Genomic DNA, 94,469 nt, shown 5'->3' with positions numbered 1-94,469 from the left:
GCTTTTTCTTGCGTAAACTGTTATTCATAAAATAAGTCTTATTGGTGTAAACTTATTTTAGGACGGGACACATGATACAAAAAAAGCTCTGCAATTCTGCAGAGCCTTTTTTATAGTATATGTTGAATATAATTAATCTTCAAAGTTTTTTAAACCTTCTTTTAACCAATTATAATAGGTTATTTTATCTGTATACTGTTGAGGTGAATTTAAAACTTCTAAATCAGGACTCATTAGTACATAATAAGGTTGAGATGCATTTTTAAAGTTTACTGTTTGCAAAGTAGCCCATTTATCACCGTACGTAGTAATTTTCTTCACTCTACCGTTTGGTTTTACATAATCGAATTGCTTTTCTGCAGGTAACTTATTTTCGTTGTCATCAACATATAAAGAAATTAAAACATATTTATCTTTTAATGTGTTATAAATTTCATTATTACTCCATACATTTTCCTCCATTTTTCTACAGTTAACACATGCCCAACCAGTGAAATCTAATAATACAGGTTTGTTAACAGATTTAGCGTAAGCCATTCCCTCATCAAAATCTTTAAAACAATTTAAAGCTAAAGGACATTCATTATCTTGCTCATAAACACTATAGAATTGTGGTGGAGCGAATCCACTTAATAAATTTTGATTCCATTTAGGGTTTTTAGTAACACCTGGAGCTAAATATACAGCAAAAGCAATCATTAGTAAACCTAATAATAATCTGAATGCAGAAACTCGCTTAACTTTAATTCCTTTAGGATTAAAGTATCCAAATAAGAAAATGGCAGTTAAGATTGAAATAACAATCCATGTACCGATAAATATTTCTCTTTTGAACATATTCCAGTGACCCACTAAATCAGCATTTGATAAGAATTTAAATGCTAAAGCTAATTCGATAAAACCTAAGAAAACAGTTACTGTAGTCATCCAAGAACCAGATTTTGGTAATCTGCTTAGTAAGTTAGGGAATAAAGCGAAAAATGCAAATGGTAAAGCTAAAGCTACACCAAAACCTCCCATACCAGCTGTTAATTGCATTGCTCCTCCATCTGTAGTTAAAGATCCTGCTAATAATGACCCTAGAATAGGACCCGTACAAGAGAATGAAACTATAGCTAAAGTTAATGCCATAAAAAATATGCCTAAGAAACCTCCAATACCAGAAGCTTTATCAATTTTTGTACTCCAAGAACTTGGTAGTGTAAGTGAGTAAAATCCGAAGAAAGAACCTGCAAAAATTACTAATACCACAAAGAAAAATACGTTTAACCAAACATTAGTTGAAATAGTATTTAAAATTTCTGGATCTAAAGAGTCAACATAGTGGAAAGGTGCACTTAATAAAGCATAAATTGCTGCGATAAAGAAACCATATAATAAAGCATTTCTAATACCTTTTCCCTTAGTTTGTGATTGTTTAGTGAAAAATGATACTGTTAGTGGAATTAATGGAAATACACATGGTGTTAAAAAAGCAATTAATCCTCCTGCAAATCCTAATAAAAATATTTGTAATAGGTTAGAGCTTTTATCTTCTTCTCCGTTAACAGGTTTAGAAGTTTCTAATAAATCAGTGTTTTTTAAATCTAATTTTAAAGAACCAGCTAATTCTTGACTTTTTTCATCTACTTCAGCTACAGTTGCAATAATTTCACCACCATCTAAAGAAAATGTAAAATCATCTTCGTAAGGTAAACAGAATTCTTTACAAACCTGAGCATCCATATTTAAGGTTACTTGTCTTAATGAAGGGTCATCTATTTTAACTCTTTGTGTTAAAACAGCTTCTTCAATAAAAAATATCTCATCAACGCCCCATATTTCACTAAATTCAGTATGTGTTTCACTTTCTTTGGCTTTACCAACTAACGTGAATCCACTTTCTCCTACAGAAGGCTTAATGGTCATTGGAAGTGATGCATCTTCAGGATTGTACTGTGAATACAGGTGCCAATCTTCATCGATAAATACATTGAAAATTAAATCATACTCCGTGTCGGAAATTTTCACGACAGAAGTTTCTACTTCCACAGGAGCTTCGTCTTGTGCGAAAATCGACAAGGAAAATCCTAAGATACATAAAAATAGGGTGAATACTCTTTTCATACTATAAAATGGGGTTGGGATTATTTACTTATTTTAATTAACTTACTAGTTTTACTATTTACTTTAAACCTACGGTCTTGGCGCATGCCAATAATCCATATTATCTTGTCATCAGCTGTACAAAGTAACCAAGCTTTTTCTTTCTCAAATCTAGATAATTTCTCATCCTTAAAAAACTTACTTACTTTTTTTTTACCCGTCATACCAGATGGATAAAAAACATCTCCATTTCTCCATCTTCTAATTCGGAGGGGGAAAAATAATAAATTTTTATCAACTATAATAGAATTTTTATTTTCTACCATAGTTTCTGTTGTATTAGATATGGTTAATTGAATAGGATGATTTATAACTTTGGTTCCCTCTTCAATAACAGATATTGAATTTTTCAATAAATCATCACTATTAATGTGCGAAAATAATAAAAATTCTCTGTTTTTCAATAATATATGAGAATTTGTTGAAATAAATTTTCCAGATTGCGCTCTTAACAATTTGGTAACTTTATCCCATTCAGAAAAACCATGACCTTTTAAAAATTGGTATAAATAAGCTTTAGGGTTGGGTAAAGCTTCCAGTTTTTTAATGTTAATTTTTATGACATCATCTTCCTTTGTAATTATATTTTTAGAAATATCTTTTATTCTATCATCTATAATTTCTTGACTTTCTTTAAGATAATTAGTAGTATTATTAAAATTTTTTAACAGGGCGGGACTAATTTCTTTTAAAATAGGAATTACCTCATGACGGATTTTATTTCTCAAATATTTTGTAGAGTTATTACTACTATCCTCTCGCCATTTTATCTTATGTTTAAGAGCGAATAGTTCTATTTCTTCTCTACTAAAAGGTAATAAAGGTCTTATTAATTTATTGGTTTTTTCAGGTATTCCTGTTAACCCTTCCAAGCCAGTACCTCTAGTTAAATTTATTAAAAAAGTTTCTAAATTATCATCTGCATGGTGTGCAGTTGCTAACTTATTGTATTTATGTTCATCTAATATTTGATGAAACCAATTATAACGTAACTCCCTAGCTGCTAACTGAGTTGATATTTTTTTGCTTTTAGCGTAGTCCTCTGTATTAAAACTTGTTACGTGTGTTTTTATTTTATAATTACTAGATAAATCTTTTACAAACTGCTCATCTAAATCACTTTCAACACCTCTAAGTCTGAAATTACAGTGAGCAAAACTAAAGTTGATCTTTAGTTTGTTAAATAGATGAGCTAATACTACACTATCTATACCTCCAGATATAGCTAAAAGTATTTTTTGAGAGTATATTTCTGGAAATTTATCATTTATATGAGCTTCAAATTTTTCTAACATTGTTATAAATTAGACTTTACCCAAGTTAGCATATCCGCTAAAACTTCTTTTTTGCAAATATCATTATGTAGTTCATGATATCCTCCTTTATATAACTTTAAGCTAGCCTTCTCTGTGTTATTAGCAAAAGTTTCACTGCCTTTATAATCGATTATTTTATCATCAGTGCCATGAAAAACATACATGGGAATATGTAATGTATATGCATTGTTAATTGCCCATTGTCCGTTTTCTATAAAAGTTATAGAGTAGTTTGGACTTATTTTATCATGAACTAAATCATCTTCTTGATATTTAATTACTTCTTCGGGATCTCTGGAAATATCGTTTGGATTTAATTCGTTACCCATAGTTATAGATGGGGCAATATTTAAAAGTAGTTTACCTGCAGCTAATTTCCATTTTGGAGGTTGAAAAGCTAGTTTTAAAAAGGGGCTAGAAGCTATAGCTCCCTTTATGGCAGGTTTTCTTTTTAAGATGTAATTAATAATAGCATTTCCCCCCATTGAATGACCGTAGATGAACACAGGTTTATCAGCAGCAATTTGTTTTGTTACATTTAAAACAGCTTCAATTACGTCTAAAACAGTTTCGTATCCAGGGTTGTGTCCTCTTTTTCCACCAGATTTCCCATGACCAATATGATCAAAAGCTACAACGCCTATATCATTATTGTAGAAGTTAGCAGCAACTGTTTTTTCATACCTCCCAGAATGTTCACCCATACCATGAGCAACAATAACTATTGCTTGAGGATTTTCAGGTAACCAATTTTGAATATAAATAGGTATATTTTTAACAGTTATAGTTTGTTGATTATGTGTCATTACTCTCTTGTTATATCACCGTTTTCTAATATAGAAAATTTTATGGTAGAAGGATTATCTGATACATATTCTTTTAAAATAATACTGTCTTTATAAATAGTAGATTGACTTTTTAACATATTTTCAGCAATTTCATCGTAAGCTAATAATTGGCTGTTGATTACTTGGAAATCTTTATTGTAATTTACTAACATCACTAATAATTCTGAATTACTAGGGTATAAGTAATACACTACAGATTGATAATTTTCTGATAGCTTTGGTAAATAAGATACACCAACTTTAGCATTCTGATCTTCAATTTGTCCTTCAAAAATTTCATCTAACTTTAAAAGTTTTTGCTCTTCTTTAGTCAAAAGTTTCCCCTCTGCATGGTTGCTGAAGTTTGTGCTATCTACAATAGGAGCTTGTTTAACAGGATATTGATTTAAGAAAGAATACTTATTTGTTTTACAACTTAAAGTTATAAGTAGTAATATAAATGCAATGGTTGGTGTAAGTTTTTTCATGGTTAATTGGTTATAAATTATTTTTTAAAAGTACCTGCTTCATAGCCTTAGCTTTAAGTAGGCATTCTTCATATTCTTTATCAGGTGTTGATTTAGCTGTTATTGCTCCTCCAACAGAATAAGAAACGTACTTTTGTTCACTATTGTATAAAATACTTCTTATTATAACATTAAAATCAAAGTTATTATCTGGAGTGAAATATCCAACAGTCCCGGAGTATAAACCTCTTTTAGTTTCTTCTAAGTTTTCAATTATTTGCATGGCAGATACTTTGGGAGCTCCTGTCATACTTCCCATAGGAAATGTATCTTTAATTACATCAACTGGATGTGTGGTGTTTTCAATTTCTGAAACTACAGTAGATATCATTTGATGGACTTGTTTAAAAGGATACACTTTACAAAGCTCTTCAACTTTTACACTCCCTTTTTTAGCGGTTCTTGATAAATCATTTCTTACCAAATCAACAATCATTATATTTTCTGATCTTTCTTTTTGATCACGAGATAAGTCAAAAGCAGTTTTATCATCCTCAACTTTGTTCACGTATCTTTTTGCAGTTCCTTTAATAGGCTGTGAAATAATTTTATCTCCATTTTTTCTAATATATCTTTCTGGTGATGCAGAAAGCAAATAATTATTGTCTTGTTTTAAAAATGTAGCAAAAGGAGGTTCAGAAATTTTATTAAGCTGTTTATAAGTTTGATAAGGATTTATTATAGTATTTTCAGCATAAAATTCTTGACAAAAATTAGCTTCATAAATATCACCTCTGTGAATATGATTTAATACTTTTTGAACTTTATTGTAGTATTCATCTTTGTGGATACGTAGTTTAATTTTAACATCATCGGTTTCCTTATTGTTTTCTGCAATATGAATGTTGGTAGCAAATATTTCGTCAAAATCTTCTTCTAATTCATCATCAACCACATGTAAATAATGAAATTCTAATTTGTTTCCTTTTAAAAAAATAAGTTTTTGAGGCTGAAAAAAGAATAAATCATCAAAATAAAGTCCATCAAAATTAGTAGAGCTTAATTTTTCTACATCATTTTTTACATCATAAGAGATGTAACCAAAAATATAGTCTTTAGTATATGACTGATACTCTTTTAATTTTTCAAAAGCATTTAAATAATCTGTTTTAATTGATGTAAATTCTTCAACGGCCAAAGCAGCATCAAAACTAGTATAGGTTTGGTTATAGTTATTAGAATCTAACCAAACAATAGTTTCAAATTGTTGTGACCAAGCAAGTAATTTATCTTTAAAAGCTTTAGGATTATCTATATTGAATGTTTGTACAGTTCGTAACGACATATAACAAAAATAAGAAACCCGATAGAATTTCCTATCGGGTTTCTTAGTTAAAAAGAACGCTTATTATTTATTTGTTTTGATTTTTGTTGATTCATCCTCTTTTTTAGTCTGAGCTTCAACCTCTTCAATAGATCCTTCTATGTTTTTTACCTCAGTAGTAGTTTCTCCATTTTTTGTGATGGTGGTTGTAATTGTTGCTTTTGCATTATCAGAGTTATTTTTGTTAACTTCTACCTTAACTTCTTTTTTAATACTAGTTTGATGGTTGTTGATATCAGTATGATTTCCTAAAATAGGAGCAATTACTAATCCAACCAAGCAAGTAAGCTTAATAAGTATATTCATAGACGGACCTGAAGTATCTTTAAAAGGATCGCCCACAGTGTCACCAGTTACAGCAGCTTTGTGCGCATCAGAACCTTTATAGGTCATTTCGCCATTAATTTCTACACCAGCTTCAAATGATTTTTTAGCATTGTCCCAAGCACCACCAGCATTATTTTGGAAAATGGCCCACATAACTCCACTTACACATACACCAGCCATATATCCACCTAAAGGTTCAGCTCCAAACAGCAATCCAATAATAATAGGTGTTATAATTGTAATTAAGCCAGGTAAAATCATTTCTTTTAAAGCAGCTTTTGTAGAAATATCAACACATTTAGCATAATCTGGAGTTCCGGTACCTTCCATAATTCCAGGAATCTCTTTGAATTGACGACGAACTTCTTGCACCATCTCCATTGCAGCTTTTCCAACAGATTCCATAGCTAAGGCTGAAAAAATTACAGGTATCATACCTCCTACAAATAACATTGCTAAAACATCTGCTTTAAAAATATTTATACCGTCAATTCCAGTAAAGGTTACATAAGCAGCAAATAAAGCCAAAGCAGTTAAAGCAGCTGATGCAATTGCAAATCCCTTTCCAACAGCGGCTGTTGTGTTTCCAACAGAGTCTAAAATATCTGTACGTTCTCGAACATGATCTTCTAATTCACTCATTTCTGCTACACCACCGGCATTATCTGCAATTGGGCCAAAGGCATCAATTGCTAATTGCATAGCGGTAGTTGCCATCATTGCTGAAGCAGCTAAAGCAACACCGTAAAACCCTGCAAGTGCATACGATCCGTAAATAGCGGCTGCAAATAAAATAACTGATAAGAATGTTGATTTCATTCCAACAGCTAAACCAGCAATAATATTTGTTGCAGCTCCTGTTGATGAATTTTGAACTATGTGTAATACTGGTTTTTTTCCTAAGCTAGTATAGTATGCTGTCACTACTGATATTAAAGCACCAACAGCTAGGCCAATCATACATGCATAAAAAACATGTCTAGAAGGTATGTTTAGTAATCCTTCTCCAAAAAAACTCATTTGTAATGTTTTTGGCAACATCCATTGAATTAAAAACCAACTGGCAACTAATGTAATGAGTATAGATACCCAATTTCCAAGATCTAAGGCTTTTTGCACTTCAGCTTCTTTAGCTGTGTTGTCTTTAATTCTAACTAAAAAAGTACCAATAATTGACGCTACTATTCCTACACCCGCAATTACTAATGGGAGTAAAATAGGTCCCATTCCTCCAAAATTATCAGAAAATTTATTGGTTATAGACATATCTCTAATTACATAATTACCCAATACCATAGCGGCTAATACTGTGGCTACGTAGCTACCAAATAAATCTGCTCCCATACCAGCAACATCTCCAACATTATCACCTACGTTATCTGCAATAGTGGCTGGGTTTCGTGGGTCGTCCTCAGGGATTCCTGCTTCAACTTTACCTACTAAATCAGCACCAACATCAGCAGCTTTCGTGTAAATTCCACCACCTACACGAGCAAATAACGCTATACTTTCTGCTCCCAAAGAAAAACCAGCTAATGCCTCAAGTGCCATGGTCATTTCATTGTAAAAATCACCACCTTGTGTGATAAACATCTTTACAAAAATTAAAAAGAATAAACTGATACCTAAAACAGCTAAACCTGCTACACCAAGTCCCATAACAGTTCCTCCTCCAAAAGAAACTTGTAAAGCTTTTGGTAAACTGGTTTTTGCAGCTTCTGCAGTTCTTGCATTGGCATCTGTTGCTATGCGCATACCAATATTGCCTGCTAATGCAGAAAAGATAGCTCCAACTATAAAAGCTATAACAATTATCCAGTGTGTTGTGGGTACAATTGTAGAAACTATAAATAAAGCTACTGATGCTATTATTGCGAATATTAAAAGGAGTTTATATTCAGCAGCTAAAAAGGCTAGGGCACCTTCTTTAATACTTTTAGAGATTGATTTCATTTTGTCTGATCCAGGGTTTTGTTTTTTTACCCAAGTCATTTTAATAAACATGAAAATCAATCCTAATACAGCCAAAATGATTGGCGCAATCATCAAATTTGTTATCATATGTTTGTTGTTTGATTAGTTAATAATTTCATAAATATAACAAAATCAAGTAATAAACATAAAAAAAGCTCATCATATGATAATGATGAGCTTTAAATTGTATGGTGAAAAAAGGTTAGATTTTAAATTCTCCTCTTTCTTTATATTCACTGTTTTCGTAGCGTTCAATACACTTGTCAAGTATTTCATAAGCTTCGTTTGCGTCTCCCCAATCACCAATATCAACTTTCTTTTTTTCTAAGTCTTTATATACTTGGAAAAAGTGTGTAATTTCTTGTTGACGATGTGGATTTAAATCAGATAAATCATTGTATTTATTCCAAATTGGATCAGATACTGGAACACATACTATTTTTTCGTCTGGACCTTTTTCGTCTGCCATATGAAACACACCAATTGGTTTTACTTCCATAACACACATTGGAAAAGTTGGCTCAGCACCTAATACTAACACATCTAAAGGGTCACCATCTAAGGCTAATGTTTCTGGAATAAAACCGTAGTCTCCAGGGTACATCATTGATGAGAATAACATTCTGTCGAAACGAATTTTCTTTAAATCGAAATCGTATTCATATTTGTTTCTACTTCCTTTAGGAATTTCTATTAAAACGTCTACTGTTTTTTTCTCTTTTGCAGTCATATTTTCTTCTACGTTTCTAAAATCGGTTTGCAAAAGTACATATAAAATGTATTTTTAGGTTAAAAATTGTAAGTTATTTTTAAGTTAAGTTATTAATTCTACAATCCTGGCATAATTCCTATTCTAATAGCAAACATAGGTGTTGGTTCCGCAATACTGGCTGCGGCTGGAGTATAGTTACTTCTCCAAATAGCGTCAATTCTAAAGAAACGTAAGTTTCCATACCCAATATTTTCAAAACCAAAACCATATTCATAATACATTTTATCTGGAGTATTATAGCTTAAGTTAGATCTATTAATAGCTCTATTTTTATCAGAAACTGTTCCGTATGCTGCTCTAAATGTTATTAAGCTTCTTAAATTGAGTCTTTTTACCAATGGTATTCTATTTAATATAAATCCATTAAAATGATGTTCTAGGTGAGTGGCAGCATAAGTATCTGTTACAAAATCATAATAATTAATTAATGAAAATGTGTTTTTAACCAATGAAAAAGATTGGTTTGCTGGGATTGGACTTAATAATGAAATTGGAACTGTTCCAAAGGTTTTACCTGCTTCAACAGTAGCGTCCAATAATCCAAATTTACCTAGTAATAAAGGTTGGTTGTATTGAAATTGGACTTTGTCATAATCATGAGTTCCATTTAAAACATCTTTATATCCATGTCTGTAGTTTAATACAATTCTTGGGAAAATGTTTCTACCAAAACGCTGTTCTACTCCTAAACCATAAACAAACCTACCGGGTGTAAAAGTTAAGTAAACATCAGAGGCTACATCTGTTACAGAGTTCTGTTCTATTCCGTTTTGATCAATGTAGTTGATAGAAAAATTATCGGGAGTTGTAGCGGATTGTATGTTAGCTTTTGTAAAATTAAAACCTATATGAAAGTTATTATGTACCGCATAATCAAAATTGGTAGCTATTTTTTCTACATTAGATAGGTAAAAGTTGTTTCCTCTGTTTAAAAGTGCTGCTGTTCCAAATGATCTTCCAAGTAACTGATTGGTATTAAATAATACACTACCCAACTGTTCAATGTCCTTTTGATAGGCAATACTTGTGGTTATTCTTGGTTGAAATGATAATAAATATCTTGCCTCAGCACCGTATTTAAATTCTTTATCTTTAAATCCATAAGCAACATGACCAGATATTCTAAAACGATCGTCTTTAGTTTTAAAAGATCTAAACCCTAATTTAGTTCTAAAGCCTTCAACCTCGTTTTGAGCAAACATGGTCCAGAATGGTCCTGCTTGAATGTTAAAAGGAAGGTTAACATAACCACTAGTTATCGTATTTAGTAAACCTGTAAGCTTTTTAATTTTTCTCTTTCCTTTAACGGTTTTAATAGTTTTGTAGGTTGACTTTGTAGTATTGTCATGATGTTGATTCCAGTAATTGTTGCTTTTTTTAAACTGATCTGGCCTTATTTTAACTTGCTCTACATCATAAAAGTTAATAGGTTTTTCTACATTTAAAACATAGTTTTTATAGCTTATGTTTTTTTTGATAGTAAGTCCTTTGTTAGCATCATTTTTGTCAATAAATGTAAAATCTCCTATGTAATTATTTTTAGAAGGAAGGTAAATACTATCATTTTTTAAAATAAATTCTTTATCGAATGTAAGGCCTCTAACAAAATTTAAGTTAGCGCTTTTAGTAACTTCCATTTTAATTTTTTTAATAGAGAAGTTTTTGTCTGATACCCAGAAGTTTCCTTTAAAAGCTAAATCTTGATCTCGTATAGGGAAGTAATAAATGTTATAGAGTTTGGTGTCATTTTTTACAACACTATCATATAAAACATAATCATAAGTAGCAAATCCGTCTGAAGATAATGGGCTAACAAAAGATTTTTGAAGAAGTGTAATGTTATTTTTAAATACATCTACATTTTGAAATGTATTAGACATTCTGTCAAAAACAAAACTTTGTGCGCCTAAACCTTCTTCTTTTTCAGCTTCAATATCAACTCGTTTTAAATTTTCTTTATTGTTCCCGTAAACTTGTGAAACTTTTTCTGTTAAATAAATAGGAATGTAGTAGTTTTCGCCATCATCATCATAATTAATGGTTTTAATGGCTTCATCAAAGTTCTTTTTAAAAATACCTTTAACAAAAGCAGTATCTAAATTATTCAGACCAATTTCGATAGCTTCATGTTCTTTGTATTGGTAATGATTAACTAAATCAACGCCATTTTTACGCTTACGTTTCCAAATTTCTTTTAAAATTCTATAGGCTGGGTTTTCTTTTTTCTTTAATCTTTTTTTAGGTTTGGTAACAACTACAACTTCATCTAAAACATTAGCTTCTTCTTTTAAAATAATATTTAAAAAAGGAATTTTTGGTGTTATTTTAAATGTTTGAGTTTGAAATCCTACAAATGAAACTTCTATTGTTCCTCTTTTCTTCTTTGAAGAAAAAGAAAAGCTTCCGTCATCATCAGTAGTAGTTCCGTAGGTGGTTCCTTTTACATATACATTTACGTAAGGAAGTGGATTGTCAAATTCGTCTACTACTTTCCCTTTTATTGTTATTTGTGCTTGTATTGTGGTAGTTAGCACTAATAACAAAATAGCTAAATTTAATTTCATTGTGGTATTTAATTCAAAATCCTTTTGGTAAAAAGTTACCAAAAGGATTTAAAGTTCTTGTATTTAAAAATGGTATTTATATGTATAATACTTCTTTTACTGCTGTAACAACATCGTTAGCATTTGGTAACCATTTTTCTAATAATACAGGAGAATATGGAGCAGGAGTGTCTGCTGTTGTAATACGTTTAATAGGTGCATCTAAATAATCAAAAGCTTCATCTTGAACTCTAAATGTTATTTCTGATGCAACACTACCAAAAGGCCATGCTTCTTCTAAAATTACTAGTCTGTTAGTTTTTTTAACAGATTCTAAAATAGTTTTATGATCCATTGGACGAACTGTACGAAGATCAATAATTTCAATAGAAATTCCGTCTTTAGCTAATTCGTCAGCTGCTTTGTATGCTTCTTTTATAATTTTCCCAAAAGATACAACGGTAACATCACTACCTTCTCTTTTAATGTCGGCAACACCAATAGGAATTATGTATTCACCTTCAGGGATCTCCATTTTATCTCCATACATCTGCTCAGACTCCATAAAAATTACTGGATCATCGTCTCTAATAGCAGCTTTTAATAAACCTTTTGCGTCATATGGATTTGATGGAACGATTACTTTTAAACCAGGACAGTTGGCATACCAACTTTCAAATGCTTGAGAGTGAGTAGCTGCTAATTGACCCGCCGAGGCTGTTGGACCACGGAAAACAATAGGGCAGTTAAATTGTCCACCACTCATTTGTCTAATCTTAGCCGCGTTGTTAATAATTTGATCAATACCAACTAAAGAGAAGTTAAAAGTCATATACTCAACAATAGGTCTGTTACCATTCATGGCAGAACCTACGGCTATACCACCAAAACCTAATTCGGCAATAGGAGTATCAATAACTCTTTTAGCACCAAACTCATCTAGCATTCCTTTACTAGCTTTGTATGCACCATTATATTCAGCAACTTCCTCTCCCATTAAGTAAATGCTTTCATCTCTGCGCATTTCCTCGCTCATTGCTTCACAAATAGCTTCTCTAAATTGAACTGTTTTCATACGTTTATAAAGTAGTTGTTTATTTGATTGGCAAAAGTAATAAATTTAGTATTAATAAATCTATATTAGCATCGATTAGAATTATCTTTCATGTTAAATAATTTAAAAAACTTTTTTAAAACTGATTATCTGTTAGTTGTTTACATGTATGTTAATAGTTTTTTTATCTTAAAATATGGAGAACGAATCTATGATGGATTCGAATATGGATTCTTATTTTTTTATGTAGCTTTTATTCTCTTGTTACGGCTTTTAGTTAAGAAAAATGCTATTGTTATTAATGATAGTAAGTACTTTTTTGTTTTTTTTCTGATAGCATCGATAATTATGTTCTTGTTACAGTGTTTGTTAGTTTTTGGTATTAATGGAAATACTGTTCAAGTAGATAGGTGGTCTGCTTTACAGGTTTTTATAGAGAATATTTTAAATGGAGACTACCCGTATGATAAGCAAGATCATTTAGGTAAAACAACATCTAATTTACCAAGTTTGTTTTACATAGGGTTGCCTTTTTATTTAATTAATAACATTGGTTTATTACAGCCTTTTGTATTTGTTATTTTGATGTTGTTTGTAAATAAAGCATCTGTTTCAAATGTTAAAAAAACAATGATTGTGTTATTGTTGCTGTTTTCACCAGCATACTGGTGGGAAGTAGCAGTTAAAAGTGATTTGATGAGTAATTTGTTAATAGTTACACTTTTTATTTGGTATTGGAAATCAAAATATTCAAAAAATATATTTCATAACTCAATAATGCTTTCATTTTGGGTTTCCTTTATTGTTTTGACTAGAGGTGTAGTGGCTATTCCGTTAGTGTTATTATTGTTTCATGATTTTATGAAATTAGATGTGTTATATCGTGTAAAATTTTTATTCATAGTTGTAGTTTTTACCATTTTGTTAATGATTCCTGTTTTAATTACCGTTCCAAGTTTAGACTACCTATTAATACACAACCCTTTCAATCATCAAACGAAATATGCCCCTATATTTTTAATATTTTTTAGTTTAGTTGCCCCTTTTTTATTATCAAAACATTCAACATCAATATATTTAATCCAGAGAAATTCAATGTGGATATTATTTTTGTTAATTTTTATAACCTTTATAATTAATATTTATGAAGAGGGCTGGTGTAATAACATTTATGGGATTGTTTTTGATATATCATATATAAGCATGATCCTTCCTTTTATTGTAATTTCTTATCTGTTTCAGTCAGATTATTCAAAAACATAGACTCTTTTTTTGTTAAAATGATAAATTGCAGAGGAAAAATTTATTATGCATGCATAATAAATTAAAAAAAATGCTTAAATTCGTGGCTCAAAATAAAAGTTTCTTTAAAACAGATATATATGAAAATATTAGTTTGTATCAGCCACGTGCCAGATACCACTTCAAAAATTAATTTTACTGATAATGATACTAAGTTTGATACAAACGGAGTACAATTTGTTATCAATCCATATGATGAATTTAGTTTAACACGTGCCATGTGGTTTAAAGAAAAACAAGGAGCAAGTGTAACTGTTGTAAATGTAGGAGGTGCTGAAACAGAACCAACATTACGTAAAGCATTAGCTATTGGAGCAGATGATGCTATCCGTGTAAACGCAGAGCCAACAGATGGATTCTTAGTAGCTAAAGAATTAGCGGAAGTTGTAAAGTCTGGAGGTTATGATTTAGTATTAGCTGGTAAAGAGTCTGCTGATTATAACGGGCAAATGGTTCCTGGTATGTTAGCTTCTTTATTAGATTTTAATTTTGTTAATGGTTGTGTAGGTTTAGAAGTTGAAGGGACAAATGCAACTTTAGAAAGAGAAATTGATGGTGGTGAAGAAAAAGTATCATCAACATTACCATTAGTAGTAGCAGGGCAAAAAGGAATTGTAGAGGAAAAAGACTTACGTATTCCTAACATGCGTGGTATTATGATGGCTCGTAAAAAGCCTTTAAGTGTAGTTGAACCAACGGGAGCAGCTGCAGCGTCTTCAACTCAAACTTTTGAGAAACCAGCACCAAAAGGAGCGGTTAAGTTAGTAGATAATGTAGATGAGTTAATTAACTTATTACACAACGAAGCAAAAGCAATTTAATAATTTTAAAAATCCAATTGTTACGGATTACTAGTAACAATTACAAAAAATAAAGAATATGTCTGTATTAGTTTTTGCCGATTCATCGGAAGGAAAATTCAAAAAAACAGCCTTTGAGGTTGTATCATACGGAAAAAAGGTAGCTGAACAACTAGGGACTGGTTTAGTTACTTTAACAATCAACGGAGGAGATGCATCAGAATTGTATAAATACGGTGCAGAAAAAGTAGTAGAGGTTAAGAATGATTTAGCATCTTTTAATGCAAAAGCTTACGCTTCAATAGTAAAGCAAGTGGCAGAAGCACAGAGTGCTGATGTTGTTGTAGTTGATTCTAGTGTTGATGGATTAACTTTAGGTCCATTAGTAGCAGTTGCTTTAGAAGCAGGTTATGCATCAAACGTTGTAGCGTTACCAAGTTCTACAAGTCCTTTTGTTGTGAAACGTAAAGCTTTTTCTAACAAAGGTTTTAACAATACCGAAATTTCAACAGCTAAGAAAGTTGTAGGTGTTGCTAAAAACTCTTTTGGAGCACATGAAAATGTTGTAAGCGGTTCTGCAGAGTCATTTGATGCAACGTTACCAGAGTTAGGAGTTTCTTCAGTTTCTATTGATAAAGCTCAAGGTAAAGTAACTATTGCAGATGCAGATGTAGTAGTTTCTGCAGGTAGAGGTTTAAAAGGTCCTGAAAATTGGGGAATGGTAGAGGAGTTAGCAGATGTTTTAGGTGCTGCAACAGCATGTTCTAAGCCAGTTTCAGATTTAGGATGGAGACCTCATAGTGAACACGTTGGGCAAACTGGTAAGCCAGTGGCTTCAAACTTATACATTGCAATAGGTATTTCAGGAGCAATTCAGCATTTAGCTGGTGTTAACGCATCTAAAGTAAAAGTTGTAATTAACAATGATCCAGAAGCACCTTTCTTTAAAGCTGCAGATTATGGTATTGTTGGTGATGCTTTTGAAGTTGTACCTCAATTAATTGAAAAATTAAAAGTTTTTAAGCAGTCTTAAAAGCTAAAATTAATTAGTCTTATAATAAAAGCCTCGGAAAATTATATTTCTTTCGAGGTTTTTATCTTTTTTAACAATAAAACTGTGCATAGTCATAATTTTTAGTAAATTGTGCCACCTTTTGGCTGCCCAATGAAAGGCGGCTTTTTTTTGTATGATGATATAGATGATGAGCCTAATAAGACTAACTATTAAAGGAATTTCTTACAGTCAAACACAAAGCGGCGCTTATGCCCTAGTGTTAAGTGAAATAGAAGGAACAAGAACCTTACCTATTATTATTGGTGCTTTTGAAGCCCAGTCAATTGCTATAGCTTTAGAAAAAGAAATTCGTCCACCAAGACCATTAACACACGACTTATTTAAAACATTTGCAGATACATTTTTAATTAATGTGAAACAGATTATAATTCATAAGTTAGTAGATGGTGTATTTTTTTCGAGTCTAATTTGTGAAAAAGATGGAGTAGAAGAAGTTATTGATACAAGAACATCAGATGCTATTGCATTAGCCGTTCGTTTTGATGCTCCAATTTTCACCTATGAAAATATTTTAGATAAAGCGGGTATTTATTTAAAAATAGATGAAGAATTGCTAGATAATGCAGAGGAAGAAGATGAAGAATCTTTAGAAGTTAATTTTGAACAACATTCTGAAGTTAGTGATTATGCAACCTACTCTTTAGAAGAGTTGCATGAACAATTAAACGAAGCAGTGATTAATGAAAATTATGAGTTAGCTGCTAAAATTAGAGATGAAATCAGCAAACGTTCTTAACATAAACATGGTTATAATGAAAAATCTACCAATACTTTTTATGCTTTTATTTTCCTATTTGGTAGTAGGGCAAAGCATTGAAAAAAACTGGAACTTTTTATCGGTAGAAAACACTAAAGGTGAACAATTATTCACTACAACAGAATCAGATTATTTTAATTTAGCTAACGGAGAATTTGTTTACACCCTTAGCGAAAATGATACATTAGAAGCATCTGGAAACTATATTCACCAAAATAACTTATTAATATTAAGTTACAAGCAGCCTAAAGATACAGTTAGGTATTATAATATTGTATCTCTTTCAGATTCTGAACTAACACTATCTGAAAGTAATGTGCTTTACAAGTTTAGTACAAAAGAAATCATATCATCAAGCATCACAGATCCAATTATTAAAGATGCGGTTGCTTCTAAAACTACAGAAGCGATAATACCAAGTCAAGGTTTTTCTGTTAACAGTTTATGGCGAGGTGTTTTAGGAATGGCTGTATTAATTTTAATTGCCTTTTTATTTAGTGCCAATAGAAGAGGTGTTGATTGGAAAACTGTAGGAATTGGTTTAGTTTTTCAATTATTAATAGCTATTGGTGTCTTAAAAGTAAAATTTATTCAAGTTGTTTTTGATTTTATAGGTAAAGGTTTTGTACAGATTTTAGAATTTACTAAAAAAGGAAGTAAGTTCTTATTTGAAGGTTTAATAACAGATATGGATACTTTTGGGTTCATTTTTGCATTTCAAGTATTACCAACTATTATTTTCTTTTCTGCCTTAACTTCTTTATTATTTTATTTAGGAGTTATTCAGTGGGTTGTGAAAGTAATGGCTATGTTATTATCAAAAGTTTTACGTATATCTGGGGCGGAAAGTTTATCTGTAGCCGGGAATATATTTTTAGGGCAAACTGAAGCACCTTTACTTATCAAGGCTTATTTAGAAAAAATGAATAAGTCAGAAATTTTATTAGTGATGATAGGAGGTATGGCAACAGTTGCAGGTGCGGTATTAGCAGCTTATATTGGTTTTTTAGGTGGAGATGATGAAGCGTTAAGGCTTCTTTATGCCAAGCATTTATTAGCGGCTTCAGTAATGGCAGCACCAGGGGCAATTGTTATTTCTAAAATATTATTCCCTCAAACAGAGGATGTAAATACAGATGTACAAGTATCATCTGAAAAAATAGGATCTAATGTGTTAGATGCGATCGCGAATGGTACTACTGAAGGGTTACAATTAGCAATGAATGTAGGAGCAATGTTATTGGTTTTTGTTGCTTTTATAGCTATGATTAATGGTGTTTTAGGAGGTTTAGGGGCCTTCAACGGAATTGAATATTTTAATTGGGAATTTACTTCATTAAATCAAATAATTCAAAATAACACGCCCTATCAAGAACTATCCTTAGAGTTTATTTTAGGCTATATATTCGCTCCACTAATGTGGTTAATAGGTGTTGCTAAAGAAGATATGGCTTTAATGGGGCAGTTATTAGGTATTAAATTGGCAGCTAGTGAGTTTGTAGGTTACATTCAGTTAGCAGATTTAAAAGATGTAGCAAGTACCATACATTTAACATATAACAAGTCTATTATCATGGCAACATATATGTTATGTGGTTTTGCAAATTTTGCATCTATTGGAATTCAAATTGGAGGTATCGGTTCGTTAGCTCCAGGACAAAGAAAAACATTGTCTGAATTTGGAATGAAAGCATTAATAGGAGGAACCATTGCATCTTTAATGTCTGCAACTATAGCAGGAATGATTATTGGTTAATAACTTCTTAATATAAATTTTAGAAAGCATCAATTTTTTTATTGATGCTTTTTTATTTTTACACAATTCAAGATTGAGTAATGAAGCAATATTTAGATTTAGTTAAACACGTTTTAGAAAACGGAAACGAAAAAAGTGATAGAACAGGTACGGGTACAAAAAGTGTATTTGGCTATCAAATGAGATTTGATTTAAGTGAAGGATTTCCTATGGTAACAACCAAAAAACTTCATTTAAAATCTATTATTTATGAACTGCTTTGGTTTATTAAAGGAGATACTAATGTAAAATATTTGCAAGAAAACGGGGTGAGAATTTGGAATGAATGGGCTGATGAAAATGGTGATTTAGGTCCTGTTTACGGTCATCAATGGAGAAACTGGAATAGTGATGAAATAGATCAATTAAAAGATGTAATTGCCACATTAAAAAAGAATCCAGATAGTAGACGAATGTTAATTTCAGCTTGGAATCCAAGTGTAATGCCCGATACTTCTGTTTCATTTTCAGAAAACGTTGCTAATGGGAAGGCAGCATTACCTCCTTGTCATGCTTTTTTCCAGTTTTATGTTGCAGATGGTAAATTATCTTGCCAATTATATCAACGTAGTGCCGATATTTTTTTAGGAGTTCCGTTTAATATTGCTAGTTATGCATTGTTTACCATGATGATTGCACAGGTTTGTGGATATGAAGCAGGAGAATTTATTCATACTTTTGGTGATGCTCATATTTACAATAATCATCAAGAACAATTAGCGTTACAATTATCTAGAGAACCAAGATCATTACCAACCATGAAATTAAATCCGGCAATTACTAATATTGAAGATTTTACCTTTGATGATTTTGAGTTAATAGGTTATGATCCACATCCACATATTAAAGGAGTTGTAGCTGTATAATTTAACTATATTTTACACCGTTTTATTTACATATTAATACTTAGTTTTTTAAATTCGTATTGAACAAAAACAACTAAATTATGACGACGGAAGTAGATACAATTAAGGATACTATTTACGATAAAATAGCAGAGATTAATGATGAAAACGTGTTAAATGCTATTAAAATTTTAATTGATAATATAGAAACACAATCTATTAATCAAATAACAGATAAAAGAGATTTAACGGGTTACATAAAAGAATGGGTTAAAAGTATGTAATCCCATTATTAAGCAACTTATATGGTAACAATAATAGCGGCGTTTGGCCAAAACTACGAATTAGGAAAAAATAACGATTTAATATGGCATTTACCTGCCGATTTAAAACGTTTTAAAAAAGTTACCTCAGGTCATCATATTCTAATGGGAAGAAATACTTTTGAAAGTATAGGAAAACCATTACCCAATAGAACAACAGTTATTATTACCAGAAATAATGATTATTTTGTTGATGGTTGTTTAATTGCAAACTCAATAGAAGAAGCAATTGAGTTAGCTAAAGAAGATGATCATATTTTTATAATAGGAGGTGGTCAAATTTATAAACAAGCATTACAAAGTAACTTAGTAGATAGGTTAGATGTTACTATAGTTCATGAAAGTTTTGAAGCAGATGTTTATTTTCCAGAAATAGATAAAAAATATTGGAGAGAAATATCTAGAGAAGATTTTAAAGCAGACCCAAAAAATAAATATAACTACAGTTTCGTTACTTTTGAAAGAATACATTAAAAAAGTCATTTCTGTGAAAACAGAAACCTCATGTGTTTTATAACGAATATTTTAAAAACTCTTGCTTTTGCAAGAATGACAGAGAAAAAATGTCAATACAACTTACTTCAATAAGCAAAATATACGGTTCTCAAACGGCGGTTAATAATTTATCTTTTTCAGCTAAAAAAGGTGAGATAGTAGGCTTTCTTGGTCCTAATGGAGCAGGCAAATCTACAACGATGAAAATATTAACTGGCTATTTACAGCCTAGCGAAGGTACAGTTTTGGTTAATGATATAAATGTAGTTGTTAACCCTATTAAAGCTCAAAAAAACATAGGGTATTTACCAGAGCACAATCCGTTATATCTAGAAATGTATGTTAAAGAATATTTACATTTTGTAGCATCAATTCATAAAATTAATAAAACGGAAATAGATGTTGTTATTGATAGAGTAGGATTATCTCAAGAATCTCAAAAGAAAATTAATCAACTATCTAAAGGTTACAGACAAAGAGTTGGTTTAGCGGCAGCGATAATTCACAACCCAGATGTACTAATTTTAGATGAACCAACCACTGGTTTAGATCCAAATCAATTAGTGGAAATTAGAGCGTTAATTAAAGAGTTAGGTAAAGATAAAACAGTATTACTTTCTACTCATATAATGCAAGAAGTTGAAGCTATTTGTAACAGAGTAATTATTATTAACAAAGGAGAGATTGTTCTTGATGAGTCTTTAAGTTCTTTAAAAGAAAATCAAGAGCAAGTAATTACAGTAACTTTTGATTTTAAAATAGAAGAACAGCTTTTATTACAGTTACCTAATAGTAATACTGCTGAAAATATTTCAGATAACTCATGGAAATTAAGTTTTTCTACTAAAACAGATATGCGCCCAAAATTATTTGATTTTGCGCAAGAGCAAGGATTGAAAATTTTAGAGTTAAACTCTGAAAATAAAAATTTAGAAACTTTATTTAGAGAGTTAACTCTTTAATTCCTATTTTAGTTTAATTCAATTTATAGTTAATAAACTGCTCATCTAACAATTTTAAAAATTGATTAGTTATGTTAACCTTGGTGGTTCTACTTGGAACTTCTAGTTCAATTTTATCTTCTACATCATAAATAATAAAACGTAAAGAATGATTACCACTATTGGTTGCAAATATATGTTGTAACTCTTTAATGGTGTTTTCTTTAACCTCTTGTAGCGGAAGTTTAATGGTAATTTTTTTACACATTTTCTCCATGATATCGTGTAATAATAAAAACTCTGTAAATTGAACTCTAGGGTCTCCTTTAACTCCTTCTTTATTGGTCCAGCCTGGCTTAACAACGGTTTTTACATACAAGAAAGAATTAGGAACTAAAAAGTGTTTAAATTTCAAGTAATCCTCTCCAAAAATTCGAAACTCAAAGCTATCACTATAATCTTCCATTATAAAAGAAGCCCAACCTTTTCCTGCTTTAGATACTCTATGTTGTACATCTGTAATAATTCCTCCAAAAGCCAAACTCATACCTTCATATTTAGCTAAATTTTTAAAATGACTTAAAGAAGCATTACAAAACTTCATTTCATTTTTAAAATCATCTAGAGGATGAGCAGATATGTACATACCTACCATTTCTTTTTCTTTAGCTAAAAGTTCCATAGTTCCCCATGTTTCACATTGAGGGATTTCTGGTTCTGGTAAGTCAACTTCACTGGCTTCTCCAAATAAAGAAACCTGTGAAGAGTTTAGGTTTTCCTGAAATTTATTTCCAAATCTTAATGCTTTTTCTAAAAATGTTTGACCTTTTTCATCGGTGACATAATATTGAGCACGATGCGTATCTGTAAAAGAATCAAAACCACCAGCAAGTACTAGTCCTTCAAAAGCTTTTTTATTAGCAACACGTAAATCTACACGTTTGGCAACATCAAAAATAGAGGTAAATGGTCCGTTTTCTTTACGTTCATCAATAATAGCTTTTACAGCTCCACTACCAACACCTCTAATAGCGGCCATTCCAAAACGTATAGCACCTTCTTTGTTTACAGAGAATTTAGAGTAAGATTCGTTTACATCTGGTCCCAATACTTCTAAGCCCATACGTTTACATTCTTCCATAAAAAATGTAACCGTTTTAATGTCATTCATGTTGTTAGAAAGTACTGCAGCCATGTATTCTGCAGGGTAATGTGCTTTTAAATATGCTGTTTGGTAGGCAATCCAGGCATAACAGGTTGAATGAGATTTGTTAAATGCATAAGAAGCAAAAGCTTCCCAGTCTTTCCATATTTTCTCTAACGCTTTTTCATCATGACCGTTTGCCTTTGCTTGTTCAACAAATTTAGGTTTCATTTTAGCAAGTACAGCAGCTTGCTTTTTACCCATTGCTTTACGAAGTACATCGGCTTCACCTTTAGTAAAATCAGCTAACTTTTGAGAAAGTAACATTACTTGCTCTTGATAAACTGTAATACCATAAGTTTCTGCTAGATATTCTTCCATTGCAGGAAGATCGTATTGAATTTCTTCTTCACCATGTTTTCTTCTAATAAAAGAAGGAATATATTCTAAAGGTCCAGGTCTATACAATGCATTCATTGCAATTAAATCTGCAAAAACAGTAGGCTTTAATTCACGCATGTATTTTTGCATTCCTGGAGATTCGTATTGAAATATACCTACGGTTTCTCCTCTTTGGAAAAGTTCATAAGTTGGTGTGTCATCTAATGGAATACTCTCTGGGTCTAACTCTATACCATGTCTTGCTTTAACAATCTTAACAGTATCTTTAATTAAGGTTAATGTTTTTAAACCTAAGAAATCCATTTTTAGTAATCCAGCATTTTCAACAACAGAGTTGTCAAACTGAGTTACATACATGTCAGAGTCTTTAGCAACAGAAACGGGTACAAATTTGGTAATATCATCAGGTGTAATAATAACACCACAGGCATGTATACCGGTATTTCTTACAGAACCTTCTAAAACCGCGGCCTGGTTAATAGTTTCCGCTTCTAAACCAGCTCCGCTAGCAATATTTCGTAGCTCTTCAACCATTTCTTTTTCTTCAGATCGAAGTCCAGCTACTTTTCCTTTGCTTTTTTCATCTTCGCCAAAAATGTTTCCAAGTTTAATACCCGGAATAAGTTTAGCAATTCTATCAGCTTCAAATAAAGGTAAATCTAGTACACGTGCGGTATCTCTAATTGATGATTTTGCCGCCATGGTTCCATATGTGATAATTTGTGCTACTTGATTTGCTCCATATTTATCAATTACATAATCCATTACTCGACCACGACCTTCGTCGTCAAAGTCGATATCAATATCGGGCATGGATACACGTTCAGGATTTAAGAAACGCTCAAAAAGTAAGTCGTATTTAATAGGATCTATGTTGGTGATTGTTAAACAATATGCCACAGCAGATCCAGCAGCAGATCCACGTCCGGGACCAACAGAAACGCCCATTTCTCTTGCTGCTTTGATAAAGTCTTGTACAATTAAGAAATACCCAGGATAACCAGTATTGGCTATAACTTCAAGTTCAAAATCTAAACGTTCTCGAATGGAATCAGTAATTTCTTCATACCTTTTTTCAGCCCCTTCATAAGTAAGTGCTCTTAAATAATTATTTTCACCTCTTTTACCTCCATCTTCTTTGTCGGCAGGATCTTGATATTCTTCTGGTATATCAAAAGCAGGTAATAAAACATCGCGAGCTAATGTAAAAGCTTCAATTTTATCTACAATTTCTTGAATATTACTAATTGCTTCTGGTAAATCTGCAAATAGTTTTTTCATTTCATCGGTAGACTTGAAGTAATACTCGTTATTAGGTAAACCATAACGGTATCCTCTTCCTCTTCCGATTGGGGTTGCTTGTTTTTCACCATCTTTAACACATAATAAAATATCATGTGCATTTGCGTCTTCTTTTTCTAAGTAAAAAGTGTTGTTAGTAGCAACTACCTTAATTTGATGTTTTTGAGAGAAATCCAACAAAGTTTTATTAACAACATCTTCATCTTGTTGCCCATGGCGCATTAGTTCTATGTATAAATCGTCGCCAAACTCATTTTTCCACCAAAGTAATGCTTCTTCAGCTTGTTTTTCTCCTACGTTTAATACTTTACTAGGAACCTCACCATACAGGTTTCCTGTTAAAACAATGATATCTTCTTTATATTGCTTTATGATTTCTTTATCGATTCTAGGAACGTAATAAAAACCATCAACAAACGCAATTGAAGACATTTTTGCTAAGTTATGATAACCGTTTTTGTTTTTTGCGAGTAAAACAACTTGGTACCCATTATCTTTTTTGGTTTTATCTAAATGATTTTCACATACAAAAAACTCACAACCTACAATGGGTTTTAGCGGGTTTTCTGCACTTTTATTATAATTGTTAACAGCTGCTGTAAAATGATAAGCAGCCATCATATTACCTGTATCTGTTAATGCAACTGCAGACATATTATTTTTAGCAGCTGCATTTACCAATGCGTTAATTTGAATTGTTGATTGTAAAACTGAAAACTGAGAATGATTGTGTAAATGTGCGAATTGTACATTCTCAAGTGCAGCTAAACCTTCTGAGGTTGATATTGAAGAAGCGTCGTCAGATTGTTTAGCAATACGCTTACGAATTTTTTCACTTTCTTTTTGTAAGTTTAAATGTTTTAACCCAATTAGTTGAATAGGCATTGGGTTGGCATCTGAATACTTACTAAAGTAATCATCGGCAACATCTAATTGTTCTTTAGTATAATGTTTTAAGCGAATTAGTTCTAAAAAACAACGTGTAGTAGCTTCTACATCGGCAGTTGCATTATGGGCTTCATTAAAACCTACACCAAATAAGTGCTCGTGTAACTCGGTAAGTGTTGGAAGTTTAAATTTACCACCTCTACCTCCTGGGATTTTACACATTTCGGCAGTAGCTTCTGTACAAGTATCCAAAACAGGAAGTTCCGTTAGGTTATTACTAACACCTAAACGATGAAATTCACAGCCCATTATATTAACATCAAAACCAACATTTTGCCCAACAATAAATTTGGTTTTGGCTAAAGCTTCATTAAATAAACGTAGTCCTTCATCTAGGTCTATACCTTGCTCTTCTGCTAATTCAGTAGAAATACCATGAATTCTTTCTGCATCAAAAGGAATATTAAAGCCATTTGGCTTAATTAAAAAATCATTATGTTCAACCAAGTTACCCATTTCATCATGAAGCTGCCAGGCAATTTGTATAGCTCTAGGCCAGTTATCGGTATCAGTAATTGGAGCGTTCCAGCTTTTAGGTAAACCAGTAGTTTCAGTATCAAAAATTAAATACATACTTAAATAATGTTGAGGCTTGTGATGAAATAATGAGGATGTAAAAATACAAACTTTTTAAGTTGATTTTGGTTAAATTGTTAACTATAAGTTTTTGTTATTTTAACATAAGTTTTACTTATCTAATTTTTTTTTCCTTTTGAACCCTCAATTTTACCATTAAACGAAAATCTATTCAGTTTTTTAAGTTATTAAATAGTTTTGATATAGTAATCAAACAATCCCCTTATTATGAAAAATAATTACCTTACCTACATAGCACTAGCTTTTTTATTTATAAGTTGTTCTGAAGAAAGAGTTTTTGATTCGGCTATTGACCAGGAAATAAACATGGAAGAATTAGAACTTTTTTATCAAGATATTTTAAATGAACCTTCACAAAAAGAATCTTTTCAAAATGTAAAGAGAAACCCTAAGAAATTATACGTACACTACATGCCATGGTTTCATAGTAAAGAAGTTGATGGATATTGGGGACAACATTGGACAATGACTAATAAAAACCCAGACAATATAGATGTTAGCGGAAAAAGAGAAATAGCTTCACATTACTATCCTAAAATTGGACCGTATTCTTCTAACGATACTGATTTGCAAAAATATCATTTGTTATTAATGAAGTTGTCTGGTATAGACGGTGTGATTTTTGACTGGTATGGAAGTAGAGATATACATGATTATAAGTCTATTAAAGATAACACAGAGTCATTTATTGAAGAAATAGAGGAAGTTGGTCTAGAGTTTGCCATTATGTATGAAGACAGAGTAGCTGAATACGCCTCTGATGAAAATAATGAAGTTCAACAAAGAGTGGTTTCTGGTATAGACGCTGTAACATTAGATATGCAGTACATACAATCTACTTATTTTACAAGTGATAATTATATCAGATTAAATGGTAGAGAAATGTTATTTACGTTTGGTCCTCATTTTATTACTAATCCTTCTGACTGGGAAAGTGTATTTACCAATAGTGATATGAAACCTGATGTTTACACATTATGGAAAGCAAGTGATAGAGTTGGAAAATGTGCAGGAGGAGAATTTAGTTGGATAGACAAAGGTCATACAGAAACTTTAAGAGGATATTATGATTATGTAAGAGAAAATAATATTACCGCTGTTGGTGGAGCTTACGGAGGCTTTAATCATTATTATACTGAAGGAGGGTGGAGTGACTCTACTTATAATAATTGGACTATTCCACACAATCATACCGATACTTTTAAAGAAACATTACGTATGATGGATAATGAACCAGTAGCTTTTATTCAACTGTTAACATGGAATGATTTTGGAGAAGGTACGATGTTAGAACCAACTGAAGAGTTTGGTTTTGATTACCTGAAAGAAATTCAAACGTATTCTGGAAGTGTATTTAAAGAGCATCATTTAGAGTTACCATACAGATTATATCAGTTAAAAAAGAAATACGGAAACAATAAAAGACTAAATAGAATATTAGACGGATTGTATAAGTTTATCTTTACTTTAGAATTAAAAAAGGCAAGAAGACTACTAAAAAAAATACGAAAGTATTACCCTCTGTAAACTAACATTTTGTTTAGTAGAGTTTTAAGTTTACGTTAAGAGTTTAAAAAAACTTGAAAAAGAGGTTTTTATAAAATAATAAGCCGTACATTGCACACTTTAAATTTAATATTTTTTTACAATGAAAAATGGAACGGTAAAGTTCTTTAATGATTCCAAAGGTTTTGGTTTCATAACAGAAGCAGATTCAAACACAGATCATTTTGTACACATCTCAGGTTTAATTGATGAAGTAAGAGAGGGAGATACAGTAGAATTTGAATTAAAAGAAGGAAGAAAAGGATTAAACGCAGTAAACGTTAGAGTGATTTAATATATAAAGCACCATTTGACTTTTTAAGCATCTGTTTATCAGGTGCTTTTTTTAGTTTAAATTATGTTTTTTATAGTAAAATCTCATAAAAATATTATACATTTGCGCCCACTTACCACGAGATGGTAAAAATTAATTAATAATCAAGGTCGAGAACCTTAAAATTTAACAAGTATGCCTGTAAGAATTAGATTACAAAGACACGGTAAAAAAGGAAAACCTTTCTATTGGGTAGTAGCTGCTGACTCAAGAGCTAAAAGAGACGGTCGTTTTTTAGAAAAAATCGGTACGTACAACCCTAACACTAACCCAGCAACTATTGATTTAGATGTAGACTCAGCTGTAAAATGGTTACAAAATGGTGCTCAGCCATCTGACACTGCAAGAGCTATTTTATCATACAAAGGAGCTTTATTAAAGAATCATTTAGCAGGAGGTGTAAGAAAAGGAGCCTTAACTGAAGAGCAAGCAGAAGCTAAATTCAATGCTTGGTTAGAAGAGAAATCAGCAAAAGTAGCTGGTAAAGAAGAAGGTTTAGCAAAAGCAGAAGCAGACGCTAAAGCAAAAGCATTAGAAGCAGAAAAAGCTGTTAATGAAGCTCGTATTGCTGCAAAAGCTCCAGTAGTAGATAGCGAAGATGCTGCTACTGAAGAAGGTGGAGATAGCGAAGAGTAAAATTTGAAGCGAGGATGCAAAAGAAAGATTGTTTTTATCTTGGCAAAATCGTTAAAAAACACAGTTTTAAAGGCGAAGTAGTTATCAAATTAGATACTGATGAGCCTGAACTTTACAGAAATATGGAATCAGTTTTTGTCGATATCGGCAATAATCTGGTTCCATTTTTTATTGAAAAGTCATCATTAAGTAAAAGTACAATGCTACGTGTTAAGTTTGAAGATGTTGACACTGAAGCAGATGCTGAAGCGATTATGAAATCGGGTATTTACCTACCATTAGATTTACTTCCAAAGCTTTCTGGAGATAAGTTTTATTATCATGATGTAATTGGTTTTGTTGTAAAAGATGCTAATTACGGAGAGGTTGGTATAATTAAAAATATTAATGATACAGCCGCTCAACCACTTTTTGAAATTGATCGTGAAGGAACTGAAATATTTATTCCTATGATTGACGATTTTATTGATAAAATTGATAGAGAAAATAAAGTTGTTGAAGTAACAACACCAGAAGGTTTAATATCGCTATACTTAAGCTAGCATAGCTAACAATTAATATGAGTTTATTAACTGAATTGCAAGAAAGAAGTAATAACCAATGTGAGTTATGTACTTCAAAAAAAGATGTAACTATTTATGAGGTTCCTCCAATTTCTACAGGAGGTGTTGATGGCAGTTTGTTGGTTTGTGAAACATGTTTTTCTCAAATAACAAATCCAGATACTATGGATGCTAATCATTGGCGATGCTTAAATGATAGTATGTGGAGTGAGTTTAGAGCCGTAAAAGTTACAGTATGGCGCCTACTTCATAAGTTAAAAAAAGAAGGTTGGCCTCAAGGTTTGTTAGATATGATGTACTTAGATGATGAAGAACTGCGTTTTGCGGAAGCCACAGGAGATCACTTAGATGAGAGTGAAAAAATTATTCACAAGGATAGTAACGGAATAACATTACAAGCTGGTGATAATGTTGTTTTGATTAAAGATTTAAAAGTAAAAGGATCTAGCATGGTTGCCAAACAAGGTACAGCTGTTAGAAGAATTTCTTTAGATCCAGAAAATGCCAAATACATAGAAGGTAAAGTTGATGGACAAACTATTGTTATAATTACGGACTATGTTAAGAAAATGGCAGATAAAGAATAAAAAAAAGCAGCCTAAAAGCTGCTTTTTTTTATTTTTCTGCGTTGTAATACACTTTATAATATTTCATCTTTTTGTCTTCATCATAACCTCGTTCTAGGTATTCAGATGAGGCGTCTGGAGCATCTACGTCAATTTTAATTTGAATATTAGTATCTAGCTTAATCTCTGTTTTAAACTTACTTTTTTCTTTCTTTAAAACTACGTCAGATACCTCAAAGTTATTTCTAATTAAAACATCATTTAGTTTTTCAAAATGCTTCTTGTAGTCTTCAAATAAATCTTTGTGTTTATCCTCTTCAAAAATTTCATCTTTAAAAGTATGGTAATCTACACTTTCATGCTCTTTAAAATAATCAACTGTATTTGCTAAAAAGTTACTTTGTTCATGTTTTCCAAATTCAGGTTTAATTACTTCTTCAGAAAAATCTTTACACATCTCTAAATAGTTTTGTGTATGTAAGTTTCTGTCATCGGCATACTTTACACTCAAAAAGTTTTTTATCCAGTATTGAGCGTCGTAATTATTATTGTCTACAGATAAAACAACAGTACCTTCTGTGTCAGATGAGTTTAAAATTAAGCAACCTTTATCTAATCTTTTTGTTGAGATACCTTTTTGGACTACAACATCAAAACTGTCATCATCTAAATAAGTTTGAAAAAAATCTACTTTACTTTCAATTTTAAAAACACCAACAGCTTCTGTTAAAACATCTTTATATTCAATCCCTTCAAAATAAGCAACAATAACGTCACCTGTTTTTATGTTAGCTGAGTTTGATTGCTCGTATAAATGATTTACAATATTTTTAGAGTTTTCTATAAAAACCTCGTTACTATCATCTTCAAAAATATCAGAAGTATATTTATTGATTTCATTAAGCCTTACATCTGCATGATGACTAAATCGATAGCTTTGGGTAACACTTCCAAAAGGTTTTAATAAAAACGGAAGTAGTAATTCGTAACTTTCTTCATCAAAGCGAACTAAACTTTCTGATAATGCATTGCTACCGCTATTATATTTATTGGCAACTTTATGAATAATACATTTATTTATTTCTGTACGAGTTCTTTTAATCATTTTCTAAAAAATTGAAGCACAAAAATAACTAATTTAGTGTCTTTAAAAATAGGTAAGATGAAATTATTAGGAATAGGCTCAAGAATTAATCATGTAGATTACGGATTTGGTGTTGTAACTAACGTAGATAGTAAACATTATTGGGTGGTTTTTCAAGAAAAAGGATTAGAAACAATTACAATTAACTCAGATTTTGAGGTAATTGAAAGTGTAGATCAAGAAGTAGATACTGTAAGTTTTTATGAAGTAGAGAGTACCTTAAGAAACATACTGAAACAATGGAGTGATGTTTCTGAAGTTGTACCAATTGCTGATAAATTTAAAGGTGGAAAGTTAATAATTGAACCTGCAGATACTAGTTTGGCATCTAAAGAAATACCTATTGATACTTTTTTTCATAAAATTGTAATGGTTAGAGACAGAATTAGAGTGATGGAGCAAAAGATTAATGCAAGTAAAACTCTTGATGATCAAGATAAAATTGATTTACAGCAATATATAACTCGTATTTACGGAAGTTTAACAACATTTAATGTGTTGTTTAAATTGAAATCGGACAATTTTGTAGGTACAAAAACTAAATAATTACAAAGGTAGTTTTAACTGTTCGGGCAACAGTTTAAAAGATTTTCTATGATATTTACTAGCACCGATTTGTCTAATAGCATTTCGGTGTTCTTTTGTAGGATATCCTTTGTTTTTCTTCCAGTTGTATTCAGGGAATTCTTCATGAATTTTTTCCATAAATTCATCTCTGTAAGTTTTAGCTAGTACTGAAGCAGCAGCAATACTCATGTATTTAGCATCTCCTTTAACAATGGTTTGATGGGGAATATTTTTGTAGGGTTTAAATTTATTACCATCAACAATAATAAATTCTGGGATAGTTGAAAGTTTACCAATTGAACGTTGCATACCAGTAATTGAAGCCTGAAGTACGTTTAGTTCATCAACTTCATCATTATGAATAAATGAGACATGATACGCTAAAGCATTTTCTTCTATAAAAGGTCTAAGTAATTGTCTTTTTTTTTCTGATAATTGCTTAGAGTCATTTAAAAATTCATGCTTAAAATTTTTAGGTAAAATAACAGCAGCAGCAACTACAGGACCTGCTAAACAACCTCTTCCAGCTTCATCTGTTCCGGCTTCTAATATGTGACCGCTATAGTTTAATTGTAACATGCAACAAATTAACAGTTTTCCAAGTTATTATTCACATAAATTATAATTTTAATATACTACTTTTGCTCTTATGAAGAATTTTTTTGGATTATTATTTTTTTTAACAATTCCTGTAATAGGATTTTCACAGATAAAAACATTAGACAGAAGTTTTAAAAGCGGTGGTTTTTCTAATAAAAGGAATGACTCTTTACCTAGTGGAGAAATAAATGTAACCTTAAGTGGAAAAACTAAATATACAGACTATAAAATTATTAGCTTTAAAAAAGATACTAGTTACGTAGATACTACTTTAACCCTGCAAAAACATTATAAATTTAACTTTAGAAGAAAAGATAATTTTGGTTTATTACCATTTCATAATCAAGGACAAACTTTTACTAGTCTAACGTATGATTTTTCAGAAAGTAGTCAATTTCCAGATATAGGGTTTAGAGGTAAGCATTTTAATTTTATGCGAACTGAAGATATCAACTATTATCAAGTTCCTACACCTACAACTGAAATTTTGTATAGAACAGGGATGGAGCAAGGACAAGTTTTAGATGCACTTTTTACGGTTAATTTTAATAAAAGATTAAATGCAAGTATTGCTTACAGGGGTTTACGTTCTTTAGGTCAGTATAGGCGTTCTTTGGCAAGTACAGGAAATTTTAGCACAACTGTTAGTTATACTACACCCAAAAACCAATATAGTATAAGAACGCATATTGCAACTCAAGACTTTTTTAATGAAGAAAGCGGAGGGTTAACAACGGTTGCTTTGGATAATTTTTCAAATGGAGATCCTAATTTTGATGATAGAGCTCGTTTGGATGTGAATTTAAGTGATGCTGAAAATAATTTAGAAACTTTTAGAATGTATGTAGATCATAATTTTCAATTGTTTTCAAGTAAAGATTCTACCAACCAAAAAAACTTCAGTAACCTTAAATTAGGTCATGAGTTAACCATAGAAAATAAAGATTATAATTTTACTGAAAGTTCATTAAATAATGATTTTTTTGGAGATGCTTATACCACAACTGGTAACACAAATGAAACCACTAAATATTCGTTAACCAATAACCAAGCTTACTTAGAGTTCAATTCAAAATATATTTTGGGTAGATTTAAAGCAAAGGCAAATTATACCAATGTAAGTTATGGTTATGATGAACTTATCAATTTATCATCAGGAATAGATAATATTAAATTACAAGGAAATGCTATAGGTATTGGAGCAGAATGGAAAGGTGCAATTGGTAACTTTGCTGTAAATGCAGATGCTATGGTAACTCCAGGAAGTGGCCATTTAGCAGGTAATCATTTATACGGTGAAGCATTGTATAAAAAAGATAGTGTGTTTACTTTAAAAGGAAGATTACAACTAAGTTCAAAAGCACCAGATTTTACCTATCAACTCTTTCAAAGTAGGTATAATGCTTATAACTGGAATAATAATTTTGAAAATATTGGGACTCGTAATCTTGGATTTGATTTTAATTCAAAATGGGGTAATGCTTCTTTAGACTTCACCAATATTGATGATTTTGTGTATTTTAATGAAGATGCACAACCAGTACAGTATAATAATGGTGTTACTTACTTAAAAGTAAAAGTTCAAAAAGAGTTTAAGTTTTTTAAAAATTTTGCTTTTGATAATAGCATACTGTATCAAAATGTATCAAGCGGAAGTGAGGTTTTTAGAGTGCCAGAATTAGTGTCTAGAAATACATTGTATTACACAGGTGAATGGTTTAGAGGAAAGCCTTTAATGGTTCAAATAGGAGGAACTCTTAATTATTTTTCAAAATATAAAATGAATGCTTACGATCCTTTATTAGCAGGTTTTAAACTTCAAAATAATAGAGAAATTGGATATCCTTCAATTGATTTGTTTTTTAATGCGAGGGTTAGAAGAACTAGAATCTTTTTTAAGATAGATAATGTAACTTCTAATTTTACTTCAAATTTTTATTATTCTGCACCTAATTACCCTTACAGAGATATGGTTATACGTTTCGGTGTAGTATGGAATTGGTTTATATAAAAAAAAGCACCTAACAGGTGCTTTTTTTTATTTGGAAGCTAATTCTTTAATTTTTATTCTGAAAGCTGCAAAAAGTAACGTCATAAATGGACTTAACCAATTAAACACAGCAAATGCAGCATACTCTAAAACAGGAACTCCTAAAACTCCAGAATGATAGGCTCCACAAGTATTCCATGGAACTAATACAGAAGTTACAGTTCCACTATCTTCTAGAGTTCTACTTAAGTTTTCAGGAGCTAATCCTTTATCTCTATAAGCTTGAGCATACATTTTTCCAGGAACAACTAATGCTAAATATTGATCAGAAGCCGTGAAATTTAAACCAATACAAGTAGCTACTGTACTAGCAAATAATCCAAAAACACTATCAAATAAGTTTAACATAAACCTACTAATTCTAGCTAAAGCCCCAATAGCATCCATTATACCACCAAAAACCATAGCACATAAAATAAGCCAAATGGTACCAAGCATTTTTGCCATTCCTCCAGCGGTAAATAAATCTTTTAAAACTTCATTATCTGTAGGGACAGAAGTTTCAACAGTAATAGCTGTTAAAATTCCTTTATAAGCAGCATTAAAGTTTAATTTTTCTACATTGGCTATCTGAGCTACAACATGAGGTTGAAAGATTAAAGCAAACACACCTCCTAAAATTGTACCTGCTAAAAGAGCAATTAATGGTGGTGTTTTTTTAACAATTAAAAAAATTACTATTACAGGTACTAAAAATAACCAAGGAGTAATGTTAAATGCTTTTTTAATATCTGTAAGCATCACTTGAGTATCAGCATCTCCTGTTGCATTTTGAGTAAAACCTAAAATTACAAATACTAAAATACAAATAACAAAAGTTGGTATAGTAGTATATGCCATGTATTTAATATGTGTAAATAAATCGGTACCAGCCATTGCAGGAGCCAAGTTGGTAGTATCTGACATAGGAGACATTTTATCGCCAAAATATGCTCCAGATAAAACAGCACCAGCAGTCATTCCTAAAGAAATACCCAAAGCTTCTCCAATACCAATAAGTGCAATACCAACAGTGGCAGCTGTGGTCCATGAGCTTCCTGTAGCTATAGAAATTACTGCACAAATAATTAAACAGGCTACCAAGAAAATAGTAGGGTTTAAAATTTGTAAGCCATAATATATCATTGATGGAATTATTCCGCTGATTAGCCAAGTACCGGCAAGGGCACCAACCATTAATAATATTAAAATAGCGCTTGCTGTTGATTTAATATTTTCAGCAACTTCATCCATCATTAAGTTAAAACTGATTTTATTTCTAAAACCAACAAGAGCTGCTACGGCTCCACCTAGTAATAAAATAAATTGATTACTTCCGCTTAGTGCATCATCACCAAAAACAAAAACATTATAAGCTAGCATACCAATTAAAGCAAAAACGGGTATTAATGCTTCCCATATGCTTAGTTCTTTATTTTCAATAATTTTTTGATCTCCTATTTTAATCTCAGAAGTATTGTTGTTTTCTTGCATTAGTAGTGTTTTAGCGAGTGTAATGTTACGATTTTGTTAATAAATACACAAGTTTAAAAACTAAGGTAATGTTGAGTTACTTGTGTATTTACTTTTCATATAATTTATACCGAAACTTTTTGTAAAACACCAATTTGCTGCATACACTTTTTCATTTGTAAATAAGTGCGTTCAATATCATTATCTAAACCAATTGAAAAACGTATTAATCCGTCTGAAAGTCCCATTTCTTTTTGTTCTTCTTCAGGAATTTCTGATGAGGTTGAAGAGCCTGGTGCGGAGAATAATGTTTTATAAAAACCTAAACTTACTGCTAAATAGCCTAAATTATTTGACTGCATTAGTTCCATTAATTCATTTGCTTTTTCTAATGATCCAACATCAATAGTTAGCATACCACCAAATCCATATTCAGGATTCATCATGTCAGCAAAAATTTCATGAGAAGTATGTGTGTTTAAACCAGGATACACTGTTTTTAATCCATCATTTCTAAACATTTCTGCTAAGTATAAAGCATTTCTACTGTGTTGTTTTATTCTTATATGTAATGTTCTTAAGTTTTTTAAAATAGAGGCTGCTCTATAGCTATCCATGGTAGCACCTAGTAACATACAAGCGCCATCATTTACATTTCTTAATTGATCAATAAATTGTTGGCTAGCACAAATAACACCACCAACTGTATCTGAAGAACCGTTTATAAATTTAGTTAGGCTATGTATGACAATATCTGCACCAAGTTGAGCTGGAGAAATAGATAATGGAGAAAAAGTATTGTCAACCACTAATTTTAATCCATATTTTTTAGCTAAAACAGCTAATGCTTTAATGTTAGCAACCTCTAATAAAGGGTTACTAACAGTTTCGCAATATAAAATTTTAGTGTTTTTAGTAATTGCAGCTTCTACAGCTTCCAGTTTTGTAATGTCAACAAAAGATGTTGAGATATTTAACCTAGGAGTAAAGTTTTTAAGATATGCATAAGTTCCGCCATAAATAGTTCGGCTAGCTACTATATGATCATTGGCTTGACATAATTGTAATATTACCGGGGTGATAGCTCCCATTCCTGAAGCGGTTACGTGTGCTGCTTCAGTGCCTTCCATTTGGGCTAAAGCCTCACCTAAATATAAGTTAGAAGGTGATGAGTGTCGAGAATACAAATAACAACCATCTGCGTTACCTTCAAAGGTGTCGAACATTGTTTTTGCAGATAAAAAAGTGTACGTAGAAGAATCGGAAATAGATGGGTTTACGCCACCAAATTCTCCAAAATATTGTAAATCTTGAATTTTGTTTGCAGGTTTAAAAGCCATAATTGTTTGTTTAGTTTCTTCAAATTAAAATATTTATAGATTAAAAATCAATTATATTCAATTAATATGGTTTTAAATTCTGTTTTTGATAAAATATTAGAAAATTTTATAAGATATTTGTTTTGATAAATTTATAAATCAGTTTTTTTTTCATGTTAAAGTTAGATGCTACCGACAAAAAATTAATTTATCTTCTACAAAAAGATAGCAAGCAAACAACAAAACAATTATCTCTACAGTTAGATTTGTCTGTGACAGCAGTTTATGAGCGAATAAAGAAACTTGAAAAAGAAGATGTTATAAAGAAGTATGTTGCATTAATTGACAGAAAAAAGATTGATAAGTCATTCTTAGCTTTTTGCCATGTAAAGTTGATTCAACATTCTAGAGAATATTTATCTGTTTTTGAAAAAGAAATTCTAAAGTTAGAAGAAGTATCAGAATGTTTCCATTTAGCGGGAGATTACGATTATTTATTAAAAGTGTATGTGAGAGATATGGAGGAATATAGAGAGTTTATGGTGAATAAATTAACCACAATTAAATACATAGGAAGTACTCAAAGCTCTTTTACTATAAGTGAGGTAAAAAATACAACAGAAGTTAAAGTATAAAAAAAAGCGCCCATTTGGGCGCTTTTTATGATTTTATAAATACTATTTTTTCTGATTGTTTTTTAACAAGTTGCGAATAAAACTCTTTAACAAATTCATAATAATTGGCTCCAATCATATTTTGTTTAAAAGTTGTTTGTGACATTAACTTAAGTTTCTTTCCGTCGTTAACCATGATGTATTTAAATGTTCCAATATTATCAGGTAATCCAATAGCAATTTCTTGAGGGAAACTCTCTACATTATAACCTTTTGGTATTTCAATTGAAATAGAATATTTGTCTTCCCAAGGAACAACAAAGTCTATAGGAAATGACCTTTCTTTACTTTTAAACGGGTTTTCATTAAGAGCTAAAAATAACAATGGGTTAATGTAAAGTTTCCCATTAATTTCTTCAACAAAATCCTCACTAGTAAATTTAAAACTTTGCGTAATACCTTTTGATAAATCTAACTTATTATGAATATTATATTCATCAATTTCTATATTGTACTTATCTTCTAATTCTGTTATTATTTCTTCATCTTTCTTGTGATTATTACTTTTTCTATGAAACATAGCTAAATGACCTGATAGTGATTTTCGAATCATCCCTTCTACTGTTCCTTCCTCATTAATAGTAATATTCATGAAGTTAGTGTCTTTAGCAACTGTTGAGGGTGCTAGTTTAACGTCTCTAATTTTACCACCTTCTAAAACCTCTTTACCGTACCAGTTAAGAGCTCTGTACGGAAGCAAATTAGGAAAGCTATATGACTCAGTAGCATCTAATAATATATATTGTCCATTGGCAAGATTAACTTTAGTAATAACGTAATTGAAACCTTTTAGAGTGGGAAAAACTGGTATTCCATTGTTTTTCGAACTGACTAAAACAGGATTTGCATCAATATTAGCTGAGCGTAACATTGATGTAAGTATTAAATTTATTTCGGCAACGTTTCCAACTCCATCTTTATATGCTTTTCTAACACCTTTATCGGTGTATTTACCATAATATTCATTCCAGTTCAGCTTTGATTTAACATGTGTGAAAACTCTAGCAATAGTTTCAATTTCAGATGAGCTATTAGAAATAATATTATTTAGGTCTTCTTTGTAATATGAACTTTTATGTAATTCAACACCAAACGCAGAAGATTTATAGATAGTTTTACAAACGTCCTCCCAGTCTAATGCGTAGTTTTTAAACATAGAATTTGGAAATTGAGTACTAGATAACTCGTAGGACACACCTCCTCTGTAATTGTTAATATTACCAACATAAGGCTCATTAGGATTAATTGCTTTTATATCTTCGGTTTCAAATTTATCAACAGTTGTGGTAAATGTGATTGTTGATCCAGGAGTTAACGCAGATGATTTTTTACTAACTGCTACAGGTATTGAAAAGAACCCTTTTGCTCTTTTATTAAAAACTATATATTCTGGTGTTTCAACTTGGTAGTCTAATCTTTTAACAGGAATACTGTATTGGAAGTTTAAATCCTCTATAGTCCAGAAAGGACTGGTTAGCGTATATTTTACATCTATTACACTTCCAATTTTTACTGCAGGAAAAGTAATTTTCTTTTCTTTTCGAAATTTACTTATTCGGTCTTCAAAAATATTTTTTTTAGATAATTTTTCTTTTTCAATTTTACCGTCTTCTATATTAAAAGTATAGCCTTTTAAAGAATTTATAGACTCTCTATCGCCAGATTCAGGAAAATAATAATTTATTTTTTTTGTAGCGTAATCCAGTCCTTCTTTAGTATATATTTTTATACGTTCATGATATTCTGATACTACTAAAAAACCACTTGTGTTATTGTATGTAAAATATGTTCTTCTTTTTTTTAATAAATAAGAAGCACTTGCAGATGAATCTTTATCATAAAAAGTTTCTTGTAATTCTTTTTTGCTGACCTTTCCAAATTTTATTTCCTGACTTATAAGTGTTTGGCTTATAATAATGCAAAGAATTAATATTGTTTTTTTCATAGCTTTATTTTTTGAAGTTCGATAATTTGATTTTGTGAATTTATTATGTTTTTGAAAAACTCTTTTAGGTAGTGGTAACCATGGCTGCTAAAAACTTTTTGATTTATGCTTAGTTTATAAATAACAGTAATTGAGTTTTCAGATTTATTAACGTTTACCACGTATTTTCCAGTTTTTTCAGGTAGACTTATACCTTTATTTTGAGGAGTTTTAACAACATGGTAACCACTTGGGATATTTAAAGTGAACATATAAGTTGTGTTTCTTGGATATCCAAAGTCTACAGCATAATTCCTTTCTTTAAGTTTAAAAGGATTTTTTGAAACTCTATTGTAAAAAAAAGGGTTGATTTTAAGGAAGTTATCGTTATCATCATTACTTACAGTAAAGGTATATTCTTCAATTAATTGTTTTTCATTGTTATCCAAATTAGAAATCATTACATCTTCAGCTTCTATCATTGGATGTTCAGATTCTATAATGTCTAAAATTTCATCTTTAGTTTTAGCGTATAATTTTTCTCTCTTATTTTTAGCAAAATATCCTTTACTTGTATTTTTAATTTTACCAGATATTTGAAGATCATCATTTACTAAAAATTGAATATTGGTTCTTGAGTTAGTTTTATATCTTGAAGAAACTTCTTCCCAATAACTTCCATTTTTAAAGTCTAAAACTCGTGCTTCACCATTTAAACAGCGCATAGGAACTTCACCAAAGGGTAGAAATTTATCAGTAGCATCTAAAAAATAATTTTTATTATCTATTACAGCTTTAACTATAACATAATTAAAATCTTTAATTATAGGATAAAGCTTAGTTGGGTGGCCATTATCTCTAGTAGATAATACTACTAAATAACTTTCAATACCTACAGCTTGTAACGAGTTGTATAAAGCAAGGTTAATAGCGTCTACACTTCCCTTTTTTTCATCATAAGAACGTTTAACTTTTAATTTATCGGATGTCCAATATTTGTTATTCCAGTTAAACCTATTTTGTATATGGTAGTACGTTTGTTTTGCTTGTTCTAGTTTGTTATTTATATTGAATAGCTCTTGTGGTAATTTTTTTTTGAAATAATTTTTTTTAGAAGTCTGCCCGTCTAAAAAACTGTTTTTTAGCTCTTTTTCAGCGTGCTTCCATGATTTAATATAATGGTTTTGTGTGCCATCTAATTTAGTGTAAGTAACTAAGTCAAATGTAAGTCTTGATAAATAGTTTTTAGGGCTTAACATATAATCTTCTTCCTTAAAAGCAGGAATATCATTCATTTCGTAAGTTACATTGATACAGGTTCCATTTCCAATTCCAGGAATATATAAACATCCTTTTTGGAGTTTAGAATCACTGAAATCTAATTTTTTGAAACCTATAATTCTAGTGTTATATTTCCAGTTTCCTAAGATAGAAAAGGTGTATCTACTTTTTATTGAAGGTATATCTGTTTGGAAATACCAATCATCTAGTATTGAATAAGGCGATATAACACTATATTTAAACTCAAAAACAGAACCTTCTTTTACATTTGGAAGCGTAAATGTTACTGTTTTCCATTTTCCACTAGTTTTCTTCTCAAATATCTTATCATCAATTAGATAAGTTTTATTAATCGTGCTGTTTTCGAGATTATAAGTAATTGCTTCTACATTAATTACTTTTTCATCTTTGTATAGTTTTACGTTAATTGTTGCTCGGTGTAAATCAGATTTGTTAAGTATTTTGATTTTTTTATAATAATCAGTTCTAAATTTAAAATCTTTTTCTTCATCAATGTAAGTATTTCCATGATCTAATAAAACGAGTGCGGTAGCAGCAGAGTCTTTTGGATACACTTCCATTAATAACTCTTCTTTTGAAACGTTACCTAGTTGTGTTGATTTTTCTCTTTGAGCGTTTACTACACAAACATTAAAAGCTATAAATACAGCTATGGTTAATTTTTTAAATAGATTTAGAGAGCGCAATTCTGCTATTTTCATATTTAGATATTTTTTTCAAGAAGTTTCTATAAGCTTTATAATCTGTTTTAAGATATTCACCAGCTTTTAATAAAAAGTGTTTTTTGTATAGTAACGTATTAGCATCAATTTTTTCTACAGAAATAATATATTCCCCAAATTTAGAAGTAATACTTTTAGGGGTAGGTAAAGAGTTGATGGTATATTCATTTGGTATTTTAATTGTATATTCATCTTTATCTAAAAAACCTCCAGATACTCTAAAATCATGTTTTTTATTCCTATATCTTTTAGGTATGTAAGAGAATTTGTTAAATATATTTAAACGTAAAAGCATTTCACTATCTGTAATTGTTGCGTATTCACTAATATTAACAGCTATTTTCTCTGTTAAAACAACTTTCTCTTTATCATTATTTATTGAAATGTTTTTAGGCTCTAAATTATTGTTGTAATCCCAAACATTAGATTTGTAATGTTTAATTAATTCTTCTTCAGAGTATGAGGTAGTATATTTTTTTTGGTCATATTGAGTTCCTCTAGATTCTCTTTCAAAATCAGCAGTAATAGAACCTTTACTATTAACAGTTACGTTTGCTTTAGTAGTTTGTATGTTTGTTTTGTTTAAATAGCTAGGAGTTTTTTTTATAATTCCTCCATTAGGTGTAACAACCAATACGTTTCTATCATGTGTAAAATCACCTAAAAATCCAAAAGGTATAGTTTGACTAGTACATTCTAACCAAATATCATTTCCATTATTAGGTATGTTTAAAATGGCATGATTTCCTTGCATTGATGTAAAATTCTCATCAATATCTCGTTTTGTATCAGCATAAACAATGGTGTAATATGATGTAACACCAACTGCTTTTAATAAAGCATGTGTATAATTGGTTAAGCCTTTACAATCTCCATATCCTAATTTGTGAACTTCATTGGCTGGAGTTGGTGTCCAACCGCCAATACCAATTTGAACGCTGATGTATCTTGTTCTATCCTGAACATATTGATAAATAATTCGCGCCTTTTCTTCATCATTTTTAGCATTTTTCACCAATGAATTTACTTCGGCAACTACGGTTGGATCTAATTGATTTTTTCCATTCAGTAATTTTTCATTCATCCATAAACCAAATTCTTTCCAGTTTTTTGCTGATCCAGAAACCCCTTTTAAACTAAAATTGTTTAATGCTACTTTTACAGCAGGTAATATTTTAAAATAAGGAAGAGAAACAGACTCTTGTTTCAATGCTTTTTGATTTTTTAAAATATATTTTATTTGCTGATCATTGGTTTGATTTTCAATTGTGTAGTTGTTGAAATTAACCTCTTTTTTTCTGTAAGGTATTTGTTGAGGATTATTTATAATGAATGCGCTTTTTTGTACAGATTGTTCATATTGTCTTACAGGGGTCCATTCCGGAATAAAAACAGTTGTGTTGTTTTCTGTATCGCTTTCAAATTCTACAGTATAAGGATAAGCTGTTGGTGTATATTCTACGTATTTTAATTTAGCATCTGTGTAAATTGAAACTCCATCAACAGCACTAACATCAGTAAATTTATTTTCATTAAATTTTTCGATCTGTTTGCCATTTTGATCATAAATTTTAATACTTAGTTTTTTAATTTTAGTGTCGTTATTGTAGTGTTGATACATTAGAGCATCATTTTTCCCAGATTCATTTAAAACAGTAACGGCTAATTTTTTGTGAACAGAGAGCTTTCTACTAGAAATAATGTTTATCTCTAATAGGTGATTTCTAACAATACTATTAGCATTAATTTTTAAACTATCAGGAATTGAAGCGAAGTTGTAATCTATTTCTTGAGCAAAACTTAAAGAGTACACTAAAGAAATAAAAAACAATAACAGGTAATGTTTTTTCATGCAATTTAATTTTTACAATATTACTAAAAAGTTTCTAAAGTAAAATTCATTAAAAAAGCCTCATAATTGAGGCTTTTACTATTTTAATATGAAATTATATGTAAAAATTATGTCTGTTTTTTATCAATTACATTACAATTTTTGGTGTTTCTGATGATTTTAAACTTTAATTATTTGTTCTTTCTTTAGTTTTTTGGTGGAGGAGGAGGTATGATAGGTGTTTTTTTATTATTAGCATAATAACTGTTAGTAAAAAGAAAGTACTGATATTCTTGTGGATTTTTTTTACTTCTAGCATTTTTATGAACAAAACTTCCAAAATATGAAAAGAAATCTGAATTACTATATGTATTTAGAGTACTATTGCTAACCTTTTTGTCGTCTATCCAGATTGCATATTTATCACTGTTCTTTAATTCATTTAATAATGATTTTGATGGTGTTTTTCTTGATAGTTTCTTACTAATAGGTGGTGGCGGTGGAAGTTCAGAGATTTCTTTTTTGGTAAGTTTTGACATTTTTTTTACGATAGTAGCGTCATTTTCGTCAGTATATGAAACATAAGATTTCTTAGGATCTTTTTTGTCTCTGTAAACCATTATTTTTTTAGGTTTAGCTAATGTGTCATATTCCATTTTTAACTTGTTAACTTTCTTAAGTTTATCTTTAATGTCTTTAGTAGTGCTGATATCATTCGTTGTGTTTTCATTTTGTTTTAATGAAGAATCAATAATTACAGGGTTTGCTATAATTCTTTCTGCAAAAACAAAAATTAACGTTGCTATTAATGGTAAAACAGCTGTTTTTTTAAGCCATAACCATTGTTGTTTGCTTTTTTTGTGCATCATAATAAATCTTTTTTTGGTTAATAAATAATTAAAATTACTGGCCAAGTAATGTTTTTGTGAACTACTAATAGATTCTAATAGTAAATGTTGATATTTAGTAGTGTTTTTATAAGTTGAGATAACGCAATTATCTGCTAAAAATTCATGATTTAGTTTTATAGCTTTTTTTAGAAAGTAAATTATTGGGTTTATCCAAAAAAATACTTGAATCGCTTCTATAATTATAATGTCTATGCTATGTTTTTGGGTTGCATGAGCAATTTCATGTGTGATAAGTTCTTTTGGTATTTTACAGTTATTGTATTGACATTTATTCACAAAAACATAATGTAAAAAAGTAAATGGAAGTATGTTTTCTTCTATTAAAACTAAGTAAATGTTGTTTTCTTTTATTTTTTGACTACAACTGGCTTTTTTCAGAATTGAAAGTAAGTTTTTTACAAACCTTACTGCTAAAATTAAACTTATTAGTGCATAAGAAGTGTAAAGAACAATTAGCCAATCAAAATTGTTATTTTGAGCTTCATTTACTGTTGTAAAGTTAATATATAGTTGTTCTTGGTTATTAATAGCTGTATTTATTGGTTGTACAGTTATAGTGAAAAGAGGAATTATAACAGCGAATAGAATACTAGCTAGCAAGTAAAATCTATTAAATTGATGCATTTTTTCTTTTTCAAGAAACACATAATAGAATAAAACCAAAATGCTTAAACATAATCCAGATTTAATTAAATAGCTCATCATTTTTGTTGTTTCTTTATTTTAGAATCTATAATCTTTTTTAATTCTTCTAACTCATTAAGAGATAAATCTGTTTCTTCTGTAAAAAATGAAGCAAACTGGGTTGCAGAATTGTTAAAGAAGTTTTTAATCAGTCCATTAACATGTTTAGAGAAATAATCTGATTTTTTAACTAACGGATAGTATTCTCTTGATTTTCCATATAACTTATAATCCACAAATTTTTTATCAATCATTCGCTTTAACAAAGTTGCTACTGTAGTATTTGCAGGTTTAGGTTCCGGAAAATCTTCTAATATATCTTTCATAAATGCTTTTTTTCGCTTCCATAAATATTGCATTACTTGTTCTTCTGATTTTGATAATTGCATTTGTTCTACAAGATTAGATTATTCTCTACAAATGTAGAATAAAGTTTTAATTCTACAAGTGTAGAAGTGCTTTTTTTGCTGTTTTTTTATTTATTTTCGTGTTAAAATAATTTAACTATGAAGTATATAGCAGCTTTTTGTTTCTTTTTTGTGTTAATGAACCCTATGTTTTCTCAAGTAAAATTTGAGAAGGAGTACCGTTTAAAAGAAAATGAAGTATCTAAAAAAGCAGTTGCTTACACATCGATGTTTGGTTTCAAAAAAGATGTTAAATGGTATGGAGAAGAAAGTCAAGACGGGAAATCAATAGAAGCTAAAGGGAAAGTTAACAAGCATACATATAGTGTAGAATTTACGACAGATGGTAATTTAATTGATATTGAGAAGAGAATTGCTTTTAAGGAGTTGGATAAAAATGAACAAATTTTAATAAATAACCTTCTTTGTACTTCTTTTAATAAGTTTTCTATTAAAAAAGTTCAATTACAGTTTACAGATATTGATAAAAATGATATCAATAAATTAACTGCCGGATTAATAACAAACTATAATTATGAAATAGTCGTAAAAGGAAAAAAGAAAAGTACCTATCATCTTTATGAGTTTTTAATTAGTAAAAAAGGGAAAATTTTAAAAGAGCTTAAGTTTTCTCCAGTTAACACAGATAATCTAGAGTTTTAACATGAAAAGAGTGCTCTTGATTTTTATTTTATTATCGGTTAAATTTTATGCACAAACCAATTCGGAATTGGGATGGTTACCAAAAATTACTGTTTCATTGCCCGTAAGTAATAGTATCAAATGGGTAAACAGTGTTGAGGTTAGAGAAGTAGTATGTGATGAAACTATTAAGTTTAGTCATAGTTTGTTAGATATTACCTCAATTATTTCAGTAAAAACAAACCTTCAACAATCATTAAACTTTGGCTACGTTCATCGATTTGAAAAAGGAGAATCTATACATAGATTTTTACAACAATATAATTTTATAACCAATATAAATACATTAAAAGTAGCTCATAGATTAGGTTTTGAACAGCATATTCCAACTAAGGAAAATTCTTTTTTTAGATTGAGATATAGATTTGCATTACAGAAAGCACTTAATGGAGAAAGAACAGACGTTAACGAAATGTACTTTAAGTTAGGAAATGAATATGTATATAATTTTAATAAAGAAAGTATTGAATTACGATTATCACCTTATTTAGGTTATAAACTTAGTCCTAAAGATAAGTTAGAATTAGGTATTGAATACAGAGGTGGTAATATAATTGATGTTTATGACAAGCATAGGTGGTGGATAAGGACTAGTTGGTATATATCGATATAAAAAAACCGCTCTATGAGCGGTTTTTTATTTATTTAGATAATTCAGTAAAATATTCATAGAAGTAAGGAATGGTTTCTATTCCTTTTAAATAATTCCAAATTCCAAAATGTTCATTTGGTGAGTGTATAGCATCACTATCTAGCCCAAAGCCCATTAATATGGTTTTGCTTTCCAATTCTTTTTCGAATAAAGAAACAATAGGAATACTTCCTCCACTTCTTTGCGGTATTGGTTTTTTTCCAAAAGTTTGTTCATAAGCTTTACTAGCAGCTTGGTAACCAATATTATTTATTGGAGTTACATACCCTTGGCCACCATGATGAGGTTTTACTTCAACTTTTACACCTGCTGGAGCAATACTTTCAAAATGTTTTTTAAATAATTGAGTAATTTCTTCCCATTCTTGGTTTGGTACCAATCGCATAGAAATTTTAGCATACGCTTTAGAGGCGATGACTGTTTTAGCACCTTCACCAGTGTAGCCACCCCAAATTCCATTAACATCTAAAGTAGGCCTGATTGAGTTACGTTCATTGGTTGTATAACCAGCTTCACCATAAACATCATCAATATCTAACGCATTTTTATATTTTTCTAAAGAAAAAGGAGCTTTAGCCATTTCCGCTCTTTCTTCAGTAGATAATTCTTCAACCTTATCATAAAATCCAGGAATTGTTATATGATTGTTTTCGTCATGTAATGAAGCAATCATTTTAGTTAACACATTAATAGGATTAGCAACAGCACCTCCGTATAAACCAGAGTGTAAATCTCTATTAGGGCCAGTTACTTCAACTTCAACATAACTTAATCCACGTAAACCAGTTGTTATAGAAGGAATATCATTAGCAATCATTCCGGTATCAGAAATTAAAATAACATCGTTTGCTAATTTTTCTTTATTTCTAGGTACAAACCAAGCTAAACTTTCAGATCCTACTTCTTCTTCTCCCTCAATCATAAACTTTACATTACATGGAAGTTTATCATTTTTGGTCATGTACTCTAAGGCTTTTACATGCATATACATTTGTCCTTTATCATCACAGGCTCCACGAGCAAAAATTGCTCCTTCAGGATGTAATTGAGTTTCTTTAATTACAGGGTCGAAAGGTGGAGAATCCCATAAATTTATAGGATCAGCAGGTTGAACATCATAATGTCCATACACTAATACTGTAGGTAAATTAGAATCTATAATTTTTTCACCATAAACAATAGGATATCCTGGTGTTTCACAAAGTTCAACACTATCACAGCCAGCATCTTTAAGAGCTTTCATTACAGCATCTGCAGTATTTAAAACATCTTGAGAGAAAGCGGTATCTGCACTAACAGAAGGTATTTTAAGTAATTCAATAAGTTCGTTGATAAATCTATTTTTATTATCAGAAATATAAGATTGTATGTCTTGCATATTTAAAGTCTGTAAAATTGTAAGTTATGCGAATTTAACCTTTTTTTTAAAAATATAATTTTCCTCATGTCAATCATAAGTTTAAAATTTTATATGCTATTTTTTAATTGGCACGAATTTTGGAATTTTAACAGTAGTCTAATTAATTGAATATTAATATTAAAAGCTAAAACTATGAAAAAAATTATTTATTTACTAGGTAGTGTTTTGCTGTTGTCTTGTACTAACAATGAAGAAACAATTACAACTGGAATTCAACCAGAACAATTAACTCACTTACATAACAATGATGCAAAGAGTTGGAAAATTACTCACTATTATTCTGATTATGGTAATCAAATACTTGATAACGATTATACAACTTGTATGAAAGACGATGTGTATATATTTAAAGTAAATGAGAGATTAGGAGAAGTGCTTTTTGGAGATAATAGTTGTTACGCAAATTATTCAGATGTAGATGGTGAAACTGCTGTAGTAAATTATACTTATTTTTCTGAAGAGGGTAAGTTATATCTTGATTTTGGAAGAGGTGCTTATTCTAATGAGAATAATGTTCAAACTGCTTGGTTGGTAGTTTTATCATGTGATTATTTAAGTGAGGATAAAATGATTTTCACTAATGGGGTTGAAAATGATGGAGTTGGAGTTGTATTTGAAAAGTTATAATAATAGATAGTTTAAAACATATTCAAAAATAATTAAGAACTTCTTTGTAGTTACCAACTATTCATTATATTTGCACACCAAATTATTTTACTGCGGGTGTGGTGGAATTGGTAGACACGCTAGACTTAGGATCTAGTGCCGCAAGGCGTGGGGGTTCGACTCCCTTCACCCGTACAAGTTTAAAACGCTTTAGATTTTTTCTAAAGCGTTTTTTTGTTTTAGTAATTCAATTTTTGAATAAAATTACCAACATTAATAAGTTACTCTAAATATGAAAGATCGAAGACAGTAAAAACGATTTGTATTCTTCTATTACATCTAGCCAGTTTTAAGTTTAAAAAAATCATTAACTACTACATTATAATTTCACTAAAACTTAAAAAAATAAGTACTTTTACAAGGCAAACTTTACCATAGTGATGAAAAAACTTTTTTTTAATGCATTTTTTTTAATGCTAACAGTATTACTTCTTAGTTGTACAACAAATAACAAACAAAAAAAGTATACCATTGGGTTTTCTCAATTAACTAATAATGATGATTGGAGAAAAGCAATGAATCAATCAATGGAAATAGAAGCAGGATTTTACCCAGAAGCTTCATTAATCATAAAAAATGCCAATGCAAATGTAGATAAACAAATAGCAGATATAGAAGATTTTATTGATGCTGAGGTTGATGTGATTATTGTGTCACCAATCGCGCCTAAGCCCTTGCGCGGTGTTTTAAAAAAAGCAGCAAAAGCAAATATTCCTGTTATTGTTTTAAATAGAAAAATAGAAGACGCAGATTATATTAGTTTTATTGGTGCCGATGATTATGAAGTAGGTGTCAATACTGCTAAATACTTAATAGAGAGTGGTGAAGAGATTAACGTATTAGAAATTAAAGGTTGGGCAGGAACAACGCCAACAATACAAAGATCAAAAGGTTTTAATAATACAATTAACAACATATCCAGTATAACACCTATTGGTTTTGTACAAGATAAATTCGAAAATCCTGGTGTAAAAAATGAAATTATTTCGTTTTTGAAAAAACATCCTGAAGTTAACTTTGTTTTCGCGCATTCAGATGATTTAGCTTTTCAAGCTTATGAAGCGGCAAAAGATTTAGAGTTGGCTTCAAGCTTAAAAATTATTGGAATAGGAGGTGTTAATGCTCCAAAGGGCGGAATTAATTTAGTTAAAAACAATGTACTCTTAGCATCTGTTTTGTATCCAACAGGAGGTAAACAAGCCTTTAAAACAGCAATGGATATTGTTACTGGACGTAAAGTAGCTGAACATATCACATTACCATCGGTGGTAATAGACTCTAATAATGTTGACCTGCTACAAAGACAAGCTGGATTAATAAATAGCCAAGAGTTGGATATAAAAAGGCAGCAAAGTAAAATTCAGGAACAAATACAATTGTATTCATCTCAAAGAAATTTTTTAATAGCTACTTTATTTCTACTAAGCTTAATTTTAGGCTTGCTATATGTTACTTTTAAATCTAGAAATAAAGTAATTGAACAAAAAAAGTTATTGGTTGAGTTAATAGATCAAATAGCAACTCAGAAAAAAGAAATTGAAGAAATAGCAGAAGATTTACGAGTTACTAATGAGGTAACTAATAATTTTTTTACTGGGGTATCGCACGATTTTAAAACACCATTATCATTAATTTTATCATCTTCTGAATCTTTATTAGCTAAAAAGGATAAGAAAAAACCATTTGAGTTTAATTTAATATACAATAATTCAAGGCGATTATTACGTATGATTAATCAGTTATTAGACTTTAGAAGAGTTGGAAGTAAAAAATTCCGATTAAAAGTTTCTAAAACTAATATTTACAATTTTGTGAATAATATCTTTCAAGATTTTGTGGCAGAGAGTAAAAAGAAAAACATCAACTTTAATTTACAGTCTTCTACACAAGAAACTCAATTATATATTGACAGAGATTTATTTGATAATGTATTGTTCAATTTATTATCTAATGCCTTTAAATTTACACCTGAAAAGGGAAGTATTTTAGTTGATATTTCTGAGAATGAAAATTCGGTAACAATTAAAGTTAAAGATTCTGGTATAGGTATTGTTGCTAATGAGAAAGATAAAATATTCGATCAGTTTTTTTTAGGTTCCAATAATAAACAAAGTAGTTCAGGAATAGGTTTATACTTAGCTAAAGAGTATGTTAAACTTCATAAAGGTAGTATTTTAGTAAATTCTGAATTGGGTAAAGGAGCGGAATTTGTTATTACTATTCCAAAAGGGTCATCAAATTTTAAACCTAATGAAATTGTAGTTAGTGATGCTGTTAAAGTAAGCGATACTATTGTTTTTGATGTTTCTAATTTTGATGAAATAACGGTATTGCAAAAAAGTGATGACGAAAAAGAAACATTATTAATAATTGAAGATAATTCTGATTTACGTAAGTTTTTAAAATCTAAATTATCAATACAGTATAATGTTTATGAGTCTGATGGAATTGACGCAATAGATAAAGCCAAAGAAATAGTACCAGATATTATAATTAGTGATGTAAACTTACCAAAAGAAAATGGTTTTGAAATTTGTGAAGCCTTAAAAAAAGATGTTACCACATCACACATACCAATTATTATATTAACAGCATTATCTAATGATGATGCGCATCTTCAAGGTTTACAATCTGGTGTAGATATGTTTTTAACTAAGCCGTTTAACCTATCAGTATTAAATCAATCACTACAATCATTACTGTATAATAGAAAAAAACTTCAAAAGTTTTATAATGATGCTATTGTAAATGTTACACCAGTTACCAATGAACAAGTAATTGAAAAGCCAAAAGCTAAAAAGAATAAGAGAACTCGTAAGAACAAAAGTTTAGATAATGAGTTTATAGAAAGTCTTCACTCGTATGTTGCTAAAAATATAGATGACTCCTCATTTACGGTTGAGGTCTTGGCAGATACATTGGGTATTTCAAGAGTTCAGTTATACCGAAAAACAAAAGCACTTTTAGGTATAAGTATTTCTGATTTTATAAACGGTATTCGATTAGAGAAAGCTGTTGAGATGTTAGTTGATGATAATTTAACTATTGCAGATATTGCATATTCAACAGGTTTTTCATCTCCAAATTATTTTTCTACTGCCTTTAAAAATAAGTACGGAAAATCACCAAATCAATATAAAAAAGATCTAGAATAGTTTTGTTACAGGTATCAAAACCTAACAATAGTAACATATTTACAACTTTTGGAGGCTTATTTTAGTTTTTTGTAAAATGAAACAATTTTGAACATCTTAACTATTTAGTACCTGTAAATTTGTTTCATATCTTTCATAACTGAATAGTATAATTCTAAAAGGAATTTACATTCTTAGCTATTAGAATTTGTAGGGGATTTTATTAGCTGCTAATTACAAGAAAGAAAGTGTAAGCACGGATAATTCCGTGCTTTTCTGCTTTTTAAGCAGTATGTTTTTTTAGAAAAGATTATTTTTTTAGTGATAAAACATTCCTAGTTACATGATAATAAAATTAGAGGGGATAGTTCTTAAAAAAATGTTTTTAATATGTTGTTATGTTACAAAATTAAAGTTTTGTAATGCTATTTAATAAAGCTTAAATAGTTGTTTTTCAATGTTTTTTAAAATATTTTTAAAATGTAACATTATTGAAATAGGAAACTGTAAAGCTTTGGTATCTTTGAAGTGTAATTGTAACAAAGAAACTGTTGGGGGACTATTTCTAATGTTAAGAATTACAAAAGAAAAAGGAAGTTTGATATAGGACGACACAATTAAAGTGTTGTCCTATTTTTTTTATCTAAATGACCATTTTTTATAGCTGCTACTTTTTTCTAAAGTATCTTCAATTTTGTCAGGTAAACTTTTGAAAAAATCAATACCTGTTAATTTTTCAATTTCATCAATAGAAACCACAAAGTTGTACAATGGTTTGTTAGAACTTTTATGAGGTATTAAAAAAGCAATAGCTTTAATTTCTGGCTCTGTATAATCAAGAATAATTTTATAAAAATAGTTAGGAACACTTACGTTTTCCTTACCAATAGTTTTTAAAGTAGTGTTGGTATTTAAAACTCCACCTGTAACAATGTATAAATGATTGTATTTTTTAGCCCAATATCTTACTTTTTGCTCTAAATTATTCCAAATACCAGCATTAAAATCATGTTTTTGTGGAGAAATATTTGAGGTATAAAAAGTTTCATCAAAAAGAGTTTTGGTGGCTTTTCTGTCACCAGCAGGACAAAGATGTCCGCGATTATAACCAGAATTTTTATAATTTCTCCAATCTGCAGATTGACTTTTTACTTTTGGGTCCTCAATAAAAAATGGACGCTTTCTATTAATATAAACAATGTCTTGTTTACTTAGTGAATACGCTACCCATTCGGCTTGTTCATGTTTTTCACTGTAAGAAAAACTATATCCGTTATGATGCACTACAACACCAGTGGTAGAACTCGGATAAAAATCAAATCCATTATTAGGGAGTTGAGTGCTTTGAGTAGTATCAACACTACTACTGCTCTTATTTACTTTATGTTCAATATAATAAGCAGTAGCAAGTATTAATACACTAATTATAGATAGCAGTTGTTTTTTACGAATCACTTTTTAAAATAATTTCTTCAAAGTTATCTGCTTTTTCTGCGGTATCAAAAATAGTTTGAAATTTTAATGGTGGCACCGATAATTTTCTCTTTACTAAATCTAACCAAGCACCATAAACTGTAATAACAGCCGATAGTTTTCCTTGACTATTATAAACTTCATGCTGAATTTTCCAACGTTCCCCTTTGCCAGACAATCCTACAATTTTAAGGTTTACACTGATATCTTCACCTAAGTGAATTTCTTTTAAAAACTTGGTGTTTTCTTCAAATAAAATAGGGCCCACTTTTTCTTTGGTAAAATCATGTATCGTAATTCCATACTCATTAAAATAACGTAGCCTAGCTTCCGCTGCATAGTCATTATAAGCAGTGTGTCTCATATGAATATTAGCATCAAAATCTGCCCAACGTGTAGTAAATTTAACTGTAAAACTCATTCATTAAAATTTTTAAAAAAGCGAATTTACAAATTTCTTTTGGGCGTTACCACTATCGTGGTCGTGCTTTTTACTGTATCTTTTACGGAAAACCGTAAAAGGATGCCGTTACAATCACTAACGCGGATTAATTTTTAACATCTAAAACATCTCTAAGTTTATTTCCAAGTAGCATAAAAGCCATTACTAAACTCATAATGGCCAGACCTGGAATTAAAGCCAAAAACGGTTTTCCTAAAATTATGTAGTTGTAATGATTTTTAATCATTGCTCCCCAAGACGGAGTAGGAGGTTGGGCGCCTATACCTAAAAAACTTAAACCACTTTCTATTAAAATAGCAGCGGCAAAGTTTGCTGCAGAAATAACAATAATTGGTGCAGTAATATTGGGTAATATATGATTGAAAATAATTCTTAAATCACTAAATCCAAGTGCTTTTGCTGCTTCAACATATTGTTGTTGTTTAGTGCTAATTACTTGACCTCTCACAACTCGAGCTACTTCTACCCACATAGTTAATCCTACAGCAATAAAAACTTGCCAAAAACCTTTACCTAAGGCCAAAGTAATGGCAATTACAAGTAGCAGTGTTGGTATAGACCATGTTATGTTAATCAACCACATAATAAAAGTATCAACTTTACCACCAAAATACCCTGCAATTGCTCCGATAGGAATGCCTATTAATAAGGATATAAAAACGGCTACAAAACCAATAAAAAATGATATACGAGTGCCAATTAGTAACCTGCTAAGTAAATCTCTTCCGTATTTATCAGTTCCTAGTACAAAGTTTTTTTGTTGAATGTAGTTTTCAAAATTATCATTATTAAACTGTTGTTTGGTATAAGTTTTTGGTAAGCCATCAGCATATTTAATAATTTCTAAGGTATTATTATTAATAGTGAAAGATGTAATGGGTATTTCATCATAAATATTGTTTTTTCCGTGTAACAACCATGAAATTACCCCAGTTTTTTTACTATCGGTAGCTCTTGGTATTTGCAACATTAAAATGTTAAAACCTGGAGGTTTTGAATGAATTTCTAAATGCATATTATTAGCTGCCGAAGTATTATCTGGAGCTAAAGCATAACAAAAAATGGCTATAAAAAAACAAAGTAAAATATATATGCTACTAAAAAGTCCTGTTTTACTTTTTTTAATAATTTGTATTAAAATTGACTTATGATGTTTTGTCATTCAATTGGTTGTTCATTTGTTGGATGTCTAAACTAGATGGTTGCTGGTAAATTTCCAAATTAAAATACGGAACAGAAGCTAAAATATGATCAAAAATATTAGCCATTACTCGTTCATATTCTTGCCAGCCTTTTTCTTTACTAAATGCATATATTTCTAAAGGAATACCATATGGAGTAGGCTCCAGTTGTCTTGACATTAACAACATATCTTGATTAATTTTTGGATGATTTTCCAAGTATTTATCTAAATACACTCTAAAAGTACCAAAGTTGGTTAGATTTCTACCATTAATTATCGTAGATTTATCAATATTATTTTCTGAATTATAGGTGTTAACTTCGTTACTAACCTTGGTTATATAATCTGATATTAATGCTATTTTCTTGAAATTATCAACATCTTCTTGAGTTAAAAACCGAATACTATTAATTTTAATAGTTATAGCTCGTTTAATTCTTCTTCCACCAGAGTTATTCATAGATCTCCAGTTTTTAAAAGAATCAGAGGTTAAATAATAGGTTGGTATGCTAGAAACCGTGTTGTCAAAATTTCTAATTATTACTGAGGTTAGGTTAATTTCAACAACATCACCGTCTGCCCCATATTTTTCCATGGTTATCCAATCCCCAATTCTTACAGTGTCATTCACTGCCACTTGAATACTAGATACAAAGCCAAGAATAGTATCTTTAAAAATAAGTAATAATACAGCAGAAAAAGCTCCTAACGCGGTTAAGAACTTAAGTAAAGGCTTTCCTGTTAAAACGGAAAAAGATAATATGATGGCAATTAACCATAGTGCAATCATAAAAATTTGCACATAACTTTCAAGAGGCTTGTCTTTAAAAGCATCCATAGTTCTTAAAAAATCTTTTACACTAAGTAAAATACTTCTCACAAACCAGATGACAGAAAATATAATGATAATGGTAATTAACCGTTCTGTATAATTGTATACATTAGGAAAATCAACAAGTAGTTCTTTTAGAAAGTTTAAGGTTATAATAAAAATAATTATTCTGGCAATATTTAAAAACACTCGGTTTTTAACCAACATGTCATCAAATTGAGTATTGGTTTTATTAATTATTTTTTGAATTACTCGTCTTCCAAAAAAACGAATAGTTTTAAAAAGGATAAATCCAATAACGCTAATTATAAGTATATTAGTGAATAGGTTTAAATAAATAGCAGTAGTTTCTTCTAAAGAAAATTGATTTTTATATAAGTTATAAAAAAACTTGTTTAGCATAGTTGTTAAAGCAATTAAAAGTGTCTAATTTCTTCTCCTAATTTTAGGTTGAATTTTTTTCTAAATCCATACACAGCTAAATAAAGCAAAGGTGTATCTAGCGCGGCAATTAAAACTTTAAAAATTACACCGCTAATTAAAAGACCTAAAAACTTATCCCAAGGTACAATTCCAAAAAAACATAACAATACCAATACCGTTAAAGTATCTATAAATTGAGAAGAAAAAGTAGAAAAATTATTACGTAACCATAAATGTTTTCCGTTCGTATATGTTTTCCAAAAATGATACACTCTAATATCTACAAATTGAGCAAATAAATACGCAAGCATAGAAGCTAATACAGCTAAGGGAGCAGCTCCAAAAACTAAATTAAAAGTATTATCGTTAACGGGAGACCAGTTAGTAGCGGGTGCATGCTTTCCTACATATATAATTAGTAAAGAAAACAATGAAGCAAAAATACCAGCAATTACTACTTGGTTAGCTCTTTTTTTACCATAAATTTCAGATAAAATATCTGTAATCAAAAAAGTTATTGGATATGGTAAAAGTCCTACCGAAACTTCAAAAAGCTTAACATTAAATACGGTGATGTTAACAGGATACCAATAAAAAAACTTTTGAAAAATTAAGTTTGAGGCAACTAAAGATGCTATAAATAGAGAGGCTAGAATTAAATAAATATTTAAAGCTAACGATTTGTTTTTTTCTGTCATGACAACGAAATTAACAAAATTTAAATTGATTATGTTTGCATTGTAAAACAAATGAAAAAAGTAAATTATGAAAGCATATATTTTTCCGGGTCAAGGAGCACAATTTTCTGGAATGGGATTAGATTTATATGAAAAATCACCATTAGCTCAAGAACTTTTTGAAAAAGCGAATGATATTTTAGGATTTAGTATTACGGATATAATGTTTGAAGGTACAGATGAAGCGTTAAAACAAACCAAAGTAACGCAGCCTGCTATCTTTTTACATTCTGTTGTTTTAGCAAAGGTTTTAGGAGATAGTTTTCAGCCAGAAATGGTTGCAGGTCATTCTTTAGGAGAATTATCGGCTTTAGTTGCTAACGGAGCATTATCTTTTGAAGATGGTTTAACTTTAGTTTCTAAAAGAGCTTTGGCAATGCAAAAAGCATGTGAAATGCAAGAATCTACCATGGCGGCTGTATTAGGTTTAGAAGATAAAGTAGTTGAAGATGTTTGTAATGAAATAGATGGAGTTGTGGTGGCTGCAAATTATAACTGTCCTGGACAATTAGTTATATCTGGTGAGATTGAAGCGATTAATAAAGCGTGTGAGGTTTTAAAAGAAAAAGGAGCAAAACGCGCTTTAGTGTTACCTGTTGGAGGTGCTTTTCATTCACCTTTAATGGAGCCAGCACGTGAAGAATTAGCAGCAGCAATAGAAGCTACAACTTTTAGTACGCCAACTTGCCCAGTATATCAAAATGTAACAGCAAGTGCCGTTACAGATCCAGAAGAGATTAAAAAAAATCTAATAGCGCAATTAACAGCGCCAGTACGTTGGACACAATCAATTCAACAAATGATTACCGACGGAGGTTCTGAATTTATTGAAGTTGGTCCAGGTAAAGTTTTACAAGGGTTAATGAGGAAAATAGACAGGAGCGTAACCGCAAGCGGTGCATCATTAGAAGAGTAAATAAAAAAGCGAACTTAAATAAGTTCGCTTTTTTTATGATTGTTTTTTTTGCCACTGCCAAGCGTCAAAAAGAGCTTGTTCTAATGATTTTTCAGGTTTCCACTTTAACTCATTATTAGCCAAAGTAGGGTCTGCGTATATTTCTTGTATATCACCAGATCTTCTTTCAGTAATTTTATAGTTTAAGGTTTTTCCTGTAGCTTTTTCAAATGCTTCAATAACTTCTAATACGGTACTACCTTTTCCAGTTCCGATATTAAATAGTTCAAAGTTGGCTTTATTTTTTTTATTAAATAATCTTTCCAAAGCAACAATGTGTGCATTTGCCAAATCAACAACATGAATGTAGTCGCGGATAGCGGTTCCGTCTATAGTATCATAATCATTCCCAAAAACAAGCAATTGTTCTCTAATGCCAGCTGCTGTTTGAGTTATAAACGGGACTAAATTTTGTGGTACACCATTGGGTAATTCACCTATTTTAGCACTTTCATGAGCTCCAATCGGGTTGAAATAACGTAAGGCAATTGCGTTTTTATTATATGCTTTACAACTGTCTTGTATAATTTCTTCACCAATTTGCTTTGTGTTTGCATAAACAGAAGCAGCTTTATTAGTAGGTGTTTTTTCTGTAATTGGAAGTTTTTCTGGAGTACCGTATGCCATACATGAAGAACTAAAAATAAAATGATCAATTTTATGTTCTTTCATTTCTTGTAATAAATAAACCAAACTACCTAAGTTGTTTTCATAATATGCTAATGGGTTATCCATGCTTTCTCCCACGGCTTTGTATGCAGCAAAATGAATAATTCCGTTAATATTATTTTGCTTAAAAAAAGACTGTACTGCTTTTTTATTGTGTAAATCGATGTTATGAAATTCAGGCTTTGTGCCTGTTATAGAAGTTATATTGTCTAAAACGCTTAATGTACTGTTAGAAAGGTTATCAATAATTACAACATTATATCCGTTTTTTTGTAACTCAACAACAGTATGTGATCCTATAAAGCCAAGCCCCCCAGTTACTAAAATTTTTTTCATTTAAGCTAAGTTAAAAAAAGCTCAGTATGTACTGAGCTTTAATTATTTTATAAAATCGTTAATTGTTTTAGTGATAAATGCTAATTGATCTTCTTCCAATTCGGTATGCATAGGTAACGAAATTACAGTTTCTACTAATTTATTTGTTACCTTAAAATCATCTTCCTTATATCTTTTATCAGCATAGGCTTTTTGTTTATGTAAAGGAACAGGATAATAAATTGCATTAGGTATATTATTGTCTAATAAATGCTGATGTAGTTCGTCTCGTTTTCCATTAGTTATTTGTAATGTGTATTGATGAAAAACATGACAATTGCAATTATCGCAAATAGAAGTACTACAGTTTTTTTTGTTTGATTTAGCTACGGGTGTTATAATATTTGGATTATTTACAAAAGCATTGTTATAATATCTAGCAGCATTTCTTCTTGCTTGGCAATATGTGTCTAAATGAGGTAATTTAGCTTTTAATACAGCAGCTTGAATACTATCTAATCGAGAGTTTACACCTACTACATCATGATAATATCTTTTATACATCCCATGGTTCACAATACCTCTTAAAGTATGAGCTAGCTCATCATTATTGGTGAAAATAGCTCCACCGTCACCGTAGCAGCCTAAGTTTTTTGATGGAAAAAAAGAGGTTGTACCAACGTCTCCAATAGTCCCGGCTTTTTTTGAAGTTCCGTCTTTAAAAGTGTAATCAGCTCCAATTGCTTGCGCATTATCTTCAATTACAAATAAGTTGTGTTCTTTAGCAATAGCCAATATTGCCTCCATATTTGCACATTGACCAAATAAATGTACTGGAACAATAGCTTTGGTTTTTGGAGTGATGGCTTTTTTAAGAGCGTTAATGTCAATATTGAAAGTATCGGGTTCTACATCTACTAAAACAGGTGTTAATTGCAAAAGACCAATTACTTCAACAGTAGCAGCAAAAGTAAAATCAACAGTAATCACTTCATCACCAGGAGCCAATCCAAGTCCCATCATAGCAATTTGTAAAGCATCGGTTCCGTTAGCACAGGGAATTACATGTTTTACTCCTAAATATTTTTCTAAATCTGCTTGAAATTCTTTAACGTATGGTCCGTTTATATAGGCAGATGAGTTTAAAACTTCATCAATAGAAGTATTTACAACATCTTTTATTTTTTGATATTGACTCTGTAAGTCAACCATTTGTATTTTCTTCATGAAAACTGTATTTAGTATTTCAAAAATACAAACAATCTTTAATTGTAGCGGCTTTGTGGAATAATAAATTTAAAGTAGCGGTAACTTTACGTTTCAAGTTTATATATTTATGTTTCATAAACAGACCGAAAATGAATGTAGTTAAAAAACTAGTAAAGTATTTTTTTTATTTATTAATTATTGTTGGAATTGCTGCTTGGATATTTATCCAAAATCAAAAACCAACCTATAAAGGAGAGTTAGAGCTTTCTGGACTTCAAGAAAAGGTTACTGTTTTTTACGATTCAAACGGGGTACCACATATTTATGCTGAGAATGAAGAAGATGCTTTTAAAGCATTTGGTTATGTGCATGCGCAGGATAGGCTGTGGCAAATGGAATTAATGAGAAGGATTGCCGCTGGTAGATTGAGCGAGGTTTTTGGTAAGGATTTAGTTAGGGTAGATAAGTTTATGTCTGGTTTAGGTATAGAGGAAGCTGCTTATAAAACCATAGCAGATTTAAAAAAAGACACGCCGTCATACAAATTAGCTATGAGTTATTTAGAAGGTATTAATCAATTTATTGAAAAGGGAACAACTCCAATAGAATTTCGTTTAGTTGGGCTTGAAAAGGAAAAATATACCATTAATGATATTTATAATGTGTTTGGTTACATGGCATTTAGTTTTGCTTCTGCTCATAAAACAGATCCTTTGCTAAATGAGATTAAAGAAAAATATGGAAATGAATATTTAGAGGAATTAAATATACCCATTGAACACCTAACATTGTTAAAAAGTACAAAAAAAGAGAAAATATCTACAGAGTTTATAGAAGCTATAAATGAAATAGTAGAGAAATTACCTGTTTCAACTTTAGAAGGTAGTAATGCTTGGGTTTTAGGACCTGAAAAAACACAAAATGGTAAAGTGATTTTAGCTAATGACCCGCATATAAACTTTTCACAACCATCTGTTTGGTATCAAAATCATATTAAAACCCCTAACTATGAAATGTATGGCTTTAATTTAGCATTAACACCTTTTCCGTTACTCGGGCATAACAAAAAACATGCTTATGGCTTAACTATGTTTAAGAATGATGATGTAGATTTTTATATAGAAGAGAATAACCCCGATAATGATTTAGAGTATAAAACACCTAATGGTTATGAGCGATATAAAACTTACCAAAAAACTATCAAAATTAAAAATGCTAAAGATACTGTTTATGAACTTCGTGTAAGTAAACATGGTCCTATTATGAATGGTTTAATAGATCATTTAAAAGATGATAGACCTATTTCCATGCAATGGATATATACTCACTTGCCAAATAAATTACTAGAAGTTGGTTATAATATGAGCCATGCTAAAAGTATGGAAGAGTTTAAAGATGGAGTCGCTAAAATTCATGCACCAGGATTAAATGTTATGTATGGAGATGCCGATAAAAATGTAGCTTGGTTTGCAGCTGCTAAGCTGTATAAATACAGAGATAGTTTACAAAGAAAAGTGTATTTAAATGGAGCCTCTGGAAAAGATGAAATTCAAGAATATTTAGATTTCAGTGAAAATCCTCAAGCAATCAATCCTAAATCGGGTTATGTATATTCAGCAAATAACCAAACAGATAGCACAGCAAACTTTAGATATCCTGGATATTATTTGCCTGAGGATAGGGCTAGAAGGATAACTAGTTTGATAGCCCCGAAGTTTAACTTTACGAAACAAGATGTAGCTACGATGATGTATGATGTTCAGTCTCCTATTGTAACTGAAGTTATTAGTAATGCTGTTGATGCTATTGAAGTGGCTTCTTTATCAACTACAGAAAAGAAAGCGTTAGAAATTTTAATTCAATGGGATGGAAGCTACACTAAAAACAAAGTGGCTCCAACTATTTATAATCGCTTTATTTATGAGTTTTTAAAAAATACTTTTAAAGACGAAATGCAAGGTGGTTTTAATCAATTTATGAATGGGGCTCCAATTCAGAAGAAAATGATAGCAGTGCAAATGGCGAAAACAAAATCTGTTTGGTGGGATAATGTGAATACAAATAATATAGTTGAAGACAAATCATTTATTGTAAATGCCTCTTTTAAAAACGCAATATTATTTTTAAAAAATCAATTAGGTGAAGATATTAGCTCTTGGACTTGGAATAGCGTTTTTTCTGTAGAACATGAACATGCCATAGGAAAAGCAGGAGGTGTTTTAAGAACTATTTTTAATGTTGGTCCGTTTGAAACTCATGGAGGTAATGAAGTTATAAACAACCACACTTTTACATTAGATAGTACAGGTGTTTACAAGGTGAAATCAGGTCCATCAACAAGACGAATAGTTGATTTTTCTGATATTAATAATAGTATGGCTATTTTACCAACTGGGCAGAGTGGTAACAGGTTTAGTAAGTTTTATAAAAATCAAGCAGAGAGTTACCTAAAGGGAGAATTTGTAAAAATGTATTTAAATAAAGCTATTATTCAGCAATCGGAAGATAGATTAGTGTTTTTGCCAGCAATGGTAGAAGAATAAAAAACCGGTTCTAATGAACCGGTTTTTTCTATACTTCTTTATAAACTTCATCAAAAGGAACTCTAAAACGATCACCATATACGCCCTCTGGTTTTCTAACTCCACAAGAAATAATCATGTTTATTTCTGCTCCAAATGGTAGCCCTAGGATGTTTTTGACTCTACAGGAATCAAAGCCTTCCATAGGACAGGTATCGTAGTTAATTGCAGCCATACTAGTCATAAAGTTTTGTGCTGCTAAAGCGGCACTTTTATGAGCAACAACACGAATGTCACTTTTTCTTACTTGACGATAAATTGGTCTAAATATACCTGTGATACTCATCATTACATATTTAATCATACCAAAAACTCCAAAGAAATCAGCATAGGTAAATGGAATTAATTTGCCGTAATAGTTACGTACCATTTTTTCTCTACTGTTTTGTTTGTCTTTCGGTGTATTTTTACCGTAAATACTATCAATAAATCCAAGGTTTGCCTTAGCTCTTTTACTCCAAAGATCTTTTCGTACAACAACTATTAGTAATTGTTGCGCTGTTTTTGCTGCATTTTGATTAAAACAAAAAGGAGCTATGTTATCAACAATATCTTTTGAAGTTATATGGTAAAATTCCCAAAGTTGCATATTGCTACTATTCGGAGCTAGAGCAGCTTGCTCAACGCATTTTTTTACTAATGAAGTGTCTAATTTTTTTTCTGGATCGTAAACTCTTACCGATCTTCTGTAGTTAATGGCTTCAGAAACCGTTTTTTCTTGGTGCATTTTAGATTTATTGGGTTAAGCTAATTTTAGCAAGGTACGTAACTTTTTTAATTTTCCGTTATATGGAGCATAACGAGTTGTTATATCTAACCAGTTATAGCGTTTTACAACACCTTTATTATGGGAAAATGTATCAAATGTTTGTTTACCATGATAAGCTCCAATACCACTTTCTCCAACACCTCCAAAAGGTAGGCTTTCATTAGCAAAATGTACAGTGGTGTCGTTTATAGTTCCTCCACCAAATGAATGTTTTTGAATAATGTTTTTAGCAAATTTTTTATCTGTACTAAACACATATAAAGCTAATGGTTTTTCATATTGGTTAATTATGTTATCTATTTCTTCAACAGAACTATAAGATAATATAGGAGATATTGGACCAAATATCTCACCTTTCATTACTTCGCTGTTTAAGTCAGGTTCATCTATCAGAGTAGGTGCTATGTATCGTTCCTCTCTATCAGTTTCTCCTCCTACTAAAATTTTCTCATTGGTAAGCATTTTAGCAAGTCTATCAAAATTCTTAGAATTAACTATTCTTGGATAATCATCAGAGTTTTTCGGATTATTTCCGTAAGCTTTATTAAGTTCTATGTTAAAAGCATCAACTAATTTTTCTTTTACTTTTTCATGAACTAACCAGTAATCGGGGGCAATACATGTCTGACCAGCATTAATACATTTACCCCATACTAAACGTTTCGCAGCTAGTTTAATGTTTGCAGTTTCATCAACAATACATGGGTTTTTACCTCCCAATTCTAGCGTTACAGGTGTTAGGTGTTTAGCGGCAGCTTCAGCCACAATTTTACCTACGGGTACGCTTCCTGTAAAGAAAATATAATCCCAGCGTTGTGTAAGGAGTTCTTGTGACACAGAAACGCCACCTTCTACAACAGTAACATGATTTGGGTTGAATACAGTCGCTATTATTTCCTTACAAATAGCACTTGTATGAGGTGTTAATTCAGATGGTTTTAAAACAACAGTATTTCCTGCAGCAATAGCTCCAATTAAAGGTGAAAAACCTAATTGATAAGGGTAATTCCAAGGAGCGATTATTAATGTAGTTCCAAAAGGTTCTTTATAAATTTTTGCAGAAGAAGGAAAATTTAATAAAGCAGGAAAAACACGTTTAGGTTTAGACCACTTTTTAATTTTTTTGATAGCTTTTTTTAACTCAGCAACAACAATTCCTGTTTCGGTCATAACACCTTCGAATTCAGATTTTTTAAAATCGTTGTGAAGTGCTTTTAAAATATCTTTTTCTCTTTTAAGAACTTCTTTTAAAAGTTTTTGAAGCGTTTTTTTTCTAAATTCTATGTCTTTAGTTTGTTGTGAGGCAAAAAATGCTTTTTGTTCAGCTACAATGTTGGGTATATTCATAGTTTAAAAATGTTGTAGTTTTTTATTCATTAATCTAAACCATAATGGTGGGATTAAAGAGAGCAGCATCATACCTGGATATCCTGTAGGCATTTGAGGGCTTTCTGGAAGAGATTTTAAAATTTGATAATGTTTGCTTCCGTTATAATGATGATCTGAATGTCTTGATAAATTAAATAATACTAATTTGCCAATTACATGATTAGAGTTCCAGGAGTGCGTATGTTTTACTCGCTCGTATCTGCCATGTTTGTTTTTGGTTCTAAGCAATCCATAATGCTCAATATAGTTTACAGTTTCTAGTAGTAAAATACCAAGTACTGCAGCTGCAAAAAAAGAGGATAATCCAATTAATCCAAAAAACGTATAGATACTAAAAAGTAATAATAAATGACAAATAGTGTATATAAGCATCCTGTTTTGTATATGAAACCATGGTCTTTCTGAGTTCATCATTCTTTTGTTTTCTAGCTGCCAAGCTTGTATGTAGCTCATAATTTGTGAACGAAACCAAAAAAGATACACGGGTTCATTTTTTCTGGCAGTAGCAGCATCATTTGGAGTGGCAACGTTAAAATGGTGACCAGCATTATGGTAGGGTAAAAAATGGGTTTCTAAAGAGGTTAACAATAATATTTCCCCTAATAATTGTTCTGTCCTATTTAGACGATGCCCTAACTCATGACCAACATTTATTCCAACAACACCACACATAATTCCCATTGCAGAAATTCTTCCAATATATTCAACTGTAGTTAAAAAAGGATCTTGTACTGCAAATAAAAACCAAATTAAAAACAAAATTTGCGTAGGTACTGTTGCATATAAAATAAGAGAATAGAGTTTATTGTTTTTTTCTATTTCTTCTTGTTCTTTATCAAAATTAGAAGCATCAATTTTTAAAAAAAAATCAGATAAAGGAACCACACCAAAAGTATAAATAAGGGGTAAAAAAGTTAGCCAACCAGTATTGGTGAAAGAAATATACACCGTAATTGGGATGGTGAATACCAATAGATATTTTAAAGCTTTCATTTGTTTGGGATTTAGCAACTAAATATACAAATTAGTTGCAAGCATCCCAAATAGGATCTATTGGTGTTGGTGCTTGTATTAAAATTAAATCTTTACTTACAGGATGTGTAAATGAAATCTTTTGTGCATGTAAGTGGATACTTCCGTCTTTGTTGCTTCTGTTAAATCCGTATTTTAAATCACCTTTAATAGGTAAGCCAATGTGCGATAATTGACATCTAATTTGATGATGTCTTCCAGTTTCGAGATCAACTTCTAAAAGTGTATAGTTGTTTAGTGTTTTTAAAACATTATAATGTAAGATAGATTTTTTACTACCATTTACTTCTTTCTGATATGCAAAAGATTTATTGTTCTTTGGATTTTTTTTGAGGAAATTAACCAGTGTTTCCGATTTTTTTTTAGGTGTCCCTTTTACTACAGCCCAGTATGTTTTTTTAATTGTTTTATCTCGAAGCATTTTATTTAGTCTTTCTAATGCTTTAGAGGTTTTAGCAAATATTACAATACCACTAGTGGGTCTGTCTAACCTGTGTACGGTTCCTAAAAAAACGTTTCCGGGTTTGTTATATTTATCTTTAATGTATTCTTTAACAACATCACTTAAAGGTTTGTCGCCAGTTTTATCACCTTGAACGATGTCGCCAGCTCTTTTATTGATAATAATTAAGTGATTATCTTCATGTAAAACTTGAAGATTGTTTTTATTTGAATGCATTATTTTTGGTTAAAATCATCGGCAACATCTTTATTAACGCTATCGATAAAGTTAAGAAGCTCTTCTCTTCCATGCTTGTTAGAAGATGAGGTAAGAAAATTAACAGGTAAAGACTCCCAATATTCTAAAACTTTTCTTTTGTAAGAAGTAATTTGTTTGTTTAGTTTAGAACTAGGTAGTTTATCAACCTTGGTGAAAACAATACCAAAAGGTATTTGGTTTTCTCCTAAAAACTGCATAAACTCTAAATCTATTTTTTGAGGATCGTGTCTGCTATCAACTAAAACAAAAGCACAAACAAGTTGTTCTCTTTTTTTAAAATAGTCAGTAATATATCCTTGAAATTTTTTTCGTTTAGTTTTTGAAACTTGTGCATAACCATAACCTGGTAAGTCAACTAAAAACCATTCATTATTAATTTTAAAATGATTGATTAATTGAGTTTTTCCTGGTTTACCTGAAGTTTTAGCTAAGTCTTTACGCTCCATTAACATGTTAATTAATGAAGATTTTCCAACGTTAGACCTACCAATAAATGCGTATTCAGGTATCTTATCTTGCGGACATTTTTCTACGTTAGTGTTACTAACAACAAAGTCTGCTGTTTTTATTTTCATGGTTAAATATTTCGTTGTTTAAACCAGTTTTCTAATACTTCATTAAACTCATCAGGATGCTCCATCATTGCAGCATGTCCACATTTGTCAATCCAAAACAAATCGCTGTCTGGTAAAAGTTTATGAAAATCATCAGCTACTTCAGGAGGAGTAACCGTATCGTTTTTACCCCAAATTAAGCATGTTGGCTGATTCATTTTAGGTAAATCTTTAGCCATGTTATGGCGTACAGCGCTTTTGGCAATAGCTAATGTTTTAACAAGTGTATTTCTGTCGTTAATAACGTCATAAACTTGGTCAACTAACTCATCTGTTGCAATGCTTTGATCATAAAAAACTTCCTGAGTTTTTTTACGAACAAAATCTTTATCACCACGTCTTGGGTAATTATTACCCATAGAGTTTTCATAAAGCCCAGAGCTTCCAGTAAGAACCAGCGCTGCAACATCTTGGGGATAATGTTTAATGTAATATAAAGCAATATGACCACCTAAAGAATTACCTAATAAAACAACATTTTCTAGGTTTTTATACTCAATAAAATCATGTAAAAAACTAGCTAAATTTTTAACATTAGTTTTAATTAAAGGTAATGTGTATAAAGGTAATTCTGGTATTAAAACTTTATATCCTTTTTTTGAAAAATAATTGAAAGTTTGATCAAAATTACTCAATGCTCCCATCAATCCATGTAATACAATTAATGGTCTGCCTTCACCAGCTTCGGCGTATGTAAACTTTCCTTCTTTCTTTAAAAAATCAGTCATTAGTTAATAATTGGCTCAAACGCAAAAGTAAGTCTTTTTTATTAGATATCAATTTCTTTTAAAATTGTTGTGTTTTAACAATTGTAACTTATTGAAATACTTTGTTTTATTGTGTTTGGAAGAATTTATTAACAATGTGGTAAAAAGTGGTAAAAAGTGGTAAATATTTTATATTTTTGACACATTACTATATAGTTAAGCATTGATAAATTTAATTGGAACATACGAGTGTAAGGCGGATGCGAAGGGTAGGCTAATGTTGTCTGCGCCTTTGAAAAAGCAGTTAGATGATGTGTTGCATGAGGGTTTTGTGCTTAAAAGATCTGTTTTTCAGCCGTGTTTGGAGTTGTATCCAATGCAGGAATGGAATATTATGATGGCGAAAATAAACAAGTTGAACCGATTTGTTAAGAAGAATAATGATTTTATTAGGAGGTTTACAGCAGGGGTTAAAATGGTTGAGGTGGATGCTTCGGGTAGAATTTTGATTCCTAAAGACTTGTGTGTTTTTGCAGGTATAGAAAAGCAAATTGTCTTGTCTAGTGCTGTAAATATAATTGAGGTGTGGGATAAAGATAAGTATGAGAATGCAATTGAGGATGTTTCTGATTTTGCGGAGTTGGCAGAAGAAGTAATGGGAAATTTAGATGTAGATGAGTTATCATAGTCCAGTTTTATTAAAAGAGAGTGTAGATGCGTTGAATATAAAGCCAGATGGTGTTTATGTAGATGTGACCTTTGGTGGTGGTGGGCATTCACGAGAGATATTGAGTAGGCTTGGTGAAGGTGGGCGATTGTTTGCTTTTGATCAAGATCCAGACGCGCAGCAAAATAAGATTGATGATGAGCGTTTTGTTTTGATTGCTGAGAATTTCAGGTTTATATCAAGATTTCTACGTTTTTATGGGGTTAAAAAAGTAGATGGTGTTTTAGCGGACTTAGGGGTTTCTTCTCATCAGTTTGATGAGGCTTCAAGAGGTTTTTCTACGCGTTTTGATGGTGAGCTTGATATGAGGATGAATCAAAAGTCGTTGTTGTCCGCAAAAAAAATCATAAATGAATATGAGGAGTCTAAGCTTGCAGATGTGTTGTATTTGTATGGTGAGTTGAGGAATGCAAGAGTTTTAGCTAAAACAATTGTGTTGGCTAGAGCAGAAGGAGAAATTAATACAAGTTTTGAGTTAAAGCAGGTGTTGCAAAAATTTTTACCAAAAGCAAAAGAGCATAAAATATTGGCGCAAATTTATCAGGCTATAAGAATAGAGGTTAATGAAGAGTTAGAGGTGTTGAAAGAGTTTTTAGAACAAATACCAGATTTGTTAAATGATGAGGGTAGGTTAAGTGTGATATCGTATCATTCTTTAGAAGATAGATTGGTTAAAAGGTTTATTCAAACAGGTAAGTTTTCTGGTGAAATTGAGAAAGATTTTTTTGGTAATACAAATGAGCCGTTAAAAAAAGTTGGAAAATTAATAATACCAACACAAGAAGAGATAAAGATTAATAATAGAGCTAGAAGTGCAAAATTAAGAATAGCGACTTTAAAATAATGAAGAAAACTGGGGTTTACGGAATATTAAGAGGGAGCTTTCTTACGGATGATTCGGCTATTAAAAATTGGAGAATCATCATTTTTATTGTCAGTTTGTTAATGGTGATGATTTGGAGTGCGCACTTGGCGGATGCTAAAGTAGTTAAGATAGCGCAGTTGAATAAGTTGAAGCGAGAGTTGAGAGCTGAAGATATTGATACAAGTACACGGTTAATGCGGATGAAGTTAGAGAGTACGGTGAGGTCAAAAGTGAAATCAATAGGGTTGGAGCCCTCAAAAACTCCGCCACAAAAAATAAAAGTAACTTTAAAAGAATAGTAATTGGCAACAACAAAAAAAAGCATATTAAATAAACTGTATGTAGTTGCTATTTTAATGGCGCTTTTTTTGGTTGTGATTGCGGTGAAAATTTTCGATTTACAATATGTTAACGGAGATAAATACCGAAAACTAGCCAAAGAAACTACACATAAAAATTTTACTATCTACGCAAATAAAGGAAATGTTTATGCGGCAGATGGTAATTTGCTGGCTACATCAATGTCTAAATTTACTATTAGAATGGATGTTGTTGCGGTAGATGATAATGTTTTTGAGCAAAATATAGCTGCGTTATCTTCTGAGTTGTCGAAGTTGTTAGGTAAAACGCCTAAGTATTATCAAGAAAAATTAAGGGATGCCAAAAAAAGACGTAATCGTTATTTGTTGTTAGCAAGAAATGTTGGTTATAACGATTATGTGAAAATGAAGAGTTTTCCAATTTTTAATTTAGGAGTATACAGAGGTGGTTTTATAGCTGAACAAAAAACAGTAAGAGCACATCCTATTGGTAAAATAGCAGAAAGAACTATTGGTTATGATGATCATAGAGGAGGTGCTGGTATTGAGGGAGCTTTTTCTGATTACATGGAAGGTAAAAATGGTTGGCGTTTAAAGCAAAAGATAGCTAAAGGGCAATGGAAGCCAATTAATGATGTTAATGAGCAAGAGCCAGAAGATGGTATTGATGTAATTACTACAATAGATGTGAATATTCAAGATATTACACATCATGCTTTGCTAAAGCAATTAGAGTATTTTGAGGCTGATCATGGTTGTGCTGTTGTTATGGAAACTGCTACAGGAGAAATTAAGGCAATTTCAAATTTAGGGAGAACCTCAAGTGGTAAGTATTATGAAAAAAGAAATTATGCTGTTTGGGAGAGTCATGAGCCAGGATCAACATTCAAGTTGGCAAGTTTAATGGCTGCTTTGGAAGATAAATATATTGATACTTCAACTATTGTTGATACCGAAAAAGGTAAAATTTTTATCAGAGGAAGAAAAGTAGAAGATAGTGATAGAGACGGATATGGTAAAATATCAATGGCTCGAGTTTTTGAAGTTTCTTCAAATGTTGGTATTGTAAAGGCAATACAAAAGCATTATGATAAGAGCCCTCAGAAATTTATCAGTAAAATGAAAAAGTTTGGACTAGATAAGCAAACTAAAGTTCAGATTAAGGGTGAAGGAAAGCCTTTTATACCAACTCCTGATTCTAAGAGGTGGAATCCTATTTCTTTAGAATGGATGGCTTGGGGCTATGGAGTATCGCTAACGCCTTTGCAGATATTAACTTTTTATAATGCGGTAGCAAACAATGGTGTTTTGGTGAGACCTCGTTTTGTAAAAGAACTAAGGGCTGGTGGAAAAATAGAAAAGAGTTTTAAAAAAGAGGTTCTAGATAATAAAATAGCTTCACAAACTACTATTAATAAGGTAAAAGCTGTTATGGAAAACGTGGTTAAAAAAGGAACAGCTAAGGCTATTTATTCGCCTAATTTTTCAATGGCCGGTAAAACAGGTACCGCTAAAAAATATATACCAAGAGTAAAGAATGCTAACGGAGAATATGAAGGAGGGTATTATTCAAATCAGCGATACGTAGCTTCTTTTGCTGGTTTTTTTCCAGTAGATGAGCCAAAATACTCATGTATTGTTGTGGTGCATGATCCTAAAAAAGAAAAAGGTTACTACGGAGCAAAAGTTGCAGCGCCAGTTTTTAAAGAGATTGCTCAGAAAATTTACACAACAACGCCTGTCAATGTTCAATCTGTAAATGATTCTATCACAATTAAAAAGATAGAGAAGGAATATGTTGGTTATTATAGTTATCTGCAAAAGTACAAAACTATTATGCCTAATGTGGTTGGTATGAGTGCTATGGATGCTGTGTCTTTATTAGAGAATATGGGTTTAAAAGTGCAGTTTTCTGGAATTGGTAAGGTGACTGAGCAATCAGTGTCAAGAGGCGAGAAAGTAAAAAAAGGAACCGTTATATATTTAAAATTATCATAATTGAAATTAGTTAAAAACATATTAAAAGGGGTGTCAGTAAACTCTATAATCGGAGATCAAAGTATTGCAATTAATACAGTGGTTTTTGATAGTAGAAAGGTGGTTGATAATGATATGTTTGTTGCTATTAAGGGAGCGCTTGTTGATGGTCATGCGTATATTGATAAGGCGATTAAGTTAGGAGCTAAAGCTGTGGTTTTAGAAGAAATGCCAGTTGATGTAATTGAGGGTGTCTTGTATATTTTAGTAGATGATTCTCAATCAGCCTTAGCAACTATTGCTGCAAATTATTATGATAATCCTTCTAATAAACTAACTCTAGTTGGAGTAACTGGTACTAATGGAAAAACTACAATAGCTTCATTGTTGTATCAATTATTTTCGAATTTAGGGTATTCATCGGGGTTGTTGTCAACTGTTAGGATAATGGTTGGGGATAATCAGTTTGAAGCTACACATACAACTCCAGATTCTTTAACAATAAATAAGTATTTGTCTAAGATGATTGAGTCTGGGGTTTCATACTGTTTTATGGAGGTGAGCTCTCATGGAATTCATCAAAAGAGAACTGAAGGCTTGCATTTTAAAGGGGGTATTTTTACAAACTTATCTCATGATCATTTAGATTATCATGAAACATTTGCGGAATATAGAGATGTTAAAAAAAGTTTTTTTGATCAATTACCTAAATCTGCTTTTGCTTTAACTAATATAGATGACAAGAATGGAGTAATAATGCTTCAAAATACAAAAGCAAACAAACATAATTATGCACTGAAAACTTTAGCTGATTTTAAAGCTAAAATTTTAGAGAAAAGCTTTTCTGGAACCTTATTAACTATAAATGGTATTGAGGTTTGGACCAAGTTAATTGGTGAGTTTAATATGTATAACTTATTAGCTATATACGGAACTGCCATGTTGCTAGAGCAAGATCAAATGGAGGTTTTAACTGCAATTAGTCAGTTAACAAGTGTGAGTGGAAGATTTCAGTATATAGTGTCTGAAAATAATGTAACTGCAATTGTAGATTACGCACATACACCAGATGCGTTAAAAAACGTACTGGAAACGATTAATGATATTAGGTCAGGAAACGAAAATTTAATTACGATAGTAGGTTGCGGTGGAGATAGAGATGTAACAAAAAGGCCAAAAATGGGGCATATAGCATCTCAATTAAGTAACCAAGCAATTTTTACTTCGGATAACCCCAGGACAGAAGACCCCGAAACTATCTTAGAACAAATGGAAAAGGGTGTTACTCCAGAGAATTATCGTAAAACTTTAGCTGTTTTAAATAGAAAGCAGGCTATAAAAACAGCAGTTAAGCTCGCATCTGACGGAGATATCATATTAATTGCTGGAAAAGGGCATGAAAATTATCAAGAAATTAATGGTGTAAAACATCATTTTGATGATTTAGAAGAAGTAACTAACTGTTTTAATCAATTAAAAAACTAAAAAAGAATGCTCTATTATATATTTCAATATTTAGAAAGTCAATTTAATTTAACAGGAGCAAGTGTGTTTCAGTTTATCACGTTTAGAGCTGCAATGGCTTTTATTTTATCATTATTAATATCTACCATATATGGTAAAAGAATAATTAACTTTTTGCAAAGACAGCAAGTAGGTGAAAGTGTAAGAGATTTAGGTTTAGAAGGTCAAATACAAAAAGCTGGTACACCAACAATGGGAGGTGTAATCATAATTTTGGCCACATTAATTCCAGTATTATTATTAGCGAAACTTGAGAATATTTATATCATCATTTTACTAATTACTACTATTTGGATGGGGTTTATTGGTTTTGCAGATGATTACATAAAAGTATTTAAAAAAGATAAAGAAGGTTTAAAAGGAATTTTTAAGGTAGTTGGTCAGGTTGGATTGGGTGTAATAGTTGGTAGTATGTTATACTTTCATCAAGATGTTACAATTAAAGAGCAATTACCTCAAGAAAAACAAGTGATACAAATAGATGGTAAAAAGAAAGTTTTTGGAGAAGAACATAAGTCAACAAAAACTACGGTGCCATTTTTGAAAAATAACGAATTAGATTACGCAAAAGCCATTAGTTTTTTAGGAGATGATTATCAAAAATATGCATGGTTGATTTTTATACCTATTGTAATTTTTATTATTACAGCAGTGTCTAATGGAGCTAATTTAACAGATGGTATTGATGGTTTGGCTGCAGGATCATCAGCAATTATGGTGGTAACCCTAGCTATTTTTGCTTGGGTATCAGGTAATATCATTTTTGCTGATTATTTAGATGTTATGTATATACCTAAATCAGGTGAAATGACAGTGTTCATTTTAGCGTTTGCTGGAGCTTTAATTGGTTTTTTATGGTACAATACATACCCTGCTCAAGTTTTTATGGGGGATACAGGTAGTTTAACTATAGGAGGTATTATTGCAGTTATAGCAATTGCAATTAGAAAAGAACTGTTGTTACCAGTATTAGCTGGAATTTTTGTAGCTGAAAATTTATCGGTAATACTTCAGGTTTCATATTTCAAATACACTAAAAAGAAGTATGGAGAAGGGAGACGAATTTTTAAAATGTCCCCTTTGCATCATCACTATCAGAAATTAAATTATCATGAAAGTAAAATTGTAACCCGTTTTTGGATTGTTGGCATTTTACTAGCAGTGTTTACTATAGTTACCTTGAAGTTAAGATAATATGAAATGTTTAGTGGTTCTTGGCGGAGGTGAAAGTGGTGTAGGTACTGCGATTTTAGCAAAACAAAAGGGTTATAATGTTTTTGTTTCTGATAAAGGTAAGATTGCAGAAGAGTATAAAAAAGTTCTTTTAAAAAATGATATTTCGTTTGAAGAGGAGCAGCATACGGAAGAAGAGATTTTTAAAGCCGATTTGGTAATGAAAAGTCCTGGCATTCCAGATAAAGTAGCTCTTGTTCAGCAATTGTTAGAGAAAAAAGTACCTGTAATTTCAGAAATAGAATTTGCAGCCCAGTTTACTAATGCAAAATTAGTGGGAATTACGGGGTCAAATGGAAAAACCACTACCACATTATTAACACATCATATTTTAAAAGATGCAGGACATAATGTTGGTATTGCAGGTAATATAGGTGATAGTTTCGCTGCGCAAGTAGCTAGTCAAAATTATGATGAATATGTATTAGAGCTAAGCAGTTTTCAATTAGATGGAATCGTTGATTTTAAACCGCACATAGCTATAATAACAAACATAACACCAGATCATTTAGATAGGTATGATTACAAGTTTGAAAATTATATCGCATCTAAGTTTAGAATAACTATGAATCAAACATCGAATGATTATTTAATATATGATTCAGATGACGTGGTTATTCAAGGTTGGTTAAAAGAGAATACAATAAAAGCAAAATTGGTTCCTTTTTCTTTGGAAAAAGAATTAGAAACGGGAGCTTTTTTGCAAAAAGATAAAATAGTACTAAGATTAAATTCAGAAGAATATATAATGAGTGTTTCTAAATTAAATGTGCAAGGTAAGCACAATACCAAAAACGCCATGGCGTCTATGTTAGCGTCTAAATTATTACAGGTAAGAAACCAAACTTTAGCAGAGAGTTTATCTAGCTTTGAAGGAGCAGAACATAGGTTAGAAAAAGTACAGAAAGTAAATGGTGTTCAATATATAAATGACAGTAAAGCGACTAATGTTAATGCAACATTTTATGCTTTAGAGTGTATGGATGTTCCAACAGTGTGGATTGTTGGTGGTGTGGATAAAGGAAATGATTATTCAGATTTAATGCCATTAGTAAGAGAAAAGGTTAAGGCTATAGTTTGTTTAGGTTTAGATAATCAAAAAATCATAGAAACATTTCAAAATGTAATTGATGTTATTGTAGAAACTGCTGGTGCTGATGAAGCAGTAAAAGTTGCGCATAAAATAGCTACAAAAGGTGATGCTGTTCTGTTATCACCAGCTTGTGCAAGTTTTGATTTGTTTGATAATTACGAAGACAGAGGTAATAAGTTTAAAGCAGCGGTTAAAAATATTTAATTATTTAAATGAAGCACATTTTTCAACATATAAAAGGTGATCGAGCTATTTGGGCAATTGTTGCTATTTTGGCAATATTCTCATTTATGCCTGTTTACAGTGCTAGTACAAATTTAGTTTATGTGGTTGGAAATGGATCTACATTAGGTCACTTAGTAAAACATATTGTATTGCTAATTTTTGGTTTTGCAATTATTTACGGAACACATAAAATACCGTACAGGTATTTTAGTGGAGGTTCAGTTTTAATGTTGCCAGTAGTTATTATTTTATTACTATTTACCATGTCTCAAGGAACTACTATTGGAGGAGCAAATGCCAGCAGATGGTTACGTATTCCGTTTGTAGGTATGGGTTTTCAAACATCTACTTTGGCAGGATTGGTAGTAATGGCTTATGTAGCAAGGTATTTGGCTAAAAATAAAGAGAAACAAATAGATTTTAAAGAGAGTTTTATAAATCTATGGCTTCCAATTGGTGCAGTTTTAATTTTAATATTACCCGCAAACTTCTCCACTACAGCAATTATATTCAGTATGATTTTAATGCTGTGTTTTATTGGAGGGTATCCGCTTAAGTATTTAGGTTACATTTTAGGAATAGGTTTAATTGGTTTAACGTTTTTTGTTTTAGTAGCAAAAGCTTTTCCGAACGCTATGCCGCATCGTGTTAATACTTGGCAGAGTAGAATAGAGAATTTCTGGAAAGGGGAAGCTAAAGAAGATTATCAAGTAGAAAAAGCTAAAATAGCCATTGCAACAGGAGGCGTAACAGGTAAAGGGCCAGGAAAAAGTGTTCAGAAAAATTTTTTACCACAGTCTTCATCCGATTTTATATATGCAATTATTGTAGAAGAATATGGTTTAGCAGGAGCATCAATAGTAATATTTATCTACTTTTTATTAATGTTTAGAATATTGGTGGCGGCCAGAAAAGCAACTACCATTTTTGCAACTCTGTTAGTAATTGGTGTTGGGTTTCCAATCATATTTCAGGCTATAATTAATATGGCAGTTGCTGTAAATTTATTTCCTGTAACTGGGCAAACACTCCCTTTAATTAGTAGCGGTGGAACCTCAATTTGGATGACGTGTTTTGCACTAGGAATGATTTTAAGTGTAAGTGCCTCTAAAAATGAAACAGAAGAAACTATAATGGATGATAATCCACTAGATATTTTACATGAAACACTAGATTAGTGTTGTAAAATGTATATAAGATTTAATAAAAAACTGAATGAAACAATCAATAAATATAATTATTAGTGGTGGTGGAACAGGTGGCCATATTTATCCTGCAATAGCTATTGCTAATGAGGTTAAGCTTCGTTATCCTGATGCGAATATTCTTTTTGTTGGTGCCAAAGATAAAATGGAGATGGAAAAAGTGCCCCAAGCAGGATATGATATAAAAGGGTTGTGGATTTCAGGTATTCAAAGAAAGTTAACGTTTAGTAATTTAATTTTTCCGTTTAAATTATTAAGCAGTATCGTTAAAGCATACAGTATAATAAGTAAATTTAAGCCCGATGTTGCTGTTGGTACAGGTGGTTTTGCAAGTGGACCAACATTATACGTATCGAATTTAAAAGGTATACCAACGCTTTTACAAGAGCAAAATTCATATCCTGGAATCACGAATAAACTGCTTGCTAAAAAAGCGAAGTCAATTTGTGTGGCTTATGATAATTTAGAACGTTTTTTTCCAGTAAATAAAATAATTAAAACAGGAAACCCTGTTCGTCAAGATTTATTGTTTTTACATTCTAAGACTGAAGAGGCAAAAACTTTTTTTAGTTTAAATAATAAAAAGAAAACACTACTGGTTTTAGGAGGAAGTTTAGGAGCAAGAAGAATAAATCAGTTAATAGAAGAACACTTAGAGTTATTTAAAAAACAAAATATTCAGTTGATTTGGCAGTGTGGTAAGTTGTATTTTGAAGATTATAAAAAATATAACGAATTAGAAGATGTGCAGATTTTTCCATTTATTCAAAGAATGGATTTAGCTTATGCATCATCAGATTTTATCATTTCTAGAGCAGGTGCAAGTTCGGTGTCTGAATTATGTATTGTTGGTAAGCCTACAATTTTTATTCCATCACCTAATGTAGCTGAAGATCATCAAACAAAAAATGCTAAATCAATAGTAGATAAACATGCAGCTTTAATGGTTAAGGAATCTGAGTTAGAATCCTTTTCAATAGTATTTGAAAGTTTGTTAAAAGATAAAGGAAAACAAGAAAATTTATCTGAAAACATTAGTGAATTAGCCTTGCCAAATGCAACAAACAATATAGTAAACGAAATAGAGAAGTTAATTAAGTAGTGAATTTACAACACATACATAATATATATTTTATAGGTATTGGAGGAATAGGAATGAGTGCCTTAGCACGTTACTTTAAAAGTAATGGAAAAAGTGTTGCAGGTTATGATAAAACGGCATCTCCAATTACAAATTCTTTAGAGAGCATAGATATTTCTATCCATTATGAGGATGCTATTAAAAATATACCGATTAACTTTTTAAATACAGAAAAAACTTTAGTGGTGTATACACCAGCAGTACCTAAAAATCATTTAGAGTTAAATTATTTTATAGATAATAAGTTTACGGTATTAAAAAGGGCTGAAATTTTAGGAATTATTACTCAAGAAACTTTTTGCATGGCTGTTGCAGGAACTCATGGTAAAACAACAACTTCCTCAATACTTGGTCATGTAATGGCGCCTTCTAAGGCAACAGCATTTTTAGGAGGAATTGCAGAAAATTATAATTCGAATTTAATTTTAGGAGAAGATAAACTGTCAGTAGTTGAGGCAGATGAATTTGATAGGTCTTTTTTAAAGCTATCACCCAATATTGCTTGTGTAACATCTATGGATGCTGATCATCTTGATATATATGGACAGCATGAAGAATTGTTACAGTCGTTTAAAGATTTTACAGCAAAAGTATCAAATACACTAATAGTTGCTAAAGGTTTACCATTAACAGGTTTAACATATGCAGTTAATGAGGAGGCAGATTATTATGCAACGAACATTAATATCGTAAATGGAACTTATGTTTTCGACGTGGTTACTCCAACAAAAACTATTAACAAGATTCATTTTAGTTTACCAGGAAAACATAATTTAATGAATGCAATGGCTGCTTTGGCAATGGCAGATGTTTATGGAGTTGAGGAGGCTCAGATTAAAAATCAGTTAGCTAGTTTTAAAGGTGTTCAGCGAAGATTTTCATATAAAATTAAATCTGATGAATGTGTGTTGATTGATGATTATGCACATCATCCAACAGAAATTACAGCTGTTGAAAGCTCTATAAGAGAACTGTATCCAGACCAAAAAGCATTAGTGGTTTTTCAGCCACATTTGTTTTCAAGAACAAAAGATTTTGTCAATGATTTTGCAGAAACACTAGCAAAATTTGATGAAATAATTTTGTTGGATATATATCCGGCAAGAGAGTTACCAATTCCAGGAGTAACATCAGAATGGTTATTGAGTATAATTAATAATCAAAATAAAATCTTGTCAACTAAAAGAGAGTTGATAAAAAATATACAACAGGCTAACTCAAAAGTAATTGCCATGTTAGGAGCAGGAGATATTGGGTTATTAGTTAAAGATGTTGAACAAGCGTTAAAAAAAAGAAGTTAAAACAGTATGAAAAAAGTTGCAGCATACTTATTTTTGCCGGCCTTAATTGGGGTGCTACTGTTTGTTTATGGTTTTTCTATTAAAAGAAATGGAAATAAAATCATAAAAAAAATAGAAGTTGAATTTGCTGCTGGAACAAATTCATTTTTAACACATGAATCGGTTAATAAGTTGTTAATACAAAATAATGAAACAGTTAAAAACAAACCGAAAAGTGTTTTAGATTTATACGGTCTGGAAAATAATGTTTTAGCAAATCCATTTGTTGAAAAAGCTACGGTTTTTGTAACACCAGATGGATTGTTAAAAACACATATTAAACAGCGTGAGCCAATAGCTCGTATTGTTAACATAAAAGATAATTTTTATGTTGATAAGTTAGGGGGAGTAATGCCATTATCAGAAAATTTTTCGGCGAGAGTACCATTAGTTTCTGGTGTAAACTCATCAGAAAATGTAACAGAAATTACAAAATTAGCCACTGTAATTGCTGAAGATACTTTTTTGCGTAAAGAAATTGTAGGTATTCACAAAACACCTAACAATGAATATATTTTTAATGTTAGAAGTAGCGACTTTGTAATTGAGTTTGGAAGTTTTACCGACATCGTTGTTAAAATAAAAAAACTGAAAGCATTTTATAACAAAGCGTTAGTAGATAACACCATAAATGATTATAAAAAAATTAATGTAAAATATCACAACCAAGTGGTATGCACAAAACAACAATAGGATGGAAAACAATAAAATAGCAGTTGGTTTAGACATTGGTACCACCAAAATTGTTGCCATGATTGGTCGCAAAAACGAATACGGAAAAATAGAAGTTTTAGGTATTGGTAAAGCGAAAAGTTTGGGTGTTAAACGTGGTGTGGTAAACAATATTACTCAAACAATACAGTCTATACAACAGGCAGTTGACGAAGCAGAAAGTGTTTCTGGTCAAAAAATTGATGATGTTGTTGTAGGAATTGCTGGTCAGCATATTCGTAGTTTACATCATAGTGATTACATTACACGAGATAATGCAGATGAAGTAATTACAGATGAAGATATTTGTGCGTTGGTAAATCAAGTTCATAAACTTGTAATGTTACCAGGTGAAGAAATTATTCATGTATTACCACAAGAATTCAAGGTAGATAGTCAGCCAGAAATTAAAGAACCAATAGGTATGTATGGAGGTAGGCTAGAAGCTAACTTTCATGTAGTAGTGGGGCAAGTTTCATCAATAAGAAACATAGGAAGATGTGTTAAAAGTGCCGGGTTAGATTTGTCTGATATTACCTTAGAGCCTTTAGCATCGGCCTCTGCTGTATTAAGTCAAGAAGAAAAAGAAGCTGGTGTAGCTTTGATTGATATAGGTGGTGGAACAACAGATTTAGCCATATTTAAAGACGGAATTATTCGTCATACAGCAGTTATTCCTTTTGGAGGTAATGTAATTACTGAAGATATTAAAGAAGGATGCTCAATTATTGAAAAACAAGCAGAACTGTTAAAAGTTAAGTTTGGTTCAGCTTGGCCAGGAGAAAATAAAGATACAGAAATAGTATCTATTCCTGGTTTACGAGGTAGAGAACCTAAAGAAATTACATTAAAAAATTTATCTAAAATTATTCATGCAAGAGTACAAGAAATTATAGAGCATGTGTATTTAGAGATTAAAAATTACGGTCACGAAACCCAAAAAGGGAAATTAATTGCAGGTATTGTTTTAACAGGAGGTGGCTCTCAATTAAAACATTTACGTCAGTTAGTAGAGTATATAACTGGTATGGATACACGAATTGGGTATCCTAATGAGCATTTAGCTGGAGATAGTGATGAAACACTTTCTAGTCCGGCATATGCAACAGCAGTTGGATTATTAATGGAAGGCTTAAAAAAGCAAGAAAAAGCTAAAGAAGAAGTAGTTGTTCAAGATTTTTCAGAGCAAACAACTCCAATTGATGAACCGATTATAGAGTCAGAACCAATTCAAGAAACACCTGAAGAGGTTCAGAAACCAAAAAGAAAAGAAAAAACGTTTTTTGAAAAGTTTACAGAACGTTTTAAAGAATTTTTAGACAACGCAGAATAATATCCTTTAGTTCCCCTAACCAAGGATGTTTAATTAATTATAAAACAGAAAAAAGAAAGTTATTACTATGAGCGCAGAATTTGATAACATTTCATTCGATTTACCAAAAACACAATCTAACGCCATAAAAGTTATTGGTGTTGGAGGGGGAGGAAGCAATGCTGTAAACCACATGTATAGCAAGCAAATTCATGGAGTTGATTTTGTTATTTGTAATACAGATGCACAAGCATTAGAAAATAGTCCTATTCCAAATAAAATACAATTAGGAGCTCACTTAACCTCAGGTTTAGGTGCTGGTGCAAATCCAGAAATAGGAGCTCAGGCAGCTGCTGAAAGTATTCAAGATATTCAGCAAATGTTAAATACACATACTAAAATGGTTTTTATAACCGCTGGTATGGGTGGTGGTACAGGTACAGGGGCTGCACCAATTATTGCTAAAATTGCTAAAGATATGGATATTTTAACGGTAGGTATCGTTACAATGCCATTTCAATTTGAAGGAAGAATGCGCTCAAAACAAGCTCAAAAAGGAATAGATGAGCTTCGTAAACATGTAGATTCTTTAATAGTAATTAACAATAATAAATTAAGAGAAGTTTACGGAAACCTTGGTTTTAAAGCTGGTTTCTCTAAAGCAGATGAAGTTTTAGCTACAGCCTCTAAAGGTATAGCAGAGGTAATAACACACCATTATAAGCAAAATATCGATTTACATGATGCTCGTACTGTTTTATCTAATAGTGGTACAGCAATCATGGGATCTGCAAAAGAGTCTGGAGCAAACAGAGCTAAAAATGCTATTGTAAAGGCTTTAGATTCTCCGTTATTAAACGATAATAAAATTACAGGAGCTAAAAACGTTTTATTATTAATTGTTTCTGGTAGTAATGAAGTTACCTTAGATGAGATTGGTGAAATAAATGATTATATCCAAACAGAGGCAGGATATGATGCCAACATTATCATGGGTATTGGTGAAGATGAATCTTTAGAAGATGGTATTGCTTTAACTGTTGTGGCTACTGGTTTTGCGGCTGATCAACAAAGTACAATTACCAATACTGAGGTAAAAAAAATAGTTCATACTTTAGAAGATGAGCAAAAGGCTACCTATAATTTTGATTCAGATGCAATAGCGGTGTCAAAACCAATTCATCAAGAGCCTGTAAATCAAAAAATAGTTCATGTTTTAGAAGAAGAAGTAGAAGAGGTTAAACCAACTAATCCTATTGTAAAAACTACAGAAGCTATTAAAAATATAGAGGTAGTTTATGATGAAATTACACCAGAAGTACCAGAGGAGGAATTTATCATTACAAATATTACTCCGGTACAAGAATTAAAAGAAGAAGTTCAGTCTATACAACAAGATTTATTATTTGATTTACCTTTAAACGACTACGAAGAAATTACACCTGAAAGTAACTTAATTAGTACAACAGATGAAATTAAAAATATAGATGTAGTTTCAGAAGAAGTATCGCAAAAAGTATATGAGAAGCGTTATATTCTAGATGATTTTGATGTACAGCCAACTATTGGTAAAAGCTCCACTCCAACTATTTCAAAAGAGGAAACAGAAGAAGAGTTACAATTTGAAGTGCGTACTAAAAATCCACAAACAAATACGGTAGATGACTCTAAAGAAGTTTCTCCGTTAGATTTGACTATTTCAGAGTTGCAAAAAAGAGCACAAGAAAGACGTGAGAAAATGAAAGGATTCAATTATAAATTTAACGATCAAGTTAATAAAAATATTGATGAAATAGAGCGTCAGCCTGCTTACAAACGTTTAGGAGTAGATTTAGACGTAAATAATAAAATTAGTCAAACTAAAACTGCGTTAAAAAATAAAGAGGGTAACGAGCTAAATTTTAGATCTAACAACTCTTTTTTACATGACAATGTAGACTAAACAATACCAAAGTTAAACATAAAAATTCCTGAGAAATCAGGATTTTTTTTATCACTATATTTGAGTTTAAAAAACAAAAATTATGAGTATTCAAAATGAGGTAATGAGTAAAATGAAAGAAGCAATGAAAGCAAAAGATACAGTTGCTTTAGCTGCTTTACGTTCATTAAAGTCTGCATTTATGTTAGCAAAAACAGAAACAGGTTCTGGAGATATTACAGCGGATCAAGAATTAAAAATAGTCCAAAAACAAGTTAAGCAAAGAAAGGATAGTGCTCAAGTATATTTAGATCAAGATAGAAATGATTTAGCAGAGCCAGAACTAGCTGAGGCTGCTATTTTAGAGCAGTTTTTACCAGAAGCTTTAAGTGAAGATGCAATAGCAAAAGTTGTTATAGCGGTAATAGAAGAGAGTGGTGCAGTAGGAATGAAAGATATGGGTAAAGTAATGGGTATTGTATCCAAAAAGTTAGCTGGACAAGCAGATGGGAAAACTATATCTACTATTGTGAAAGCTAAATTAGCTTAGTTAAATGGCTCCGTAGTTCAACTGGATAGAATATCAGATTTCGGCTCTGAGGGTTGAGGGTTCGAATCCTTCCGGAGTCACCATAAAGAAAAATCTCGAAGATTATATCTTCGAGGTTTTTTTATATTTAATTTATCATGCTTTTTAAATCGGCAATTGTACTGGTAGGGTTATCGCTCTTAAACACATAACTTCCTGCAACCAAAACATCGGCGCCAACTTCAATTAATTCATTAGCGTTTTTGTTTGTTACTCCACCGTCAATTTCAATTAAAGTATCTGCTTTACTAAAGGTGATTAAATTTTTTAATTGTTGTACTTTTTTATAAGTGTTTTCAATAAACGATTGTCCTCCAAAACCAGGATTAACACTCATTATACATACTACATCTAAATCTGAAATAATATCCTCTAAAACAGCAATAGGTGTGTGAGGATTAATTGCTACACCTGCCTTCATTCCTGAAGCTTTAATCGCTTGGATTGTTCGGTGTAAATGCGTACAAGCTTCGTAATGTACTGTTAAAATATCGGCACCTAAGTCTGCAAAAGTTTGTATGTATCTATCAGGATCTACAATCATTAAATGTACATCAATAGTTTTTTTTGCGTGTTTAGAAATTGCTTTTAAAACAGGCATTCCAAAAGATATATTAGGTACAAATACACCATCCATAATATCAATATGAAACCAATCTGCTTCACTGCTGTTAACCATTTCTATATCGCGCTGTAAGTTTGCAAAATCAGCAGCTAATATAGATGGAGCTACAAGTTTACTCATGTTGTTAAATTGTGTTGTTATTTGATGGTAAAAGTACAATATAAAAAAAGAAAAACTCTCAAAAATTGAGAGCTTTCTATTTATTGTTTAAGAAATGAATAGTTTTAAAACTATTCATTTTTTATAGGTTTTATCCTAGGTAAGTCATTAAGATTTTACTTCTAGAAGTGTGTTTCAATCTTCTAATTGCTTTTTCTTTAATCTGACGTACACGTTCACGAGTTAAATCAAAGGTTTCTCCAATTTCCTCTAAAGTCATAGGTTGATGTTCACCTAAACCAAAGTATAATTTAACAACATCTGCTTCACGAGGTGTTAATGTTTCTAAAGCACGATTAATTTCAATACGCAAAGATTCGTGTAATAAAGTCTTATCAGGGTTTGGTGATTCACCTGAGTTTAAAACATCGTATAAGTTAGAATCTTCACCTTCAATTAATGGAGCATCCATTGATACGTGACGACCAGAGTTTTTCATAGACTCTTTTACATCGCTCACAGTCATGTCTAACTTTTTTGCAATTTCTTCTGCACTTGGTGGACGTTCATTTTCTTGTTCTAAAAACGCATACATTTTATTGATTTTGTTAATAGAACCAATTTTATTTAATGGTAAACGTACGATACGAGATTGCTCTGCTAATGCTTGTAAGATAGATTGACGAATCCACCAAACGGCATATGATATAAATTTAAATCCACGAGTTTCATCAAAACGACGAGCCGCTTTAATTAAACCTAAATTTCCTTCATTAATTAAATCGGGTAGTGTTAACCCTTGGTTTTGATACTGTTTTGCTACCGAAACCACAAAACGTAAGTTTGCTTTGGTAAGCTTTTCTAAAGCTCTTTCATCTCCTGCCTTAATTCTTTGCGCTAATTCTACTTCTTCATCAGCCGTAATTAAGTCTACTTTTCCAATTTCTTGTAAATATTTGTCTAACGACGCGGTTTCCCTGTTGGTAACCTGCTTGGTAATTTTAAGTTGTCTCATCTACCTGAAAAGCTTGTTTTAATGTTATTAATATACCTGCATTACCTTATACGTTTAATTGTTTCTTTTTGTTACAAAAAAGTAAATATTTTTTTAAAAAAGTTTTTTTCTGTCTAAATAATAGTACATTTAACACTTGTAAAATTGTTATTGTGACTTACTAAAAAGAAGTGTGTCTAATTAACTAAATCCAACTTAGTTAGTATATCTTGAAAACTACAGATGCTACAAAATTAAGCGACGAGGAACTTGTACAAAGAATAGTGCAAAAAAATGATACCCATTTATTTGCTATCTTGTATGACAGATACGGTCGTGTAGTGTATAACAAATGTTATGGCTTTTCTAAAAGTAAAGAAGAGGCTCAAGATTTAGCACACGATGTTTTCGTTCAGCTTTTTGTTAAAATTAGAATGTTTAAAGGAAAATCAAAGTTTTCTACTTGGTTATATTCTTTTACATATAATTTTTGTGTGAATTATGTACAAAGAAACAGCGCGAAAAAGCAAGAGAAGAATACTGTGGTAAAAGATGAAATTAGAGATGAAGATATTAATGATGACCAGCTTGATGATGATACTAGTTTATTTACCATGAAATCTGATTTATTGGCAAAGGCTCTTGAAATAATAGATCCAGCCGATAAAATGATTCTTTTAATGAAATATCAAGATGATATGAGTGTTAAAGATATCCAAGAAGCATTAGATATTGGACAAAGCGCCACTAAAATGCGATTGAAAAGAGCCAAAGAGAAAGTGATTAAAGCGTATAACGAATTAACGTAACTATGGATAATCCGTTTAAAAAAATATTACATAATGAAGAATTGCCAGAGGTACTCAAAGAAAAAGTACTTAATGATGTGGCGATGATAAAATTATCCATAGATATGGCGGATTTATTTGTAGTTAAATATCCAAATACTATTGGAGATTTATTGGCAGGTGGAAGCACTAAGGCAGATAAAAAAGAAGATTAATAAAACCTAAACCAAACTATTATTATGGCTAATTTTAAAGATGAAATTTTAGCACCGTTTCAAAAAATATTTGATGAAATATTACATGCATTACCCACAGTACTAAAGTTTTTTGGGTTTGTTATTTTTTCTTGGTTATTTATAAAGATACTTCTCTATGTAATAAGAAAAGTTTTAAGTAAAACCAATATTGATGAATGGTCTAAAAAGTTAAGTGAAACTAAAATTTTTGGAGACACAACTATTAATGTAGTACTTACAAACGTAATTTTAGGTGTACTAAAGTGGTTTTTAACTTTTGTGTTTGTAATGGTAGGTGCCGAAATGTTTGGGTTAAAGGCCGTTTCTGAAGGAATTCAAAACTTCTTTGCTTACTTGCCAAAATTATTAACTGCACTAGGTATTTTTGTTGGTGGTGCCTATTTAGGTACTGTTGTAAAAAAAGCAATTCAATCTACTTTCAAATCATTAGATTTAACTGGTGGTAATTTAGTTGGTAATATCGTTTTTTACGTTATAGTAGTGTTTTTATCTATTACAGCTTTAGATCAGGCGGGTATAGACACTTCAATAATAAAAAGTAACGTAACCTTATTAATTGGATCTATATTATTGGCATTCACTATAGCATTTGGTATTGGGGCAAGAAATGCAGTTGAAAGGTTATTGTTTGGGTATTATTCAAGAAAGAATTTCCAAATAGGAGCTACTGTTAAAATAGGAGAAGTAGAAGGTAAAATTATGGCTATTGATAACATTTGTTTAACCCTTTTAGTAGGTGATGAGTATATAGTTTATCCTATTAAAGAAGTGGTAGACAGTAAAATAATTGTTAAAAAATAGTTTGATATTTCAAAAATTACTATATTTGTATAAGTTTGACCATAATAAATTAGATGTTATTGTCTAATTTTTCAAAAACTAATGAATTAGAAAATTTAACTAATTGGTAGATTTCGGGGGACTTCTATCTAATTACTGTGATTTATTTCACGTAGAGAAAAAGGATTGTTATGAAACGATCCTTTTTTGTTTGCCTTCATTTTAATAAAAGAAGAAGTCTTCTTATTCAAACGCAAAGTGAATAAAAAGACCTCTTGTTCCCATAAAACTTATAGGGTCTGTCCAAGGACTCGGACTAGTATTATCGTATTTCAATTCATTGTTGATAGCAAATATACCTCTTATAGATGGTGAGAATTTAAAATAAGGAAGGTAAAAATCTACACCAATACCTACTTCATACATAAAGTTGCTAGATGTTTGTCTAAATTCACCAGAGAAATTATCATCAGAATTACTTTCATTACTAGAAAAATTATAATCATAAGACACACCACTTAACACATACGGTCTAATATTATTTAAACGATTTGTACTAAACTTAAAAATTAGTGGAACATGTAAATAGGTGTTTCCAACCTCTCTTGTAGCTTGATTTTCGTTAGCAATATGATTAAATCGAAGTGTTTTAGTATTAGATATTAAACCTGGCTCTAATCTTAAGTTTACATTATTATGTAATCGTAAGTCAGCAATTAAACCAACATTAAAACCAACAGAAGATTCTACTTCAATATCAGGAAAAGGAACTGTTGAGGTTCTATTATAGGCGATTTTAAAATCATTTTGGTTTAATCCTAAGTAAAAACCATAATGAATTTTAGGTTTATCAAAATTTGGTAAGTTTTCTACTCTTTCTTTTTGAGCAAAAGAAAAGCTATAGTAAAAAACTACTAAACAAAATAGATAAGTTTTTTTTAACATATTTACTTGGTTGATGAATAAATAGAGGCCACTCCAAATGTTACAGGAATATCCTTTGCATTCTTAAACCCATTTTTTTCTAAAATATTGTTGAAAGCTTCACCAAAAGGAAAAGCATTTGCACTTTCGGATAGGTAGGAATAAGCTACTTTGTCTTTAGAAAAGATTTTTCCTATAATTGGAAGAATAAAGTTTGTATAAAACTTATATCCTTGTTTAAAAGGAAATTTTGTAGGATTTGAAGTTTCTAAAACAACAAATTTACCACCAGGTTTTAATACTCTATAAATTTCAGTTAAACCTTTATCAAGGTTTTCAAAATTTCTTACACCAAAAGAAACCGTAATAGCATCAAAAGTGTTGTCTTCAAAAGGAATATTCTCACTGTCACCAACAACCATTTCTATAGTGTTAGAAAGGTTTTGCTTAGCTACTTTATGCTTACCAACTTCTAGCATACCAGCAGAAATATCTAAACCAACAATACGTTCTGGCTTTAAATTAGCCATCATAATGGCCAAATCACCAGTTCCAGTAGCTATGTCTAAAATTTGTTTAGGATTGTTTTCGCTTATAAGTTTTACAACTTTTTTTCTCCAACTAACGTCAATACCTAAAGAAATTACACGGTTTAAACCGTCATAGTTTTTAGAAATTGTGTCAAACATTTGAGCAACTTGCTCTTTTTTACCCAAATTTGAGTCTTTGTAGGGTTTTACTTGTTTATCCATTAATAGCTACTACTTCGTTAATTTGGTTAGGTAACATTTCTTTTAACATGGTTTCTATTCCGTTTTTTAAAGTAACTGTTGATGATGGACAACCGCTACATGCACCTTGTAAAATTACACTAACTTTTTTACTTGTTGCATCGTATCCTTTAAAAGCAATATTTCCACCGTCAGAAGCTACAGCTGGTTTAATATATTCATTTAAAATATCAACAATTTTTGCAGATGTTTCATCTAAGTTCTCTACTGGAATTTCAACATTTTGAGGTGTTTCTTTTTCTGGTAAAGCAGCGATTATTGTTTTTCCTTCTTGAATGTACGTACGAATAAATGTTCGCATATCTTGATATACATCATTCCATTCAACAACATCAAATTTAGTAATTGAAATATAATTTTCTGAAATAAATACCTCTTTAACAAAAGGAAAACTAAATAATGCTTGTGCTAAAGGAGATGATTTGCTTGCTTCGTCTATGTTTTTAAACTCTACATCTGTCTGGGTTAATGGTTTGTTACTACCAAACTTCATTACAGCAGGGTTTGGAGTAACTTCTGCATATACCTCAATTGCCTCTTTTTTATTAGTAGTTTCTTCATTAACTACTTTATTTCCGTTTTGTAAGTATTTTTCAATTTGCTCTTTAACTTCATCAGCAACATCATCCCAACTTACTATATCATATCTTTGAATAGCTATGAAATTAGCAGTTATAAAAACTTTTTTAACAAAAGGAAGATAAAATAATTGTTGTGCTAATGGAGAATTCTTAGCTTCATCTATATTATTGTATTCATAGCTACCTCCATTAATCAATATAGTGTTGCTAACAAACTTTATAATAGTTTCATTAGCTGTTTCTTGTATGTTTATTGTAATTGTACTCATAATATATTTCTGAACAACAAAATTACGGTAAAAAACTGATATTATTAAAGGATAAAAAAAATCCCGCAAATGCGGGATTTTTTTCTCTTTTCCTTTTCTTTCTATAAGCCGAACGTTACCGTTCCTGAAATTCTACTAGTGTTATTTAGAATGTTAATATCACCAGTTCTGTACAGAGAATAAAACTCTGTATTATTGTATTTAGTATATCCTAAGTCTATAATTACTTTACCAAAATTGTATCCTAGTCCTAAAGAGTATCCTCTAACATTATCTTCATTAGTATTTCCCCCAGCCAGTAAGTTTGGATCTTTTTCATAATGATAACCACCTCTAACACTCATTCTGTCAAATTTCCATTCGGTTCCAATATTTAAGGCATGAGTATTTCTGTAATTGTTTGAGAAGTTAGTGTTGACATCATTAAAACCAGTTCCTCTAAACTTAGCATTTTGATAATCTCTGTAAGTGTAATCTACACTCAAAAGACCTTTTTTTCCAAAAATATATGCCCCGCTTGCAGTAATTCTGCTTGGAGTTCTAAATCTATACTCATCTAAAAAAGGACCTTGATTATCTCTATACGGATTTAAATCTAATGATTCAATACCATTCATTGTTAGCAAGTCTTCACTATCTTCTATAATTTGTTGATACCATGTTGGTGATTCGTAAGCCAATCCTAATCGCAAGTTTTGGTTAGCTTTATATATAAAACCTAAACTTAAAGAGAAGCCCTCACCAGTAGTTTGACTTATTATTCTGTTTCTTACATCTAATGTGTTACCATCGGCATCATTATTAATTTCATTAAATAAATAGTCGCGGTAATATTCTAAATTATGAAAATTTAAATTAGCTCCAATAAACAATTTGTTTTGATGTACAGCAGACACTCCAACACTAAACGTACTTGTCTCTCCTTCGGTAATCAAATCAGCATATTGTTCAACTGGAGTATTAAATTGGGTTCTATTAACCTTATTATCATTAAAATGTTCGTTATAAGTAGGAGCTAAGTTATTGTTACCTCCCAAAGCATAAAAGTTATTGAAATCATTATTCAACTTATAATTGAAAGAAAAAGCAAAACGAGTCCACTCATCACTGTTGTTACCAGTAAAAGATAATATACCGCCAGCTTGAGATATGTTGAAAAAATTATCTCGAAACTCATTATTAGCTCCGTAATATGATGTGGTTAAGTTGGTACTCCTGTTGTTTAGAGTAACAGAAAACTTACTTTTAATAGCTACTACAGCACCAGCAGGATTAACGCTTATAGACGAAACATCTGACCCTAATGCTCCAAAAGCTCCGCTCATAGCTTCGTATCTAGCAGTTCCGTATTTTTTATCTTTTGATAAAAGAATTCCAAAATCGTTAAAAGTTTCAGTTTGTGCAAAAGTTACTGATGTAAATGCAATGGCAATTGTTAAGAATATATTTCTTTTCATTAAATTTCTAGTATAGTTAAACTATCTTCTTCCTCCTCTTGTAGATCTACTACTCGACCTGCTGCCAGATGATGATCTGCTTGAAGAACTTCTACTTGGTGAGTAACTTCTACTGCTAGACCTGTTGCTTCTAGAGTAACTACTGTTATTAGAACTTCTTCTTGATGAAGATCTGTAGTTACCATTGGAATTACTAGACCTTGTTCTTCTTGGAGTAGCTGTTCGGTTGTTTCCAGAATTATTAGATCTCGATCTTCTTGGTGTAACAGAACGTGTGTTTCTTGTTGAATTATTATTTCTTGAAGGAGAGTAATTTCTAGTTCTAGTTCTGCCTCTCGTTACCCTAGAATTTTCTCTAGTATTCCTTGTAGCTCTTGTATCTCTTCTACTCCTAGTGTTTCTATATTCACTAGCTCTTCTTGAAGACGAATTTCTGTTATATATTGCTCTTCTATTGTTAGCTGCAACAGAACTTCTTCGGTACGGATAAGCACCTCTGTAGTATCTATTATTTCTGTAATATCTATTATTGTAAAATCTATTGTATCTATATGGATAACCAAAATGTCTATACCTAGTATAAAAACCTACACCTGCATAGAAACCAGCATTCCAATAGTAAGGTGAATGATAAGGGTGCCAAAAACGATTGTATCCCCAGCCGTAATTCCAATTGTTCCAACCCCAACGATTCCAACCCCAAGGATTATCCCAGTATGGATCACCCCAAGTATTCCAACCCCAATCCCAACGAGGTGAGGTATTAATGTTAATTACAACATCGGTGTCAGATTCATAACCCCAAGGAGCATTTTCGCTATAACCTATTTGAGAGTCATTATTAAATTCTCCCTCCTCTTCGTATTCATAATCGTCAGAACTGTAGTCTTCAATATCGGTTATTATATCTGTGCCGTTAATTTGCCCTAGTAACTCTAACTCTTTTCTAAAATAGTTGTCATTATAATCATCATATGTTTCTTGATCAGTAACAACAACGTTAGATTGAGGTTGCTGTTCAACGTCATCAGCATAAATACCATCACTGCCTGCAACCGATTGAGCGGTTCCGCAAGAAACCAAAAGTGTTGTCATCAATAATGATGCAAATAAATAAGGAAGCTTGGTGTTTGAATAATATGACTTCATGTTTACTATTTTTAAGTTAGTTAATGTAATAAAATATAAATGTATTGCAAAAAATGGTTTTGATGTTGGGCTTGTTACCATTTTAATGTAGTTTTGCATACACAATTTACGCATAAATAATTGCAATATTTATGCCAAACTTTTGAACATGAGCAAACATTTAACAAAAAGAGCAGAAGATTACTCAAAGTGGTATAACGAATTAATTGTAAAAGCTGACTTAGCAGAAAATTCAGCAGTTAGGGGTTGTATGGTTATAAAGCCCTATGGATTTGCAATTTGGGAGAAAATGCAAGCAGAACTTGATAGAATGTTTAAAGAAACAGGACATCAGAATGCATATTTTCCTCTTTTTGTACCCAAAAGTTTGTTTGAGGCTGAAGAAAAAAATGCAGAAGGTTTTGCAAAAGAATGTGCTGTAGTAACTCATTACAGATTACAGAGTGATCCAGATAATGAAGGTAAATTAAGAGTTGACCCTGCTGCTAAGTTAGAAGAAGAGTTGGTTGTTAGACCTACTTCTGAAGCAATTATATGGAATACTTATAAAGGTTGGATTCAGTCGTACAGAGATTTACCGTTATTAATAAATCAATGGGCAAATGTTGTAAGATGGGAAATGCGTACACGTTTATTTTTAAGAACGGCCGAATTTTTATGGCAAGAAGGACATACAGCTCATGCTACTAAAAATGAAGCGTTAGCAGAAGCTAAACAAATGCAAGAAGTTTATGCAACTTTTGCTGAAAATTTTATGGCTATGCCTGTTATTAAGGGAGCCAAAAGTGAAAGTGAACGTTTTGCTGGTGCAGATGATACTTTAACTATTGAAGCTTTAATGCAAGATGGAAAAGCATTACAAGCTGGTACTTCTCACTTTTTAGGTCAAAATTTCGCAAAAGCTTTTGATGTTAAATATGCATCAAAAGAAGGTAAGCAAGAATACGTTTGGGCAACTTCGTGGGGAGTTTCTACTAGGTTAATAGGTGGTTTAATTATGACTCATTCAGACGATGCTGGTTTGGTATTACCTCCTAAATTAGCACCAATACAAGTTGTTATTGTGCCTATTTACAAAGGAGATGATCAATTACAAGCTATTGCGGATAGAGTAGATACTATTGTAAAAGAATTAAGGGCCAATGGAGTATCTGTTAAATTTGATGACAGAGATACAATGCGTCCAGGAGCTAAGTTTGCAGAATATGAAATGAAAGGTGTACCGGTAAGAATTGCTATTGGTAAACGTGATTTAGAAAATGGAACTGCTGAAATAGCAAGAAGAGATACTTTTGAAAAGCAAACAGTAAATCAAGACGATATAACAACTACCGTATTTAAGTTATTAGAAGAAATTCAAGAGAATTTATTTACAAGAGCATTAGATTACAGAAATGCTCATATTACAGAGGTGAATTCTTTTGAAGAGTTTAAAGATGTAATAGAAAATAAAGGAGGTTTTGTATCAGCGCACTGGGACGGAACTATAGAAACAGAAGATAAAATTAAAGAATTAACTAAGGCAACTATTAGGTGTATACCAAATGACTCAAAAAAAGAAGAAGGGATTTGTGTGTTAACAGGCAGTAAATCAGAAAGAAGAGTTTTGTTTGCTAAAGCATATTAAAAAAAAGTGTTTTTTTTGTTGTGGGAATTAAAAAGTGTTTATATATTTGCACCCGCAAACGCAAAAAAAATGGTCCGTTCGTCTAGGGGTTAGGACGCCAGGTTTTCATCCTGGTAACACGGGTTCGATTCCCGTACGGACTACAAGTTCTAAATTAGCTTCGAGAATTTATTCGAAGCTTTTTTTATCAAAAAGATAATTTATTATCTATAAAGTATTGCAGATATCAAAAAGAAATGTATATTTGCACCCGCAATCAAAGAGATTGCAACTGGTCCGTTCGTCTAGGGGTTAGGACGCCAGGTTTTCATCCTGGTAACACGGGTTCGATTCCCGTACGGACTACAAAGTTTTTTTATAAACAATTAAGAGTTAATAAAATGGCAAATCATAAGTCAGCATTAAAAAGAATAAGAAGTAACGAAGCGAAGCGCTTAAGAAATAAATATCAGCATAAAACAACTCGTAATGCTGTCAGAAAATTAAGAGCTACAACAGATAAGAAGGAAGCAGAAGGAATGTTTTCGTCAGT

The 94,469-nt window shown here is 31.0% G+C and carries 82 protein-coding genes and 4 tRNA genes (1 of these 86 only partly in view); 46 read left to right on the top strand and 40 right to left on the bottom strand.

The window, feature by feature from the left end:
- Positions 1–132: 132 nt before the first annotated feature.
- The 9 genes from ACFQ1U_RS09925 to ACFQ1U_RS09885 form a co-directional block, all read right to left on the bottom strand.
- Positions 133–2,106 carry a protein-disulfide reductase DsbD family protein gene (locus ACFQ1U_RS09925; protein ID WP_386107858.1) on the bottom strand — a complete coding sequence of 658 codons (1,974 nt, stop codon included), beginning with the start codon at positions 2,104–2,106 and terminating at the stop codon, positions 133–135.
- A 20-nt stretch (positions 2,107–2,126) separates the two neighbouring features.
- Complete coding sequence (tilS, locus tag ACFQ1U_RS09920) at positions 2,127–3,440, bottom strand: tRNA lysidine(34) synthetase TilS (protein ID WP_386107856.1); 1,314 nt, start codon at positions 3,438–3,440, stop codon at positions 2,127–2,129.
- A 2-nt stretch (positions 3,441–3,442) separates the two neighbouring features.
- On the bottom strand, positions 3,443–4,267 hold the full coding sequence (locus ACFQ1U_RS09915; RefSeq protein WP_386107854.1) for an alpha/beta hydrolase: 825 nt from the start codon (positions 4,265–4,267) through the stop codon (positions 3,443–3,445).
- A complete protein-coding gene (locus ACFQ1U_RS09910) occupies positions 4,267–4,776 on the bottom strand; it encodes a hypothetical protein (RefSeq protein ID WP_386107852.1) in 510 nt (169 codons plus the stop codon). The genes ACFQ1U_RS09915 and ACFQ1U_RS09910 overlap by 1 nt, the downstream gene beginning before the upstream one ends.
- A gap of 10 nt (positions 4,777–4,786) precedes the next feature.
- Entirely contained in the window at positions 4,787–6,100 is a 1,314-nt protein-coding gene (gene pabB, locus ACFQ1U_RS09905; RefSeq protein ID WP_386107850.1) for an aminodeoxychorismate synthase component I, read from the bottom strand.
- Between the two features lie 63 nt (positions 6,101–6,163).
- Positions 6,164–8,527 (bottom strand): sodium-translocating pyrophosphatase, encoded by a 2,364-nt coding sequence (locus tag ACFQ1U_RS09900; protein ID WP_386107848.1) that lies wholly within the window; start codon positions 8,525–8,527, stop codon positions 6,164–6,166.
- Between the two features lie 115 nt (positions 8,528–8,642).
- The gene (locus ACFQ1U_RS09895; RefSeq protein WP_386107846.1) at positions 8,643–9,170 is read right to left on the bottom strand and encodes an inorganic diphosphatase; all 528 of its coding nucleotides are present in this window, start codon (positions 9,168–9,170) and stop codon (positions 8,643–8,645) included.
- A gap of 98 nt (positions 9,171–9,268) precedes the next feature.
- Positions 9,269–11,776 (bottom strand): DUF5686 family protein, encoded by a 2,508-nt coding sequence (locus tag ACFQ1U_RS09890; RefSeq protein WP_386107844.1) that lies wholly within the window; start codon positions 11,774–11,776, stop codon positions 9,269–9,271.
- Between the two features lie 76 nt (positions 11,777–11,852).
- On the bottom strand, positions 11,853–12,830 hold the full coding sequence (locus ACFQ1U_RS09885) for a pyruvate dehydrogenase complex E1 component subunit beta (protein WP_386107842.1): 978 nt from the start codon (positions 12,828–12,830) through the stop codon (positions 11,853–11,855).
- Between the two features lie 90 nt (positions 12,831–12,920).
- Here ACFQ1U_RS09885 and ACFQ1U_RS09880 point away from each other — a divergent pair, with 90 nt between their 5' ends.
- The 9 genes from ACFQ1U_RS09880 (at position 12,921) to gldA (ending at position 21,163) form a co-directional block, all read left to right on the top strand.
- A complete protein-coding gene (locus tag ACFQ1U_RS09880; RefSeq protein ID WP_386107840.1) occupies positions 12,921–14,072 on the top strand; it encodes a hypothetical protein in 1,152 nt (383 codons plus the stop codon).
- Between the two features lie 119 nt (positions 14,073–14,191).
- Positions 14,192–14,932, top strand: coding sequence for an electron transfer flavoprotein subunit beta/FixA family protein (locus ACFQ1U_RS09875; RefSeq protein ID WP_386107838.1), 741 nt, complete (start codon positions 14,192–14,194; stop codon positions 14,930–14,932).
- Between the two features lie 58 nt (positions 14,933–14,990).
- On the top strand, positions 14,991–15,944 hold the full coding sequence (locus ACFQ1U_RS09870) for an electron transfer flavoprotein subunit alpha/FixB family protein (protein WP_386107836.1): 954 nt from the start codon (positions 14,991–14,993) through the stop codon (positions 15,942–15,944).
- Positions 15,945–16,113: 169 nt separating this feature from the next.
- Positions 16,114–16,722 carry a bifunctional nuclease domain-containing protein gene (locus ACFQ1U_RS09865; RefSeq protein ID WP_386107868.1) on the top strand — a complete coding sequence of 203 codons (609 nt, stop codon included), beginning with the start codon at positions 16,114–16,116 and terminating at the stop codon, positions 16,720–16,722.
- A 16-nt stretch (positions 16,723–16,738) separates the two neighbouring features.
- Positions 16,739–18,499, top strand: a complete 1,761-nt coding sequence (locus ACFQ1U_RS09860) for a NupC/NupG family nucleoside CNT transporter (protein ID WP_386107834.1) — start codon at positions 16,739–16,741, stop codon at positions 18,497–18,499.
- An 80-nt stretch (positions 18,500–18,579) separates the two neighbouring features.
- Positions 18,580–19,404, top strand: coding sequence for a thymidylate synthase (locus tag ACFQ1U_RS09855; RefSeq protein ID WP_386107832.1), 825 nt, complete (start codon positions 18,580–18,582; stop codon positions 19,402–19,404).
- Between the two features lie 80 nt (positions 19,405–19,484).
- Entirely contained in the window at positions 19,485–19,667 is a 183-nt protein-coding gene (locus tag ACFQ1U_RS09850; protein WP_386107830.1) for a hypothetical protein, read from the top strand.
- A 21-nt stretch (positions 19,668–19,688) separates the two neighbouring features.
- The gene (locus ACFQ1U_RS09845; RefSeq protein WP_386107828.1) at positions 19,689–20,180 is read left to right on the top strand and encodes a dihydrofolate reductase; all 492 of its coding nucleotides are present in this window, start codon (positions 19,689–19,691) and stop codon (positions 20,178–20,180) included.
- A gap of 89 nt (positions 20,181–20,269) precedes the next feature.
- Positions 20,270–21,163, top strand: a complete 894-nt coding sequence (gene gldA, locus ACFQ1U_RS09840; protein ID WP_386107826.1) for a gliding motility-associated ABC transporter ATP-binding subunit GldA — start codon at positions 20,270–20,272, stop codon at positions 21,161–21,163.
- A gap of 13 nt (positions 21,164–21,176) precedes the next feature.
- On the opposite strand, the gene dnaE is transcribed toward gldA, so the two are convergent.
- On the bottom strand, positions 21,177–25,511 hold the full coding sequence (dnaE, locus tag ACFQ1U_RS09835) for a DNA polymerase III subunit alpha (protein WP_386107824.1): 4,335 nt from the start codon (positions 25,509–25,511) through the stop codon (positions 21,177–21,179).
- Positions 25,512–25,742: 231 nt separating this feature from the next.
- Here dnaE and ACFQ1U_RS09830 point away from each other — a divergent pair, with 231 nt between their 5' ends.
- The 5 genes from ACFQ1U_RS09830 to ACFQ1U_RS09810 all read left to right on the top strand — a co-directional run bounded on the left by ACFQ1U_RS09830 (position 25,743) and on the right by ACFQ1U_RS09810 (position 29,200).
- Positions 25,743–27,062, top strand: a complete 1,320-nt coding sequence (locus ACFQ1U_RS09830) for a glycoside hydrolase family 71/99-like protein (protein WP_386107822.1) — start codon at positions 25,743–25,745, stop codon at positions 27,060–27,062.
- A 121-nt stretch (positions 27,063–27,183) separates the two neighbouring features.
- Positions 27,184–27,375 carry a cold-shock protein gene (locus tag ACFQ1U_RS09825; RefSeq protein ID WP_386107820.1) on the top strand — a complete coding sequence of 64 codons (192 nt, stop codon included), beginning with the start codon at positions 27,184–27,186 and terminating at the stop codon, positions 27,373–27,375.
- A gap of 174 nt (positions 27,376–27,549) precedes the next feature.
- The gene (locus tag ACFQ1U_RS09820) at positions 27,550–28,050 is read left to right on the top strand and encodes a 30S ribosomal protein S16 (RefSeq protein WP_386107818.1); all 501 of its coding nucleotides are present in this window, start codon (positions 27,550–27,552) and stop codon (positions 28,048–28,050) included.
- A 14-nt stretch (positions 28,051–28,064) separates the two neighbouring features.
- On the top strand, positions 28,065–28,592 hold the full coding sequence (gene rimM / locus ACFQ1U_RS09815) for a ribosome maturation factor RimM (protein WP_386107816.1): 528 nt from the start codon (positions 28,065–28,067) through the stop codon (positions 28,590–28,592).
- 17 nt (positions 28,593–28,609) lie between these two features.
- Positions 28,610–29,200, top strand: a complete 591-nt coding sequence (locus ACFQ1U_RS09810; protein WP_386107814.1) for a PhnA domain-containing protein — start codon at positions 28,610–28,612, stop codon at positions 29,198–29,200.
- Positions 29,201–29,228: 28 nt separating this feature from the next.
- Here the strand turns inward: ACFQ1U_RS09810 and ACFQ1U_RS09805 are convergent, their stop codons facing one another.
- Positions 29,229–30,284, bottom strand: a complete 1,056-nt coding sequence (locus ACFQ1U_RS09805) for a nucleoid-associated protein (protein ID WP_386107812.1) — start codon at positions 30,282–30,284, stop codon at positions 29,229–29,231.
- A 57-nt stretch (positions 30,285–30,341) separates the two neighbouring features.
- Here ACFQ1U_RS09805 and ACFQ1U_RS09800 point away from each other — a divergent pair, with 57 nt between their 5' ends.
- The gene (locus tag ACFQ1U_RS09800; protein WP_386107810.1) at positions 30,342–30,869 is read left to right on the top strand and encodes a hypothetical protein; all 528 of its coding nucleotides are present in this window, start codon (positions 30,342–30,344) and stop codon (positions 30,867–30,869) included.
- On the opposite strand, the gene ACFQ1U_RS09795 is transcribed toward ACFQ1U_RS09800, so the two are convergent.
- Positions 30,870–31,469, bottom strand: a complete 600-nt coding sequence (locus ACFQ1U_RS09795; RefSeq protein WP_386107807.1) for a ribonuclease HII — start codon at positions 31,467–31,469, stop codon at positions 30,870–30,872.
- A gap of 70 nt (positions 31,470–31,539) precedes the next feature.
- On the opposite strand from ACFQ1U_RS09795, the gene ACFQ1U_RS09790 reads away from it, so the two are divergent.
- Complete coding sequence (locus ACFQ1U_RS09790) at positions 31,540–33,501, top strand: putative porin (protein WP_386107804.1); 1,962 nt, start codon at positions 31,540–31,542, stop codon at positions 33,499–33,501.
- Positions 33,502–33,528: 27 nt separating this feature from the next.
- Here the strand turns inward: ACFQ1U_RS09790 and nhaC are convergent, their stop codons facing one another.
- Together nhaC and ACFQ1U_RS09780 are read right to left on the bottom strand one after the other, a co-directional pair.
- A complete protein-coding gene (nhaC, locus tag ACFQ1U_RS09785; RefSeq protein WP_386107801.1) occupies positions 33,529–35,013 on the bottom strand; it encodes a Na+/H+ antiporter NhaC in 1,485 nt (494 codons plus the stop codon).
- 104 nt (positions 35,014–35,117) lie between these two features.
- Positions 35,118–36,332, bottom strand: a complete 1,215-nt coding sequence (locus ACFQ1U_RS09780) for an aminotransferase class I/II-fold pyridoxal phosphate-dependent enzyme (protein WP_386107798.1) — start codon at positions 36,330–36,332, stop codon at positions 35,118–35,120.
- A 152-nt stretch (positions 36,333–36,484) separates the two neighbouring features.
- Between ACFQ1U_RS09780 and ACFQ1U_RS09775 the strand changes: the two genes are divergently transcribed.
- Positions 36,485–36,946 (top strand): Lrp/AsnC family transcriptional regulator, encoded by a 462-nt coding sequence (locus ACFQ1U_RS09775; RefSeq protein ID WP_386107795.1) that lies wholly within the window; start codon positions 36,485–36,487, stop codon positions 36,944–36,946.
- Between the two features lie 25 nt (positions 36,947–36,971).
- Here the strand turns inward: ACFQ1U_RS09775 and ACFQ1U_RS09770 are convergent, their stop codons facing one another.
- The 5 genes from ACFQ1U_RS09770 to ACFQ1U_RS09750 form a co-directional block, all read right to left on the bottom strand.
- The gene (locus ACFQ1U_RS09770; protein WP_386107793.1) at positions 36,972–38,930 is read right to left on the bottom strand and encodes a DUF3857 domain-containing protein; all 1,959 of its coding nucleotides are present in this window, start codon (positions 38,928–38,930) and stop codon (positions 36,972–36,974) included.
- Positions 38,927–40,912: a DUF3858 domain-containing protein gene (locus ACFQ1U_RS09765; protein ID WP_386107791.1), complete on the bottom strand. Its 1,986-nt coding sequence runs from the start codon at positions 40,910–40,912 to the stop codon at positions 38,927–38,929. The genes ACFQ1U_RS09770 and ACFQ1U_RS09765 overlap by 4 nt, the downstream gene beginning before the upstream one ends.
- Positions 40,875–42,785, bottom strand: coding sequence for a DUF3857 domain-containing transglutaminase family protein (locus ACFQ1U_RS09760; protein ID WP_386107789.1), 1,911 nt, complete (start codon positions 42,783–42,785; stop codon positions 40,875–40,877). The genes ACFQ1U_RS09765 and ACFQ1U_RS09760 overlap by 38 nt, the downstream gene beginning before the upstream one ends.
- Positions 42,786–42,970: 185 nt before the next feature.
- Entirely contained in the window at positions 42,971–44,380 is a 1,410-nt protein-coding gene (locus tag ACFQ1U_RS09755) for a M56 family metallopeptidase (RefSeq protein ID WP_386107787.1), read from the bottom strand.
- Positions 44,377–44,748, bottom strand: coding sequence for a BlaI/MecI/CopY family transcriptional regulator (locus ACFQ1U_RS09750; protein WP_386107785.1), 372 nt, complete (start codon positions 44,746–44,748; stop codon positions 44,377–44,379). Before ACFQ1U_RS09750 ends, ACFQ1U_RS09755 begins: the two co-directional genes overlap by 4 nt.
- Positions 44,749–44,865: 117 nt before the next feature.
- Between ACFQ1U_RS09750 and ACFQ1U_RS09745 the strand changes: the two genes are divergently transcribed.
- Positions 44,866–45,429: a hypothetical protein gene (locus ACFQ1U_RS09745; RefSeq protein WP_386107783.1), complete on the top strand. Its 564-nt coding sequence runs from the start codon at positions 44,866–44,868 to the stop codon at positions 45,427–45,429.
- Position 45,430: 1 nt separating this feature from the next.
- The gene (locus ACFQ1U_RS09740; protein ID WP_386107781.1) at positions 45,431–46,081 is read left to right on the top strand and encodes a DUF2490 domain-containing protein; all 651 of its coding nucleotides are present in this window, start codon (positions 45,431–45,433) and stop codon (positions 46,079–46,081) included.
- A gap of 28 nt (positions 46,082–46,109) precedes the next feature.
- Here ACFQ1U_RS09740 and ACFQ1U_RS09735 read toward each other — a convergent pair whose 3' ends face one another.
- Positions 46,110–47,498 (bottom strand): dipeptidase, encoded by a 1,389-nt coding sequence (locus ACFQ1U_RS09735; protein ID WP_386107779.1) that lies wholly within the window; start codon positions 47,496–47,498, stop codon positions 46,110–46,112.
- Positions 47,499–47,672: 174 nt separating this feature from the next.
- Between ACFQ1U_RS09735 and ACFQ1U_RS09730 the strand changes: the two genes are divergently transcribed.
- The 3 genes from ACFQ1U_RS09730 (at position 47,673) to ACFQ1U_RS09720 (ending at position 51,361) form a co-directional block, all read left to right on the top strand.
- Positions 47,673–48,167 carry a hypothetical protein gene (locus ACFQ1U_RS09730; RefSeq protein ID WP_386107778.1) on the top strand — a complete coding sequence of 165 codons (495 nt, stop codon included), beginning with the start codon at positions 47,673–47,675 and terminating at the stop codon, positions 48,165–48,167.
- Between the two features lie 92 nt (positions 48,168–48,259).
- Positions 48,260–48,341: transfer RNA gene (locus ACFQ1U_RS09725), tRNA-Leu, on the top strand.
- A gap of 245 nt (positions 48,342–48,586) precedes the next feature.
- Entirely contained in the window at positions 48,587–51,361 is a 2,775-nt protein-coding gene (locus tag ACFQ1U_RS09720) for a substrate-binding domain-containing protein (protein ID WP_386107776.1), read from the top strand.
- A 618-nt stretch (positions 51,362–51,979) separates the two neighbouring features.
- On the opposite strand, the gene ACFQ1U_RS09715 is transcribed toward ACFQ1U_RS09720, so the two are convergent.
- The 5 genes from ACFQ1U_RS09715 to ACFQ1U_RS09695 form a co-directional block, all read right to left on the bottom strand.
- The gene (locus tag ACFQ1U_RS09715; RefSeq protein ID WP_386107866.1) at positions 51,980–52,792 is read right to left on the bottom strand and encodes a DNA/RNA non-specific endonuclease; all 813 of its coding nucleotides are present in this window, start codon (positions 52,790–52,792) and stop codon (positions 51,980–51,982) included.
- Entirely contained in the window at positions 52,785–53,234 is a 450-nt protein-coding gene (locus ACFQ1U_RS09710; RefSeq protein ID WP_386107773.1) for an acyl-CoA thioesterase, read from the bottom strand. Before ACFQ1U_RS09710 ends, ACFQ1U_RS09715 begins: the two co-directional genes overlap by 8 nt.
- 127 nt (positions 53,235–53,361) lie before the next feature.
- Positions 53,362–54,438 (bottom strand): ABC transporter permease, encoded by a 1,077-nt coding sequence (locus tag ACFQ1U_RS09705; protein WP_386107771.1) that lies wholly within the window; start codon positions 54,436–54,438, stop codon positions 53,362–53,364.
- Entirely contained in the window at positions 54,422–55,693 is a 1,272-nt protein-coding gene (locus ACFQ1U_RS09700) for a mechanosensitive ion channel family protein (RefSeq protein ID WP_386107769.1), read from the bottom strand. Before ACFQ1U_RS09700 ends, ACFQ1U_RS09705 begins: the two co-directional genes overlap by 17 nt.
- A gap of 14 nt (positions 55,694–55,707) precedes the next feature.
- A complete protein-coding gene (locus tag ACFQ1U_RS09695) occupies positions 55,708–56,412 on the bottom strand; it encodes a queuosine precursor transporter (RefSeq protein ID WP_386107767.1) in 705 nt (234 codons plus the stop codon).
- Between the two features lie 67 nt (positions 56,413–56,479).
- On the opposite strand from ACFQ1U_RS09695, the gene fabD reads away from it, so the two are divergent.
- Positions 56,480–57,367 carry an ACP S-malonyltransferase gene (fabD, locus tag ACFQ1U_RS09690; protein ID WP_386107766.1) on the top strand — a complete coding sequence of 296 codons (888 nt, stop codon included), beginning with the start codon at positions 56,480–56,482 and terminating at the stop codon, positions 57,365–57,367.
- A 33-nt stretch (positions 57,368–57,400) separates the two neighbouring features.
- Here fabD and galE read toward each other — a convergent pair whose 3' ends face one another.
- On the bottom strand, positions 57,401–58,411 hold the full coding sequence (galE, locus tag ACFQ1U_RS09685; protein WP_386107764.1) for a UDP-glucose 4-epimerase GalE: 1,011 nt from the start codon (positions 58,409–58,411) through the stop codon (positions 57,401–57,403).
- Positions 58,412–58,453: 42 nt separating this feature from the next.
- Positions 58,454–59,617: a DegT/DnrJ/EryC1/StrS family aminotransferase gene (locus tag ACFQ1U_RS09680; protein WP_386107762.1), complete on the bottom strand. Its 1,164-nt coding sequence runs from the start codon at positions 59,615–59,617 to the stop codon at positions 58,454–58,456.
- 131 nt (positions 59,618–59,748) lie between these two features.
- Here ACFQ1U_RS09680 and ACFQ1U_RS09675 point away from each other — a divergent pair, with 131 nt between their 5' ends.
- Entirely contained in the window at positions 59,749–62,142 is a 2,394-nt protein-coding gene (locus ACFQ1U_RS09675) for a penicillin acylase family protein (RefSeq protein ID WP_386107760.1), read from the top strand.
- Between the two features lie 28 nt (positions 62,143–62,170).
- Here ACFQ1U_RS09675 and ACFQ1U_RS09670 read toward each other — a convergent pair whose 3' ends face one another.
- From ACFQ1U_RS09670 to ACFQ1U_RS09645, 6 genes are read right to left on the bottom strand one after another with little or no spacing between them, the layout of a single operon-like run.
- Positions 62,171–62,908, bottom strand: a complete 738-nt coding sequence (locus tag ACFQ1U_RS09670) for a nitroreductase family protein (protein WP_386107758.1) — start codon at positions 62,906–62,908, stop codon at positions 62,171–62,173.
- 15 nt (positions 62,909–62,923) lie between these two features.
- Positions 62,924–64,297: an aldehyde dehydrogenase gene (locus ACFQ1U_RS09665; protein ID WP_386107756.1), complete on the bottom strand. Its 1,374-nt coding sequence runs from the start codon at positions 64,295–64,297 to the stop codon at positions 62,924–62,926.
- 3 nt (positions 64,298–64,300) lie between these two features.
- Positions 64,301–65,332 carry an alkane 1-monooxygenase gene (locus ACFQ1U_RS09660; protein WP_386107754.1) on the bottom strand — a complete coding sequence of 344 codons (1,032 nt, stop codon included), beginning with the start codon at positions 65,330–65,332 and terminating at the stop codon, positions 64,301–64,303.
- A gap of 31 nt (positions 65,333–65,363) precedes the next feature.
- Positions 65,364–66,050 carry an RluA family pseudouridine synthase gene (locus ACFQ1U_RS09655; RefSeq protein WP_386107752.1) on the bottom strand — a complete coding sequence of 229 codons (687 nt, stop codon included), beginning with the start codon at positions 66,048–66,050 and terminating at the stop codon, positions 65,364–65,366.
- Positions 66,050–66,667 carry a ribosome biogenesis GTP-binding protein YihA/YsxC gene (yihA, locus tag ACFQ1U_RS09650; protein ID WP_386107750.1) on the bottom strand — a complete coding sequence of 206 codons (618 nt, stop codon included), beginning with the start codon at positions 66,665–66,667 and terminating at the stop codon, positions 66,050–66,052. The genes ACFQ1U_RS09655 and yihA overlap by 1 nt, the downstream gene beginning before the upstream one ends.
- 2 nt (positions 66,668–66,669) lie before the next feature.
- Positions 66,670–67,434 (bottom strand): alpha/beta fold hydrolase, encoded by a 765-nt coding sequence (locus ACFQ1U_RS09645; RefSeq protein WP_386107748.1) that lies wholly within the window; start codon positions 67,432–67,434, stop codon positions 66,670–66,672.
- A 202-nt stretch (positions 67,435–67,636) separates the two neighbouring features.
- On the opposite strand from ACFQ1U_RS09645, the gene mraZ reads away from it, so the two are divergent.
- From mraZ to ACFQ1U_RS09570, 15 genes are all read left to right on the top strand, one after another.
- Positions 67,637–68,101, top strand: coding sequence for a division/cell wall cluster transcriptional repressor MraZ (gene mraZ / locus ACFQ1U_RS09640; protein ID WP_386107746.1), 465 nt, complete (start codon positions 67,637–67,639; stop codon positions 68,099–68,101).
- Positions 68,088–68,984 carry a 16S rRNA (cytosine(1402)-N(4))-methyltransferase RsmH gene (rsmH, locus tag ACFQ1U_RS09635; protein WP_386107744.1) on the top strand — a complete coding sequence of 299 codons (897 nt, stop codon included), beginning with the start codon at positions 68,088–68,090 and terminating at the stop codon, positions 68,982–68,984. Before mraZ ends, rsmH begins: the two co-directional genes overlap by 14 nt.
- Positions 68,984–69,304, top strand: a complete 321-nt coding sequence (locus ACFQ1U_RS09630; RefSeq protein ID WP_386107741.1) for an FtsL-like putative cell division protein — start codon at positions 68,984–68,986, stop codon at positions 69,302–69,304. The genes rsmH and ACFQ1U_RS09630 overlap by 1 nt, the downstream gene beginning before the upstream one ends.
- Before the next feature lie 57 nt (positions 69,305–69,361).
- Entirely contained in the window at positions 69,362–71,323 is a 1,962-nt protein-coding gene (locus ACFQ1U_RS09625; RefSeq protein WP_386107864.1) for a penicillin-binding protein, read from the top strand.
- A complete protein-coding gene (locus tag ACFQ1U_RS09620) occupies positions 71,324–72,787 on the top strand; it encodes a UDP-N-acetylmuramoyl-L-alanyl-D-glutamate--2,6-diaminopimelate ligase (RefSeq protein WP_386107739.1) in 1,464 nt (487 codons plus the stop codon).
- A 6-nt stretch (positions 72,788–72,793) separates the two neighbouring features.
- On the top strand, positions 72,794–74,020 hold the full coding sequence (gene mraY / locus ACFQ1U_RS09615) for a phospho-N-acetylmuramoyl-pentapeptide-transferase (protein WP_386107737.1): 1,227 nt from the start codon (positions 72,794–72,796) through the stop codon (positions 74,018–74,020).
- A gap of 1 nt (position 74,021) precedes the next feature.
- Positions 74,022–75,356 carry a UDP-N-acetylmuramoyl-L-alanine--D-glutamate ligase gene (murD, locus tag ACFQ1U_RS09610; RefSeq protein WP_386107735.1) on the top strand — a complete coding sequence of 445 codons (1,335 nt, stop codon included), beginning with the start codon at positions 74,022–74,024 and terminating at the stop codon, positions 75,354–75,356.
- A gap of 8 nt (positions 75,357–75,364) precedes the next feature.
- Positions 75,365–76,555 (top strand): FtsW/RodA/SpoVE family cell cycle protein, encoded by a 1,191-nt coding sequence (locus tag ACFQ1U_RS09605; protein WP_386107733.1) that lies wholly within the window; start codon positions 75,365–75,367, stop codon positions 76,553–76,555.
- A gap of 37 nt (positions 76,556–76,592) precedes the next feature.
- Complete coding sequence (gene murG / locus ACFQ1U_RS09600; RefSeq protein WP_386107731.1) at positions 76,593–77,684, top strand: undecaprenyldiphospho-muramoylpentapeptide beta-N-acetylglucosaminyltransferase; 1,092 nt, start codon at positions 76,593–76,595, stop codon at positions 77,682–77,684.
- Entirely contained in the window at positions 77,684–79,024 is a 1,341-nt protein-coding gene (gene murC / locus ACFQ1U_RS09595) for a UDP-N-acetylmuramate--L-alanine ligase (protein ID WP_386107729.1), read from the top strand. The genes murG and murC overlap by 1 nt, the downstream gene beginning before the upstream one ends.
- A gap of 6 nt (positions 79,025–79,030) precedes the next feature.
- A complete protein-coding gene (locus tag ACFQ1U_RS09590) occupies positions 79,031–79,756 on the top strand; it encodes a cell division protein FtsQ/DivIB (protein WP_386107727.1) in 726 nt (241 codons plus the stop codon).
- A gap of 1 nt (position 79,757) precedes the next feature.
- On the top strand, positions 79,758–81,107 hold the full coding sequence (gene ftsA / locus ACFQ1U_RS09585) for a cell division protein FtsA (protein WP_386107725.1): 1,350 nt from the start codon (positions 79,758–79,760) through the stop codon (positions 81,105–81,107).
- Between the two features lie 67 nt (positions 81,108–81,174).
- Positions 81,175–83,028: a cell division protein FtsZ gene (gene ftsZ / locus ACFQ1U_RS09580; RefSeq protein ID WP_386107723.1), complete on the top strand. Its 1,854-nt coding sequence runs from the start codon at positions 81,175–81,177 to the stop codon at positions 83,026–83,028.
- Positions 83,029–83,110: 82 nt separating this feature from the next.
- Positions 83,111–83,557 carry a GatB/YqeY domain-containing protein gene (locus ACFQ1U_RS09575; RefSeq protein ID WP_386107721.1) on the top strand — a complete coding sequence of 149 codons (447 nt, stop codon included), beginning with the start codon at positions 83,111–83,113 and terminating at the stop codon, positions 83,555–83,557.
- Positions 83,558–83,563: 6 nt separating this feature from the next.
- Positions 83,564–83,640 (top strand) — tRNA-Arg (locus tag ACFQ1U_RS09570).
- Positions 83,641–83,684: 44 nt separating this feature from the next.
- Here ACFQ1U_RS09570 and rpe read toward each other — a convergent pair.
- Both rpe and ACFQ1U_RS09560 read right to left on the bottom strand, forming a co-directional pair.
- Positions 83,685–84,341 (bottom strand): ribulose-phosphate 3-epimerase, encoded by a 657-nt coding sequence (gene rpe / locus ACFQ1U_RS09565; protein WP_386107719.1) that lies wholly within the window; start codon positions 84,339–84,341, stop codon positions 83,685–83,687.
- 130 nt (positions 84,342–84,471) lie between these two features.
- A complete protein-coding gene (locus ACFQ1U_RS09560) occupies positions 84,472–85,335 on the bottom strand; it encodes a sigma-70 family RNA polymerase sigma factor (protein WP_320418548.1) in 864 nt (287 codons plus the stop codon).
- A gap of 209 nt (positions 85,336–85,544) precedes the next feature.
- On the opposite strand from ACFQ1U_RS09560, the gene ACFQ1U_RS09555 reads away from it, so the two are divergent.
- The 3 genes from ACFQ1U_RS09555 to ACFQ1U_RS09545 are packed head-to-tail and all read left to right on the top strand — an operon-like array spanning position 85,545 to position 87,160.
- Positions 85,545–86,123 carry an RNA polymerase sigma factor gene (locus tag ACFQ1U_RS09555; protein ID WP_386107717.1) on the top strand — a complete coding sequence of 193 codons (579 nt, stop codon included), beginning with the start codon at positions 85,545–85,547 and terminating at the stop codon, positions 86,121–86,123.
- Positions 86,124–86,125: 2 nt separating this feature from the next.
- Positions 86,126–86,317 carry a hypothetical protein gene (locus ACFQ1U_RS09550; RefSeq protein ID WP_386107715.1) on the top strand — a complete coding sequence of 64 codons (192 nt, stop codon included), beginning with the start codon at positions 86,126–86,128 and terminating at the stop codon, positions 86,315–86,317.
- 24 nt (positions 86,318–86,341) lie between these two features.
- Positions 86,342–87,160: a mechanosensitive ion channel family protein gene (locus ACFQ1U_RS09545; RefSeq protein WP_386107713.1), complete on the top strand. Its 819-nt coding sequence runs from the start codon at positions 86,342–86,344 to the stop codon at positions 87,158–87,160.
- Between the two features lie 222 nt (positions 87,161–87,382).
- Here the strand turns inward: ACFQ1U_RS09545 and porT are convergent, their stop codons facing one another.
- From porT to ACFQ1U_RS09520, 5 genes are all read right to left on the bottom strand, one after another.
- Entirely contained in the window at positions 87,383–88,084 is a 702-nt protein-coding gene (gene porT / locus ACFQ1U_RS09540) for a type IX secretion/gliding motility protein PorT/SprT (RefSeq protein ID WP_386107711.1), read from the bottom strand.
- A 2-nt stretch (positions 88,085–88,086) separates the two neighbouring features.
- Positions 88,087–88,815 (bottom strand): bifunctional demethylmenaquinone methyltransferase/2-methoxy-6-polyprenyl-1,4-benzoquinol methylase UbiE, encoded by a 729-nt coding sequence (gene ubiE / locus ACFQ1U_RS09535; protein WP_386107709.1) that lies wholly within the window; start codon positions 88,813–88,815, stop codon positions 88,087–88,089.
- Complete coding sequence (locus ACFQ1U_RS09530) at positions 88,808–89,704, bottom strand: NifU family protein (protein WP_386107708.1); 897 nt, start codon at positions 89,702–89,704, stop codon at positions 88,808–88,810. Before ACFQ1U_RS09530 ends, ubiE begins: the two co-directional genes overlap by 8 nt.
- A 101-nt stretch (positions 89,705–89,805) precedes the next feature.
- Positions 89,806–91,161 carry an OmpP1/FadL family transporter gene (locus ACFQ1U_RS09525; protein WP_386107706.1) on the bottom strand — a complete coding sequence of 452 codons (1,356 nt, stop codon included), beginning with the start codon at positions 91,159–91,161 and terminating at the stop codon, positions 89,806–89,808.
- Between the two features lie 21 nt (positions 91,162–91,182).
- Complete coding sequence (locus ACFQ1U_RS09520; protein ID WP_386107704.1) at positions 91,183–92,310, bottom strand: hypothetical protein; 1,128 nt, start codon at positions 92,308–92,310, stop codon at positions 91,183–91,185.
- A 148-nt stretch (positions 92,311–92,458) separates the two neighbouring features.
- Here ACFQ1U_RS09520 and proS point away from each other — a divergent pair, with 148 nt between their 5' ends.
- The 4 genes from proS to rpsT form a co-directional block, all read left to right on the top strand.
- Positions 92,459–93,937, top strand: a complete 1,479-nt coding sequence (gene proS, locus ACFQ1U_RS09515) for a proline--tRNA ligase (protein WP_386107702.1) — start codon at positions 92,459–92,461, stop codon at positions 93,935–93,937.
- A 71-nt stretch (positions 93,938–94,008) separates the two neighbouring features.
- Positions 94,009–94,080 (top strand) — tRNA-Glu (locus ACFQ1U_RS09510).
- Between the two features lie 130 nt (positions 94,081–94,210).
- Positions 94,211–94,282 (top strand) — tRNA-Glu (locus ACFQ1U_RS09505).
- 35 nt (positions 94,283–94,317) lie between these two features.
- A protein-coding gene (gene rpsT, locus ACFQ1U_RS09500) for a 30S ribosomal protein S20 (RefSeq protein WP_086031075.1) crosses the window boundary here: on the top strand, positions 94,318–94,469 show its 5' portion. The gene runs 100 nt beyond the window's last position; the window shows 152 of its 252 coding nt (coding positions 1–152); it begins with the start codon at positions 94,318–94,320; its stop codon lies beyond the right edge, outside the window.

Origin of the sequence: Tenacibaculum geojense (assembly GCF_042676005.1) — a bacterium.
Taxonomy (GTDB): Bacteria; Bacteroidota; Bacteroidia; order Flavobacteriales; family Flavobacteriaceae; genus Polaribacter; species Polaribacter geojense.
This window is presented reverse-complemented; position numbering and strand designations above follow the sequence as displayed.

What these genes read in the sequence shown, in the direction of transcription:
- ACFQ1U_RS09925 (WP_386107858.1), bottom strand. Translation starts at nt 2,106, where the DNA reads ATGAAAAGAGTATTCACCCTATTTTTATGTATCTTAGGATTTTCCTTG.
- tilS (WP_386107856.1), bottom strand. Translation starts at nt 3,440, where the DNA reads ATGTTAGAAAAATTTGAAGCTCATATAAATGATAAATTTCCAGAAATA.
- ACFQ1U_RS09915 (WP_386107854.1), bottom strand. Translation starts at nt 4,267, where the DNA reads ATGACACATAATCAACAAACTATAACTGTTAAAAATATACCTATTTAT.
- ACFQ1U_RS09910 (WP_386107852.1), bottom strand. Translation starts at nt 4,776, where the DNA reads ATGAAAAAACTTACACCAACCATTGCATTTATATTACTACTTATAACT.
- pabB (WP_386107850.1), bottom strand. Translation starts at nt 6,100, where the DNA reads ATGTCGTTACGAACTGTACAAACATTCAATATAGATAATCCTAAAGCT.
- ACFQ1U_RS09900 (WP_386107848.1), bottom strand. Translation starts at nt 8,527, where the DNA reads ATGATAACAAATTTGATGATTGCGCCAATCATTTTGGCTGTATTAGGA.
- ACFQ1U_RS09895 (WP_386107846.1), bottom strand. Translation starts at nt 9,170, where the DNA reads ATGACTGCAAAAGAGAAAAAAACAGTAGACGTTTTAATAGAAATTCCT.
- ACFQ1U_RS09890 (WP_386107844.1), bottom strand. Translation starts at nt 11,776, where the DNA reads ATGAAATTAAATTTAGCTATTTTGTTATTAGTGCTAACTACCACAATA.
- ACFQ1U_RS09885 (WP_386107842.1), bottom strand. Translation starts at nt 12,830, where the DNA reads ATGAAAACAGTTCAATTTAGAGAAGCTATTTGTGAAGCAATGAGCGAG.
- ACFQ1U_RS09880 (WP_386107840.1), top strand. Translation starts at nt 12,921, where the DNA reads ATGTTAAATAATTTAAAAAACTTTTTTAAAACTGATTATCTGTTAGTT.
- ACFQ1U_RS09875 (WP_386107838.1), top strand. Translation starts at nt 14,192, where the DNA reads ATGAAAATATTAGTTTGTATCAGCCACGTGCCAGATACCACTTCAAAA.
- ACFQ1U_RS09870 (WP_386107836.1), top strand. Translation starts at nt 14,991, where the DNA reads ATGTCTGTATTAGTTTTTGCCGATTCATCGGAAGGAAAATTCAAAAAA.
- ACFQ1U_RS09865 (WP_386107868.1), top strand. Translation starts at nt 16,114, where the DNA reads ATGAGCCTAATAAGACTAACTATTAAAGGAATTTCTTACAGTCAAACA.
- ACFQ1U_RS09860 (WP_386107834.1), top strand. Translation starts at nt 16,739, where the DNA reads ATGAAAAATCTACCAATACTTTTTATGCTTTTATTTTCCTATTTGGTA.
- ACFQ1U_RS09855 (WP_386107832.1), top strand. Translation starts at nt 18,580, where the DNA reads ATGAAGCAATATTTAGATTTAGTTAAACACGTTTTAGAAAACGGAAAC.
- ACFQ1U_RS09850 (WP_386107830.1), top strand. Translation starts at nt 19,485, where the DNA reads ATGACGACGGAAGTAGATACAATTAAGGATACTATTTACGATAAAATA.
- ACFQ1U_RS09845 (WP_386107828.1), top strand. Translation starts at nt 19,689, where the DNA reads ATGGTAACAATAATAGCGGCGTTTGGCCAAAACTACGAATTAGGAAAA.
- gldA (WP_386107826.1), top strand. Translation starts at nt 20,270, where the DNA reads ATGTCAATACAACTTACTTCAATAAGCAAAATATACGGTTCTCAAACG.
- dnaE (WP_386107824.1), bottom strand. Translation starts at nt 25,511, where the DNA reads ATGTATTTAATTTTTGATACTGAAACTACTGGTTTACCTAAAAGCTGG.
- ACFQ1U_RS09830 (WP_386107822.1), top strand. Translation starts at nt 25,743, where the DNA reads ATGAAAAATAATTACCTTACCTACATAGCACTAGCTTTTTTATTTATA.
- ACFQ1U_RS09825 (WP_386107820.1), top strand. Translation starts at nt 27,184, where the DNA reads ATGAAAAATGGAACGGTAAAGTTCTTTAATGATTCCAAAGGTTTTGGT.
- ACFQ1U_RS09820 (WP_386107818.1), top strand. Translation starts at nt 27,550, where the DNA reads ATGCCTGTAAGAATTAGATTACAAAGACACGGTAAAAAAGGAAAACCT.
- rimM (WP_386107816.1), top strand. Translation starts at nt 28,065, where the DNA reads ATGCAAAAGAAAGATTGTTTTTATCTTGGCAAAATCGTTAAAAAACAC.
- ACFQ1U_RS09810 (WP_386107814.1), top strand. Translation starts at nt 28,610, where the DNA reads ATGAGTTTATTAACTGAATTGCAAGAAAGAAGTAATAACCAATGTGAG.
- ACFQ1U_RS09805 (WP_386107812.1), bottom strand. Translation starts at nt 30,284, where the DNA reads ATGATTAAAAGAACTCGTACAGAAATAAATAAATGTATTATTCATAAA.
- ACFQ1U_RS09800 (WP_386107810.1), top strand. Translation starts at nt 30,342, where the DNA reads ATGAAATTATTAGGAATAGGCTCAAGAATTAATCATGTAGATTACGGA.
- ACFQ1U_RS09795 (WP_386107807.1), bottom strand. Translation starts at nt 31,469, where the DNA reads ATGTTACAATTAAACTATAGCGGTCACATATTAGAAGCCGGAACAGAT.
- ACFQ1U_RS09790 (WP_386107804.1), top strand. Translation starts at nt 31,540, where the DNA reads ATGAAGAATTTTTTTGGATTATTATTTTTTTTAACAATTCCTGTAATA.
- nhaC (WP_386107801.1), bottom strand. Translation starts at nt 35,013, where the DNA reads ATGCAAGAAAACAACAATACTTCTGAGATTAAAATAGGAGATCAAAAA.
- ACFQ1U_RS09780 (WP_386107798.1), bottom strand. Translation starts at nt 36,332, where the DNA reads ATGGCTTTTAAACCTGCAAACAAAATTCAAGATTTACAATATTTTGGA.
- ACFQ1U_RS09775 (WP_386107795.1), top strand. Translation starts at nt 36,485, where the DNA reads ATGTTAAAGTTAGATGCTACCGACAAAAAATTAATTTATCTTCTACAA.
- ACFQ1U_RS09770 (WP_386107793.1), bottom strand. Translation starts at nt 38,930, where the DNA reads ATGAAAAAAACAATATTAATTCTTTGCATTATTATAAGCCAAACACTT.
- ACFQ1U_RS09765 (WP_386107791.1), bottom strand. Translation starts at nt 40,912, where the DNA reads ATGAAAATAGCAGAATTGCGCTCTCTAAATCTATTTAAAAAATTAACC.
- ACFQ1U_RS09760 (WP_386107789.1), bottom strand. Translation starts at nt 42,785, where the DNA reads ATGAAAAAACATTACCTGTTATTGTTTTTTATTTCTTTAGTGTACTCT.
- ACFQ1U_RS09755 (WP_386107787.1), bottom strand. Translation starts at nt 44,380, where the DNA reads ATGATGAGCTATTTAATTAAATCTGGATTATGTTTAAGCATTTTGGTT.
- ACFQ1U_RS09750 (WP_386107785.1), bottom strand. Translation starts at nt 44,748, where the DNA reads ATGCAATTATCAAAATCAGAAGAACAAGTAATGCAATATTTATGGAAG.
- ACFQ1U_RS09745 (WP_386107783.1), top strand. Translation starts at nt 44,866, where the DNA reads ATGAAGTATATAGCAGCTTTTTGTTTCTTTTTTGTGTTAATGAACCCT.
- ACFQ1U_RS09740 (WP_386107781.1), top strand. Translation starts at nt 45,431, where the DNA reads ATGAAAAGAGTGCTCTTGATTTTTATTTTATTATCGGTTAAATTTTAT.
- ACFQ1U_RS09735 (WP_386107779.1), bottom strand. Translation starts at nt 47,498, where the DNA reads ATGCAAGACATACAATCTTATATTTCTGATAATAAAAATAGATTTATC.
- ACFQ1U_RS09730 (WP_386107778.1), top strand. Translation starts at nt 47,673, where the DNA reads ATGAAAAAAATTATTTATTTACTAGGTAGTGTTTTGCTGTTGTCTTGT.
- ACFQ1U_RS09720 (WP_386107776.1), top strand. Translation starts at nt 48,587, where the DNA reads ATGAAAAAACTTTTTTTTAATGCATTTTTTTTAATGCTAACAGTATTA.
- ACFQ1U_RS09710 (WP_386107773.1), bottom strand. Translation starts at nt 53,234, where the DNA reads ATGAGTTTTACAGTTAAATTTACTACACGTTGGGCAGATTTTGATGCT.
- ACFQ1U_RS09705 (WP_386107771.1), bottom strand. Translation starts at nt 54,438, where the DNA reads ATGACAAAACATCATAAGTCAATTTTAATACAAATTATTAAAAAAAGT.
- ACFQ1U_RS09700 (WP_386107769.1), bottom strand. Translation starts at nt 55,693, where the DNA reads ATGCTAAACAAGTTTTTTTATAACTTATATAAAAATCAATTTTCTTTA.
- ACFQ1U_RS09695 (WP_386107767.1), bottom strand. Translation starts at nt 56,412, where the DNA reads ATGACAGAAAAAAACAAATCGTTAGCTTTAAATATTTATTTAATTCTA.
- fabD (WP_386107766.1), top strand. Translation starts at nt 56,480, where the DNA reads ATGAAAGCATATATTTTTCCGGGTCAAGGAGCACAATTTTCTGGAATG.
- galE (WP_386107764.1), bottom strand. Translation starts at nt 58,411, where the DNA reads ATGAAAAAAATTTTAGTAACTGGGGGGCTTGGCTTTATAGGATCACAT.
- ACFQ1U_RS09680 (WP_386107762.1), bottom strand. Translation starts at nt 59,617, where the DNA reads ATGAAGAAAATACAAATGGTTGACTTACAGAGTCAATATCAAAAAATA.
- ACFQ1U_RS09675 (WP_386107760.1), top strand. Translation starts at nt 59,749, where the DNA reads ATGAATGTAGTTAAAAAACTAGTAAAGTATTTTTTTTATTTATTAATT.
- ACFQ1U_RS09670 (WP_386107758.1), bottom strand. Translation starts at nt 62,908, where the DNA reads ATGCACCAAGAAAAAACGGTTTCTGAAGCCATTAACTACAGAAGATCG.
- ACFQ1U_RS09665 (WP_386107756.1), bottom strand. Translation starts at nt 64,297, where the DNA reads ATGAATATACCCAACATTGTAGCTGAACAAAAAGCATTTTTTGCCTCA.
- ACFQ1U_RS09660 (WP_386107754.1), bottom strand. Translation starts at nt 65,332, where the DNA reads ATGAAAGCTTTAAAATATCTATTGGTATTCACCATCCCAATTACGGTG.
- ACFQ1U_RS09655 (WP_386107752.1), bottom strand. Translation starts at nt 66,050, where the DNA reads ATGCATTCAAATAAAAACAATCTTCAAGTTTTACATGAAGATAATCAC.
- yihA (WP_386107750.1), bottom strand. Translation starts at nt 66,667, where the DNA reads ATGAAAATAAAAACAGCAGACTTTGTTGTTAGTAACACTAACGTAGAA.
- ACFQ1U_RS09645 (WP_386107748.1), bottom strand. Translation starts at nt 67,434, where the DNA reads ATGACTGATTTTTTAAAGAAAGAAGGAAAGTTTACATACGCCGAAGCT.
- rsmH (WP_386107744.1), top strand. Translation starts at nt 68,088, where the DNA reads ATGAGTTATCATAGTCCAGTTTTATTAAAAGAGAGTGTAGATGCGTTG.
- ACFQ1U_RS09630 (WP_386107741.1), top strand. Translation starts at nt 68,984, where the DNA reads ATGAAGAAAACTGGGGTTTACGGAATATTAAGAGGGAGCTTTCTTACG.
- ACFQ1U_RS09625 (WP_386107864.1), top strand. Translation starts at nt 69,362, where the DNA reads ATGGCGCTTTTTTTGGTTGTGATTGCGGTGAAAATTTTCGATTTACAA.
- mraY (WP_386107737.1), top strand. Translation starts at nt 72,794, where the DNA reads ATGCTCTATTATATATTTCAATATTTAGAAAGTCAATTTAATTTAACA.
- murD (WP_386107735.1), top strand. Translation starts at nt 74,022, where the DNA reads ATGAAATGTTTAGTGGTTCTTGGCGGAGGTGAAAGTGGTGTAGGTACT.
- ACFQ1U_RS09605 (WP_386107733.1), top strand. Translation starts at nt 75,365, where the DNA reads ATGAAGCACATTTTTCAACATATAAAAGGTGATCGAGCTATTTGGGCA.
- murG (WP_386107731.1), top strand. Translation starts at nt 76,593, where the DNA reads ATGAAACAATCAATAAATATAATTATTAGTGGTGGTGGAACAGGTGGC.
- ACFQ1U_RS09590 (WP_386107727.1), top strand. Translation starts at nt 79,031, where the DNA reads ATGAAAAAAGTTGCAGCATACTTATTTTTGCCGGCCTTAATTGGGGTG.
- ftsA (WP_386107725.1), top strand. Translation starts at nt 79,758, where the DNA reads ATGGAAAACAATAAAATAGCAGTTGGTTTAGACATTGGTACCACCAAA.
- ftsZ (WP_386107723.1), top strand. Translation starts at nt 81,175, where the DNA reads ATGAGCGCAGAATTTGATAACATTTCATTCGATTTACCAAAAACACAA.
- ACFQ1U_RS09575 (WP_386107721.1), top strand. Translation starts at nt 83,111, where the DNA reads ATGAGTATTCAAAATGAGGTAATGAGTAAAATGAAAGAAGCAATGAAA.
- rpe (WP_386107719.1), bottom strand. Translation starts at nt 84,341, where the DNA reads ATGAGTAAACTTGTAGCTCCATCTATATTAGCTGCTGATTTTGCAAAC.
- ACFQ1U_RS09560 (WP_320418548.1), bottom strand. Translation starts at nt 85,335, where the DNA reads ATGAGACAACTTAAAATTACCAAGCAGGTTACCAACAGGGAAACCGCG.
- ACFQ1U_RS09550 (WP_386107715.1), top strand. Translation starts at nt 86,126, where the DNA reads ATGGATAATCCGTTTAAAAAAATATTACATAATGAAGAATTGCCAGAG.
- ACFQ1U_RS09545 (WP_386107713.1), top strand. Translation starts at nt 86,342, where the DNA reads ATGGCTAATTTTAAAGATGAAATTTTAGCACCGTTTCAAAAAATATTT.
- porT (WP_386107711.1), bottom strand. Translation starts at nt 88,084, where the DNA reads ATGTTAAAAAAAACTTATCTATTTTGTTTAGTAGTTTTTTACTATAGC.
- ubiE (WP_386107709.1), bottom strand. Translation starts at nt 88,815, where the DNA reads ATGGATAAACAAGTAAAACCCTACAAAGACTCAAATTTGGGTAAAAAA.
- ACFQ1U_RS09530 (WP_386107708.1), bottom strand. Translation starts at nt 89,704, where the DNA reads ATGAGTACAATTACAATAAACATACAAGAAACAGCTAATGAAACTATT.
- ACFQ1U_RS09525 (WP_386107706.1), bottom strand. Translation starts at nt 91,161, where the DNA reads ATGAAAAGAAATATATTCTTAACAATTGCCATTGCATTTACATCAGTA.
- ACFQ1U_RS09520 (WP_386107704.1), bottom strand. Translation starts at nt 92,310, where the DNA reads ATGAAGTCATATTATTCAAACACCAAGCTTCCTTATTTATTTGCATCA.
- proS (WP_386107702.1), top strand. Translation starts at nt 92,459, where the DNA reads ATGAGCAAACATTTAACAAAAAGAGCAGAAGATTACTCAAAGTGGTAT.